Source organism: Pseudomonas sp. S2_A10 (assembly GCF_054668465.1).
Genome location: NZ_CP162773.1, coordinates 2,115,172 through 2,230,514 on the forward strand (window position 1 = coordinate 2,115,172; position 115,343 = coordinate 2,230,514).

98 protein-coding genes, 1 tRNA gene and 1 pseudogene (2 of these 100 only partly in view) are annotated in these 115,343 nt (G+C 60.4%); 49 read left to right on the forward strand and 51 right to left on the reverse strand.

The annotated features are described in order from the left end of the window. The 5 genes from AB4N41_RS09695 to pgaD form a co-directional block, all read left to right on the forward strand. Positions 1–767: the 3' portion of a YdgA family protein gene (locus tag AB4N41_RS09695; protein WP_252877216.1), read on the forward strand. 739 nt of this gene lie to the left of the window's left edge; only the last 767 of its 1,506 coding nucleotides appear in the window; the start codon falls outside the window, past its left edge; its stop codon occupies positions 765–767. Between the two features lie 236 nt (positions 768–1,003). Further along, the gene (gene pgaA, locus AB4N41_RS09700) at positions 1,004–3,484 is read left to right on the forward strand and encodes a poly-beta-1,6 N-acetyl-D-glucosamine export porin PgaA (RefSeq protein WP_252877217.1); all 2,481 of its coding nucleotides are present in this window, start codon (positions 1,004–1,006) and stop codon (positions 3,482–3,484) included. A 12-nt stretch (positions 3,485–3,496) separates the two neighbouring features. Further along, the gene (gene pgaB, locus AB4N41_RS09705) at positions 3,497–5,494 is read left to right on the forward strand and encodes a poly-beta-1,6-N-acetyl-D-glucosamine N-deacetylase PgaB (RefSeq protein ID WP_056786970.1); all 1,998 of its coding nucleotides are present in this window, start codon (positions 3,497–3,499) and stop codon (positions 5,492–5,494) included. A gap of 1 nt (position 5,495) precedes the next feature. After that, positions 5,496–6,851 carry a poly-beta-1,6-N-acetyl-D-glucosamine synthase gene (gene pgaC / locus AB4N41_RS09710; RefSeq protein ID WP_041477425.1) on the forward strand — a complete coding sequence of 452 codons (1,356 nt, stop codon included), beginning with the start codon at positions 5,496–5,498 and terminating at the stop codon, positions 6,849–6,851. After that, positions 6,848–7,369 (forward strand): poly-beta-1,6-N-acetyl-D-glucosamine biosynthesis protein PgaD, encoded by a 522-nt coding sequence (gene pgaD, locus AB4N41_RS09715; protein WP_095181140.1) that lies wholly within the window; start codon positions 6,848–6,850, stop codon positions 7,367–7,369. The genes pgaC and pgaD overlap by 4 nt, the downstream gene beginning before the upstream one ends. A gap of 110 nt (positions 7,370–7,479) precedes the next feature. Here pgaD and AB4N41_RS09720 read toward each other — a convergent pair whose 3' ends face one another. Continuing rightward, positions 7,480–9,003 carry an apoptosis inducing factor family protein gene (locus tag AB4N41_RS09720; RefSeq protein ID WP_252877218.1) on the reverse strand — a complete coding sequence of 508 codons (1,524 nt, stop codon included), beginning with the start codon at positions 9,001–9,003 and terminating at the stop codon, positions 7,480–7,482. Positions 9,004–9,142: 139 nt separating this feature from the next. Here AB4N41_RS09720 and AB4N41_RS09725 point away from each other — a divergent pair, with 139 nt between their 5' ends. Both AB4N41_RS09725 and AB4N41_RS09730 read left to right on the forward strand, forming a co-directional pair. Continuing rightward, positions 9,143–9,703 carry a YbhB/YbcL family Raf kinase inhibitor-like protein gene (locus tag AB4N41_RS09725; RefSeq protein ID WP_016772253.1) on the forward strand — a complete coding sequence of 187 codons (561 nt, stop codon included), beginning with the start codon at positions 9,143–9,145 and terminating at the stop codon, positions 9,701–9,703. A gap of 46 nt (positions 9,704–9,749) precedes the next feature. Continuing rightward, positions 9,750–10,019: a hypothetical protein gene (locus tag AB4N41_RS09730; protein ID WP_071174021.1), complete on the forward strand. Its 270-nt coding sequence runs from the start codon at positions 9,750–9,752 to the stop codon at positions 10,017–10,019. Positions 10,020–10,096: 77 nt separating this feature from the next. Here the strand turns inward: AB4N41_RS09730 and AB4N41_RS09735 are convergent. Then, a tRNA-Arg gene (locus AB4N41_RS09735) sits at positions 10,097–10,173 on the reverse strand. Between the two features lie 433 nt (positions 10,174–10,606). Here AB4N41_RS09735 and gabD point away from each other — a divergent pair. The 3 genes from gabD to AB4N41_RS09750 all read left to right on the forward strand — a co-directional run bounded on the left by gabD (position 10,607) and on the right by AB4N41_RS09750 (position 14,858). Continuing rightward, complete coding sequence (gene gabD, locus AB4N41_RS09740) at positions 10,607–12,049, forward strand: NADP-dependent succinate-semialdehyde dehydrogenase (protein ID WP_252877219.1); 1,443 nt, start codon at positions 10,607–10,609, stop codon at positions 12,047–12,049. A gap of 185 nt (positions 12,050–12,234) precedes the next feature. Beyond that, a complete protein-coding gene (gabT, locus tag AB4N41_RS09745) occupies positions 12,235–13,512 on the forward strand; it encodes a 4-aminobutyrate--2-oxoglutarate transaminase (protein ID WP_016772251.1) in 1,278 nt (425 codons plus the stop codon). 134 nt (positions 13,513–13,646) lie between these two features. Further along, entirely contained in the window at positions 13,647–14,858 is a 1,212-nt protein-coding gene (locus AB4N41_RS09750; protein ID WP_252877220.1) for a response regulator, read from the forward strand. A 135-nt stretch (positions 14,859–14,993) separates the two neighbouring features. On the opposite strand, the gene AB4N41_RS09755 is transcribed toward AB4N41_RS09750, so the two are convergent. Both AB4N41_RS09755 and desA read right to left on the reverse strand, forming a co-directional pair. Next, positions 14,994–15,983: a GGDEF domain-containing protein gene (locus AB4N41_RS09755; protein WP_252878148.1), complete on the reverse strand. Its 990-nt coding sequence runs from the start codon at positions 15,981–15,983 to the stop codon at positions 14,994–14,996. A 195-nt stretch (positions 15,984–16,178) separates the two neighbouring features. Then, positions 16,179–17,363: a delta-9 fatty acid desaturase DesA gene (gene desA, locus AB4N41_RS09760; RefSeq protein ID WP_016772248.1), complete on the reverse strand. Its 1,185-nt coding sequence runs from the start codon at positions 17,361–17,363 to the stop codon at positions 16,179–16,181. Between the two features lie 147 nt (positions 17,364–17,510). Here desA and dibA point away from each other — a divergent pair, with 147 nt between their 5' ends. From dibA to AB4N41_RS09790, 6 genes are all read left to right on the forward strand, one after another. Beyond that, complete coding sequence (gene dibA, locus AB4N41_RS09765) at positions 17,511–19,430, forward strand: phosphodiesterase DibA (RefSeq protein WP_252877221.1); 1,920 nt, start codon at positions 17,511–17,513, stop codon at positions 19,428–19,430. A gap of 299 nt (positions 19,431–19,729) precedes the next feature. Further along, complete coding sequence (gene oscA / locus AB4N41_RS09770; RefSeq protein WP_007917682.1) at positions 19,730–19,912, forward strand: sulfur starvation response protein OscA; 183 nt, start codon at positions 19,730–19,732, stop codon at positions 19,910–19,912. 138 nt (positions 19,913–20,050) lie between these two features. After that, entirely contained in the window at positions 20,051–21,064 is a 1,014-nt protein-coding gene (locus AB4N41_RS09775) for a sulfate ABC transporter substrate-binding protein (RefSeq protein ID WP_150637858.1), read from the forward strand. A 126-nt stretch (positions 21,065–21,190) separates the two neighbouring features. Continuing rightward, entirely contained in the window at positions 21,191–22,009 is an 819-nt protein-coding gene (gene cysT, locus AB4N41_RS09780; protein WP_016772245.1) for a sulfate ABC transporter permease subunit CysT, read from the forward strand. A 12-nt stretch (positions 22,010–22,021) separates the two neighbouring features. Further along, positions 22,022–22,894 (forward strand): sulfate ABC transporter permease subunit CysW, encoded by an 873-nt coding sequence (cysW, locus tag AB4N41_RS09785; RefSeq protein ID WP_041477435.1) that lies wholly within the window; start codon positions 22,022–22,024, stop codon positions 22,892–22,894. Between the two features lie 3 nt (positions 22,895–22,897). Then, positions 22,898–23,887 carry a sulfate/molybdate ABC transporter ATP-binding protein gene (locus tag AB4N41_RS09790; RefSeq protein WP_056786991.1) on the forward strand — a complete coding sequence of 330 codons (990 nt, stop codon included), beginning with the start codon at positions 22,898–22,900 and terminating at the stop codon, positions 23,885–23,887. An 82-nt stretch (positions 23,888–23,969) separates the two neighbouring features. Here the strand turns inward: AB4N41_RS09790 and AB4N41_RS09795 are convergent, their stop codons facing one another. After that, positions 23,970–24,494 (reverse strand): Mpo1 family 2-hydroxy fatty acid dioxygenase, encoded by a 525-nt coding sequence (locus AB4N41_RS09795; RefSeq protein WP_252877222.1) that lies wholly within the window; start codon positions 24,492–24,494, stop codon positions 23,970–23,972. An 84-nt stretch (positions 24,495–24,578) separates the two neighbouring features. On the opposite strand from AB4N41_RS09795, the gene AB4N41_RS09800 reads away from it, so the two are divergent. Further along, a complete protein-coding gene (locus tag AB4N41_RS09800) occupies positions 24,579–25,256 on the forward strand; it encodes a Crp/Fnr family transcriptional regulator (RefSeq protein ID WP_041477437.1) in 678 nt (225 codons plus the stop codon). A gap of 159 nt (positions 25,257–25,415) precedes the next feature. Here the strand turns inward: AB4N41_RS09800 and uraH are convergent, their stop codons facing one another. Both uraH and AB4N41_RS09810 read right to left on the reverse strand, forming a co-directional pair. Next, positions 25,416–25,826: a hydroxyisourate hydrolase gene (gene uraH, locus AB4N41_RS09805; protein ID WP_150637862.1), complete on the reverse strand. Its 411-nt coding sequence runs from the start codon at positions 25,824–25,826 to the stop codon at positions 25,416–25,418. An 11-nt stretch (positions 25,827–25,837) separates the two neighbouring features. Further along, positions 25,838–26,323, reverse strand: a complete 486-nt coding sequence (locus AB4N41_RS09810; protein ID WP_150637864.1) for a GlcG/HbpS family heme-binding protein — start codon at positions 26,321–26,323, stop codon at positions 25,838–25,840. Positions 26,324–26,459: 136 nt separating this feature from the next. Here AB4N41_RS09810 and AB4N41_RS09815 point away from each other — a divergent pair, with 136 nt between their 5' ends. Then, on the forward strand, positions 26,460–27,140 hold the full coding sequence (locus AB4N41_RS09815) for a heavy metal response regulator transcription factor (RefSeq protein WP_041477440.1): 681 nt from the start codon (positions 26,460–26,462) through the stop codon (positions 27,138–27,140). Continuing rightward, positions 27,130–28,515, forward strand: coding sequence for a heavy metal sensor histidine kinase (locus AB4N41_RS09820; protein WP_252877223.1), 1,386 nt, complete (start codon positions 27,130–27,132; stop codon positions 28,513–28,515). The genes AB4N41_RS09815 and AB4N41_RS09820 overlap by 11 nt, the downstream gene beginning before the upstream one ends. A gap of 92 nt (positions 28,516–28,607) precedes the next feature. Here the strand turns inward: AB4N41_RS09820 and AB4N41_RS09825 are convergent, their stop codons facing one another. Continuing rightward, positions 28,608–29,612 carry an AraC family transcriptional regulator gene (locus tag AB4N41_RS09825; RefSeq protein WP_056787006.1) on the reverse strand — a complete coding sequence of 335 codons (1,005 nt, stop codon included), beginning with the start codon at positions 29,610–29,612 and terminating at the stop codon, positions 28,608–28,610. 100 nt (positions 29,613–29,712) lie between these two features. Here AB4N41_RS09825 and AB4N41_RS09830 point away from each other — a divergent pair, with 100 nt between their 5' ends. Then, complete coding sequence (locus tag AB4N41_RS09830) at positions 29,713–30,783, forward strand: fatty acid desaturase (RefSeq protein WP_056787009.1); 1,071 nt, start codon at positions 29,713–29,715, stop codon at positions 30,781–30,783. Positions 30,784–30,962: 179 nt separating this feature from the next. Here the strand turns inward: AB4N41_RS09830 and AB4N41_RS09835 are convergent, their stop codons facing one another. Genes AB4N41_RS09835 through AB4N41_RS09845 form a run of 3 tightly spaced genes read right to left on the reverse strand, consistent with a single transcriptional unit; the run spans position 30,963 to position 34,998 of the window. Further along, complete coding sequence (locus tag AB4N41_RS09835; protein WP_252879216.1) at positions 30,963–32,573, reverse strand: arylsulfatase; 1,611 nt, start codon at positions 32,571–32,573, stop codon at positions 30,963–30,965. Between the two features lie 14 nt (positions 32,574–32,587). Continuing rightward, positions 32,588–33,403, reverse strand: a complete 816-nt coding sequence (locus AB4N41_RS09840; RefSeq protein ID WP_041477445.1) for an ABC transporter ATP-binding protein — start codon at positions 33,401–33,403, stop codon at positions 32,588–32,590. Next, positions 33,400–34,998: an ABC transporter permease gene (locus tag AB4N41_RS09845; RefSeq protein WP_252877225.1), complete on the reverse strand. Its 1,599-nt coding sequence runs from the start codon at positions 34,996–34,998 to the stop codon at positions 33,400–33,402. Before AB4N41_RS09845 ends, AB4N41_RS09840 begins: the two co-directional genes overlap by 4 nt. 395 nt (positions 34,999–35,393) lie before the next feature. On the opposite strand from AB4N41_RS09845, the gene AB4N41_RS09850 reads away from it, so the two are divergent. Next, entirely contained in the window at positions 35,394–36,407 is a 1,014-nt protein-coding gene (locus AB4N41_RS09850; RefSeq protein ID WP_252877226.1) for an ABC transporter substrate-binding protein, read from the forward strand. Positions 36,408–36,507: 100 nt separating this feature from the next. Here the strand turns inward: AB4N41_RS09850 and AB4N41_RS09855 are convergent, their stop codons facing one another. Beyond that, on the reverse strand, positions 36,508–37,428 hold the full coding sequence (locus tag AB4N41_RS09855) for a LysR family transcriptional regulator (protein WP_095181123.1): 921 nt from the start codon (positions 37,426–37,428) through the stop codon (positions 36,508–36,510). Positions 37,429–37,610: 182 nt separating this feature from the next. Between AB4N41_RS09855 and AB4N41_RS09860 the strand changes: the two genes are divergently transcribed. Next, the gene (locus AB4N41_RS09860; protein WP_056787022.1) at positions 37,611–38,519 is read left to right on the forward strand and encodes a TauD/TfdA dioxygenase family protein; all 909 of its coding nucleotides are present in this window, start codon (positions 37,611–37,613) and stop codon (positions 38,517–38,519) included. A gap of 197 nt (positions 38,520–38,716) precedes the next feature. Here the strand turns inward: AB4N41_RS09860 and AB4N41_RS09865 are convergent, their stop codons facing one another. Both AB4N41_RS09865 and AB4N41_RS09870 read right to left on the reverse strand, forming a co-directional pair. Further along, on the reverse strand, positions 38,717–40,333 hold the full coding sequence (locus tag AB4N41_RS09865) for an alkaline phosphatase family protein (protein ID WP_460138386.1): 1,617 nt from the start codon (positions 40,331–40,333) through the stop codon (positions 38,717–38,719). Positions 40,334–40,511: 178 nt separating this feature from the next. Beyond that, positions 40,512–41,456 carry a LysR family transcriptional regulator gene (locus AB4N41_RS09870; RefSeq protein ID WP_252877228.1) on the reverse strand — a complete coding sequence of 315 codons (945 nt, stop codon included), beginning with the start codon at positions 41,454–41,456 and terminating at the stop codon, positions 40,512–40,514. Positions 41,457–41,621: 165 nt separating this feature from the next. On the opposite strand from AB4N41_RS09870, the gene AB4N41_RS09875 reads away from it, so the two are divergent. From AB4N41_RS09875 to AB4N41_RS09905, 7 genes are all read left to right on the forward strand, one after another. Then, complete coding sequence (locus tag AB4N41_RS09875) at positions 41,622–43,982, forward strand: TonB-dependent receptor (RefSeq protein ID WP_252887115.1); 2,361 nt, start codon at positions 41,622–41,624, stop codon at positions 43,980–43,982. A gap of 408 nt (positions 43,983–44,390) precedes the next feature. Further along, the gene (locus AB4N41_RS09880; protein WP_252877230.1) at positions 44,391–45,206 is read left to right on the forward strand and encodes an energy transducer TonB; all 816 of its coding nucleotides are present in this window, start codon (positions 44,391–44,393) and stop codon (positions 45,204–45,206) included. Between the two features lie 45 nt (positions 45,207–45,251). After that, positions 45,252–45,977, forward strand: a complete 726-nt coding sequence (locus AB4N41_RS09885; protein WP_041477454.1) for a MotA/TolQ/ExbB proton channel family protein — start codon at positions 45,252–45,254, stop codon at positions 45,975–45,977. Between the two features lies 1 nt (position 45,978). Beyond that, positions 45,979–46,380, forward strand: coding sequence for an ExbD/TolR family protein (locus tag AB4N41_RS09890; RefSeq protein WP_056787038.1), 402 nt, complete (start codon positions 45,979–45,981; stop codon positions 46,378–46,380). Between the two features lie 363 nt (positions 46,381–46,743). Continuing rightward, complete coding sequence (locus tag AB4N41_RS09895; RefSeq protein ID WP_041477456.1) at positions 46,744–47,325, forward strand: alpha/beta hydrolase; 582 nt, start codon at positions 46,744–46,746, stop codon at positions 47,323–47,325. A 51-nt stretch (positions 47,326–47,376) separates the two neighbouring features. Beyond that, entirely contained in the window at positions 47,377–48,309 is a 933-nt protein-coding gene (locus tag AB4N41_RS09900) for a sigma 54-interacting transcriptional regulator (RefSeq protein WP_095181118.1), read from the forward strand. A gap of 167 nt (positions 48,310–48,476) precedes the next feature. Beyond that, positions 48,477–49,274 (forward strand): MetQ/NlpA family ABC transporter substrate-binding protein, encoded by a 798-nt coding sequence (locus AB4N41_RS09905; protein ID WP_041477458.1) that lies wholly within the window; start codon positions 48,477–48,479, stop codon positions 49,272–49,274. Between the two features lie 830 nt (positions 49,275–50,104). On the opposite strand, the gene AB4N41_RS09910 is transcribed toward AB4N41_RS09905, so the two are convergent. Beyond that, entirely contained in the window at positions 50,105–51,265 is a 1,161-nt protein-coding gene (locus AB4N41_RS09910; protein WP_056787044.1) for an AAA family ATPase, read from the reverse strand. A 146-nt stretch (positions 51,266–51,411) separates the two neighbouring features. Here AB4N41_RS09910 and AB4N41_RS09915 point away from each other — a divergent pair, with 146 nt between their 5' ends. Genes AB4N41_RS09915 through AB4N41_RS09925 form a run of 3 tightly spaced genes read left to right on the forward strand, consistent with a single transcriptional unit; the run spans position 51,412 to position 56,626 of the window. After that, on the forward strand, positions 51,412–52,515 hold the full coding sequence (locus AB4N41_RS09915; protein ID WP_252877231.1) for an efflux RND transporter periplasmic adaptor subunit: 1,104 nt from the start codon (positions 51,412–51,414) through the stop codon (positions 52,513–52,515). Continuing rightward, entirely contained in the window at positions 52,512–53,576 is a 1,065-nt protein-coding gene (locus tag AB4N41_RS09920) for an efflux RND transporter periplasmic adaptor subunit (RefSeq protein ID WP_041477460.1), read from the forward strand. The genes AB4N41_RS09915 and AB4N41_RS09920 overlap by 4 nt, the downstream gene beginning before the upstream one ends. Further along, positions 53,573–56,626, forward strand: a complete 3,054-nt coding sequence (locus AB4N41_RS09925; protein ID WP_056787048.1) for an efflux RND transporter permease subunit — start codon at positions 53,573–53,575, stop codon at positions 56,624–56,626. The genes AB4N41_RS09920 and AB4N41_RS09925 overlap by 4 nt, the downstream gene beginning before the upstream one ends. A gap of 90 nt (positions 56,627–56,716) precedes the next feature. On the opposite strand, the gene AB4N41_RS09930 is transcribed toward AB4N41_RS09925, so the two are convergent. Then, positions 56,717–57,346 (reverse strand): class I SAM-dependent methyltransferase, encoded by a 630-nt coding sequence (locus AB4N41_RS09930; RefSeq protein WP_056787053.1) that lies wholly within the window; start codon positions 57,344–57,346, stop codon positions 56,717–56,719. Positions 57,347–57,451: 105 nt separating this feature from the next. After that, the gene (locus AB4N41_RS09935; RefSeq protein ID WP_041477463.1) at positions 57,452–57,808 is read right to left on the reverse strand and encodes a DUF6124 family protein; all 357 of its coding nucleotides are present in this window, start codon (positions 57,806–57,808) and stop codon (positions 57,452–57,454) included. A 457-nt stretch (positions 57,809–58,265) separates the two neighbouring features. Here AB4N41_RS09935 and AB4N41_RS09940 point away from each other — a divergent pair, with 457 nt between their 5' ends. Then, on the forward strand, positions 58,266–61,169 hold the full coding sequence (locus AB4N41_RS09940) for an RHS repeat-associated core domain-containing protein (RefSeq protein ID WP_252877232.1): 2,904 nt from the start codon (positions 58,266–58,268) through the stop codon (positions 61,167–61,169). A gap of 109 nt (positions 61,170–61,278) precedes the next feature. Continuing rightward, entirely contained in the window at positions 61,279–64,086 is a 2,808-nt protein-coding gene (locus AB4N41_RS09945; RefSeq protein WP_252877233.1) for an RHS repeat domain-containing protein, read from the forward strand. Between the two features lie 77 nt (positions 64,087–64,163). On the opposite strand, the gene AB4N41_RS09950 is transcribed toward AB4N41_RS09945, so the two are convergent. The 11 genes from AB4N41_RS09950 to AB4N41_RS10000 all read right to left on the reverse strand — a co-directional run bounded on the left by AB4N41_RS09950 (position 64,164) and on the right by AB4N41_RS10000 (position 75,625). Beyond that, positions 64,164–64,808, reverse strand: coding sequence for a methionine ABC transporter permease (locus AB4N41_RS09950; RefSeq protein WP_016772208.1), 645 nt, complete (start codon positions 64,806–64,808; stop codon positions 64,164–64,166). Next, positions 64,798–65,919: a methionine ABC transporter ATP-binding protein gene (locus AB4N41_RS09955; protein ID WP_252877234.1), complete on the reverse strand. Its 1,122-nt coding sequence runs from the start codon at positions 65,917–65,919 to the stop codon at positions 64,798–64,800. The genes AB4N41_RS09950 and AB4N41_RS09955 overlap by 11 nt, the downstream gene beginning before the upstream one ends. Before the next feature lie 2 nt (positions 65,920–65,921). Beyond that, entirely contained in the window at positions 65,922–66,731 is an 810-nt protein-coding gene (locus tag AB4N41_RS09960; protein ID WP_252877235.1) for a MetQ/NlpA family ABC transporter substrate-binding protein, read from the reverse strand. 126 nt (positions 66,732–66,857) lie between these two features. Further along, positions 66,858–68,216 carry an LLM class flavin-dependent oxidoreductase gene (locus AB4N41_RS09965; RefSeq protein ID WP_252877236.1) on the reverse strand — a complete coding sequence of 453 codons (1,359 nt, stop codon included), beginning with the start codon at positions 68,214–68,216 and terminating at the stop codon, positions 66,858–66,860. Then, complete coding sequence (locus AB4N41_RS09970) at positions 68,216–69,409, reverse strand: SfnB family sulfur acquisition oxidoreductase (RefSeq protein ID WP_252877237.1); 1,194 nt, start codon at positions 69,407–69,409, stop codon at positions 68,216–68,218. The genes AB4N41_RS09965 and AB4N41_RS09970 overlap by 1 nt, the downstream gene beginning before the upstream one ends. Positions 69,410–69,436: 27 nt before the next feature. Beyond that, positions 69,437–70,678 (reverse strand): SfnB family sulfur acquisition oxidoreductase, encoded by a 1,242-nt coding sequence (locus AB4N41_RS09975; RefSeq protein ID WP_252877238.1) that lies wholly within the window; start codon positions 70,676–70,678, stop codon positions 69,437–69,439. A 264-nt stretch (positions 70,679–70,942) separates the two neighbouring features. Next, entirely contained in the window at positions 70,943–71,707 is a 765-nt protein-coding gene (locus tag AB4N41_RS09980; RefSeq protein WP_252877239.1) for a hypothetical protein, read from the reverse strand. A gap of 462 nt (positions 71,708–72,169) precedes the next feature. Beyond that, positions 72,170–72,919 carry an L-cystine ABC transporter ATP-binding protein TcyN gene (tcyN, locus tag AB4N41_RS09985; protein WP_076565047.1) on the reverse strand — a complete coding sequence of 250 codons (750 nt, stop codon included), beginning with the start codon at positions 72,917–72,919 and terminating at the stop codon, positions 72,170–72,172. 4 nt (positions 72,920–72,923) lie between these two features. Further along, entirely contained in the window at positions 72,924–73,589 is a 666-nt protein-coding gene (gene tcyL / locus AB4N41_RS09990) for a cystine ABC transporter permease (protein ID WP_016772200.1), read from the reverse strand. Further along, positions 73,589–74,389 carry a cystine ABC transporter substrate-binding protein gene (tcyJ, locus tag AB4N41_RS09995; protein WP_016772199.1) on the reverse strand — a complete coding sequence of 267 codons (801 nt, stop codon included), beginning with the start codon at positions 74,387–74,389 and terminating at the stop codon, positions 73,589–73,591. Before tcyJ ends, tcyL begins: the two co-directional genes overlap by 1 nt. A 243-nt stretch (positions 74,390–74,632) precedes the next feature. Further along, positions 74,633–75,625, reverse strand: a complete 993-nt coding sequence (locus tag AB4N41_RS10000; RefSeq protein WP_252877240.1) for a D-cysteine desulfhydrase — start codon at positions 75,623–75,625, stop codon at positions 74,633–74,635. A 190-nt stretch (positions 75,626–75,815) separates the two neighbouring features. Between AB4N41_RS10000 and epsC the strand changes: the two genes are divergently transcribed. Continuing rightward, on the forward strand, positions 75,816–76,742 hold the full coding sequence (epsC, locus tag AB4N41_RS10005) for a serine O-acetyltransferase EpsC (protein WP_024011175.1): 927 nt from the start codon (positions 75,816–75,818) through the stop codon (positions 76,740–76,742). A gap of 474 nt (positions 76,743–77,216) precedes the next feature. Further along, positions 77,217–79,178: a choline transporter BetT gene (gene betT / locus AB4N41_RS10010; RefSeq protein WP_167333564.1), complete on the forward strand. Its 1,962-nt coding sequence runs from the start codon at positions 77,217–77,219 to the stop codon at positions 79,176–79,178. A gap of 24 nt (positions 79,179–79,202) precedes the next feature. Here the strand turns inward: betT and AB4N41_RS10015 are convergent. Next, positions 79,203–79,462: pseudogene (locus tag AB4N41_RS10015) on the reverse strand (hypothetical protein). Between the two features lie 161 nt (positions 79,463–79,623). On the opposite strand from AB4N41_RS10015, the gene AB4N41_RS10020 reads away from it, so the two are divergent. Together AB4N41_RS10020 and mgrA are read left to right on the forward strand one after the other, a co-directional pair. Next, positions 79,624–79,806 (forward strand): hypothetical protein, encoded by a 183-nt coding sequence (locus AB4N41_RS10020; RefSeq protein ID WP_095181105.1) that lies wholly within the window; start codon positions 79,624–79,626, stop codon positions 79,804–79,806. A gap of 193 nt (positions 79,807–79,999) precedes the next feature. Continuing rightward, positions 80,000–81,037 (forward strand): L-glyceraldehyde 3-phosphate reductase, encoded by a 1,038-nt coding sequence (mgrA, locus tag AB4N41_RS10025; protein ID WP_252877241.1) that lies wholly within the window; start codon positions 80,000–80,002, stop codon positions 81,035–81,037. Between the two features lie 199 nt (positions 81,038–81,236). On the opposite strand, the gene tauD is transcribed toward mgrA, so the two are convergent. The 7 genes from tauD to AB4N41_RS10060 all read right to left on the reverse strand — a co-directional run bounded on the left by tauD (position 81,237) and on the right by AB4N41_RS10060 (position 89,709). Then, positions 81,237–82,079, reverse strand: coding sequence for a taurine dioxygenase (gene tauD, locus AB4N41_RS10030; protein WP_252877242.1), 843 nt, complete (start codon positions 82,077–82,079; stop codon positions 81,237–81,239). A 144-nt stretch (positions 82,080–82,223) separates the two neighbouring features. Beyond that, a complete protein-coding gene (gene tauC, locus AB4N41_RS10035; RefSeq protein WP_150637913.1) occupies positions 82,224–83,057 on the reverse strand; it encodes a taurine ABC transporter permease TauC in 834 nt (277 codons plus the stop codon). Next, a complete protein-coding gene (gene tauB / locus AB4N41_RS10040) occupies positions 83,054–83,848 on the reverse strand; it encodes a taurine ABC transporter ATP-binding subunit (RefSeq protein ID WP_071174062.1) in 795 nt (264 codons plus the stop codon). The genes tauC and tauB overlap by 4 nt, the downstream gene beginning before the upstream one ends. Positions 83,849–83,863: 15 nt before the next feature. Further along, entirely contained in the window at positions 83,864–84,841 is a 978-nt protein-coding gene (gene tauA / locus AB4N41_RS10045; RefSeq protein ID WP_024011179.1) for a taurine ABC transporter substrate-binding protein, read from the reverse strand. Between the two features lie 329 nt (positions 84,842–85,170). After that, positions 85,171–86,754: a glutamate--cysteine ligase gene (gene gshA, locus AB4N41_RS10050; protein ID WP_252877243.1), complete on the reverse strand. Its 1,584-nt coding sequence runs from the start codon at positions 86,752–86,754 to the stop codon at positions 85,171–85,173. Positions 86,755–87,001: 247 nt separating this feature from the next. Continuing rightward, the gene (locus tag AB4N41_RS10055; protein WP_052512482.1) at positions 87,002–87,385 is read right to left on the reverse strand and encodes a PaaI family thioesterase; all 384 of its coding nucleotides are present in this window, start codon (positions 87,383–87,385) and stop codon (positions 87,002–87,004) included. After that, positions 87,385–89,709, reverse strand: a complete 2,325-nt coding sequence (locus tag AB4N41_RS10060) for a Tex family protein (protein ID WP_252877244.1) — start codon at positions 89,707–89,709, stop codon at positions 87,385–87,387. The genes AB4N41_RS10055 and AB4N41_RS10060 overlap by 1 nt, the downstream gene beginning before the upstream one ends. A 358-nt stretch (positions 89,710–90,067) precedes the next feature. On the opposite strand from AB4N41_RS10060, the gene ompR reads away from it, so the two are divergent. Together ompR and AB4N41_RS10070 are read left to right on the forward strand one after the other, a co-directional pair. Further along, the gene (ompR, locus tag AB4N41_RS10065) at positions 90,068–90,808 is read left to right on the forward strand and encodes an osmolarity response regulator transcription factor OmpR (protein ID WP_016772186.1); all 741 of its coding nucleotides are present in this window, start codon (positions 90,068–90,070) and stop codon (positions 90,806–90,808) included. A 114-nt stretch (positions 90,809–90,922) separates the two neighbouring features. After that, the gene (locus AB4N41_RS10070) at positions 90,923–92,236 is read left to right on the forward strand and encodes an ATP-binding protein (protein WP_016770645.1); all 1,314 of its coding nucleotides are present in this window, start codon (positions 90,923–90,925) and stop codon (positions 92,234–92,236) included. Positions 92,237–92,365: 129 nt separating this feature from the next. Here the strand turns inward: AB4N41_RS10070 and rimK are convergent, their stop codons facing one another. Genes rimK through rimA form a run of 3 tightly spaced genes read right to left on the reverse strand, consistent with a single transcriptional unit; the run spans position 92,366 to position 94,542 of the window. Beyond that, on the reverse strand, positions 92,366–93,271 hold the full coding sequence (rimK, locus tag AB4N41_RS10075) for a 30S ribosomal protein S6--L-glutamate ligase (protein ID WP_024011184.1): 906 nt from the start codon (positions 93,269–93,271) through the stop codon (positions 92,366–92,368). After that, on the reverse strand, positions 93,268–93,747 hold the full coding sequence (gene rimB / locus AB4N41_RS10080) for a retropepsin-like aspartic endopeptidase RimB (protein ID WP_016772184.1): 480 nt from the start codon (positions 93,745–93,747) through the stop codon (positions 93,268–93,270). Before rimB ends, rimK begins: the two co-directional genes overlap by 4 nt. A gap of 15 nt (positions 93,748–93,762) precedes the next feature. Beyond that, on the reverse strand, positions 93,763–94,542 hold the full coding sequence (rimA, locus tag AB4N41_RS10085; protein WP_252878149.1) for a S6 modification regulatory phosphodiesterase RimA: 780 nt from the start codon (positions 94,540–94,542) through the stop codon (positions 93,763–93,765). A 116-nt stretch (positions 94,543–94,658) separates the two neighbouring features. Here rimA and AB4N41_RS10090 point away from each other — a divergent pair, with 116 nt between their 5' ends. Further along, positions 94,659–95,066, forward strand: a complete 408-nt coding sequence (locus tag AB4N41_RS10090) for an RNA-binding S4 domain-containing protein (protein ID WP_039756436.1) — start codon at positions 94,659–94,661, stop codon at positions 95,064–95,066. Positions 95,067–95,163: 97 nt separating this feature from the next. Here AB4N41_RS10090 and AB4N41_RS10095 read toward each other — a convergent pair whose 3' ends face one another. Then, a complete protein-coding gene (locus AB4N41_RS10095) occupies positions 95,164–95,964 on the reverse strand; it encodes a phosphatase PAP2 family protein (RefSeq protein ID WP_252877245.1) in 801 nt (266 codons plus the stop codon). 107 nt (positions 95,965–96,071) lie between these two features. Here AB4N41_RS10095 and hslO point away from each other — a divergent pair, with 107 nt between their 5' ends. Both hslO and AB4N41_RS10105 read left to right on the forward strand, forming a co-directional pair. Next, positions 96,072–96,974, forward strand: coding sequence for an Hsp33 family molecular chaperone HslO (gene hslO / locus AB4N41_RS10100; RefSeq protein WP_252877246.1), 903 nt, complete (start codon positions 96,072–96,074; stop codon positions 96,972–96,974). A 181-nt stretch (positions 96,975–97,155) separates the two neighbouring features. After that, positions 97,156–98,697 carry a phosphoenolpyruvate carboxykinase gene (locus AB4N41_RS10105; RefSeq protein ID WP_016772179.1) on the forward strand — a complete coding sequence of 514 codons (1,542 nt, stop codon included), beginning with the start codon at positions 97,156–97,158 and terminating at the stop codon, positions 98,695–98,697. Between the two features lie 177 nt (positions 98,698–98,874). Here the strand turns inward: AB4N41_RS10105 and AB4N41_RS10110 are convergent, their stop codons facing one another. The 3 genes from AB4N41_RS10110 to AB4N41_RS10120 all read right to left on the reverse strand — a co-directional run bounded on the left by AB4N41_RS10110 (position 98,875) and on the right by AB4N41_RS10120 (position 101,060). Then, entirely contained in the window at positions 98,875–99,147 is a 273-nt protein-coding gene (locus tag AB4N41_RS10110) for a type II toxin-antitoxin system RelE/ParE family toxin (protein WP_056787114.1), read from the reverse strand. Further along, the gene (locus AB4N41_RS10115; protein ID WP_056787116.1) at positions 99,147–99,593 is read right to left on the reverse strand and encodes an antitoxin PaaA2 family protein; all 447 of its coding nucleotides are present in this window, start codon (positions 99,591–99,593) and stop codon (positions 99,147–99,149) included. The genes AB4N41_RS10110 and AB4N41_RS10115 overlap by 1 nt, the downstream gene beginning before the upstream one ends. A gap of 324 nt (positions 99,594–99,917) precedes the next feature. Then, on the reverse strand, positions 99,918–101,060 hold the full coding sequence (locus AB4N41_RS10120; protein WP_056787119.1) for a lipase family protein: 1,143 nt from the start codon (positions 101,058–101,060) through the stop codon (positions 99,918–99,920). A gap of 273 nt (positions 101,061–101,333) precedes the next feature. Here AB4N41_RS10120 and AB4N41_RS10125 point away from each other — a divergent pair, with 273 nt between their 5' ends. The 3 genes from AB4N41_RS10125 to AB4N41_RS10135 all read left to right on the forward strand — a co-directional run bounded on the left by AB4N41_RS10125 (position 101,334) and on the right by AB4N41_RS10135 (position 105,224). Beyond that, complete coding sequence (locus tag AB4N41_RS10125; protein WP_252877247.1) at positions 101,334–103,262, forward strand: RecQ family ATP-dependent DNA helicase; 1,929 nt, start codon at positions 101,334–101,336, stop codon at positions 103,260–103,262. A 213-nt stretch (positions 103,263–103,475) separates the two neighbouring features. Then, entirely contained in the window at positions 103,476–104,702 is a 1,227-nt protein-coding gene (locus tag AB4N41_RS10130; protein ID WP_252877248.1) for a 3-hydroxyacyl-CoA dehydrogenase, read from the forward strand. 102 nt (positions 104,703–104,804) lie between these two features. Continuing rightward, positions 104,805–105,224: an acyl-CoA thioesterase gene (locus AB4N41_RS10135; RefSeq protein WP_460138387.1), complete on the forward strand. Its 420-nt coding sequence runs from the start codon at positions 104,805–104,807 to the stop codon at positions 105,222–105,224. 56 nt (positions 105,225–105,280) lie between these two features. On the opposite strand, the gene AB4N41_RS10140 is transcribed toward AB4N41_RS10135, so the two are convergent. From AB4N41_RS10140 to AB4N41_RS10155, 4 genes are all read right to left on the reverse strand, one after another. After that, positions 105,281–105,766 (reverse strand): glycine zipper domain-containing protein, encoded by a 486-nt coding sequence (locus tag AB4N41_RS10140; protein ID WP_039756448.1) that lies wholly within the window; start codon positions 105,764–105,766, stop codon positions 105,281–105,283. 332 nt (positions 105,767–106,098) lie between these two features. Further along, on the reverse strand, positions 106,099–108,447 hold the full coding sequence (locus AB4N41_RS10145; RefSeq protein ID WP_016772171.1) for an FdhF/YdeP family oxidoreductase: 2,349 nt from the start codon (positions 108,445–108,447) through the stop codon (positions 106,099–106,101). Next, on the reverse strand, positions 108,444–109,283 hold the full coding sequence (gene fdhD / locus AB4N41_RS10150; RefSeq protein WP_016772170.1) for a formate dehydrogenase accessory sulfurtransferase FdhD: 840 nt from the start codon (positions 109,281–109,283) through the stop codon (positions 108,444–108,446). Before fdhD ends, AB4N41_RS10145 begins: the two co-directional genes overlap by 4 nt. 92 nt (positions 109,284–109,375) lie before the next feature. Beyond that, complete coding sequence (locus AB4N41_RS10155) at positions 109,376–110,263, reverse strand: LysR family transcriptional regulator (RefSeq protein WP_252868618.1); 888 nt, start codon at positions 110,261–110,263, stop codon at positions 109,376–109,378. A 137-nt stretch (positions 110,264–110,400) separates the two neighbouring features. On the opposite strand from AB4N41_RS10155, the gene lysM reads away from it, so the two are divergent. Next, entirely contained in the window at positions 110,401–110,841 is a 441-nt protein-coding gene (lysM, locus tag AB4N41_RS10160; RefSeq protein WP_123585632.1) for a peptidoglycan-binding protein LysM, read from the forward strand. Positions 110,842–110,939: 98 nt separating this feature from the next. Here lysM and yrfG read toward each other — a convergent pair whose 3' ends face one another. Further along, positions 110,940–111,602, reverse strand: a complete 663-nt coding sequence (gene yrfG / locus AB4N41_RS10165; RefSeq protein WP_056787135.1) for a GMP/IMP nucleotidase — start codon at positions 111,600–111,602, stop codon at positions 110,940–110,942. Between the two features lie 88 nt (positions 111,603–111,690). Between yrfG and nudE the strand changes: the two genes are divergently transcribed. Together nudE and cysQ are read left to right on the forward strand one after the other, a co-directional pair. Beyond that, on the forward strand, positions 111,691–112,260 hold the full coding sequence (gene nudE, locus AB4N41_RS10170; RefSeq protein ID WP_016772166.1) for an ADP compounds hydrolase NudE: 570 nt from the start codon (positions 111,691–111,693) through the stop codon (positions 112,258–112,260). Between the two features lie 7 nt (positions 112,261–112,267). Continuing rightward, on the forward strand, positions 112,268–113,095 hold the full coding sequence (cysQ, locus tag AB4N41_RS10175) for a 3'(2'),5'-bisphosphate nucleotidase CysQ (RefSeq protein WP_056787137.1): 828 nt from the start codon (positions 112,268–112,270) through the stop codon (positions 113,093–113,095). A 199-nt stretch (positions 113,096–113,294) separates the two neighbouring features. On the opposite strand, the gene AB4N41_RS10180 is transcribed toward cysQ, so the two are convergent. The 3 genes in view from AB4N41_RS10180 to AB4N41_RS10190 are tightly spaced (each overlapping or abutting the next) and all read right to left on the reverse strand, a layout consistent with a single transcriptional unit that may run on beyond the window. Further along, on the reverse strand, positions 113,295–113,750 hold the full coding sequence (locus AB4N41_RS10180; protein WP_252877249.1) for a thioesterase domain-containing protein: 456 nt from the start codon (positions 113,748–113,750) through the stop codon (positions 113,295–113,297). Continuing rightward, positions 113,747–115,129, reverse strand: a complete 1,383-nt coding sequence (locus AB4N41_RS10185) for a sigma-54-dependent transcriptional regulator (protein ID WP_041477494.1) — start codon at positions 115,127–115,129, stop codon at positions 113,747–113,749. Before AB4N41_RS10185 ends, AB4N41_RS10180 begins: the two co-directional genes overlap by 4 nt. Next, a protein-coding gene (locus tag AB4N41_RS10190; protein ID WP_252877250.1) for a sensor histidine kinase crosses the window boundary here: on the reverse strand, positions 115,126–115,343 show its final stretch. 1,591 nt of this gene lie beyond the right edge of the window; the window shows 218 of its 1,809 coding nt (coding positions 1,592–1,809); the start codon falls outside the window, past its right edge; it ends in the stop codon at positions 115,126–115,128. Before AB4N41_RS10190 ends, AB4N41_RS10185 begins: the two co-directional genes overlap by 4 nt.

Below are 115,343 nucleotides of genomic sequence, written 5' to 3' on the forward strand. Positions count from 1 at the left end.
TCGGTGCCAAGCCGATGGTGCTGGGCGTGAAGAACTTCGAAATGAAGAACCGCACCGAAGAAAGCGGCAGCAACGCCTCGGGGCGTGCCGACTACAAAATCGGCGAAGTGACGCTCAACGACAAGAAAGTCGGTTCGGCGGCCATGGCCATGAGCCTGAAGAACCTCGACATTCCGTCGACCATGTCGCTGATGCAGATCTACCAGACCAAATTGCAGCCATACGAAAAAGCTGCCGCCGAGGCCGCCGCGCAGGGTTTGCCGGCACCGGAGCTGAATCTGACCGAAGCGGAAAATGCCCAGGTCAAAGCCGATCTGCAAAAGTTGCTGGCGGCCGGCCCGCAACTGGCGCTGGAGAACCTTTCGTTCAACACCGCCAACGGTGAAAGCCGCGCCAATCTGGTGATCGACCTGACCAAGCCGCAATCGATGGATCTGCCGCCGGATCAACTCGGCAAGCAACTGATCGCGCTGCTCGACCTGAACATTCAGGTATCCAAGCCGATGCTGGTCGATCTGCTCAGCGTGCAGGCGCAACTCGATGGCCAGACTGACGCCAAAGCCATCGTCGATCAGTCCAAGGAAGCGGCGGACATGTTCGCCGGCATGGCGGTCGGCTCGCAACTGGCTGTCGCCGACGGCACCAACGTGGTGACAAAACTGCATTACGCGGCCAATCAGGTCGAATTCAACGGCCAGAAGATGACCGTCGAGCAGTTCATCGGTTTCCTCATGAGCAAGTTTGCCGGCGTCACCCAAGAGCAATAAACCCAACCGCGCCCCCCCAGACGCCCGGCCCCTGTGTGAACAGGCGCCGGGCGTTTTGCTGTACGGATTTTGTACAGGTGGACCGATTCTGAACAAATATTGCGTTGTGAAAATTCGCTCTCGCTTGCGTGCAGACTGCCTCACCAAGCTTGGCCGAAGGCTGTTTTTGTCGGCCACCGTTACGAATGGGCAAGGAGGGCATTGCGACCCGGCTGGCCATGTAAGGATGCTGACAAATGCCGCGTATTGATGGCCCTGTATTACATCGTGGTTTACGCCCTTTGTTCCGATTCGCCCTGTGCAGCCAGTTGCTCTGGCCGCTGCTGGCGTTGGCCGACACACCCTACGACGAGATGGTGCGCGATGCCCGGGCCGGGCATTACACGCCTGCGTTGACCGTGCTGCGTCAGGTGCCGCCGGGCCAGGCCAGCGATGGCCAGGTCAGCGATCATCTGCAAATCGCCAGTTGGGCCGGGCTCGATGCCGAAGTGGTCAAGGTCTATGAAACCCAAGGCCGTGACCGCGTTCTGCCGGTGCAGGCGCTGACTGCCGTTGCGCGTGCCTATCGCAACCTCAAGCGCTGGGATCAGGCCATCCAGGTGTACAACAAGGCGCTGGCGCTGGAGCCGGACAACGCCGACCTGCAACTGGGTCTCGCGCTGACTCAGGCCGATTCCGGCAAACCCGATCAGGCCGTCACCCGCGCCCAGGCGCTGGTCGCCGCCAAACCCGACGATCCGTCACGCCGTCTCGCCTTGGGCTACGCACTCGGTCGCGCCGGCAAACAGTACGACGCACTCTTCGAATACGATCAGGCCTTCATCCGCGCCGGCAACAAGCCGGAAGTTGCCCGCGAGTACGTGGTCGCCCTGCAAAAGGCCCGCCTGCCAGAACCGGCGCTGCGGCTGGCCAGTCAACGTCCCGGCCTGATTGATCCGGTGACCTTGCGCCGGCTCGAAGGTGATCTCGCCGCCGAACGCGTGCGCCTTGCCGAACTGGCCACCCGCAGCGAAAGGGAACGCTATGTCATTGCCGACCGCGCGCTGGCCGATTACGACAAATTGCTCGCAACCTGGACGCCCGACGCCACTGCTCACGACGACGTGACGCGCTGGCGCATCGACCGCATGGGCGCGCTCAAGGCCCGCGCGCGCACTGCCGACGTCATCAGCGAATATCAAAAGCTGCAAGCCGAGGGCGTGGAGATTCCGACTTACGCCCTGCGTTGGGTGGCGGCGTCTTATCTGGATCAACGCGAGCCTGAGATTGCCACTGATCTGTATCGCCATGTGCTTTCAGCGCCGGACGCCGATGTCGGTGATCGTCTCGAAGACACCACTGCGCTGTATTACTCCTTGCTAGAAAGCGACCGCGCCGACGAGGCACGCAAGGTCGCCGAGGACGCAGCGAAAGCCCAGCGTCCGCGCGTCGAGCTCAAAGGTCTGCCCATCGGCAACCCCAACGACGAATGGATGGACGCCCAGCAACTCGCCGCCCAGGCCGGCACCTACGGTTCCGATCTTCCGCACGGTGAAGAGCGTTTGCAGACGCTGGTCGATCAGGCGCCGGGCAACCTTGGCTTGCGTCTGGCCCAGGCCGATCTTTACCTCGCCCGCCAGTGGCCGCGCCGCGCGGAAAATCAGCTCAAGGAAACCGAGAGCATGGCGCCCCGCGATGCCGGCCTGGAAGTCGCTCAGGCGCGCACCGCGATGGAGTTGCAGGAGTGGCGGCAGAACGATGCGCTGGTCGACGATGTGGTCGCGCGTTATCCGGACAACCGCCAGGTGCAGCGCCTGGCTCGCGAACGGGAAGTGCATGACATGGCCGAACTGCGCGTCGAAGCCTACGGCGGCAAGGCCAACGGTGGCGGCAGCGGCGATGCCGGTGCGGTCAGCGGCAGCCGTGATTTCGGTATCCAGAGCACGCTGTACAGCCCGCCGATCAACGAAGACTGGCGTGTCTTCGCCGGGGCCGGTTATGCCACCGGTGATTTCGCCGAAGGCACCGGCCACCATCGCTTCCAGCGTGTCGGCCTGGAACGGCGCACCCGTGACATGACCCTCGAAGCCGAGGTGTCGAATCACGATTACGGCTTCGGTGACAAACAAGGCGCACGCCTGGCGATAGTCCGCGACATCAACGATCACTGGCAGTACGGCGGCAGCCTCGAATACCTCTCGGCGGAAACGCCGCTGCGCGCGCTCAACAGCGACATCAAGGCCAATGGCGGCAGTGCGTTTCTGCGCTGGCGCGCCAACGAAAGCCGCGAGTGGCGCGTGTCGGTCAGCCCGTCGCACTTCAGTGATGGCAACAACCGCGTCGAAGCCTTGGTGACCGGGCGCGAGGGCATCTACACCGCGCCGAACATCCAGGTCGACGCCGGCCTGGAAGTCGGCACCAGCCACAACTCGAAATCCGACGACGTGCCGTACTTCAACCCGAAGTCGGACTTCAGCGTGATGCCGCTGGTCAACGTCAATCACGTGCTCTACCACCGCTACGAAACTTCCTGGAGCCAGCAATTCCAGGCCGGCGCGGGCACCTACAGCCAGCGCGACCACGGCACCGGCGGCATGGCGTTGCTCGGTTACGGCCAACGGTACGCCTGGAACGACGTGTTCGATGTGGGCGGCATGTTCAGTGTGATCAACCGGCCTTATGACGGTGATCGGGAAACTGATCTGCGTCTGCTTGTCGACCTCACTTTCCGCTTCTAGAAGAGTTTGAAGATGCCTTTTATCTCGCGTTTCATCCTTCTGCTGGGAGCGCTGCTGGTCAGCGCCTGCGCCCAGCAAGCCCCGGCCTTCGCGCCGCCCTCCGAGCGGCCGGTCGCGGCCAGTGAACAACCGTGGCCAAAAAACCACGTGCTCGGCATTGCCTACCACGATGTCGAAGACCGTGATCCCGATCAGGCCGTGGTGGCGGTGCGCACCGAGCGCATGATCGAGCAGCTCGCCTGGCTGCGCGAGAACGGCTACAAACCAGTGACCGTCGACCAGATCATGGCGGCACGCAAGGGCGGCCCGGAGCTGCCGGCGAGAGCGGTGTTGCTCAGTTTCGACGACGGTTACGCCAGCTTCTATACCCGCGTGTTGCCAGTGTTGCGCGCCTACAACTGGCACGCCTTGCTGGCGCCGGTCGGCACCTGGATCGACACGCCGCTCAATCAACCGGTGGATTTCGCCGGCACGCCGCGTAACCGTGAGAACTTCCTGACCTGGCAGCAGATCCGCGAAATTTCCAGGTCCGGGTTGGTAGAGATCGCCGCTCACACCGATGCCAACCACAAAGGCATCCTTGGCAACCCGCAGGGCAACCTGCAGCCGGCCGCCGCGACCCGGCGTTATGACCCGGTGACCAAACGCTACGAATCCGAAGCCGACTTCCAGGCGCGCATTCGCACCGACGTGAAAAACATTTCCGAGAAGATCCGCAAGGCCACCGGTTACAAACCACGCGTCTGGGTCTGGCCGTACGGCACCGCCGACGGTACCTCGCTGACCGTGGTCGGTGAGGAGGGCTATGAAATGGCCCTGACGCTGGACGACGGCCTCGACACCCTCGACAACCTGATGAGCGGGCCGCGCTTTCTGGTCGCCTCCGATCCTGATGGCGAGCATTTCGCCAACAGCATCGTCTCGGTGCAGGCCGAAGCGCCGATGCGCGTGGTGCATGTCGACCTCGACAACGTCTACGACCCGGACCCGGCCCAGCAGGACATCAACCTCGGCAAACTGGTGCAGCGCATGGCTGACCTGGGCGCCAGCACGGTGTTCCTGCAAGCCTTCGCCGATCCCAAGGGCGATGGTCTGGTGCATTCGCTGTACTTCCCCAACCGTCACTTGCCGATGCGCGCCGACCTGTTCGACCGCGTCGCCTGGCAACTGCGCACCCGTGCCCACGTGAAGGTCTTTGCGTGGATGCCGGTGCTGAGTTTCGAACTGGATTCGAAGCTGCCGCGCGTGACCCGCTGGGACCCGAAAACCGCCACTACCTCGGTCGACCCGAAGCAGTACAAACGCCTGTCACCGTTCAATCCCGAAGTGCGCAAGATCATCGGTGAAATCTATGAAGACGTGGCGCGGCTGACCTCGGTCGACGGCATTCTCTACCACGACGATGCGGTGCTCTCGGATTTCGAGGACGCCAGCCCGGATGCCCTGAAGGCCTACGCCGCTCAAGGTCTGCCAGGTTCGATTGCCGCGCTGCGCGACGATCCGGCGGCGATGCAACGCTGGACGCGTTTCAAGAGCCGCTACCTGATCGACTTCACCAACGAACTGACCGCGAAAGTCCGTGCGATTCGCGGCCCGCAAGTGCTGACCGCACGCAACATCTTCGCCGAACCGATGCTCAATCCGGAGAGCGAAGCGTGGTTCGCGCAGAACCTCGATGACTTCCTCGCCACCTACGACTGGACGGCGCCGATGGCCATGCCGTTGATGGAAAAACAGACGCTGGCCGAGTCCGGCCCGTGGCTGGAAGAACTGGTCGCCACGGTGAAGAAACGTCCCGGCGCGCTCAACCGCACCGTGTTCGAATTGCAGGCGCGCGACTGGAACCAGAAGGATCAGGCCGATATCGACGCCGTGCATCTGGCGGACTGGATGGGCCGGCTCAAGCGCCAGGGCGCGACCAGTTTCGGTTACTACCCGGACAACTTCCTCGACAACCTGCCAGACCTGAAAACCGTAAGGCCTGCACTCTCCAACAAATGGAATCCATAACATGCTGGATAGACTGTTAGCCCTGCTTGTTCTGGCGATTGTCCTTGGCGTTCCGCTGGGGCTGATCTTCCTCGTGACCGGCCAGTTCCTGATGTCGTTCGTGTTCTTCTACCCACTGTTCATGTCCGGGTTGTGGATCGCCGGCGGCCTGTATTTCTGGCTGCACTGGGAGCGCCACTGGCCATGGCAGGACGACACGCTGCCGCCGCCGCTGGAAGGCGAACCGCTGATTTCGATCCTGATTCCTTGCTACAACGAAGGCGATAACGCTGCCGATACCATCCACGCGGCGCTGGCCCAGCACTACCCGAACATCGAAGTGATCGCGATCAACGACGGCTCCAAGGACAACACCGCCGAAGTGCTCGATGCGCTGGCCAAGGAAGATCCGCGACTGCGGGTTCTGCATCTGGCGGAAAACCAGGGCAAGGCTGTAGCCCTGCGCATGGGCGCGATCGCTGCGCGCAGCGAGTATCTGGTGTGCATCGACGGCGACGCCTTGCTGGCCCCAAACACTGCGGCTTATCTGGTCGCGCCGATGCTGGATAACGCACGTCTTGGCGCAGTGACCGGCAACCCGCGCATCCGCACGCGTTCGACCTTGATCGGGCGGGTGCAGGTCGGCGAGTTCTCCTCGATCATCGGTCTGATCAAACGTACGCAACGGGTCTTCGGGCGCATCTTTACCGTCTCCGGGGTGATCGTCGCGTTCCGCCGCACCGCGCTGAACCGGGTCGGCTACTGGAGCCCGGACATGATCACCGAAGACATCGATATCAGCTGGAAGCTGCAACTCGATCACTGGAGCATCTTCTACGAACCGCGCGCGCTGTGCTGGATCCTCATGCCGGAAACCCTCGGCGGCCTGTGGAAGCAGCGTCTGCGCTGGGCTCAGGGTGGCGCCGAAGTGCTGTTCAAGAACATTCGCGGCATCTGGCAATACCGCCATCGCTACCTGTGGCCGCTGCTGTTCGAATACTGCCTGTCCACCGGTTGGGCCTTCACTTTCCTGCTGTCGGTGATTTTCTGGGGCATGGGCAAGTTCATGGTCATGCCCGACGCGATCGCCGTGGATCACCTGATGCCACCGGCCTTCACCGGTCTGTTGCTGGCGTTTGTCTGCCTGGTGCAGTTTGCCGTCAGCATCGTCATTGACCGGCGGTATGAGCCGGGTCTGGGCAAGACCATGTTCTGGGTGGTCTGGTATCCGTTGGTGTTCTGGCTCGTCAGTCTGCTGACCACCCTGGTCAGTTTCCCCAAAGTGTTGTTCAGCCAACACAAAAAACGCGCGCGCTGGGTCAGTCCTGATCGGGGCATTCGCCCGCTGGGCGACGACCAGGAGGAAGTCATCAAATGAAAATTATCCGCACTCGCCAGCGGCCCTTTCTGGTGGTGATCGACGTGATCCTCACCGTCCTGGCCTGGGTTGGCCTGCTGTTCCTGCTGGTACGCGGGTTATGGCCGTTGATCGAAACCACCGGCGGGCCGCGCATCGATCATTCGGCGTTCGACGCCTTGGGCACTTTGCAGGTTTATATGTGGGTGGCGCTGGTCAACGCGGTGATCCTGATCGGTTGGGCGCGTTACCAGCAACGCAAAAGCCGCAGCTTCGCCCAGCGCCGTTTGCCGTCGCCGGTAATTGGTGATGAAGGTCTGAGCAAGAGTTTCAAGTTGTGCGACGAGCGTTTCCAGAAACTGCGCACACCGGGGGTGATGACCATTCATAACGATCAGGACGGCGACATCAGCCATGTGGAAACGCATTTCTGGCCGTTACAGCAGCAGGCCTTGCCCGCGCCGCTGGGGCAACAGCGGGTGATCTTTCTGCATGCCGATGAAGATGACAATCGCGAGCCGGTGAACCGGCTGACGTGACCTCCACTGTAGGAGCTGCCGAAGGCTGCGATCTTTTGATTTTGCTTATGTAAAAACAAGATCAAGAGATCGCAGCCTCGTTGCACTCGTCAGCTCCTACAGGACCGGTGTCAGGCCTGGATCAGCGTCCAGGCCTCTTTGATCCGCAGAGGTTGCTTCATCCGCTCGGCCAGCAGCGCCATCGCGCGTTGCTTGTCGCAGGCCACCGCCGCAACAACGATGCCGTCTTTTGCGAACAGGCCGATGAACGGCGGCTGTTCCGGCTCACCGCTGAACTCGACCTCGTCCCATTCCTGCGCGTGACCGAGATAGTCGTAGTTCTTGCCGAAGTGGTACGTCCAGAAATACGGCACATCCAGATAATGCTCCTCGCCACCCAGCATGTTGGCCGCAGCGATGCGCGCGTGTTGCTGGGCCAGGCGCCAATGCTCGATGCGAGTTGGCTGGCCGCTCAGCGGAGACGTGGCGATATCGCCGATCGCCCATAAACCATCGCTCACGCGCATGCCGCCGTCGACACGCAATGATTGGTCTTCTTCCCTGGGCAATGAGTCGAAAGGCTCAGTGGCCGGGTGAACGCCGACGCCGGCGAGAACCAGATCCGCCGCCAGGCGCAGACCGTTGTCGAGCAGCACGCCCTCGACCATGTCCTCGCCAAGGATCTGCGTGGCCTCGTGTTCGCTGATGAACTTCACCCCGTGCTCTTCGTGCAGGGCGCGAATCGCCTTGCCCACGGCCTCGCCGAATTGCTTGGCAAACGGGACTGAGTGGCGTGCCAGCACGGTGACGTCGAGGCCGAACTCGCGCAGGGCCGACGCGCATTCGAGGGCAATGAAACTGTCGCCGATGATCACCGCGCGCTGGCCCGGTTGAGCGGCGTTGATGATCTGTTCAGCCTGAGTTTTCGAACGCAGGACGAAGACGTTGGCCAACTCGGCACCAGGCAACTGCAATGGATTGGGCGCGCCACCGGTGGCGAGTACAGCGGCGTCGTAGCGCAGGATGCCGCCGTTGTTCAGATGCAGCGTTTTGCCTGGGGCGTCGAGTGAAGTCACTTCGCCTTGCACACGTTCAATCCGTTGCGCTTGATAGAACGCCTCATCGCGCAGCGGCGGGACATCTTTGGGCGACATTTCTCCGGCGAGGACAAATTTGCTCAACACCGTGCGGTCGTATCCGGCACCCGGTTCGCCATCGACCAGCACGATGCGTCCGCCAAAACCCTTCTCCCGCAATGCCGCCGCGCAAGCCGTGCCCGCCGCCCCGGCGCCGACCACCACGAACGTTCTTGGGTCGTCAGCGGGCGGGGTGTGCGGATCGGGCAACGGCTGGTCATCGACCCAGACTTCATCGCCGCGCAACTCCAGCGGATATCGCTTGAGACTGTCCAGCGATGGCGGCTCGCACAGGCCGCCGTCCTCGGCACGGTACGCGGCTTTGTGCCAGGGGCAGATCAACCTGCCGTGACACAACGCCCCCTCGGCCAACGGTGCGCCGGCATGTGGACACAGGCCCTGAAACGCTCGCAACTCTCCGTTGGCACGCAGCAGGACGATCTTGCAGTCGCCGATTTCGACTTGCAGGCCACGGTCTTGCGGGACATCGGCGAAACGGGCGACACGGTGCAGGGACATGTTCGGCTTCCTCGCAGGCATTTCTCTTGTGAGTTGGCGGCGCCGCGCGAGGTTCAGCCATTTGCTACTGCCAAGGCACGAACGGTACAGCTATAGTTTGCGGGCCGACGACGGCCTCACTGCACAAGGTGCTCCCGGAATGACCCGATTGACCTCTCTCAACCCATGGCTGGCGGCCATCGCCGTGACCCTTTGCGTGCAGTTCCCGGCACAGGCCCAGGAGCGCTTCACCCTGAGCATCCCCGGCGTGTCGGATAACCGTCTGTTCACCTCGGCAGCGGCAAGTGACGCACCCGGCTGCGGCGGCAAGAACCAGTCGCCGGCGTTGAGCTGGAACGCCGGCCCGGCCGGTACCCAGAGCTACGCCATCGTCATGCACGACCCGGATGGCCAGAAAGGCTTGGGCGTCGATCACTGGATTCACTACGGCATCAAACCCACCACCCACCAGATCGCGGCCGGCGTCGGTGCCAAATCCGCCCTCGAAGGCGTCGGCGGCACCAACAGCAAAGGCAACACCCACTACATGGGTCCGTGCCCGCCAGTGGGCGACAGCGCGCACCACTACATCATCCAGATCTACGCCCTCGACCTCGCCCCGGACGCCCTGCCTGCCGGCCTGACCCGCGCCGAGCTGATGGAAAAAATCAAAGGCCATGTGCTGCGTAACAGCAGCGCGGTGCGGCGTTATCACCGCTGAGGTTCGGCCGCTCTCGGGCGGCTGATTGCCCTGAATCCCCAGCCATTTGGCATTGCCCCGCGAAAACGCGCACTATCAAGCCATTGCCAATGCGCTGGAGGACACCGTGGCAGCAAAAATCGACCGCATCGCCCAGCTACTCAACTGCCCGGAAAAGGGCGAACAAATGCGGCGTGCAGTAACCGAGACACGTAAGGAATTTCTGCTGAATCAGCCGGAAGAAGACCTCGTTGAAGAAGACGAGGTATTTGACGAGGCTGAGGAGGAGGGGGATGACGACGATGAATATGACGAGTTTGACTGGACGACGGAGTGACGGCGTTCCAGCGATCTTGCCATCGCCCACAAAAAAGCCCCGGACCATCACAGTCCGGGGCTTTCTCGTTTGATTCATGGTGCACCAGGCGGGATTCGAACCCACGACCCCTGCCTTCGGAGGGCAGTACTCTATCCAGCTGAGCTACTGGTGCAGCGGGCGACATCATACCTAGGTCGGCTCGGGGCGTCCATGCCGGGTTTGGCGGGTTTTGTCAGTGTGCGTGTCGGCGCAAAATCGCTGCATTCCTTAAAGCGGTAACGTCCTGCAAAACCCTCGCTTGGCGCTTTGCGGGGGTTGATCTAAGGTTTTTCCTGCGGCAAGGGTTTTGGTTGCGTTGATCTGAAAAGCGGCATTTTTGTTCTTTTTTTCGAACGACCTATTGTCCTTTACCCCCTTTGAACCTACGATCCGTTTGAGATTTCAAACGCTCTTTGGCGGGATGTTGCAGCGCAGGTGCGCCCGGTCGTGCACTGTTGATGCGCCACAATCCGCTCACTGATTTCCCTGACGGCAGCCTTGCGAGGCGCCTTTCTACAATCATAATTTGCTCCGCGCAGGCCGCGGTGCTGTTAAGGAAAGCCGACATGCAGCTTAAAGACACCCAGTTGTTCCGCCAGCAAGCCTTCATCGATGGCGCTTGGGTCGATGCCGACAACGGTCAGACGATCAAGGTCAACAACCCGGCAACCCGCGAAATCCTCGGCACCGTGCCGAAGATGGGCGCCGCTGAAACCCGCCGTGCCATTGAGGCCGCCGACAAGGCGCTGCCGGCCTGGCGTGCACTGACCGCCAAAGAGCGTGCCGGCAAACTGCGTCGCTGGTTCGAACTGATGATCGAGAACCAGGACGACCTCGCGCGCCTGATGACCCTCGAGCAGGGCAAGCCGCTGGCCGAAGCCAAGGGCGAAATCGTTTACGCCGCATCGTTCATCGAGTGGTTCGCCGAGGAAGCCAAACGCATCTACGGTGACGTGATTCCGGGTCATCAGCCGGACAAGCGCCTGATCGTCATCAAACAACCGATTGGCGTCACCGCCGCGATCACCCCGTGGAACTTCCCGGCGGCAATGATCACTCGCAAGGCCGGCCCGGCGCTGGCCGCCGGTTGCACCATGGTGCTCAAGCCAGCATCGCAAACTCCGTTTTCCGCTTTCGCCCTGGCCGAACTGGCTCAGCGCGCGGGCATTCCTGCGGGCGTGTTCAGCGTGGTCTCCGGCAGCGCTGGCGACATCGGCAGCGAGCTGACCAGCAACCCGATCGTGCGCAAACTGTCCTTCACCGGCTCGACCGAAATCGGTCGCCAGTTGATGGCCGAATGCGCCAAGGACATCAAGAAAGTCTCGCTGGAACTGGGCGGCAACGCGCCGTTCATCGTGTTCGACGACGCCGATCTGGATAAGGCCGTCGAAGGCGCGATCATCTCCAAATACCGCAACAATGGCCAGACCTGCGTCTGCGCCAACCGTCTGTACATTCAGGACGCGGTCTACGATGCGTTCGCCGAGAAGCTGAAAGTAGCTGTGGCCAAACTGAAGATCGGCAACGGTCTGGAAGACGGCACCACCACCGGCCCGCTGATCGACGAAAAAGCCGTGGCCAAGGTTCAGGAACACATCGCTGACGCCGTGAGCAAAGGTGCCACCGTATTGGCGGGCGGCAAGGCGATGGAAGGCAACTTCTTCGAGCCGACCATTCTCACCAACGTGCCGAAAAACGCGGCCGTGGCCAAGGAAGAAACCTTCGGTCCGCTGGCTCCGCTGTTCCGCTTTAAAGACGAAGCCGAAGTGATCGCCATGTCCAACGACACCGAATTCGGTCTGGCTTCTTACTTCTACGCTCGTGACCTCGGCCGTGTGTTCCGTGTCGCCGAAGCGCTGGAATACGGCATGGTCGGCGTCAACACCGGGCTGATCTCCAACGAAGTCGCGCCGTTCGGCGGCATCAAGGCTTCGGGCCTGGGCCGTGAAGGCTCCAAGTACGGCATCGAAGATTACCTGGAAATCAAATACCTCTGCCTGGGCATCTAAGCCGAGAAAGGGATCGCTGCAAACGCAAAGGGCACGAGAGCGCTGTCCCTTTGCGTCGTTTCAAACAGGAATTTTCTCTGCGGCCAGGAACGCCGTGGCAGTCGATCATCGCATGCTGCTACCGCCGATTTCTCCCGCTTCATCCTTGAACCACGCCGCCCGATGAGCGGCGAATGAGGACTGTAATGAGCAAGACTAACGCTGAACTGATGGCCCGCCGCACCAATGCCGTACCTCGTGGTGTTGGCCAGATTCACCCGATCTTCGCCGAGTCGGCAAAGAACGCCACCGTGACCGACGTCGAAGGTCGTGAGTTCATCGACTTCGCCGGCGGTATCGCTGTACTGAACACCGGTCACGTGCACCCGAAAATCATCGCCGCCGTGACTGAACAGCTGAACAAGCTGACCCACACCTGCTTCCAGGTGCTGGCTTACGAGCCCTACGTTGAGCTGTGCGAAAAAATCAACGCCAAGGTGCCGGGTGACTTCGCCAAGAAAACCCTGCTGGTCACCACTGGTTCCGAAGCGGTGGAAAACGCCGTGAAGATCGCCCGTGCCGCCACTGGCCGCGCTGGCGTGATTGCCTTCACCGGCGCTTACCACGGTCGCACCATGATGACCCTGGGTTTGACCGGTAAAGTTGTGCCGTACTCGGCGGGCATGGGCCTGATGCCAGGCGGCATCTTCCGTGCGTTGTACCCGAACGAACTGCACGGCGTGAGCATCGACGATTCGATCGCCTCGATCGAGCGCATCTTCAAGAACGACGCCGAGCCGAAAGACATCGCTGCAATCATCATCGAGCCAGTGCAGGGCGAAGGTGGTTTCTACGTCGCGCCGAAGGAATTCATGAAGCGTCTGCGCGCTTTGTGCGACCAGCACGGTATCCTGCTGATCGCTGACGAAGTGCAGACCGGCGCTGGCCGTACCGGCACCTTCTTCGCTATGGAACAGATGGGCGTTGCCGCCGATCTGACCACCTTCGCCAAGTCTATCGCTGGCGGCTTCCCGCTGGCCGGCGTGTGCGGCAAGGCCGAGTACATGGACGCCATTGCGCCGGGCGGCCTGGGCGGCACCTACGCCGGTAGCCCGATCGCTTGCGCCGCTGCGCTGGCCGTGATGGAAGTGTTCGAAGAAGAGCAGCTGCTGGACCGCTGCAAGGCGGTCGGCGAGCGTCTGGTCACTGGCCTGAAGGCGATTCAGGCCAAGTATCCGGTGATCGGTGAAGTGCGCGCGCTGGGCGCAATGATCGCGGTCGAGCTGTTCGAAAACGGCGACAGCCACAAGCCGAACCCGACTGCCGTGGCCGCTGTGGTGGCCAAGGCGCGTGACAAGGGCCTGATCCTGCTGTCCTGCGGCACTTACGGTAACGTGCTGCGCGTGCTGGTTCCGCTGACTTCGCCCGATGAGCAACTGGACAAAGGTCTGGCGATTATCGAAGAGTGCTTCTCTGAGCTCTGATCCGTTGGTGTGACTAGCTCGACAAAAACCCGCTTCGGCGGGTTTTTTTCGTCCCTTGAAACACATCGGACCTGTTTGCGCTGTATCGAATCGCCAGCATTGGCTAAGGTTCAGACATTGCAAGGAGAGCGCGCATGACTGCCGTTGATTTACCCGCCGTACCTCGGGTGTTGATTGCCGAGGCCGATCCCTGGTCCCGTGACCTGCTCAAACAAGTGCTACTCAATGTGCGCTGCGATGCGCGTCTGGATTTGTGTGCCGATGGCCAGCAGGCAATGTCGTTGCTCAGCGAGGTGCCCTATGACTTGGCCATCGTCGATTGGGAGCTGCCCGGCATCGATGGATTACAAGTGCTGCGCAGCGTCCGGCAGCGCAAACGCAATCCGCCGCTGCCGTTCATTCTGACGAGCAGCCGCAACGACAGCGCCAGTGTGCGCGAAGCGATTCCGCTGGCGCCGACGGCGTACCTGACCAAGCCGTTGAATATGGAAGACCTGACCGAGCGCTTGCAGGGGTTGCTGCTCAACGCTGGCGAAGCGGTGGTATGCGAAGTGCCGGCACTGGCGCCGGGCATGACGCTCTCGGTGTTCCTTGAGCGGCGTCGCGAGCAGGCCGATGGCGCGCCGTTGATGACCGACGTGCAAGTGGCGGTCAAGCGTAGCCTCAATCCCGAAGGGCTGGACCTCAAGTTGCTGGAGGAAGAGGTCCGCACCGATCCGCAGATTACCGCCGTGCTGATCGCAGCCGCCAACAGTGCCGCGCAACACTACGGCGCGCCGGTGCAAACCCTGGCCCAGGCGCTGCACCGACTCGGCACCGGGCAGAGCATGAACCTGATTCTCGGCCTGGCGCTAAAACGCAGCGCGCGGCTCAGCGATCCATGCCTGGCGGATTACGCCGAGCGCTATTGGGAGCTGTCACTGCACACAGCGGAATACGCCCGCACGTTGGCGCGCATGCTCGATCTCGATCAGGAGCGCTGCTATTGCGCGGGCATGCTGCATCGGCTCGGCGATCTGGCGCTGCTGCGCTGCTTGCAGGAGTGGCAACAAGCCGGCGGCGAGCTGGACGAGTTGCAGGAGGTCGGTGAAGCGCTAGCGAAGTTTGGCGCCTCTTATGGCTCGGCACTGCGCACCCGCTGGCGTCTGCCGCTGGAGTTGCGCGAGTTGATTGCTTCGGCCTACCAGCTCGGTGGTGGCGTTTACAGTCGCGAGGCGCTGGTGATGCATATGGCAGCGCAAATGGCGCGGCTGACCGAGCATGAAGGCGTTGAGGAACTGGCGAAGAGCCGGACGGCGCGGTTGCTCAAGATCGGGCTGCCGGAGTTGACGCGGATGCGCAAATGACAGATCACCACATTCCAATGTGGGAGCGAGCCTGCTCGCGAAGGCGCCAGCGCAGGCAACATTTTTGTTGAAGGTGCAGGCCTCATCGCGGGCAAGCCCGCTCCCACAAGAATTGCCGCAGCCACAAAATACGGGTCAGGCCGCAATGATCCGGTTCTTGCCCTGCCGTTTCGCCTCGTACATCGCCGCATCCGCGCGGGCGAACAGGCTGTCGAGGCTCTTGTCTTCGTCGGTGAGGTTGGTCAGCCCCTGGCTTACGGTGATGCTGAATGCTTGGCCGTCGTGGTTGAAGCGCAGTCGCTGGATCTCCTGCTGCAGTCGCTCTGCCACTTGCACGGCCATCTCCGGCGCACAGCCGGGGAACACCGCCGCGAACTCCTCGCCGCCAATTCGCCCGAACAGATCGCCACGGCGCAATGAGCCGCGCCCGCATTCGGCGATCCGTTGCAGCACGTTGTCGCCTTCGGGGTGGCCGTAGCTGTCGTTGATCACTTTGAAATCGTCGATGTCCAGCAGCAGGAAGGCCAGCGGTGTGCCTTGGCGCCGCGCCTCGGCGAACTCGCGGTGGGCGCATTCGAAGAAGTGGCGGCGGTTGCTGCTTTGCGTCAGCACATCGGTGGTGGCCAAGCGTTGCAGCTCGGTTTCCATGTGTTTTTTGTCGGTGATGTCTTCGGCGATGCCGACGATGATCACCGGCTGCCCGGGCTCGTCCTGGCGATTGATAAAGCATTTGTCGCTGAGCCAGCGCACCTGGCCATCGGCCGCGATGATGCGGTACTCGCGATCTTCCACCGCACCTCGGTGCAGGACTTCGGCGAGGCTCTGCTCGGCGTACTCCAGATCATCGGGGTAAATGCTGTCGCGCCATTGGTTGTAGTCCGCCAGCAACAACGCGGCGGAACGGCCGAAGATCCGTTCATAGGCCGGACTGACGTACAGCACCTGGCGGGTTTCCCAGTTGAAAGCCCAGAGTACGGCGTTGACGCTGACCAGCAGCGAACTGATCAACTGTTCGCGCTCGCTCAGGCGTGCGACTTCGCCCTGCGCATGCATCAACGCCATCAGCGTTTGCGCGGCCTCGGGCCAGTGGGTGAAGGATGTGTCTTTCTGGTTGTTGTTGACCATCGGCACAAATCTCAAAGGGCGCGCCGCAATGTCGACAACGGCCACAGGACAGCCCGCCGGGATGGCGAAGTGTCATTGAGATAGAGGATTTTCGGCGAAGTTCCCGGCCATTACCGAGTCCCGCCGGGCGGCGAGGTGCAGGAACCGAAGAGCGCAACGAGGCTGCGATCTTTGAGATCGCAGCCTCGTTGCCGGTCAGGCAGTCGCAGGACGCAGCGAGTAGGTTTTCAGCTGATCAGCAAAATCCCGCAACGACTGGATGCCACTGGCCTCGGCCTCGTGAATCCATTCCTTGATGGCGGCCAGCATGTCGTGGCCATTGGAACTGGTCTTGACCCAGATCTGCTGCAAAGCCAGGCGCTTCTCGTAGATCACTTTCAACGCATGGCTGTGTTCGAGCATGGTCTGGATGCGCAGGTGATGACGGTCTTCCAGCAGGCTGGTTTCCCGCGACAGCAGGCGTTTGGCCCGGTGGAACTGGTGACGCACCGAATGATCGACCTTGGCCAGCTCTTGCTTGACCAGCGGGCCGATCACCAATTTGCGGTACTGGGCCATGATCTGGAAGCGGTTGTTGAGGATCGCCATGGCGGTGTCCATGTCCAGGCTGCCTTTGCCTTCGACGCGGTGGGCAATCGGTGCGACCCGCTGCACTTTGGCCAGACGCAGGAAGCAGAAGACCTTGATCCACGCCCAGCCGAGGTCGAATTCCCACTTCTTCACCGACAGCTTGGCCGAGTTGGGGTAGGTGTGATGGTTGTTGTGCAGCTCTTCGCCGCCGATCAGGATGCCCCACGGCACCAGATTGGTCGCTGCGTCACGGCATTCGAAATTGCGATAGCCGACGGCATGGCCCAGACCGTTGATCACCCCAGCGGCCCACACTGGGATCCACATCATCTGGATCGCCCAGATGGTGATGCCGATGGTGCCGAACAGCAGCAGGTCGATCACGCCCATGATCGCCACGCCCAGCAGCGGATAGCGGCTGTAGACGTTGCGTTCGATCCAGTCTTCCGGGCAGTTCTTGCCGTAGATGCGCAGGGTTTCCGGGTTCTGCGCTTCGCTGCGGTACAGCTCGGCGCCGGTGCGCAGTACGGTGGACAGACCCTTGATGACCGGGCTGTGCGGGTCATCCTCGGTCTCGCATTTGGCGTGGTGTTTGCGGTGGATGGCAGTCCACTCGCGGGTGTTCTGCGCCGTGGTCAGCCACAGCCAGAAACGGAAAAAGTGCTTCAGACCCGCATTCAGCTCGAGCGAGCGGTGGGCCGAGTAACGGTGCAGATAGACCGTGACGGCGACAATCGTCACATGGGTCATCAGCAGGGTGACCGCGACCAGTGACCAGGCCGACAAGCCAAGAAAACCTTCGTACCACATAGGCTATAGGGCCCTCGATAAAGATAAAAACAGCCGTTGCATTATCACTAAGCACACAGATAAAACCAGTCGCCCTTTCAGATAAGAAGTCGCTGAATGTTTCTTGACCTATAATTCCAACCTTTTTGTAGGGACATGGACGACCGAATGTCTGCGACTTACCGCGATGCCTTGCGTGCAGCGCTGCTCTACCTCGTACTGGCCGCCCTGTGGCTGCAAGTTTCTGATCATTTATTAAGCAGATTCTTCGATGACTCCCGTGAGCTGACCCATTGGCAACTGATCAACGGTTATCTGCTGGCGACGATCAGCGCCGCGCTGATTTTCCTCGCACGGGCGCGGCAGTGCGGGTTTCTCGGCATCGGCGCGCATTTGCGCGAGCGCCACACCGACCGTGAGCGTCTGCGTCAGGCGGCCGCCGTGTTCGACTGCACTCGCGAAGGGGTGCTGGTTACCGACCACCGGGGCCTGATCGTCCACGTCAATCGCGCCTTTATCGAGATCACCGGTTATCGGCGCGACGAGGTCATCGGCCAGCAGCCCAGTCTGTTCAAGTCCGGTCATCATCCGCCGGGCTTCTATCAGGCGATGTTCGCTACCCTCGAGGCTGAAGGTGAGTGGAGCGGCGAGATCTGGAACCGGCGCAAGACTGGCGAGATTTATCCACAGTGGCAAACCATCCGGGTGATTCACGATGATTCCGGCCGGCTCAGCCATTACGTGGCGGTGTTCTCCGACATCAGTGCGATCAAGGATTCCGAGTCCGAGCTCAAACACCTGGCGCATCACGATCCGTTGACCGATCTGCCCAATCGCCTGCTGTTCAGCGACCGCGCCGAACAGGCGTTGGCTTCCGCGCAGACGCACAAGCGTGGCTGCGCGCTGCTGATGCTCGATCTGGATCATTTCAAGATGATCAACGACAGCCTCGGGCATAACGTCGGCGATCGGTTGCTAAAAGCGGTGGCGACGCGTTTGCAGGAACTGTTCGGCCACGGCATTACCTTGGCGCGGCTCGGCGGTGACGAGTTCGCGGTGCTCGCGGAAAGTTGTCCACAGCCGGCCCAGGCTGCCGCGCTGGCGCAACGGACTCTGGACGCCTTGAAGGAGCCGGTGCTGGTAGATGGCAATCAACTGTTCATCAACGCGAGCATCGGCATCAGCCTGTTTCCCAGCGATGCCCTCAGCGCCGAGCAGTTGTTACGCAACGCCGACAGCGCGCTGTTCAAGGCCAAAAGTAGCGGGCGCAATGGCTACGCGCTGTATACCGAAGAGCTGACCGCCCATGCCCAGCAACGGGTCGAAATCGCCTTCGAGCTGCGCCGCGCACTGGAGCAGGAGGAACTGCGCGTCTACTACCAACCGGTGCATGACCTGCAAAGCGGCCGTCTGGTTGGCGTCGAGGCACTGGTGCGTTGGCAGCATCCGCAACGCGGTCTGGTGTCACCGGCGGAATTCATTCCGATTGCCGAGCGCACCGGGCTGATCGCCGAGATCGATGCCTGGGTGATGCAGCAGGCTTGCCGACAGATGTGCCAATGGCAGCAGAGCGGTGTGGTGCTGGCGTTCGTCGCGGTGAATGTCTCCTCGCGGCTGTTTGCCCGATGTGAGCTTTACCAGCAGGTAGCGCAGGTGCTGCACGACACGGGGCTGGATCCGGTCTATCTGGAACTGGAAGTTACCGAAAGCGCGGTGATGGATGACCCTGAAGTGGCGCTGGAACAGATGCATCGCTTGCGCGAGCTGGGTGTGCGTCTGGCCATCGATGATTTCGGCACGGGTTATTCCTCGCTGTTGCGGCTCAAGCGCCTGCCGGTGCAGAAACTCAAGATCGATCAGGGCTTCGTCGCCGGGTTGCCGTGGGATGAAGATGACGTGGCGATTGTCCGGGTGATCATCGCGCTGGCCCGCAGCATGGGCATGCAGGTCCATGCCGAAGGGATCGAACAGGTTGAGCAGGCGGCATTTCTGTTGGCGCAGGAATGCGATCTGGGGCAGGGCTACTGGTTTGGGCGGCCGGTGTCTGCGGATCGGCTTGATTGGGCGAAAACGCCAATGATTGGCTGAATAAGCCTATATGGCTAACACCGATCCTGTGGCGAGAGGATTTATCCCCGTTGGGTCGCGAAGCGACCCCAAAAAAACGGGACTGCTACGCAGTCCAACGGGGATAAATCCCCTCGCCACAAGTTCTCTTGACGATTTCAAATCAGCGCAAACCCCTTGCCCTCTCTCATATTGATTTCTGGTTATATAAACATTCTTAAATAGTCTTTTTAAGAATATCCATGCCTCTCTTATATTGCTCCCACGCCGAACGCAGTGCCGCCCACTGCCAGGCAAATCCCCTTCAAAGGAGCAGCACCATGAGCGCATCCCTTCGCAGCGTTGACGGTCAGGACGAAAGCACCATCTTGCGTGAAATCCAGAGCGCCCTGCGCGATCTGCGGTTCGGCGCGGTGGAGATCACTGTGCACAACGCGCAAGTCGTACAGATCGAACGCAAAGAGAAATTTCGTTTGCAGCAACCCGGTAAACAACCGGGGTGAGATCAAAAGATCGCAGCCTTCGGCAGTTCCTACAGGGGCTGCGTGCAGGAGCTGGCGAAGGCGGCGATCTTTCAACGCGATCCGATTCCAGCAATACATAAGAAAAAGCCATCACCAAGAATTCCAGGAGCTTTCACCATGTCGTCGATTCGCCGTTACGCTCTGGCCGCGCTGGTCAGTGCCGTGTTTGCCGGTTCCGCCGTTGCCAAGGATTACGAGCTGCTCAACGTGTCGTATGACCCGACACGGGAGCTGTATCAGGAATACAACGCCGAATTCATCAAGTTCTGGCAGAAGGACCATGCCGGCGACACGGTGAAAATCCAGCAGTCCCACGGTGGCTCGGGCAAGCAGGGCCGTGCGGTGATCGATGGCCTGCGTGCTGACGTGGTGACCCTGGCCCTGGCCGGTGACATCGATGAAATCGCCAAGCTCGGCAAGAGCCTGCCGGCCGACTGGCAGCAGCGTCTGCCGCAAGCGAGCACGCCGTACACCTCGACCATCGTGTTCCTGGTGCGCAAGGGCAACCCGAAAGGCATCAAGGACTGGGGCGATCTGGTCAAGAACGATGTCTCGGTGATCACACCAAACCCGAAAACCTCGGGCGGTGCGCGCTGGAACTTCCTCGCCGCGTGGGCCTATGGCCTGAAAGCCAACGGTGGTGACGAAGCCAAGGCCAAGGAATACGTACAGACCCTGTTCAAGCACGTGCCGATCCTTGACACCGGCGCCCGTGGTTCGACCATTACCTTCGTCAACAACGGTCAGGGCGATGTGTTGCTGGCTTGGGAAAACGAAGCGTTCCTGGCGCTGAAAGAAGACGGCGGCGCAGACAAGTTCGACATCGTCGTGCCGTCGCTGTCGATCCTCGCCGAACCGCCAGTGGCGGTGGTCGACAAGAATGCCGAGAAGAAGGGCAACGCGCAGATCGCCGAGGCCTACCTCAAGCATCTGTACAGCCCGGCCGGTCAGGAAATCGCCGCGAAAAACTTCTATCGTCCACGTGACAAGGACGTAGCGGCCAAGTACGCCCAGCAGTTCCCGAAACTGGAACTGGTGACCATCGACAAGGACTTCGGCGGCTGGAAATCCGCGCAGCCGAAATTCTTCAACGACGGCGGCGTGTTCGACCAGATTTATCAGGCGCAGTAATCTCGCCTTCAACCGGCCTGATGTCTGGGCACATGACATGTGGGACTGAGCTTTTGTGGTGAGGGGATAAGTCCCCTCACCACAGGGCTCACTCCCACATTGATGCGTTTTCAACCAGGGACTTTTATGTCGCGTCGTATCTCCCCCGTCATACCCGGCTTCGGGCTGACGCTGGGTTACACCTTGGTGTACCTCAGCCTGATTGTGCTTATCCCGCTGGCGGCGATGTTCGTCCACGCCGCCCAGCTGACCTGGGATCAGTTCTGGACGATCATCTCCGCACCGCGGGTGCTGGCGGCGTTGAAGCTGAGCTTCGGTACCGCGCTGTGTGCGGCGATCATCAACGGCATCATCGGCACGTTGCTGGCCTGGGTGCTGGTGCGCTACACCTTCCCCGGGCGCAAGGTGATCGATGCGATGATCGATCTGCCGTTCGCCCTGCCGACCGCTGTGGCCGGTATCGCGCTGACCGCGCTGTACGCGCCGGCCGGGCTGGTCGGGCAGTTCGCTGCCGATCTCGGTTTCAAAATCGCCTACACCCCACTGGGCATCACCCTGGCGCTGACCTTCGTCACGCTGCCGTTCGTGGTGCGCACGGTGCAACCGGTGCTGGCCGATATTCCCCGTGAAGTCGAGGAAGCGGCGGCGTGCCTGGGTGCGAAGCCATGGCAGGTATTTCGCCACATTCTGGTTCCGGCACTGCTGCCCGCCTGGCTGACCGGTTTTGCCCTGGCGTTCGCGCGTGGCGTCGGCGAGTACGGATCGGTGATTTTCATTGCCGGCAACATGCCGATGAAAACCGAAATCCTGCCGCTGCTGATCATGGTCAAACTCGACCAATACGATTACACCGGCGCTACCGCCATTGGCGTATTGATGCTGGTGGTTTCCTTCATCCTGTTGCTGCTGATCAACTTGCTGCAGCGGCGCATCGAAACCCCATAAGGAGGCGCGAACATGTCCCAATCGTCCATTGCGGCCGCCTCTTCGGCCAACGCTGCACGCCGTGGCAGTGCCACTTCGCGCAGAGTCCTGATCGGTCTTGGCTGGCTGATTTTTTTTCTGTTTCTGCTGCTGCCGTTGTTCATCGTCGTATCGCAAGGTCTGAAAAACGGTCTCGGCGCGTTCTTCACCGCGATCTTTGAACCGGACGCACTGTCGGCACTGAAACTTACCGTGTTCGCCGTGCTGATTTCGGTGCCGCTGAACCTGGTGTTCGGTGTCAGTGCGGCGTGGTGCGTGAGCAAATACTCGTTTCGTGGCAAGAGCATGCTGGTGACGCTGATCGACCTGCCGTTCTCGGTGTCGCCGGTGATCGCCGGTCTGGTCTACGTGCTGATGTTCGGTGCGCAGGGCCTGTTCGGGCCGTGGCTGCAGGATCACGACATCCAGATCGTCTTCGCCCTGCCGGGCATTGTGCTGGCGACGATTTTCGTCACCGTGCCGTTCGTGGCCCGTGAACTGATTCCGCTGATGCAGGAACAAGGCACCCAGGAGGAGGAAGCCGCGCGCCTGCTCGGTGCCAATGGCTGGCAGATGTTCTGGCACGTCACCGTGCCGAACATCAAGTGGGGCCTGATTTATGGCGTGGTGCTGTGTACCGCGCGGGCCATGGGCGAGTTCGGTGCGGTGTCGGTGGTTTCCGGGCACATTCGCGGGGTGACCAACACCTTGCCGCTGCACGTCGAGATCCTCTACAACGAATACAACCACGTGGCCGCGTTCGCCGTGGCGAGCCTGTTGCTGATCCTGGCGCTCTTCATCCTGCTGCTCAAGCAGTGGAGCGAAAACCGTATCAACCGTCTGCGCGCCAGCGCCGCGGAGGAATAATTCATGTCGATCGAAGTGCGTAACGTCAGCAAGAATTTCAACGCGTTCAAGGCGCTGGACAACATCAGCCTGGATATCCACAGCGGTGAGCTGGTCGCGCTGCTTGGTCCGTCGGGCTGCGGCAAAACCACCTTGCTGCGCATTATTGCCGGTCTGGAAACCCCGGATCAGGGCAACATCGTTTTTCACGGCGAGGACGTTTCCGGCCACGATGTGCGTGATCGTAACGTCGGTTTCGTCTTCCAGCATTACGCCTTGTTCCGCCACATGACGGTGTTCGACAACGTCGCGTTCGGCCTGCGGATGAAACCGAAAAACCAGCGCCCGAGCGAAAGCCAGATCGCCACCAAGGTTCACGAACTGCTGAACATGGTGCAACTGGACTGGTTGTCGGATCGCTACCCGGAGCAGTTGTCCGGTGGCCAGCGTCAGCGCATCGCGTTGGCCCGTGCCCTGGCGGTGGAACCTAAAGTGCTGCTGCTCGACGAACCGTTCGGCGCCCTCGACGCCAAGGTGCGCAAGGAACTGCGGCGCTGGCTGGCGCGGTTGCACGAAGACATCAACCTGACTTCGGTGTTCGTGACCCACGACCAGGAAGAAGCGATGGAAGTCGCCGACCGCATCGTGGTGATGAACAAGGGTGTGATCGAGCAGATCGGCTCACCGGGCGACGTCTACGAAAACCCGGCCAGCGATTTCGTCTATCACTTCCTCGGCGATTCGAACCGCTTGCTGTTGAGCGACGACAACCACGTGCTGTTCCGCCCGCATGAAGTGTCGTTGTCCAAGCATGAGCTGGAAGATCACCATGCCGCTGAAGTGCGCGATATCCGCCCTTTGGGTGCGACGACGCGGGTGACGCTGAAGGTGGAAGGGCAGACGGATTTGATCGAGGCCGAAGTGGTGAAAGACCACGACAGCCTGATCGGGTTGGCCAAGGGTGAAACCCTGTTCTTCAAGCCGAAGGTCTGGCAGAAAGTCGCCAATATTTAAAGACTAAAGCTTCGCGAGCAGGCTCGCTCCCACAGGGAAAACTCATTCCAAATGTGGGAGCGAGCCTGCTCGCGAATACGATCTAGACCGCAGCGCGATTCGGATTGACCCGCACCATCCCCGCCCGCAACTCGATCTCTTGTTTCAATTCCTGCCGTATCCCCAGCAGAAACGCCAACTCAGCCACAACGAACAACGGCCCGACAATCAGCCCCGACACATCATCGACAAACGCCGGTTTGCGCCCTTCATAGTGATGCCCGACAAACTGGATCACCCAGCCGATCACAAACATCGCCAGGCCGCTGCTCAGCCAGACCATGGTGCTCTGCTGCGCCAGCGCATGCCCGGCCCACACCGACAGCCCCATCAGTACTGTCATCAACACGCCAAGCTTCAACTCCAGACGCAGGTAAAACCACGCCGAGGCCAGCGCCACCACAACGGCTGGAGATATCCACAGCCCGCCCAGCTCCCACTGCGGCCGAGACAGCAGGACAGCCACCGCCACCACGATCAGCGGAATGCCGATAAAGTGGCTGGCAATGTTGCGCGGGTCGCGGTGGTAGGCGGCGTATTGACTGAGGTGGTCGACGAGGCTTTTCATTGTTGTTCCTCCAGTGGGGTTGAATGCATCATCCCTCGGTATCCGCGTTCGCTCTGTCGGGCAGGCGACACTCCAGGAGTGGTTATGCAAATTCGTGCACGGTTGCTCAGCGGCCAGTGGTTCAGTCATTTGCCTGCATCTTTTCAGGATAGCCTGCTGGCGCTGGCTCGGGAGCGGCGGCTGACGGCGGGACAACGACTGTTCCAGCGTGGCGATGCGCCGTGCGGTCTGTATGCAGTGCTCGATGGCGCCGTGCGCATTGGCGCGGTGAGCGAGCAGGGCAAGGAGGCCTTGCTGAGTCTGGTGGAGGCGCCGCACTGGTTCGGCGAAATCTGCCTGTTCGATGGCCAGCCTCGCACTCACGATGCCTATGCAGTCGGGTCGTGCACCTTGCTGAATGTTCCGCAAGCGGCGTTGCTCAAATTGCTCGACGAACAGCCGCAGTACTGGCGGCATCTGGCGCTGTTGATGAGCCACAAATTGCGCCTGGCCTTCATCAATCTCGAACAGCTGAGCCTGCTGCCAGCCCCGGCGCGTCTCGCCCATCGGCTGCTGATGATTGCCGAAGGCTACGGCGAACTCGACGCACCACGCCGGACGCTGCAACTGCCGCAGGAGCAGCTGGCGGCGATGCTGTCGCTGTCGCGGCAGACCACCAATCAGATCCTCAAGGATCTGCAGGGGCAGGGGATTATCGGGCTCGCATACGGCGAAATCGAAATTCTCGATGCGGTGAGATTGCGTGCCTTGGCCACGATCTGAAAACTGAAACCGATCCAATGTCGGAACTGGCACCTGTGGCGAGGGGATTTATCCCCGCTGGGGCGCGAAGCGGCCCTGAAAAAGGCACTGCTGCGCACTCCAGCGGGGATAAATCCCCTCACCACAAAGGCTCACTCCTACGAAGGATCTGCGTTTGGATTACGAACCGCGATAGGTCGAGAAACCGTACGGGCTCAGCAGCAGCGGGATGTGGTAGTGCTGATCGGTCTGCTTGACCTGGAAGATCACCGGAATTTCCGGGAAGAACGTCTCGTGCTTGATCTTCTGGTAGTACTCGCCGGTCTTGAACACCACGCGGTATTCACCGGCTTCGAATGGCTGTTTGGCCGGGAACAGCTCGGCGATCCGCCCTTGCTCGTTGGTGGTGCCTTTGGCCAGTGGCTGCCAGTTTTCGCCGACGTGTTTTTCCAGGGTGACGTTGATGCCCGGTGACGGCAGGCCGTTTTCCAGGTTGAGCACGTGCACGCTCAGCGGATTGCCGGCGGCCAGCGCCAGGCTGGAAACAGCGCTCAGGCTGAGCGCGGCGAGGGTCATGCGCAGGGTGGTCATGGTGGATCTCCTTAGTGGGAACGGGTGATGGTCAGGCCGGCTTTGTCGGCGGCGGCGCGGGCGCAGTTTTCGTCTTGCTCACCGCCGCCGGAACCGGCCACGCCCATGGCGCCGACCAGTTCGCTGCCGGCGAACAGCGGAATGCCGCCGCCGAGCAAGAGCAATTCATCGAGGGTGTTGAGGTTGGCGGTTTCCGGGTTGCTGCGGGCGCGCTCGGCGAACAGCCGTGTCGGCGTCTTGGTCGACAGCGCGGTGTAGGCCTTGCGTTGGCTGGCGGCGGTGTTGTGCGGGCCAACGCCGTCACCACGCAGAGTCACCAGCAGGTTGCCGCCACGGTCGAGCACCGACACCGTGCCGGTGCAACTGCTCATCGCCTTGTCCGCCAGCCAGCGTGCGGTTTTCAGGTCGAGATCGGCGTGGCGCAGCAGTTCTGGCGTGGCACTTGCAGCGCCGCTGAGGCCGAGGATCAGGCTGGCGACAAGGTATTTGACGGTCATGTGCAGGCTCCGAATGGGAAGGTCTGCACCTTAACCGGCGCACTTCGTCAGAACCCCGTCAGGCGGATTACAAGTTTGTAATGGGCAACGGCGCCGAACACGCCTAGCCTGTGTACCTGATCAATCGAGGTGTGCCATGCGTTTGCTGGTCGTAGAAGATGAAGCCAAAACCGCCAATTTCCTCGCCAAGGGCCTGGGCGAGTCGGGTTTCGCCGTGGACGTGGCGCTCAATGGCCTCGACGGCCGCTATTTTATCGAGCAACAGGAATACGACCTGATCATCCTCGATGTGATGCTGCCTGGCCTCAACGGCTGGCAATTGCTCCAGCTGATTCGCCAGCGCGGCGCCACACCGGTGCTGTTTCTCACCGCCAAGGACGCTATCGAAGACCGCGTGCGTGGGCTGGAACTGGGCGCGGATGACTACCTGCTCAAACCCTTCGCGTTCGCCGAGCTGCTCGCGCGCGTACGCACGCTGCTGCGACGCGGGCCGATGCGCGAAGCCGAGTCGTACAGCATCGCCGACCTGGAAATCGACGTATTGCGCCGACGGGTCAGTCGCGGCGGCCAGCGCATTGCCCTGACCAACAAAGAATTCGCCCTCTTGCAACTGCTCGCCAGCCGCCAGGGCGAAGTGCTTTCGCGCACGCTGATCGCCTCGCAAGTGTGGAACCTGAATTTCGACAGCGACACCAACATGGTCGAAGTCGCCGTCCGGCGTCTGCGCGCCAAGGTTGATGATCCGTACATGCCGAAACTTATCCACACCGTGCGCGGCGTCGGTTATCAACTGGAAGCGCCGGACGATGTGGAGTAAGTCGATCGCCTGGCGATTGGCGCTGGCCTTCGCCATGGTCTGCGCGCTGGTGCTGAGCGCAATCGGCGTGTTCCTCTACCGCTCGCTGGCCTCGGAATTGGCCTTTCGTGACGACATGGCCTTGCTCGGTCGCCTCGAGCAAGTGCGCGCCTTGCTCGCCGACAGCGACAGCCTCGACGCCTTGCAGGCACGGCCACGGTTGTATCAGAACATGCTCGGTAATCTCGACAGTCTGCTGCTGGTGCGCCGGGCCGACGGCTCCAGCGTGATCGCGATCAACCCGCGTCAGCGTGAACTGCCCGCGCTCAATGCATTACCGCGAGAGCAAATGCCGCAGCGCCGTGACGTGCTCACCTGGCAGGCCAGCGACGGCGCCGAATTGGCCTTGCTGTCCGGCCAGGCCCAAGGCCCCAACGGTGAAACCCTCACGGTGATCGCCGGCAAAGTGCTCAGCGAGCGCGAGCAGATGCTCGGCAGTTATCGCCTGCGTCTGTACCTGTCCGTCGGCCTCGGCGCGGTGCTCGCATTTGCCTTGGGTCTGTTATTGCTGCGGCGTGGCTTGCAGCCCTTGCATCAGTTGAGCGAAGCGGTGCGCAGTATCGATCTGCGCAGCCTCGATCGACGCCTGCCTACCGAGGGCACGCCGAGCGAACTGCGCGAGCCGGTGCACGCGCTCAACACCATGCTGGCGCGGCTGGACGACAGCGTGCAGCGCCTGTCGCAATTCTCCGCCGACCTCGCGCACGAAATCCGCACGCCGCTGCACACCTTGCTCGCCAGCAACGGCCAGGCCCTGAACCATCCCCGCAGCACGGCCGAATATCAGGAAGTGCTGGCCTCGAACATGGAAGAGTTCGAACGGCTCAAGCGCATGGCCGAGAACCTGATGTTCCTCGCCCGCGCCGAACAGGCCGAACGTGCGCTAAATCTGCACACACTGGACTTGCACGACGTCGGCGACGAGCTCTGCGATTACTTCGAAGCCCTCGCCGATGACCGCGACCTCCAACTGCAAAACCGCATGCACGGCGAATTGCTCGCCGACCAGCAACTGCTGCAACGCGCCCTCGGCAACCTGCTGGCCAACGCCGTACGCCACGCCGACCCCGGCAGCCTGATCAGCCTGCAACGCCGCGATGAACCGGGTATGTGCTGGCTGCAAGTGCACAACCACGGCCCGGTCATCGCGCCTGAGCATCTGGGCAAACTGTTCGACCGTTTCTACCGCGTCGATCCTTCACGTGCGGAACCGGGAGATTCGGGTGGGCTGGGTTTGGCGATCGTGCAGTCGATCATGCAGTTGCATGGCGGGCAGGTGCGGGTGAGGAGTGACGCCGACGGCACTGTTTTTGAGCTGGGGTTTGTGGTGGTCTGACGGCCTCTTCGCGAGCAGGCTCGCTAACGCATTCCAACGGTGGGAGCGAGCCTGCTCGCGAAGGCGCTGGATCACACAATGGTGATTTCGGATCAGCGCAACTGATCCCGAAACTGCCCCGGCGTCATCCCGGTCCAGCGCTTGAACGCGCGGCTGAAGCTGCTGGTGTCAGCGAATCCCAGCAGATAGCTGACTTCACTCAAGGAACACTGCGGGTCACGCAGGTGCAGCAGCGCGAGATTTTCGCGGCTTTCGTTGAGCAGGGTGTCGAAGCGACAGCCCTCATCCGCCAGATGCCGCTGCAGGCTGCGCAGGCTCAGGTGCAAGGCCTGGGCGATGCGTTCGGCGCTCGGTTCGCCTTCGGGCAGTTGTTCTTCAATGGCATCGCGCACCTTGCGCTCCCAGGTCAGCGGTTTGAGCTGGGCGAGGGTGCGTTTGAGTACGGCTTCGTTGTGCTCGGCCAGTTCCGGGTTGGCGTCGTCGAGGTGGCTGTCGAAGTCGCCGAGGGCGAATTCCAGGCGGTCCTCGGCGGCGGAAAAATACACCGGCGCGCGGAAGACTTTGTGCCATTGCTGGGCATCGCTCGGTTCGGGGCGGCGCAAGTACACCGCCAGCGGTGCGTAGTCACGGCCGAGGCGATTGCGGCAGGTGCGCACGTAGATCGCCGTAAATGCGTCGATGGCTTCGAAGGCCGGCGCCGGGTTGCCGGGCGGAATTTTCAGGCGAAATTGATAACGGTCATTGCTACGGCTCAGCTCCAGCTCCAGCGCATCGCTGACCACCGGATGATAACGCACGATGCGTTCGAACACTTCGCGCAAGCTGCCGCTCGCCACCAGTGCATAACCAAGCGCGTGGAACGTGGTCGGGCTGACGAAACGCGACACGCGCAAGCCCAGCGCCGGGTCGCCGCTGGCTTCAACGGCGAGCGCCCACAGGCGCGTGGTACCGGATAGCGGATAGCGCGCATTGGGGTCGTCCATCAGCGTTGGGTCGAGCCCGGCCTGTTGGCACAAGGCAAGGCTGTCCAGCCCGAGCGCGTCGAGTTGTTTGCGCAAGGCGCGGGTCCAGCTGGCGAGGGAGGTCGGTTCCTTCATGCGGATTGGCGCGTCCGGTCAACAGGTTGGCGTTCTTGGCTAGCGCGGATCGAACCCCGGCAAGGCACGATGCATTCATCTTAGACCCGAGGATGGAAGCATGGACGGTACTTCTGCAAGCCCTGAACGACTGAATGCGGCGCAGCGCTCGGCACATATTCGCCAAGTGGTGTTGGCCAAGGGTGCGCAATTGCGTGAGCGCTACCCGATGCTTCAGCATCAGGATGCCCTCGGTGCGGGGATTCTGGCGTTGGCGCTGGCCGGGATGATCGGCTCGGCGGCGCTGTACATCACTGGCCATATGGCCTGGTGGGTGTGCCTGCTGCTCAACGGGTTTTTCGCCTCGCTGACCCATGAGCTGGAACACGACCTGATCCACAGCATGTACTTCCGCAAGCAGCGCGTGCCGCACAACCTGATGATGGGCCTGGTCTGGCTGGCGCGACCGAGCACGATCAACCCGTGGATCCGTCGTCATCTGCACCTCAACCATCACAAGGTTTCCGGCACTGAAGCCGACATGGAAGAGCGCGCAATCACCAATGGCGAGCCGTGGGGGTTTGCCCGTCTGCTGATGGTTGGCGATAACGTCATGTCGGCGTTTATCCGCCTGCTCCGCGCCAGGACCTGGGCACACAAGTGGAGCATCGCCAAACGCGTGCTCAAGGTCTACGCACCGCTGGCGCTGCTGCATTGGGGCGCGTGGTATGTGTTTCTCGGCTTTCACGCGGCCAATGGCATTGCGCATTTGCTCGGCTCGCCCATCGAATGGTCGGCCACCACGCTGTCGGTGATGCAGGTGATCGATATCGCCGCCGTGGTGATCATCGGCCCCAACGTGCTGCGCACTTTCTGCCTGCACTTCATCAGCTCGAACATGCATTACTACGGCGACGTCGAACCGGGCAATGTGCTGCAGCAATGCCAGGTGCTGAACCCGTGGTGGCTGTGGCCGTTGCAAGCGTTCTGCTTCAACTTCGGCAGCAGTCACGGGATTCATCATTTCGTGGTCAAGGAGCCGTTTTACATTCGTCAGATGACCGTGCCGGTGGCGCACAAGGTGATGCGCGAGATGGGCGTGCGGTTCAATGATTTCGGCACGTTTGGCCGGGCGAACCGGTTTGTGCGCGGAGATGAGGAAGTGGTGTCCGGGGAGGCGGTGGAGGCCTGACAGATGCCCCTCACCCTAACCCTCTCCCAGGGGAGAGGGGACTGATCTAGCTGTTTATGCTGGATACATCGACCTGAAATTTCGAGCCGACCTCAGGTTGGAAAAGCATGAAGATCTGCTCCCTTTCCCCCTCCCCCTCAGGGAGAGGGCTGGGGGTGAGGGGGGCTTTTGATCTTGGTTCAATCCGGCTGAAACGGCGAAGCACTGAGGATCACCCCGGTCTCTTCTACATACCGCTGCCAATGCCCGATCAGGTCAGTGAGTTTCTGCGGCTGACTCAACGCCAGATCATGAATCTCCCCTGGATCATTCGCCAGATCATAAAGCTGCCAGGTCGCTGGCCCGACCGGCCCGGGGATCCATACCGCTTTCCACGAGCCCTGGCGAATCGCCCGGCGTCCGAACAATTCCCAACCGGTGACCGTATGCTCGTCATGCACCTGCGCGGTCTCGCCGGACAGGAAGCCCAGCCACGACTTGCCGCGCAGTGGCGCCACCGCTTTGCCTTTCCACTGTTTACCCGGATGCCGCACGCCAGCCAGATCGAGAATGGTCGGGGTGATATCCATCACCGTGCCGAAACCATGGCTGATCTGCCCTTTCAGCGGCAATTGTGGATAGTGCAGCAGCGCCGGCACGCGGATCCCGCCCTCGGTGGTGAAAGCCTTGAACAAGCGTGACGGCGCGGTTGCCACTTGCGCCCAGTTCGGCCCGTACCAGACGTAGGAATTGGCCCGGCCGATGTTGTCGAGGCTGTTGTCGTAATGCTGGTTGAGGTAGGTCATCAGCTCCGGGCCGAATTTGGGGAACGCTTCCAGCAGCGCGCCTTCGGCACCGTTGTCGGACATGAACAGGATGAAGGTGTTGTCGAGCTGGCCTTGCTGGCGCAGGTAATCGACGACCCGGCCGATGTTCCAGTCCATGCGCTCGACCATCGCCGCGTAGACCTCCATGGCTCGTGCGGAAATCTGCTTTTGCTCATCGCTCATCGCGTCCCACTGCGCGCTGAGCTGAATCAGCGGGTGCGGTTCGACGTCTGCCTCGATCAGACCCAGTGCCTTGAGTTTTTCCAGGCGTTCGAGGCGCAGCACTTGTGGGCCGGCGTCATAGCGGCCACGGTATTTCTCGACGATCTCGGCCGGTGCCTGCAGCGGCCAGTGCGGCGCGGAGAAGGGCAGGTAAGCGAAGAACGGCCGGGTCTGATCGCGTTCCTTGAGGTACTGCAGCAGCTTGTCGCCGAAGGCATCGGAGGAATAGAAATCCTTCGGCAACTCGTCAACAAACTGATCGTCCTCGATGTACAGCGCCGGGGTGGATTTCAGCAGGCCCGGCGTTTGCTCATCGTAGGTCGGCTCGAAACCATAGTGGTTGGCAGCGCCCGGCAACAGTGAAAACGAGCGCTCGAAACCGCGCGCATGGGGCGCCAGTTCAGCCTTCAGACCCAAGTGCCATTTGCCGCTCATCAAGGTTTGATAGCCGGCCTCGCGCAGCAGCTCGGGCAGGGCGACGACGCGGTCATTCAGGTAGCCTTCGTAGCCAGGTTTGCCGATCAGTTCCGGGGTCAACGCTTCGGCCATGGTGCCGATGCCGGCGATGTGGTGATCGGTGCCGGTCAGCAGCATCGAGCGCGTCGGCGAGCAGGTCGGTGCGGTGTGGAAATCGGTCAGGCGCAGACCGTTCTCGGCCAGCGCATCGAGGTTCGGCGTAGCGATTTCGCCGCCGAACGCACCGATGTCGGAAAAGCCTAGGTCGTCGGCCAGAATCACTAGAAAGTTGGGACGTTGCGGCATCGCGAAACTCCTGTTCAGCAGGCAATGAACGTCAGCGGCAGATCGCGGATCTGCACCGGTGCGCTCGGTTGGTAATGGTCATCACTGGTCAGCTCGTGCAGCAGTTCTTCGCGCAGCTGATGAAAATCGTAACTGCTGCGCTGGCGCGGGTGCGGCAGGGCGATGTCGACCACTTGCTTGATCCGCCCCGGACGCGGCTCCATCACCACCACGCGATCGGCCAGAAAAATCGCTTCCTCGACATCGTGGGTCACCAGAATCGTGGTGATCTTTGCTCGTTCGCGGATTGCCAGCAGTTCGTCCTGCATTTGCTGGCGGGTCAGTGCGTCGAGGGCGCCGAAGGGTTCGTCGAGCAACAGGATTCGCGGGCTGGCGACGAGACCGCGAGCAATCGCCACGCGCTGCGCCATGCCGCCGGAGAGTTGATGCGGATAGGCCGCGGTGAAATCGCTGAGGCCGACCAGCTCGATAAAGTCTTTGATGCGTTGTTGTTTCTGCGCTCCGCTCAGCGGTTCATTGACCAGACCGAGGCCGATGTTGTCGGCGACCGTCAGCCACGGAAACAGACGATGTTCCTGAAAGACGATACCGCGCTCGCCGCCGATGCCGCTGACGGCCTTGCCATCGACACTGATCTGTCCGCGAAACTCGGTGTCGAGGCCGACCAGCAAACGCAGCAAAGTGGATTTGCCGCAGCCGCTGGAGCCGACGATGGCGACGAATTCGCCCTCGGCAATGTCCAGGTTGAATTCGCGAATCGCCTCCAGTTCGAAACCGTTGACGGCGAAGGATTTGCCTACGTGGTTGAAGCTGACAATCGGTGCGTTCATGCGTGTCTCCAGCGGGTCGCGCGAATTTCCAGGCGTTGGCCGATCAGGTTGAGCAGGGCGCCGGTGAGGCCGACCAGCAGCATGCCGGCCATGATCAGATCCATGCGCAACAGCTGCTGCGCGCCGATCATCTGGCTGCCGATGCCGCCATTGGACGGCATGAAATATTCAGCGCCGATGGTGCCGAGCCAGGCGTAGATCAGGCTCAATCGCAGCCCTGCGAAAATCCCCGGCGCAGCGCCGGGCAGCACCAGTCGACGCAGGCGCTGGCCGAGCCTCAGGCGCAGCACTTGCGCGGCTTCGTTGAGTTGCGGCGAGAGATTGGCGACGCTGCGCTGGGTGGCGACGAACAGCGGGAAGAAGGCGGCGAGAGCGACGAACACCCACTTGGCCAGTTCGCCGAGACCGAACCACGCGGTGAGCAGTGGCACCCAGGCGAAAATCGCAATCTGCCGCAGTGCGGCGAGTGTCGGGCCGAGCAGGCGTTCGCTGAAACGCGACAGGCCGAGCAGCAAGCCCAGGGCGAAACCGAGGCCGCCACCGATCAGCAAGCCGCCCAGGGTGCGGCTCAGGCTCAGCGCCATGCCGTTGACCAGCGTGCCGTCGAGTAGTCCGTCCCACGTCGTGCTCAGCACAGCCGCAGGGCTGATCAGAATATTCGCGTCGACCCACTGCTGATCATTGGCGTGTTGCCAGAGCGCCAACAAGCCCAGCGGCAACAGCCACGGTTGCAGGCGTTGCCAGCCCTGATAGCGCGGGCCGCGAGTGATTTGCGCGGTGGCCGGGTGCGGCCAGTGCACCAGTCTGCGGTCGAGCAGGCCGATGCCGCGATCCATGGCCACACCGATCAGACCGATGACCACGATGCACACGAACACGATGTCGAGCATGAACAGCTGCCGCGCCCAGACCATCAGATAGCCGATGCCTTCACTGGAGGCCAGCAGCTCGACCGCCAGCAACGAGGTCCAGCCGGCGGCGAGTGCCAGGCGCACGCCAGCCATGAACGCCGGCAGCGCAGCGGGAAGCACCAGACGACGAATCAGCAGACGCGGCGGCAGGCGCAACACGGCGGCGGCTTCGCGCAGTTTCGGTTGCGCATCGCGCACGCCAACCAGTGTGTGCAAGGTCACCGGCACCACAATGGCCTTGATCAGCACCACCAGTTTCAGCACTTCGCCGATGCCGAAGAACACCATGAACAGCGGAATCCACGCCAGCGTCGGCACCTGCGCCAATCCAGCGAATGTCGGAAAAACCAGGCGCTCCAGACGTCGACTGAAGCCCAGTGCGGCGCCAAGCACCGCGCCGGTCGAAACGCCTGCCAACAAGCCCCAGAACAACCGTTGCAGGCTGATCCACAAATGACTCCACAACTCGCCTTGGGCCAGTTCCACAGCGCTGCTCCACACCAGCGATGGCGCCGGCAGGATCTGCTCGCTCATCCACTGATTGCGCGCGGCCAGCCACCACAGGACGAACAGGCTGACGGGCAACAGCCAGGGCAACAGGCGTTGATTCAGGCTCGGCCAGGTGCGACGGCTTTTCAGCGGCGGCGCGGCCAGCGGCAGGCTGAGCAGAGATTGACGGGCCATGGGTGACCTCCGTTGTCGGGTTGCATGGCGAACCGCTTTTCATGTGGGAGCGAGCCTGCTCGCGAATGGCTGTTTCAGGCAGCACTGATGTCGGCTGGTATGGCCTATTCGCGAGCAGGCTCGCTCCCACACTGGGTTTCGTCATATATGAAACTGATCTAACAAAGTTGCGTTAGATGCTATCGGGAGATAAGCGAATCCATTTAAGGCTTGCCTGCTTACGCGCATCCAATGCATTCGAAGAATATTTTCGATGCTGTTAATGCATATCGCGCTGCACGCCGCACAACCACTTGCTTAGCTCATAAAGATATAAAAATGTGAATTTTTAGTATTTAAGCGAATGTAGCCAGTCAGCCTACTTTCGGCTCCTCAGCGATCAAGGAGCCGCACCCATGAACCTTCCCTTCAAACGAATCATCAGCCTGCTGGCCGCCCCCGCGCTTGCAGGCTTTCTTGCGCTTGGCGCCCAAGCCGAAGAACTCAAGGAAATCCGCATCGCGGTGCCCGACCTCAGCGCCGGCACTCAACACAGCGGCGGCGGCATCGTCGATGTGCTGCGCGATCAGCAGATCTTCGAAAAGGCCTTCGCCGAGCAGGGCATCAAGATCCAGTGGAGTTTCTTCAAGGGCGCCGGGCCGGTGATCAATGAGGCGTTTGCCAATGGGCAGGTCGATCTGGCCTATCTCGGTGATCTGGCCGCCATCATCGGCAAGTCCAACGGTCTGGACACGCGCCTGCTCAGCGCGACGGCGCGTGGGGTCAAGCAATACCTCGGCGTGGTGCCCGGCTCGGGGATCAAGACCTTGCAGGATCTCAAGGGCAAACGCGTGGCGATCTTTCGCGGGACGGCGACGCAGCTGTCGTTCGATGCGGCGCTGGCCAGTCAGGGCCTGAGCGAGAAGGATCTGAAGGTCATCAATCTGGATTTCAACGCGGCGGTTTCGGCACTCGCGGCCAAGCAGATCGATGCCTCGTGGGGCAGCTCCGCGCTGAGTGCCTTGCAAGCCAAAGGCCTGGCGGAATTGCCGCTCAACACCAAGGACCTTGGCGGCGCTGGCAGCGTGCAGGCGGTGCTGCTGGGTAATGGCAAGTTTGTCGACGCCCATCCTGAGGTCATTGCGAAACTGCTCAAGGCGCAGCAGCAAGCGGTCGAGTGGCTGACGCAGGACAGCAACAAGGACGCCTATGTGCAGCTGGTATCAGGGCTGGCCAGTTATCCGCCGGTGATTCTGGCTCAGGATCTGAAGGACCAGAATCTCAGTGAGATTTTCCCGTCGACACTGGATCCGGTGTTCTTGAGCGGCCTGCAGGACAAGGTCGACCTGGCGGCGCAGCAGAAGCTGATCCGCAAGCCGTTCAAGGTCAGTGATTGGGTGGCGCCTGAACTCTCAGCCGCCAAGCTTTAGATCTCCAGCGTCTTCGCTGCCCTCTTCGCGAGCAGGCTCGCTCCCACATTGGATGTGTACACAGGTCCTGTGTGGGAGCGAGCCTGCTCGCGAAAGGGTTTCAGACAGCGACGCTGACGTCCTGCCGATCCAACGCGATCAACGTCTCGATCATTGCCCTCGCTGCTGGTGATAGTCGAAACCCGGTGCGGCTGACGATGCCGCAGCGCGCGTTCATCGTTTCGAGGTTCTGCGGCAGGTTGCGCCAGTGCAGCAGCACCAGCGAGCCCTTGGCGACATCCTCGGCAAACGCCTCCTCGGTACCGACACCTATCGCATTGGATTGCAGCACCACTTTGACCAGTGCCGGAAAGTGCTCGGTCTCGATGGTCGGCGAGAAATCGATGCGCCCGCTCAGGTTCGCCAGCAGCTTGCGAATGCCCGGCGGGATCAGTGTGGCGGCCAGCGGGTAGTCGAACATGTCGTTGGTCGACAGGCTTTCCTTGGCCAGCAACGGATGCCCCGGCCGGCAGAAAAACACGCCGCGCTTGGGCGTCAGCGGTTGCGTCTGGAAATTCGGGTCGGATTCGAAATGGCGGATGTCGGCGATGAAGAATTCGATCTCTTCGCGGCTCAGCGCACGGCTGAGTTTTTCCCAGTTATCCACTTGAAAACAGGTGCGCACTTTCGGGTGCGCATTGATGAACTGCGCCACCGCATCCGGCACCAGTTTCACTGCCGGCGCCGGGCCGCAGCCGAAGTGCACTTCGCCAGCGTCGAGCTTGGTCATCTGCGTCACTTCGGCGCTGAGCAAAGCTGCGCCCTGCACCAGGCTCAGGGCGTGTTGCAGCACCACCTGGCCTTCGGGCGTCGGGCGCAGATCCTTGTTGCCGCGATCGACCAGCACGCAACCGAATTCCTGCTCCAGCCCCTGAATGCTGCGGCTGAACGCCGGTTGAGTGATGCCCATGGCGTCTGCCGCACGGACAAAACTGCGGTGTTCGTTAAGGGCGATGAAGTAGCGCAACTGGCGAAGATCCATATGCTTTTCCGGCATCCTAAAAATAGCTCGAAGGCATTTGCGACGAGGGTTGCTTGAGGTTTTAAATGCAAGCTCTTATTCCGTCAACGAAGCATGTGATTATCTATTAGATGTAAATGGAATATAGATAGAGCGTTGTTTCGCTGCCGTCAAAACCGCAAGCCGTCGATGAGGGTCTTCCCATGAGCAATGCCGCACTCGCTGTAAAACCCGTTTCTCACGCGCTGGAAATTCACCCGGTGGCCGGTCGTATCGGTGCCGAAATCCGCGGCGTTCACCTGTCCGGTGAGCTGGACGCCGCCACTGTCGAAGCCATCCAGCAAGCCTTGGTCGAATACAAAGTGCTGTTCTTCCGCGAGCAGACGCAACTCGACGATCAGCGTCAGGAAGCCTTTGCCCATCTGCTTGGCGAACCGGTGGCGCACCCGACCGTGCCGGTGCGTGAAGGCACTCGCTACCTTCTGGAGCTGGACGGCGCCGAGGGCCAGCGCGCCAATTCCTGGCACACCGACGTGACCTTCGTTGATGCCTATCCGAAAGCATCGATCCTGCGCTCGGTGGTTGCGCCGGCATTCGGCGGCGATACGCTGTGGGCCAACACCGCGACCGCTTACAGCGGTTTGCCGAGCGAGCTGCGTGAGCTGGCCGACAAACTGACCGCTGTGCACAGCAACGAGTACGACTACGCCGGGGCGAAGCCGGACGTCTCGGCAGAGAAGCTGGAGCGCTATCGCAAAGTCTTCACCTCGACCGTCTACGAAACCGAGCACCCGGTGGTGCGCGTGCACCCGATCAGCGGCGAGAAGAGCTTGCTGCTGGGGCATTTCGTCAAACGCATCAAAGGTTATTCACAGGCCGATTCGGCACACCTGTTCGGCTTGCTGCAGAGCCATGTGATCCGCCAGGAAAACACCGTGCGCTGGCGCTGGCAGGCTGGAGATGTGGCGATCTGGGACAACCGCTCGACGCAGCATTACGCGATTGATGATTACGGCACCCAGGATCGCGTGGTGCGCCGGGTGACGCTCAAGGGCGAGGTGCCGGTGGGGGTGAATGGGCAGCGCAGCCAGACCATCAAAGGTCGTGATTGAAGATCAAGAGCCCCTCACCCCAGCCCTCTCCCAGAGGGAGAGGGAGCCGACCGAGTTATCTCGCGTTATGCATCGACCTGAAAGACCTTATCGATTATGGATTCGGTGAAGCTGGATCAGGTCGGTGCACCTCTGAAATATCCCCCATTCAGTCCCCTCTCCCTCCGGGAGAGGGTTAGGGTGAGGGGCTCTTCCCGCTACCAAACACCAATCTGAACAACCTTCTCGGTTTCCGGTTCGCCATAACGAAACCGCTGCCCGCGCAAATCGATCTCCGGATGGCTGATCGTCGTCCGCCGCTTCAACCCCCTCATCCACTCAAACAGATATCCGGCATGCTCCTCGCGCACCGCCGCGTATGCCGGGTCCTCACCCAGATCATTCAGCTCCTGCGGATCATTCAACAGATCAAACAGCTGCGGTCTAAACCCGTCGTACGCCAGGTATTTCCAGCGCTCGCTGCGCACCATGGTCATGCGGCAACGGTCGATCGGCTGGCCGAGACGTTCCCGCGCCGGGGCCTGGAAGGCGTAGTCGTATTCGCTGATTGCATAGCGGCGCCAATCGGGATTTTCCCCGTGCAGCAACGGGATCAATGAACGCCCTTCAAGCCGATGCTCTGCTGCCGGCAATCCCAGTGCTTGAAGAAATGTCGGCAGCGCATCGATGGTTTCTGCCAAGCGCTCATCGACAGTGCCGCGAGTGACATCCGCCGCCCCCCGAGGATCGCGCACGATCAACGGCACACCCACCGCCTGCTCCAGCAAAAACTCCTTCTCGCCGAGCCAATGATCGCCGAGGAAATCGCCGTGATCGCTGGTGAACACGATCAACGTGTCATCCCAGCGCCCGTTGCTCTGTAGAAAATCGAACAGTCTCCCCAACTGATCATCCACTTGCTTGATCAGGCCCATGTAGGTGGGGATTACATTCAATCGTACTGAATCGCGGGAGAAGTTGCGGCTTTCCTCATGTTGGCGAAAGGCAGTGTATACGGGGTGTTTGCTGGCTTCGGAGAGCGTCGCGCGGATCGGTTGCAGAATCGATTTCGTACTGTACAAGGCGTGGTATGGCGGCGGTACGATATATGGCCAATGTGGTTTGATGTACGAGAGGTGTAAACACCAGGATTTCTCGCCTTGCTCAGCGATGAAGTCGATGGCCCGAGTTGTAGTGTAGACAGTCTCTGAGTGTTGCTCGGGAATTCGTGCTGGCAAATTCGCATGACGCATTTTCCAGCCGCTGAGGATTTCACCGTTCTCGCCTTCGGCGGCATTCGCCCAGTCGTGCCAGGGATTCTTGCCATCGAAGCCCTGCGCGCGCAGGTATTGGGTATAGGGCGCGGATTCGCGCTTGTCGTCGAATGACGGATCGTCGGGGTAGATGCCGTCGTGGCGCAGGTACGGTTCGAAGCCGACCTCATTGAGCAACTCGGCTTGCGCGCTTTGCGGGTTGATCGCCAGCCGCTGCAAGGCGTCGACATTGGCCGTCGCATGGGTCTTGCCGACCAGCGCGGTGCGGATGCCGTGAGGTCGCAGGTAATCGCCGATCGTCAATTCATCCAGCGGCAACGGCACCGAGTTCCAGGCCACTTGATGACTGCTGACATAGCGCCCGGTGTAGGCCGACATCCGCGACGGGCCGCAGATCGTACCTTGGGTGTAGGCACGGCTGAAACGAACGCCTTCGGCAGCGAGGCGATCGATGTTCGGTGTGTGCAGATACGGGTGTCCGTAGCAGGACAGGTAATCGCGGCGCAGTTGATCGCACATGATGTACAGCACGTTGCGCACGGGGTTGGATGGGGTGGGCATGGAGTTCACCGGTCAGTGGGACAGGTGAGGGTTTTCGCTGTCGGTGAGGGTGTTCGGCAAGTGCATTTGGGGAATGGTTTTTATGCAGCGATTGCATCAGCCTCTTCGCGAGCAGGCTCGCTCCCACATTTGAAATGCGTATTCCTGTGGGAGCGAGCCTGCTCGCGAAGGGGCCAGCTCAGACAGCAAAATTCTCCAGCGAACAAACTTCCTGATCCTCCGCATCAACCACTTTGATCTGCTCAATCATCGCTTCGGCTAACGGTGACAACCGATATCCGGCGCGGCTGACAATGCCGTAGCGGGTGTACAGCTCCTCCAGATCATCCGCCAGGCCTTCGATCTTCAAACAGACCAGCTCACCCTTGGCCAGATGCAGCGCATCGGAATACGCGCCGACAATTCCGATCGCCTCCGAACGCAGCACCACGCTCAACAGCGTCGAACCGTTTTCGCATTCCACATTCGGGGTGAAATCAGGGCGGCCGCTGAGGTCGACGATGACCTTGCGCAGGTTCGGCGGGCGAATGCTTACGGCCAGTGGATAACTCAGCAACTGCTCGGCGGTGATGCGTTCGAACGCCGTCAGCGGATGCCCGGCGCGGCAGCAGAAATGCCATTTGCGCGCCCGCAGGCGGTGGGTCTGGTAATCCGGGTCGGCCTCGAATTGTCGGGTATCGGCGACGAAAAATTCGAACTCTTCGCTGAGCAGGCGTTTGCTCAGGCTCTGCCAGTCATCGACCAGAAACTGTACGCGCGCCTTCGGGTAGCGGCCGATGAATGCGCCGATCGCGCGCGGGATCAATCCGGCGGCTGGCGCCGGCCCGCAACCAAAGCGCAATTCCCCGGCCTCGAGGCCATTGAACTGGCTGATCTCATTGGCCATCTGCTGCGCACCGCTGACCAGTCGCCGCGCATGATCGAGCAGCACATGGCCCTGTTTGGTCGGCGGCAATTCCTTGCGCCCACGGTCGACCAACTGGCAGCCGACGCTGTGTTCCAGTGCTTGGATGCTGCGGCTGAATGCCGACTGCGACAGGTTCACCGCCTGCGCGCCAGCGACAAAGCTGCGTTGCTCAACCAGAGCGATGAAGTGACGCAATTGGCGCAAGTCGATATGCATTTTTCACATAAAAAATATCCGGGAAATGCATTGGATATGCATTAGGTCGACTCCTTATAAAGGCAATCTCTTATGCAGTAAATATTTGTAAATCCATAAATAAATAACTGAAAAGAATATGCAGCACTGAAGATGTCTGTGTGTTTTTTGACCAGGAGCCGCGCCATGAGTCCGTTGAATCTCGCGTTACCCCCATCTCCCCGACGGCTCAAACGCCTGCCTTTGGCGCTGTTGCTGGCAGGCAGCGCCAGCTGGACTCACGGCTATGCCGCCGAAGCCGAAACCCCTCCGCCCGTCCCCGCAGACACAGCGGCGGCCAACGGTTCGCAGCTGGAAACCGTGACCGTCACCACGCGCCGCCGCGAAGAAAGTTCGCAAGACGTGCCGACGCCAATGAGCGTGGTCAGCGGGCAGAATCTGGAGACGCAGCGGGTTTACCGGATTCAGGATTTGCAGCAACTGGTGCCCAGCGTCAACGTCGCTTACATGCATGCGCGGCAGTCCAGCGTGTCGATCCGTGGCCTCGGTAACAACCCGGCCAGTGATGGCCTGGAAGGCAGCGTTGGCCTGTACATCGATAACGTTTATCTGGGCCGTCCGGGGATGGCGGTGTTCGACTTGATGGATATCGAGCAGCTTGAGGTCTTGCGCGGGCCGCAGGGCACGCTGTTCGGCAAGAACACCACCGCCGGGGTCATCAATATCAGCACCCGTGCGCCCAGTTTCACGCCTGAGCGCAGCATCGAAACATCGGTCGGCGAGGACGGTTATTTCCAGACCAAGGGGACGATTTCCGGGCCGCTCAATGATGAGTTGGCCGGACGTTTTTCCGCCTATCGCACGCGCAGTGACGGCGACATCAAGAACGAATATGACGGCCACGACCTCAACGGCGGCTCCCGCGAGGGCTTCCGCGCGCAGCTGTTGTTCAAGCCCAATGAAAATTTCAATCTGCGCTGGATCGGCGATTACAACGAAGAAGATTCCAGTGCCGGCACCCGCGTGCTGTACAACACCGGGCCGACCATCAACGGCGTCAATCTGTATGAATCGCGGGCCAGCGCGGCCGGGGCGACGCTGGTCAACGGCCGGCATCGCAAGGTCAATCTCGACAATGACCAGCACGTCACCGTGCATCAGGGCGGCACGTCGGTGGAAGCCAATTGGACGTTGCCGAGCGACTTCACCCTGACCTCGGTCAGTTCGTATCGCTTCTGGAATTTCACCCCGCGCAACGACGATGGCCTCAACGTGCCGGCCAGTTACAACGCCGGCGTGTCGGTGGAAGACAAACAGTATTCGCAGGAATTTCGCCTGGCCTCGCCCAAGGGCGAGTTCTTCGATTATGTGGTCGGCGCCTACTATTTCGGCTCGGACCTGGACAACAAATCCTTCGCCTATTACGGCCCGCAAGCGGATATCTGGAACGGCACGCCGGCAGGCGCCCTGGCCAACGTCAGCAGCGTCGGCAACGGCCATATCAAGACCGACAGTTTCGCCCTGTTTGCCCAAGGCACCTGGCACCTGAGCGAGCGGCTGGATTTCACCGCCGGGGTGCGTGGCACCTATGAGGAGAAAAACGCCTCGGTCAGCCGCAACGCGCCGCTCGGTGGCGTGGCGGTGGCGGGTGCGGCAGCCAATGCGCGTCGCGGCCGTGCCGGCGTCTACGATTCCGGAGACTTGAATCAGTACAGCTCCAGCCCCTCGGGACTGCTCAACCTGAGCTATCGCATCACCGACGACATACTCGGTTACGCCACGCTGTCCCACGGCGAGAAATCCGGCGGGGTCAACCTTGCGGTCGGCTCCGCACCTACCGCTGGCGCCGACTCGTTATTGATCGGCACCGAGCGCGCCAACAACGCCGAACTCGGCTTCAAAAGCACCCTGTGGGATCGCCGCCTGCAACTCAACGCCAACGTGTTCTGGACCCAGGTCAACGCTTACCAGACCAACGCCTACGACGCCGCCAACCGCGTGCAATACCTGACCAACGCAGGCTCGGTGCGCTCGCGTGGCATCGAGTTCGAAAGCAGCTTGGTGCCGCTGCGTGGCCTGACCCTGAATTTCAACGGCTCGTACAACGACGTCAGCTACCTCTCGTACAAGGATGCGCCGTGCCCGCCGGAAGTCAGCCAGGCCCCGGGTGCACCGGCCTCGTGCGACCTCAGCGGCCATCAAGTGGTCGGCGCGTCGAAATGGATCGGCAACGCCAACGGCGAATACAAATGGAATCTGGCTAACGGCTTCGAACCCTACGTCACCGGCAGCTATGCGTTTCGCTCCAAAGCGGTGGGCACGGTCGAGGATTCCGATTACGGGCAGATACCCAGTTACGCGGTGGTCAACCTTTCCACCGGCCTGCGCGGCGATTTCAATCAGGGCCAGTGGGATGTCTCGCTGTGGCTGAAGAACGCCTTCGACAAAACCTACTACACGACCCTGTGGACCGGCGGTAACGGCGGCTATGAAGGCCTGCTCGGCACGCCACGGACCTTGGGGGTTACAGGACGCTACGACTTCTGATCGGGCTATCAAGGCGCTGACCTGGACATGGCCGTTCACCAATCCTCAGCGGCGCCGGCAAGCAGACGCAGCTGATCGACAGCGACGGCGGCAATGGCGCATGACGTCGGCAATCAGAGAACCAAAAACAGCCTTTTAAGGCGTTAACGGATGCCGTAGCCGAATACTTTTCATGCGGTAAAAGCATGGCGTTTATGGCAGATCGCTGCAGCCCTTGTAGTGCGCGGCTTCGGTAAAAACGGACGATTTTTATATTCCTTGAAGGCCTATGGATAACGTTAAAGATTACTTTCGGTGATAAGCGTCCACAGCCAATGATTGCCCCATCGACTACGCCGTGGGGGCTTCAAGAATGGCGGGTCGATCGCTTTGGCTCGTAGAACGAAAGAGACCGCAGGGAGTTGAACAATGGGCAATGTCCAGACCGCCGTCAGCGCAGGGGAATTGCTGTGGCGGCACACGCCGGGTGGCGAACTGGTCGATCTTGGCCGGCCGCACCGGATGCCGTTGGGACAGTTGCGTTTGCAACGTGCGCCCAAGGGCATTTTGAGTCGGCGCGAAACCCTTCTGCTCGGTGTGCTCGCGTTGATTGTGCACGGTGCGGTGATTTATTGGGTCAGCCAGAAACCGACGCCGGTGCTGCCGGTGGTACCGCCGGAAATTCCGCCGATGACTATCGAGTTTTCTCGCCCGGCTCCGCCCGCGCCGCCGGTTGTTGCGCCGCCACCACCGGCGCCCGTGGTCGAGCCGCCACCGCCAGTGGAGGACGAGTTGGCGGTGAAACCGCCGCCGCCCAAGCCGATCGCCAAACCCAAACCGGTGGTGAAACCGCCGCCCAAACCGGCGCCAAAGGCAGTAGAGCAGCCGCCAGCGCCAGCGCCAGCGAAACCGATAGCGCCCGTCGCCGCACCAGCGCCGGCTGCGCCACCGGCACCGGCGCCCGTTACCCCGGCTTCAGCCAACGCTGCGTATCTGAAAAATCCGGCGCCGGAATACCCGTCGCTGGCCCAGCGGCGCGGTTGGGAAGGCACGGTGTTGTTACGGGTGCATGTGTTGGCCAGCGGTAAACCGGGCGAGATCCAGATTGCCAAAAGCAGTGGCCGGCAGCAGCTCGACGACGCAGCGCTCAACGCTGTAAAGCGCTGGAGTTTCGTTCCGGCCAAACAGGGTGATGTCGCCCAGGACGGCTGGGTCAGCGTGCCCATCGATTTCAAGATTCATTAAACCGAAACCAAATTCGCGCGAAATGTTTACACGAGGGAACACATCATGACGTTACTGGCATCTCCACTGGAATCCATCGAAAGCGCGGTGATCTGGCTGCTGGTGGTTTTTTCCGTCGCCACTTGGGGCCTGGCGTTGCTCAAGGCTGTGCAGTTCGGTCGTCTGAAAGCGCAGGATCGGCGCTTTCACAAACGTTTCTGGGCGGCGTCGAGTCTGGATGCCGCGGCAGAGTTGAGCGAAACCCAGCCCGGCGCCGCAGCGCGAGTGGCGCAGGCTGGCTATGCAGCGATCCAGGTGGGCGAGGCGCCGCAGGCGAATGATCTGAGCCAGGCGATCAACCATCAGGATCGCCTCGAGCGTGCCTTGCGCCAGCAGATCGTCCGCGAACGGCGTTCGCTGGAAACCGGTCTGGCGGTTGTCGCGAGTATCGGCAGCACCTCGCCGTTCATTGGTCTGTTTGGCACGGTGTGGGGAATCATGGAGGCCTTGAAAGGCATCAGCGCCGCCGGTTCGGCGAGCCTGGAAACGGTGGCCGGCCCGATCGGTGCGGCACTCGTCGCGACCGGCGTGGGGATCGCCGTTGCGGTGCCGGCGGTGCTGGTTTACAACTATTTTTTGCGAAGGCTGAAACTGACCGCCGCGGATCTGGATGACTTCGCCCACGACTTCTACAGCCTGGCGCAGAAGAGCGCGTTCCGCGTGCTGATCCACCCGACCGCACACAAAGTGGCAACGTCGGGCAACGCGGCAAAAGTGAAGGAGGCCTCCTGATATGGCCTTCTCCACGCAAGACACGGATGAGGTGCTCAGTGAAATCAACGTGACGCCGCTGGTAGACGTGATGCTGGTGCTGCTGGTGGTGTTTATCGTCACCGCGCCGCTGCTGACCAACGCGATCCCGATCAACCTGCCGAAGACCGAAGCGGTGGCGCCGGTCGAGCAGAAGGATCCGCTGGTGGTGAGCATCGACGGCGTCGGCAAACTGTTTATCAACAAGGACGAGATTCAGCCCGACTTGCTCGAATTCAACCTCAAGTCGGCCAAAGCCAAGGACCCGGAGGTGCGCGTGCAATTGCAGGCCGATGACGGGGTGAATTACGGCGAAGTGGCGCGAGCCATGGCTTCGATCGAACGGGCGGGGATTACCAAGTTGTCGGTGATTACTGCGCGGTGACAGATTTCGTTTTTCCGGGGCCGTCTCCTTGGCAGGGTGCGGCCCTTTTTTTGCGTTCAGTTTTTGAAAAGCCCCTCACCCTAGCCCTCTCCCGGAGGGGAGAGGGGACTGACCGGGTTGTCTGGCGGCTATACACCGATATGAGAAATCCAGTCGAACTCAAGATTTGAAGAGCCTGAAGATCAGCTCCCTTTCCCCCTCGCTCCTTGGGGGAGAGGGCTGGGGTGAGGGGGAAGAAGCTTATGCCCTACACAGATCACATATTCGATACAGGTATTAATAAATAGCTTCTTATTCCTTAACGAATATAACTCCTCTCCCTATACTCGACCCGGAACAGACACGACGCAGGAGAGCTTCCCCATGCGCAACGAATCAATCCGCTACCTGATTGTGCCGGGCTGGCAAGGATCGCCAGAAGATCATTGGCAAAGCCATTGGCAGAACAGCCTGCCGAACAGCGCACGGGTGGAACAGGCCGATTGGCTGACGCCGCGTCGTGAGGACTGGGTCGCCGCGCTGGCCGAAGCGATTGCCGCCGACAGCACGCCGGTCATTCTCATCGCTCACAGCCTCGGTTGCATCACCGTTGCCCACTGGGCGGCGACAGCGCCGTTGCAATACCTGCGTCAGGTGCGCGGGGCGTTGCTGGTTGCGCCGGCCGATGTCGAGCGTCCTGCATGTGCGCCGGCACTGCGCAACTTCGCACCGATTCCGACCGATCTGTTGCCATTCCCCAGTCAGGTCGTCAGCTCCGACAACGACGCCGCCGTCAGTGCCCCGCGCGCGCTCGAACTGGCACGTAACTGGGGGGCGGAGGCGGGGATTCTTGCCGGTGCCGGGCACATCAACGTCAAGTCCGGGCATCAGCGTTGGGAGCAGGGTTTCGCCTATCTCTATCGCCTGCAAAACCGCCTGGAAGACCACGCCCGCCGTCGCGCCTGATCTAATTTTTCAACGCCCCCGTCGGCTGGCGGTTTTGGGCGGGAGCCTACCATGAGTTTTGAAACCTTCGGTCAGCCCTTGCTGACCTTTCCCGATGCGGAAAAGAGCCCCCTGAGCATTCGCGCCAAGGCGCTGGTGTTCGTCGACCCACGCTCGCGGCAATTGCGCGAGGAGTTGGAGCAGTTGGCTCCCCGTTCGATTTCAGTGTTGATTCGCGGTGAGACTGGCACCGGTAAAGAGCTGCTCGCCCGGCATATCCATCGCGCCAGTGACCGCAGCGGTCTGTTCGTTTCGGTGAACTGCGGCGCGATCAGCCCGACCTACGCCGACGCCGAACTGTTCGGCTACGCCGCCGGCAGCTACAGCGGTTCGGCCAGCAGCCGCGCCGGCTGGTTCGGTTCGGCCAACGGCGGCACCTTGTACCTGGATGAGATCGGCGATTTGCCGCTGCCGATTCAGGTCAAGCTGCTCGCGGCGCTGGAAAATCACGAAGTCACCCGCGTCGGTGCGCATCAGCCGAGCCCCGTGGATGTGCGTCTGGTGGCGGCGACCAGCATCGATCTGGCCCAGGCCGTGGACGCCGGGAAATTTCACGAGCGGCTCTATCACTATCTCAGCGAGGGTCATCTGGAGCTGCCGGCGTTGCGCGCGCGGACCGGCGACATCCTCTCGCTGGCCGAGTATTTCCTTGGCATCTACAGCCAGCGTCTGGACCTGCCCGTGCCGCTGATCAGCGAAGCCGCGCAACATGTGCTCGAACAACACGGCTGGCCGGGCAACACCCGCGAACTGGAAAACGTCATCCACTTCGCTCTGCTGGTCAGCACCGGCGACGAGATCCTGCCGGAACATCTGAACCTGCCTGACGCGTCTGCGCCGCAGGTTCAGATCGAACGTCTGGTGAGGCAGACCCACATCGGCGGTAGCAGTGCAGAGCGTAAGGCCTTGAAAGATTGGCTGATTCGCTTGAGCGAGGCGGTATAAGCATTTTCTTCAGCATGAACAAAATGGAATATGAAGCTGAATAAACGTTATTGTCCGGGAATAAAAAATCCGGGTATTGTCCGCCTCACGCCAGCGATATCACTTCACTGGCACACGTATTAAATGCCGTCGTCGATGACGACCGTGATTTTCGATAAGGACACTGCATGAAAAAGGTTCTGTTGTTTACCGCATTGGCGGCTGCGCTGACGGCTTCTTTCGCCAACGCCGGCGAGAAACTGGTGGTTGCCGCAACGCCGGTGCCCCACGCTGAAATCCTTGAGCTGATCAAACCGACCCTGGCCAAAGAAGGCGTCGATCTGGAAATCAAGGTCTTCACCGACTACGTGCAGCCGAACGTACAGGTTGGCGAGAAGCGTCTGGACGCCAACTACTTCCAGACCAAGCCGTATCTGGACAGCTTCAACCAGGGCAAATACAAGGATGACAAATCCAAGTACCTGGTGACCGTGCAGGGCGTACACGTTGAACCGTTCGGTGGCTACTCGAGCAAGTACAAAACCTTGGCTGAACTGCCGGATGGCGCCACCATCGCCATCCCGAACGAAGGCAGCAACAGCGGCCGTGCGCTGATCCTGCTGCAGAAAGCCGGTCTGATCGAACTGAAAGATCCGAAAAACGCTCTGGCAACGCCGAAAGACATCGCCAAGAACCCGCACAACTTCAAGTTCAAGGAACTGGAATCGGCGCTGCTGCCGCGCGTGCTGAAAGAAGTTGATCTGGACATGATCAATACCAACTACGCGCTGGAAGCCAAGCTCAACCCGCAGAAAGATGCGCTGGTGATTGAAGGCGCTGACTCGCCATACGTGAACTTCCTGGTGGCCCGTGAGGACAACAAGAACAGTGACGCGATCCAGAAACTGGCCAAGGCCCTGACCAGCCCGGAAGTCAAAGCCTTCATCGAGAAGAAGTACAGCGGCGCGGTATTGCCGGCGTTCTGATCTGACGCTTGAGTGAATCCGCTTCAGACGTGAAAACGCCGATGGCCAGTGATGGTCATCGGCGTTTTTGTGTGTCTTGAAAAGCCCCTCACCCTAGCCCTCTCCCAGAGGGAGAGGGGACCGATTGGGGGATGCTGTAGAGGCCCGCCGACCTGTTCGTGCGTCGCTGAATCCATAATCGACTCGGTTCGTCAGGTCGATGTACGACGAAAGACACCACGGTCGGCCCCCTCTCCCTTCGGGAGAGGGTTGGGGTGAGGGGCTTTCGACTTACGCTGTAGTCTTCAACGCCCGGCGCAACGCCCTGAGCAATTTCACAATGTCCTGCGGATCCAGCCGCTGCGGCACTTTTACGTCCATGTTGTTCTTCCTTGTGGTGGATGGGCCGGAGAGTCTGGCCAAAAGCTGTGGGTCCTTGGAGGTCTTTCCTGAAAAAAAGATCCGTCCTACAGCGCAAGGAAAAATAGCCGTCTTATTCCTTCCCGGCAAACCCGCAGAATAATGTTTAAGCGAGATGAATGTGGGCAGCCCAGATGGGCTAAGCAAAATTCGGTCACCCAATATGTGCGCAAAGAGCTGAGTGATGACACCCGGCCTGAGAGTGTGATTGGTGAAGGGGGCAAGTGGTTGGGGTGATTGCCCGTTGGATCAGCGGTGAGGCTCGCCCCTCACCCCAGCCCTCTCCCAAGGGAGAGGGAGCCGATGTCTGGGCTTTTCAAAATCAGGTTCGACTTCAGGCTTTCAGGTCGGCGTAACTCTCGCAAACAACTCGGTGAAGTCCCCTCTCCCTCTGGGAGAGGGTTAGGGTGAGGGGCTTTTCGCTGGCACCCTCAATCCGGCCACTGCCACGCCGGCTCATCCAGCACCCGCTGCCCGACAATCCCGGTCTGGCCCAGCGTCTTCTCCAGCACGATGCAATTGCATTCCGGGTCTTCCTGCAACGCCGAGATCAATCGTCGCGCATGTGACACCACCCACACCTGACACTGCTCCGAAGCGCGAATGATCAGCCGCGCCAGCGCCGGCAGCAGGTCCGGGTGCAGGCTGGTTTCCGGTTCGTTGAGCACCATCAGCGATGGCGGTCGTGGGGTCAGCAGGGCGGCGATCAGCAGCAGATAACGCAAAGTGCCGTCCGACAGTTCTGCCGCTGACAGCGGTCGCAACAAGCCTTCCTGATAAAACTCGATAGCGAAACGCCCACCGGCCAACAGTGCGATATTCAGCCGCGCGCCGGGAAACGCATCGCTGATCGCCGCGCTCAGTGCTTGCGGATCGCCAATCTCGATAATTGTCTGCAAGGCCGCCGCCAGATCACGGCCATCGTGGTGCAGGACGGGCGTGCGCGTGCCCAGTTGCGGCTGACGCACCGGCGCGTCGGCATCGCTGCGAAAGTGATCATAAAAGCGCCAGCGCCGGATGAATTCGCGCATCTGAAACACTTCCGGCGAGCTGCGCAGATTGCCGACCTGATCGAACAGGCTGTCGAAGTTCGGCGTGTGTTGCGCCAGCACATCCCAGGCGCGACCTTCACGGGCGCGGATCATCGGGCCGTTGCGGTCGACCAGCAGGCTCGCCGGGCGAAACACCGGGCCGGCCCAGATGCACTCACGCTTGATTTCCGGGTCGAGGGAAAAGCATGAAGTGCTCGGCTCCGGCAGGCCCAGGCCGATGGCGTAACTGAAATCCTCGCCGGCGAATCCCAAGCGCAACCTTTTCACGCCTTGGCGCACCGTCGGCTCGATCGCCACTTCACCGTTGCGCATGCGTCGGCTGATGGTTTCCGGCCCGGCCCAGAACGTCGATTCCAGCCCGCCCTCACGCGCCAGTGCATTGACCACACCGCCCTGGGCGGTTTCCGCCAGCAGGCGCAAGGCGCGGTAGAGGTTGGACTTGCCGCTGCCGTTTGGCCCGGTAATCAGGTTCAGGCGCCCGAGCGGAATCACCAGTTTGTTGATCGAGCGGTAATTGGCCACGGCCAGGGTGTTGAGCATGAAATCCTTCTCCGGGTCACTGCGATACGCGGGGAGCATACCTTTAATGAGATAAATCTGGTGTTGGCGTCCGCAACCGTGGAACCCTGTTCTAAGCTCTGAAGTCGTATCGTCTCGACAGCAGCATTTAAGGCCAAGGAGTGTGCATGGCGGGTCCCGGATTGAAAGTGCTGATGGCCGTGAGCGCCATGGCGTTGCTCACCGCTTGCGGCGACAAGAAGCCTGCTGAGGAATACTTGCCACGGGTCTTTGTGCAAGAGGTCGAACCGGCCAACTACGCCGCAGCGGTGACCCTCACCGGTGATGTGCAGGCGCGGGTGCAGACCCAGCTGTCATTCCGCGTCGGCGGCAAGATCATCCAGCGCATGGTCGATGTCGGCGACCGCGTCACGGCCAAACAGGTGCTGGCCAAACTCGATCCGAAGGATCTGCAGACCAACGTCGATTCCGCTCAGGCCCAGGTCGTCGCCGAACAGGCCCGCGTTAAGCAAACGGCGGCCGCTTTCGTGCGTCAGCAAAAACTCCTGCCCAAGGGCTACACCAGCCAGAGCGAATACGATTCGGCACAAGCCGCGCTGCGCAGCAGTCAGAGCGCATTGAGCGCGGCGCAGGCGCAACTGGCGAACGCCAAGGACCAGCTCAGCTACACCGCGCTGATCGCCGATGCACCCGGGGTGATCACCGAGCGCCAGGCCGAAGTCGGCCAGGTGGTGCAGGCCACCGCGCCGATTTTCAGCCTCGCCCGCGATGGCGACCGCGACGCGGTATTCAATGTCTACGAATCGCTGCTGGCCGAGCGTCCGTCCGATCGCTCGATCGTGGTCAGCCTGCTCGACAATCCCGAGATCAAGACCACCGGCACCGTGCGTGAAATCACGCCGTCGGTGTCGGCGCAATCGGGCACCGTGCAGGTCAAGGTCAGCCTCGACAAGCTGCCGCCGGGCATGCAACTCGGTTCTGTGGTCAGCGCCACCGCAAAAGGCACCGGCAAATCGGCGGTGGAACTGCCCTGGTCGGCGCTGACAAAAAACGTCAGCGACCCGGCGGTATGGCTGGTCGATGACAAGGGTGAAGCGCAGTTGCACACGGTCACGGTCGGTCGCTACCTGACCGGCAAAGTGATCATCAGCGAAGGCCTCAAGGGCGGCGAGAAAGTCATTGTCGCCGGCGGCCAGTTGCTGCACCCCGGCATGAAAGTCGAGATTGCCGAAAACACCTACAAGGATCTGCAACCGGGAGCGCAGCCATGAAGCGCCTCGGACTGTTGTGCATGGCGCTGCTGCTGGGCGCCTGCTCGGAAAAGGAAACCCCGCCGGAACCGGTACGTCCGGTGCTCTCGGTCACGGTCAAAGCGCTCAACGAAGAAAGCCTCGGACGCTTTGCCGGCAGCATTCAGGCGCGTTACGAGAGCAACACCGGTTTCCGCGTCGGTGGACGCATCGCCAGCCGCAACGTCGATGTCGGCGCCGAGGTGCAGAAGGGCACCCTGCTCGCCACCCTTGATCCGTCCGATCAGCAAAACCAGTTGCGCTCGGCTCAAGGCGATCTGGCGAGGATCCAGGCGCAGTTGATCAACGCCCAGGCCAACGCACGTCGTCAGCAAGCGCTGTTTGATCGCGGCGTCGGTGCGCAGGCGCAACTGGACGTCGCCAACACCGATCTGAAAACCACTCAGGCCTCGCTCGATCAGGCACGGGCGGCGGTCAGCCAGAGCAAGGATCAACTGAGCTACACCGAGCTGCGCTCCGATCACAAAGCCGTGGTCACCGCGTGGAACGCCGAAGCCGGGCAAGTGGTGACCGCTGGGCAACAAGTGGTGACGCTGGCACAACCGGACATCAAGGAAGCGGTGATCGACCTGCCTGATACGCTGGTCGATCAGTTGCCCAGCGACGTGGTGTTCTCGGTGGCCGCGCAACTCGACCCGAGCATCAACACCACGGCGATCATCCGCGAGATCGAACCCCAGGCGCAAAGCGCCACGCGCACCCGCCGCGCGCGCCTGACTCTATCGGATACGCCGGACGGTTTCCGCCTCGGCACCGCGATCAGCGTGACCCTCAGCTCGGCGATCAAGCCGCGCATCGAACTGCCGGTGACGGCGTTGCAGGAAGCCGACGGTAAAACCCGGATCTGGGTCATCGACACGCAGAACAAAACCGTCAACCCGCGCGACGTCAGCGTGGTCAGCCGTGGCGACAACAGCGTGGTGCTGGCCGGTGGCGTGCAAAACGGCGAGCGCGTGGTCAGCGCCGGCGTCAACAGTCTCAAACCCGGACAATCGGTAAAACTTGACGAGGACAGTCAATGAAAGGCTCTTTCAACCTCTCCGAATGGGCCTTGAAGCACCAGTCATTCGTCTGGTACCTGATGTTCGTCGGGCTGCTGATGGGGGTGTTCTCCTACTTCAATCTCGGCCGCGAAGAAGACCCGTCATTCACCATCAAGACCATGGTGATCCAGACCAAATGGCCGGGCGCGACCCAGGAAGAAACCCTCAAGCAGGTCACCGACCGCATCGAAAAAAAACTCGAAGAGCTCGATTCCCTCGATTACGTGAAAAGCTACACCCGCCCCGGCGAATCGACGGTGTACGTGTACCTGCGCGACACCACCAGCGCTGAGGACATTCCGCAAATCTGGTACCAGGTGCGCAAGAAGATCGACGATATTCGCGGCCAGTTTCCCCAGGGCATTCAGGGGCCGGGGTTCAACGATGAGTTCGGTGACGTGTACGGCTCGGTCTACGCCTTCACCGCCGACGGCCTGACCATGCGCCAGTTGCGCGATTACGTGGAACAGGCGCGCGCAGAAATCCGCAACGTGCCGGGGCTGGGCAAGATCGAAATGGTCGGCCAACAGGACGAAACGATTTACCTGAATTTCTCCACGCGCAAACTTGCCGCGTTAGGTATCGACCAGCGCCAGGTGGTGCAGAGCCTGCAATCGCAGAACGCGGTGACTCCGGCCGGGGTGATCGAGGCGGGGCCAGAGCGGATCTCCGTGCGCACCTCGGGCCAGTTCGAGTCGGAGAAAGATCTGGCCGAGGTCAATCTCAAGCTCAACGATCGCTTCTATCGTCTGGCCGACATCGCCGAGATCAGCCGTGGCTACGTCGACCCGGCGACACCGGAATTCCGCTTCGACGGCAAACCGGCGATCGGCCTGGCGATTGCCATGCAGAAGGGCGGCAACGTTCAGGAGTTCGGTAAAGCGCTGCATGAACGCATCGACCAGCTCACCGCAGATTTGCCGGTCGGCGTCGGCGTGCACACCGTTTCCGATCAGGCGGTGGTGGTGGAAGAGGCCGTCGGCGGTTTCACCAGCGCGCTGTTCGAAGCGGTCATCATCGTGCTGGTGGTGAGCTTCATCAGCCTCGGCGTGCGCGCCGGTCTGGTGGTGGCCTGCTCGATTCCGCTGGTGCTGGCCATGGTCTTCGTGTTCATGGAATACAGCGGCATCACCATGCAGCGGATTTCCCTCGGCGCGCTGATCATTGCCCTCGGTCTGCTGGTGGACGACGCGATGATCACCGTGGAAATGATGGTTACGCGCCTGGAAATGGGCGAGAGCAAGGAGCAGGCGGCGACGTTCGCCTACACCTCGACGGCATTCCCGATGCTCACCGGTACGCTGGTGACCGTCGCCGGTTTTGTGCCCATCGGCCTCAACGCCAGTTCGGCGGGTGAATATACGTTCACGCTGTTCGCGGTGATTGCCGTGGCGATGATCGTCTCGTGGGTGGTGGCGGTGTTCTTCGCACCAGTGATCGGCGTACACATCCTCAGCGACAAGGTGAAGGCCCACGATGCCGAGCCGGGTCGCGTCGGCCGGGCGTTCAACGGTGGTCTGTTGTGGGCCATGCGCAATCGCTGGTGGGCGATCGGCGTCACCGTGCTGCTGTTCGTGCTGGCGGTGTTCTGCATGCGTTTCGTGCAGAACCAGTTCTTCCCCGCTTCCGACCGCCCGGAAATTCTGGTCGACCTGAACCTGCCGCAAAACGCCTCGATCGACGAAACCCGCAAGGCGGTGGACAAGCTCGAAGCAACGCTCAAGGGCGACCCGGACATCGTGCGCTGGAGCACTTACATCGGTCAGGGGGCGATCCGTTTCTACCTGCCGCTGGACCAACAGTTGCAGAACCCGTACTACGCGCAACTGGTGATCGTCAGCAAGGATTTCGAAGCCCGCGAGGCACTCAGCCAGCGCTTGCGTGAGCGCCTGCACAAAGACTTCGTCGGCATCGGCAGCTACGTGCAGGCTCTGGAAATGGGCCCGCCGGTGGGGCGTCCGATTCAGTATCGAGTCAGCGGCAAAGACGTCGATCAGGTGCGCAAACACGCCATCGATCTGGCCACCGAACTGGACAAGAACCCGCACATCGGCGAGATCATTTACGACTGGAACGAGCCCGGCAAAGTCCTGCGCATCGACATCGCCCAAGACAAGGCGCGGCAACTGGGACTGTCGTCAGAAGATGTGGCCAACCTGATGAACAGCATTGTCAGCGGCTCACCGTTGACCCAGGTCGATGACGATATCTACCTGATCAACGTGGTCGGTCGCGCCGTGGATTCCGAGCGCGGTACCCCGGAAACCCTGCAGAACCTGCAGATCGTCACGCCGAGCGGCACCTCGATTCCGCTGCTGGCGTTCGCCACCGTGCGCTATGAACTGGAACAACCGCTGGTCTGGCGTCGCGACCGCTTGCCGACCATTACCATCAAGGCCTCGGTGCGCGACGAGATTCAGCCGACCGATCTGGTGAAACTGCTCAAGCCGTCGATCGATGCTTTTGCCTCGAAACTGCCGGTCGGCTACAAGGTCGCCACCGGCGGCACGGTCGAGGAAAGCGGCAAGGCCCAAGGGCCGATTGCCAAGGTGTTGCCGCTGATGCTGTTCCTCATGGCGACGTTCCTGATGATTCAGTTGCACAGCGTGCAGAAGATGTTCCTGGTCGCCAGTGTGGCGCCGCTGGGGTTGATAGGCGTGGTCCTGGCGCTGGTGCCGACCGGCACGCCGATGGGCTTCGTGGCGATCCTGGGGATTCTCGCGCTGATCGGCATCATCATCCGCAACTCGGTGATTCTGGTGACGCAGATCGATGAGTTCGAGCAGAAAGGCTATGCGCCGTGGGACGCGGTGGTCGAAGCCACCGAACACCGGCGCCGACCGATCCTGCTGACCGCAGCGGCAGCGAGCATGGGCATGATCCCGATCGCCCGCGAAGTTTTCTGGGGACCGATGGCCTACGCAATGATCGGCGGGATTGTCGTGGCGACGCTGCTGACGCTGCTGTTCCTGCCGGCGCTGTATGTGGCCTGGTACAAGATTCGCGAGCCTGAAAAAGAATCTTCCTGAAGCAAAAGCAAAAGATCGCAGCCTTCGGCAGCGCCTACAGGGAAACGCATTCCAACGTAGGAGCTGCCGAAGGCTGCGATCTTTTGATCTTCAATCAACTCGACGCCACACGCTCGCCAGCCACGGCTGCTGTTCGCGCGGCAAGCCCGCAGGCCGGTAATAATGCTCCAGCTCGACAAACCCCGCCGCCGTCAGCAACCCGCGCCAGGCCTCGAGATCGTGATACGAGCCGTAGCGCGGCCCGTTCCAGCCCTCTTGGTTGTCGCCACGCGGATTGGAACTGAACAGCACTCCACCCGGTTTCAAGGTGCCGTGCAGTTGCCGTAGCACTTGCGGCAACACCTGCAGCGGCACATGAAACAGCACGGCGTTGGCGAAAATGCCGTCGAAGCGCTCGGCCGGCAGATCAAGCTTGAGAAAGTCCTGCTGCCAGACTTCGCAGCCGCTGTCTTCGCGGGCCATGCGCGCGAATTCCTGTGAGCCATCAAGGCCGATCGCGACGTGGCCCATGCGCGTGAAGGTTTGCAAATCCCGCCCCGGCCCGCAGCCGAAATCGAGAATCGTGAAGGGTGCTTCACCGTGAATGTGGCGCAGCAAGGCCTCGATATTCTGGCTGACATCGTGGTCGCGAGTGCCTTCACGGAAATCCTCGGCCACCGAGTTGTAGTGACCAAGGGTGGTGGCGGTGATCTGTTCGAGGTCGCTGGGCGTTTGCTTCATGTTCGATGCTGTATTGGCGGTGTGAGGGCGGACTATAAGCCTTTTCACCGGCAAAAAAACGCCGCCTGCGCTGGGGCCAGTGCAGGCGGCAATGGGTGCCAGGCTTCAGTGCTGCTTCGCTCCCAGACAATCGATCGAGCGGTCCATCATCGCCTTGGCCATTTCCAGCAGATGCCAGACCGAAAACACCATGGCCCGATCCGCGCCCCCGAGCTGGTCACCGCATTGATGGACGGTCACCGAAGCGCAGCGCAGCAGATCGGCAACATACAGTTGGGCGTCCTCCAGCGTCACATCTTCGCTGATGCTGTAAACGCGTTTCTGTCCCGCCAACGTGACCTGATTGCCGGCCAGATGCGAGTCGACGGCGCGGCACAGTGCAGAGCGATCCTTGAGCAAATCCTCGGTGAACCGCTTGCTTGAGGTAAGGCTGAGTGGCGGATCGGCAAGATTTTTTTCCATGGGTAAACTCCTGACTTCAAGTGGGAGCCAACCATTTCGCGACTAAACGAGCAGGACGGCGGCTGCACGCGGATCAGTCGCCGGCCGGACAACTGAATCCAGTCACCGCAAAACAGTGACGACCGGAGATTAGCTACAGGATATTTCGGGTACAAGCGGGCAAAATATTCTAGGAATCGTCCTGCAAACCCCCGTGGTTCGGGCTGGCGAAACGACAAAAGTGGTGTAGGAAGCATCTGATTTTTGCGAAGGGCGTTGCCTAAGATATCGCGATCACAAGGGCCTGATTGATGGCCACCTGCCGCCATCGACCTTAGCGCTTATTCAGTCCTCGCGCCAGCCTGTCTGAATGACCGCATGGGTGCGCAAACCTGAATGCAACTGGTAGTTCTTACAGTATCGGGATGGAGAAAACTGGTTCAGTCTCGGCGTATAGACATCAGGGACTCGCGTAGCCGTGAATACCCGCCATGACACCACCACTCCGACCTTGTCGGTCATTGACCCGCGCGCACTGGTGGTTCGCAGCGTTGCCTATTGCCGACACCCGGATAAAGCCGACATCGAATCGCGCATCACCCGGCAGATCTTTGATGAGGCGGGGCGTCAGGTAGCGTCGTGGGATCCGCGTTTGTACGGCGTTGCGCCCAAGCCGAATCTGGCCACACTCTACGCATTGAGCGGTCAAGACTTACTCGCAGACAGCGTCGACGCCGGTTGGCAGGTGCGGCTGTTGAATGAAGCGGGCTCGATGTGTTCTGGTTGGGATGCCCGGGGCAGTCAGAGTCACCGCCGATACGATGATCTGCAGCGACCGCTAGCCCTCACCGAGCAGGCGCACGACGGGCAGCCTCACGTGGTCGAGCGCTGGACCTATGCAAAAGCCACCGATGATCACGCACAGCACAACCAGTGCGGTCGACCAATCCGCCACGACGACCCGGCCGGCAATCGGCATTTCGATGGCTACGGCCTCGCTGGCGCAGTGATGGTTGAGTCGCGACGCTTTTTGATCGAGCTCGAGACGCCTGACTGGCCACTCGAACCCGACCGGCGGGATGACTATCTCGAGGAAACAACCTACGTCACCCGGCAGACTTTCACTCCAACCGGCGAGTTGCAGCATCACACCGACGCGGTAGGCAACCTCCGGACCCAGCATTACAACATCGCCGGGCAAGCTTGCGCGACCAGGCTGTTGCAGGCCGGCGAGGGCAGGCAGCCGAAGTGCCTGGTCAGCGCGATTCGCTACAACGCGCAGGGTCAGATCGAAAGCGAAACGGCCGGCAACGGCGTGATCGCCCGCGCCGAATACAGCCGCGATGACGGCCGGTTGCTCAGACTGCTCGCCAGTGTCGGCACGCACCCTCCGTTGCAGGATCTGAATTACGTCTACGATCCGGTGGGCAACATCATCAGCCTGGAAGACAAGACTCAAGTCGTGTCCTGGTTCAACAGTCAGCGCATCGATCCGGTCAGTCGGTATCGCTACGACAGCCTTTATCAACTGGTCGAGGCCAGCGGCTGGGAAGTCAGCCAGCCCAGTCATGGCCCGGCCTTGCCGGAGCTGCTCCCAACGCCGCTGGATCCTAATCAACGGCGCAACTACACGCAGAAATTCGACTACGACGCAGCGGGCAACCTGATCACTCGCCACCACAGCGGTGCGCCGGGTTTTGCGATGTACACCTCCCATCGCAGCAACCGAAGCTTGATGCAGCGCGACGATGGTTCCTTGCCCGGGGAAGCGGAGATAGCGCAGGGATTTGATGCGGCGGGTAATCAGCTTGAGCTGCAGCGCGGACAGGCCATGACGTGGAACGTGCGCAATGAGCTGAGTCGCGTAGTGCTGGTTCAACGCGAGGCAGAGGTCGACGATTACGAATGCTTTAGTTATGACATTTCCGGACATCGTTCGCGCAAAGTGTTTATCCGACAGACTGCGGTTCGAATTCTGGATAGCGAGGTTCGCTATCTTCCCGGTCTCCAATTGCACCGACGTGCCGGAGGTGAAGAGTATCAAGTGATCGAAACCGGAGTCGGTCGAGCTTCGATAAAACTATTGCACTGGCCTTGCGCCAGAAACCCGGATCAACTGCGTTTCGGCTATGACGATCTCATTGGCTCCTCTACTGTGGAGCTGGATGATGAAGGCTGTGTTCTGACACTGGAGCAGTATTATCCCTTTGGAGGAACAGCCTGCTGGGCTGGCAGAAATGCGCAGGCGGCGACATACAAAACCGTCCGATATTCTGGCAAGGAGCGAGACGCTACGGGACTTTATTACTACGGCTACCGATATTACGCGCCTTGGCTACAGCGATGGATAAGTGCGGATCCGCAAGGGGACGGGTTGAATCTGTACGCAATGGTCGCAAACAATCCGACAAGCGCTGTCGATTCCGACGGTCTGAAGGGCAGCGATGCGCAGGATCGTTGGCGCAGAGCTTATGCGGGAATAGTGGCGTCAAGAGACGGTGTCTGGGTACGCACAGTGGCCCGGGGAATTGTGGCAGTCGATATTGTCGGCGGTAATGAATTGTTCAATCGGATGGGAATGAATTTGACTCGTCTGATCGTAGGCAATAGAAGCCTTGCCTACTTGTCGATTGATTCGACATTGCGAAGCAAAGTAGCGGGCGCCGAGACTGGTTTTCGTCTGAACACGGCGTCGGGAGAAGATATCAAGGCGCAAGCAGCTATCCCGAACGCGGGTGCCGTTGCCTATATCAACGGCGGTTTCTTCAATATGCGGAATCAGGCTAGCAGTAACGTTTCGCCGTTTGCGCCGATTGGCCCAAGCAAGATCGGCGGTAAAAGTCAGATTTACGCCCCGGTGCCTTCAGACTATCGAAAGCATTTCGTGACAGTTCGAATGAGAGATGGATCGAGGATTGAATCCGGGCCTGTGCTTTCGCAAGGTGGGGAAGCGGTCTTCCCGGAAAGCCATTTGGATCTCACCAAATTTCTCTTTGACCCGAAGAACAATCAGCCGGGCAAACTGGGTCATGCAGGTTCACCTAACATCCGCTCCGGCATCAGTTTGCCCGGCGGAACAGATAACGGGCAGCGTACGCGTTTGGCATGGGGCGGCAGTACCGGGCGCAGCGACACAGCGACTGGCTATACGATGCCCGAATGGTCCAGGGTAATGGCCAGGCTCGAGGGGATAAACGGTGCTGGTGGATGGTCGGTGAATCTTGATGGTGGTCATTCGGCGGGAATCGGCGTGGTTGGAACACACGACGAATTGCTTTACAGAAGGCCTGAAGAAGGATCGTCCGTCCGATCCATCGCCAACTTCATCGCTTATTACGAAAAGCCCCACAAACAGGGATTTTTCAAAAAATGGTTTTCCTGAATCCTGGCGGTTGAGTCATTAAAAGAGGTTGACCTGTTAGTTTTTACAGTAGCGGCTCGACCAGAATAAGCACAGTCTTGGTATCAAAGATGCCAAGGACTCACTCCAAATGGGCACTCGTCATGACACCACCACTCCGACCTTGTCGGTAATTGACCCGCGCGCACTGGTGGTTCGCAGCGTTGCCTATTGCCGACACCCGGATAAAGCCGACATCGAATCGCGCATCACCCGGCAGATCTTTGATGAGGCGGGGCGTCAGGTAGCGTCGTGGGATCCGCGTTTGTACGGCGTTGCGCCCAAGCCGAATCTGGCCACACTCTACGCATTGAGCGGTCAAGACTTACTCGCAGACAGCGTCGACGCCGGTTGGCAGGTGCGGCTGTTGAATGAAGCGGGCTCGATGTGTTCTGGCTGGGATGCCCGGGGCAGTCAGAGTCACCGCCAATACGATGATCTGCTGCGACCGCTAGCCCTCACCGAGCAGGCGCACGACGGGCAGCCTCGCGTGGTCGAGCGCTGGATCTATGCAAAAGCCACCGATGATCGTGCGCTGCACAACCAGTGCGGTCGACCGATCCGCCACGACGACCCGGCCGGCAATCGGCATTTCGATGGCTACGGCCTCGCTGGCGCAGTGGTGGTGGAGTCGCGACGTTTTTTGATCGAGCTCGAGACGCCTGACTGGCCGCTCGAACCCGACCGGCGGGATGACTATCTCGAGGAAACAACCTACGTCACCCGGCAGACTTTCACTCCAACCGGCGAGTTGCAGCATCACACCGACGCGGTTGGAAACCTCCGGACCCAGCATTACAACATCGCCGGGCAAGCTTGCGCGACCTGGCTGTTGCAGGCCGGCGAGGGCAGGCAGCCGAAGTGCCTGGTCAGCGCGATTCGCTACAACGCGCAGGGTCAGATCGAAAGCGAAACGGCCGGCAACGGCGTCATCGCCCGCGCCGAATACAGCCGCGATGACGGCCGGTTGCTGAGACTGCTCGCCAGTGTCGGCACGCATCCTCCGTTGCAGGATCTGAATTACGTCTACGATCCGGTGGGCAACATCATCAGCCTGGAAGACAAGACTCAAGCCGTGTCCTGGCTCAACAATCAGCGCATCGATCCGGTCAGTCGGTATCGCTACGACAGCCTTTATCAACTGGTCGAGGCCAGCGGCTGGGAAGTCAGCCAGCCCAGTCATGGCCCGGCCTTGCCGGAGCTGCTGCCAACGCCGCTCGATCCCAATCAACGGCGCAACTACACGCAGAAATTCGACTACGACGCAGCGGGCAACCTGATCACTCGCCACCACAGCGGTGCGCCGGGTTTTTCGATGTACACCTCCCATCGCAGCAACCGAAGCCTGGCGCAGCGCGACGATGGTTCCTTGCCCGGGGAAGCGGAGATAGCGCTGGGATTTGATGCGGCGGGTAATCAGTTGGAGTTGCAACGCGGTCAGGCCATGTACTGGAACGTACGCAATGAGTTAAGCCGGGTTGTGTTGGTGCAGCGTGCGGATGAAAGCGATGACTACGAGTGTTATGGCTACGACGAGCCGGGCCATCGGTTGCGTAAAACGACTGTCAGCCAAGCGTCCGGTCAGACGCTGACGGTAGAAGTTCGTTATCTGCCGGGGCTCGAGATTCATCGCGAAGTCGATGGTGTCGAGCGACATGTCGTCAATGTCGACACCGGGCGCAATCGGGTACGACTGCTGCACTGGCCAAGCGGGGTGGAAGGCGACCAACTGCGTTACAGCCTCAGTGATCATCTTGGTTCCAGCACGCTGGAATTGGATGATGGTGCGGGGATTTTGACTCAGGAGCACTATTACCCGTTTGGTGGCACGGCGTGCTGGGCGGGTAAGAATTCATTGGCGGTGAAAAACAAAACGATTCGCTACTCAGGCAAAGAGCGGGATGCGACCGGTCTTTACTATTATGGATATCGTTATTACGCGCCGTGGTTACAACGCTGGACAAGTCCCGATCCTGGCCGAGATATCGATGGAATCAATCTTTACGCAATGCTAGGAAATAGTCCGCTGATTTTCGTTGATGAACAGGGGACGATCAGAGGTTTGAGTAGCGTTTTGAGCGGCGAAAGTGACGCGGAGCATGCGCGCAGGGCCCATTTCAAATTGCATTTGCTCCCCAGCATCATGGCTAGAAAGGACACGGATAAGAGTTCTGCCATTGGCAAAATTAAAAAGCTGGCGCGCATCCAGAGCGATGTGGCTGCGGATGAATTGCTGGAAGCCGCTGTTGATGTCATATCCAGGGCGAAACTGACTTTCAATATCAATCCGGAAAGCATCCCTGATCTAGAAGGTGATGGCCTCATGAATATGTGGCATCAAGGGGTTAAACCAGGTTTTGCAACGGAGATCCGGGATGGTTTCGAAATGGGCATGTTTGACTATGCTCATTCCCCTTCCAGAATAATAAAAGAGTATGGCTCGCTAGATCATCCGAAATTCAATGGGGATTTCAGGCCTGTTTATGGGGCTTTGAAACTCTCTGCCGGTCTGGCCAGCGCGGGTGGCGCTTCAGCCTATGGGGCTGCTGCCTTCCATCTGAAAGATGAGTCACGTAAATATATGACGTTGACCGGAGTCGACAGCTTTGATCTGAAGCCTTCAATCAATAATCTGGCTTCATTTGGAAATCTGTATCCAGTGTTTCACCAAATGCAATCCAAAACGTGGCAAGTATTGACAAGGATTATGTCGGGTGTCGAAACGGGTCTGGCTTCGCCTGATGAGTATGTGGAGTGGCAATCTCATAACAGCGTGAAGTGGAAAGACATGACGAGTCTGATTTTTCAGACAAGAGAAAACATGGAAAACACGCTTGATCAGGGAAATACCCGGGCTTTTCTGAAAAAAAATTCGATTACTCCAGGTTATGTCGGGTGAACACTCACAGTAGCGCCACCAGTTCGCATCCGATGGTGGGCGCTGGCGTTCCAGCCATCGGAAGCAAAGAGTCTGCTTCACCGCTTGTTCAACCCCCGAGCCAACCGATCCCCACCCAACTGAATCACCGCCACCAACGCCACCAGCAAGACAATCACCGTCAACATGATCTGGCTGTCGAAGCGCTGATAGCCGTAGCGGTAAGCTATATCCCCCAGCCCACCAGCACCAATTGCCCCAGCCATGGCTGACGAATTGATCATCGTCACCAGCGTGATGGTGAACCCCCCGACGATCCCCGGCAGCGCCTCGGGCAGCAGCACATGCCAGACGATATGCCAGCGCCGGCAACCCATGGCCTGCGCGGCTTCGATCAGACCATGATCGACCTCGCGCAGACTCACTTCGGCGATCCGCGCGAAGAAGGGCGTTGCGGCGATTGTCAGCGGTACCACAGCGGCCCACACGCCATAGGTGGTGCCGACGATCAGGCGGGTAAACGGAATCAGCGCAACCATCAGAATCAGGAACGGGATCGAGCGGAACAGATTGACGAAGGCGCCCAGCGCACGGTTCAACAGCGGCGCCTCATAGATCCCGCCCTTGTCACTGGTGACCAGAATCACCGCCATGGGAATCCCCGCCAGCAGCGCGATCAACGACGACACGCCAACCATCAGGAAGGTGTCGATAAAACCCTGCAGCAAGCGATCAAACCACATAGCCCAATACCTCCACTCGTTGCGCCCATTGCCCGGCGCGTTCGCGCAATTGCTCAGCGCTGAATGCCGAGCCGCTGACGGCCAGCAACAGCTGCCCCAGCGCGTGTCCCTGAATCCTTTCCACGCCGCCCTGAAGCAGCTTCACTTGGCCACCCAAAGCCGCAAATAATGCAGCCAGATCCGGCTCATCAGCGGCACTGCCGGTGAACTGCAAACGCAACACCACCGCTGCATCAGAAGCCGTGGATTGCGCCTGCAAACGGCTTTGCAATTCTTCCGGCAAGGCGTGTTGCAGCGGCGCGAGCAAGGTCTGGCTGACCTCGTGCTGCGGATTGCCGAACACTTGCCACACCGGGCCTTGCTCGACCACATGGCCATGCTCGAGCACGACGACGCGGTCGCATATCTCGCGAATCACCGCCATCTCATGAGTGATCAGCACAATGGTCAGGCCGAGGCGTTTGTTGATCTCGCGCAACAGTCCGAGGATAGACTGAGTGGTCTCCGGATCGAGCGCCGATGTAGCTTCATCGCAGAGCAGAATGTCCGGGTCATGCACCAGCGCACGGGCGATGCCGACACGCTGTTTCTGCCCACCGGAGAGTTGTGCCGGGTAGGCCTTGTGCTTGCTTTGCAGGCCGACGAGTTCGAGCAGTTCGCGCACCTTGTTGTCGCGCTGTTCCTTCGGCACGCCGGCGACTTTCAGTGGCAACTCGACGTTCTGCCAGACGGTCTTGGCCGACATCAGATTGAAGTGCTGGAAGATCATGCCGATACGCCGGCGCAGAGCGACGAGACGGTCTTCATCGAACTCGCCGATATCGACCTGATCGATCAGCACGCGTCCTGAAGTCGGCTGTTCCAGGCGATTGATCGTGCGGATCAGCGACGACTTGCCGGCGCCGCTGCGGCCGATGATGCCGAACACTTCACCACGCTGAATCGCCAGGTCGATGCCCTGCAAGGCCGCGACAGGTCCTTGCCGGCCGTTGTAGGTTTTGCCCACGCCAATAAAGCGTACGTGGGCGCGATTCAACTCGGGGTGCAGCTCGGTTTTTTCAGCATTGTGTGGCTCTGGAAGCTCCAGTCGCCGTTGGATCGCTGCGGTCATGTTCAGCTTTCCCAGCCGGCCTGATAGAGCTTGCCGTGGGCCTTGTCCAGTGCCGCGCGAACGGCCGGCGAATGCTGATAGATGTCGACGAACTTGATCAGGCGCGGGTCGGTTTTGCTCTTCGGCTGGATGACGAACTGGATCACGTATTCCTTGTGATCGAGACCGTCGAACAGCAGCGCCGAGCCGGCATCGAAGGTCTTCGCCAGACGGATGTAGGCTGGATAACCCTGGACCAGATCAGCGTCGTCATACGCGCGCACCAGTTGCACGGCTTCGACCTGCAGGATCCTGATGTTCTTCGGATTGGCGACGATGTCGTCCTCGGTGGCTTTGTAGCCGACGCCCGGTTTCAGGGTGATCAACCCGGCCTTGGCGAGCAATTGCAAACCGCGTCCGCTGTTGATCGGGTCGTTGGCGATGGCGACGCTGGCGCCTTCGGGCAGTTCATCGAAACTTTTGTATTTCTTCGAATACAGACCGACGTTGTTAATGATCCCAGGAGCGAATGGCACCAGATCGAAACCGGACGCGGCTTTGGCGTTTTCCAGGAACGGGATGTGCTGGAAGTAATTCACATCGATGTCGCCAGCGGCGAGGCTGACGTTGGGCGCGATCCAGTCGGTGAATTCCACCAGTTCGACTTGCAGGCCCTGTTTGGCGGCCTCTCCGACGGCGGCTTCCAGCGGGATGGCAAAAGCGGCGGTGGTGCCGATTTTCAGCGGCGCATCCGCAGCGAATACCGCCGAGCTGAACAGGCCGAAGGCCAGAGCCAGTGCTTTGACTGGGTGGGAGAGGGTTTTCTTGGTCATGATGAGTTTTCCAGTCAGTGCATAAGATTTGTGGTGCCTGTTGTGGCCTCATCGCTGGCAAGCCAGCTCCCACAGGTTTTGTGTGCGCCGCAGACCCTTGTGGGAGCTGGCTTGCCAGCGATGCTTTTAGCGTCGGTACGAAGAGCCGGCATGTTGCTCAGGCAACTGCGCCTCACCGTGAAACAACTTCTCGCGTAAGGTCCCGCCCTCATACGCAGTCTTGTACGAGCCGCGCCGCTGCAACTCGGGAATCACCAGTTCGATGAAATCGACATAGCTTTCCGGGGTGACGATGCGGGTCAGGTTGAAGCCGTCCAGACCGGTCTCGGCGATCCACGATTCGAGTTCATCCGCTACCTGCTCGGGCGAGCCGACCACGGTGATGTAACGACCACCGAGGGCGTGCTGGTCGAGCAATTTGCGCCGGGTCCAGTCGTTGTTCTGCAGGTTTTTTGTCGCCGACTGAATCGCGTTGCTCTTCACGTACTGGATCGGTTCGTCGATTTCGTACTGGGCAAAGTCGATGCCGGTGGAGGCGGAAAAATGCGCCACGCCGGCCTCGGCGCTGGCGTAGCTCAGGTACTCGGCATGCTTGGCCCACGCCGCTTCTTCGGTGGCGCCGACGATCACATTGAGGCCCATGAATACCTTGATGTCTTGAGGATTGCGCCCGGCTTCGACCGCGCTGGCACGGACCTTGTCGACCTGCACTTTGGTCGATGGTTTGTTCTGGCCGCTGATGAACACGCATTCGGCGTGACGCCCGGCGAAGAGCAAGCCGCGATCGGAGCTGCCGGCTTGGAACAATACCGGCGTGCGCTGCGGTGACGGCTCGCAGAGGTGATAACCCTCGACCTGATAGAACTCGCCCTTGTGCTCGACCTTGTGCACTTTTTCCGGATTGGCGTAGATGCGCTGCTCGCGGTCGTTGAGCACCGCGCCGTTTTCCCAGCTGCCTTCCCAGAGCTTGTACAAGACCTGCAGATATTCTTCGGCCTGGTCGTAGCGGCGGTCATGTTCGACCTGTTCGCGCAGGCCCATGGCTTTGGCGGCGCTGTCCAGGTAACCGGTGACGATGTTCCAGCCGACCCGGCCGCGACTCAGATGATCGAGCGTCGACATGCGTCGGGCGAACAGATACGGCGGCTCGTAAGTGAGATTGGCAGTCAGGCCAAAGCCGAGGTTTCTGGTGACGGCGGCCATCGCTGAAACCAGCAGCAGCGGATCGTTGACCGGCAACTGGATCGACTCTTTCAGCGTGACGTCCACCGAGTTCTGGTAGACGTCGTAGACGCCGACGATGTCAGCGATGAACAAGCCATCGAACAATCCACGCTCAAGCAACTGCGCCAGTTCGGTCCAGTATTCGATCGTGTTGTAGCGGGTCGAAGTGTCGCGCGGATGCGTCCACAGGCCGTGATTGATATGGCCGATGCAGTTCATGTTGAACGCATTGAGCAGAATTTTCTTTTTCGCAGCGCTCATCAGATCGTCCCTCGCAGCGGAGGGTTTTCGTCGTTGAGGTAATAATTGCCAACTGCGTGATATTTCCAGCGCACTGGGTCATGCAGGGTATGCACTCGGGCGTTGCGCCAGTGGCGGTCGAGGCCGTGTTCACTCAGCGTCGCCTGGCTGCCGGCCAGTTCGAACAGGGTGCTGCCGGCGGCGAGGGAAATTTCCGTACTGATCGCCCGCGCTTCGGCAACTGCAATCGATGCGGCGGCGACGGTTTCGGCGTTGGTTTCGGCTTGCGCGGCATCGAGGATTTCGCCGGCACGTTCGAGCAAGGCTTCGGTGGCGTGCAACCGAATGCTCAAGTGGCCGAAGCTCTTCAATGTGAGTGGATCTTCGGTGGCCTTGTCGTTGCCGGAATCGATCCACGGACGGGTCTTGCTGCGCACGAAATGCAAGGCATCTTCGAAAGCGGCGCGGGCAATGCCGGTGTCGATGGCGGCGTGGAGAATCTGCGCCAGCGGGCCGACCGTGGTCGGGCGCTCGAAAGCGCTCTGAAACGGCAGCACATCTTCAGCCGCTACATACACATCTTCGAACACCACCGAGCCACTGCCAGTGGTGCGCTGGCCGAAGCCGCTCCAGTCGTCGATCACCGTCAGGCCCTTGCTCTCGCGCGGGACGAAGGCCAGTTGCTGTACGCCGTTTTCATCGACCACCGACGTCGGAATGCGCTGCGCGTAAATCGCCCCGGTCGAGTAGAACTTGCGACCGTTGATGCGATAACCAGCGCCGTCGCGTTTGAGACGGGTGACACGGTCGTGAGCGGTTTTGGTGCCCAGTTCCGCCAGCGCATTGCCGAAGCGTTGACCGGCGAGGACCTCGGCGTACAGACGTTGTTTCTGTTCATCGCTGCCATTCACGCGCAGCACTTCCAGTGCGTAGAAATGGTTCTGCGGAATTTGCCCGAGTGAACCGTCGGCCTGCGCAATCAGGGCGATGACTTTGGCCAGGGTGACGTTGGATACGCCCGCGCCGCCATATTCTTTTGGCACGCTGATGCCCCACAGGCCGGAGCGGGAAAACACTTCGAGCTCGGCCAATGGCAGGCGGCGTTCGCGGTCGCGGATCGCGCTGTCGCGTTTGAAATCTTCGGCCAGGTCGCTGGCGACGATCAGGGCTTGCTCATCGCTGGTGATGAGCGCGACGTGATGGGAAAGCGTCATAGGGGGTTCTCCAGATGACTGGTCGTCTCAGATCCAGGAATGGCGAGCCGGCAAAGTGCCGTTCAGGCGATAGGCGCCGACTGCGTGATATTTCCAGCGCACCGGGTCGTGCAGGGTGTGCACGCGGGCGTTGCGCCAGTGGCGGTCGAGATTGAATTCGGCGAGGGTCGCGCGGCTGCCGGCCAGTTCGAAGAGCTTTTCGCTGGCCAGCAGCGAGATCTCGGTGGTCAGTACTTTTGCTTCAGCCACGGCGATCGAAGCGCGTGCGGCGGATTCGGCAGTCAGCGGCGCGGCGTGGACTTCATCGAGCACTTGCCCGGCCTTGCGCAGCAGCGCTTCGGCGGCGTGCAGTTCGATTTTCAGTTTGCCGATATCGGCGATCACGTAGAGGTCATCGCTGGCGCGCTCGACCTTGGCGTCGATCCATGGCCGCGCGCGGGTTTTGACGAAGTCGATGGCGTCGTCGATAGCACCGCGTGCGATGCCGGCGTCGATGGCCGCTTGAATCAGCTGCGACACTGCCCCTTGGGTGTTCGGCTTGTCGTTGATCTTCCAGTTGTCGATGACCAGGCTCGACTCGACGCGCACGTTGTTCAGCAGGATCGTGCCGCTGGCGGTGGTGCGCTGGCCGAAACCCGACCAGTCATCGACGATGCGCAAACCTGGCGTGCCGCGACGGACGAAGGCCAGCACTTGCTTGCCGTCATCGTTGAGCGCTTTCACCGCGACCCAGTGGGCGAACAGGGCGCCGGTGGAATAGAACTTCTGGCCGTTGATCACGTAGTCGTCGCCATCTGCACTGATTCGCGCCTTCAGTTCCAAGGTGTTTTTCGTGCCGCGTTCCGGGCCGGCATTGCCGATGCGCCAACCTTCCAGAACACTCTGGAACAGCTGCTTTTTCTGCGCTTGGGTAGCGGTGCCGAGCACCAGATGGATGATGCCGAACTGGTTTTGCGGAATCTGTCCGAGCGCCGGGTCGGCGGCAGAAATGATCGCGAATACTTCAGCCAATGTGACGAAGGAAACCTGCGGGCCACCGTATTCGCGCGGGATGGCAATGCTGCCCAGACCGCTGCGGGTGAACTGTTCGATTTCCGACCATGGCAGCTTGCGCTGACGGTCGCGTTTGGCCGCCTGCACGCGGGCGGCCTGCGCCAGCTCGTGGGCGGCCTTGATGGCTTGAGCGTCGTTGCGCAGTACTTGCGCGGGCAACAACAGTGGGGCGATGTCCAGATCGGACTGCAGATTCGCATCTGCCAGACTGGACATCAGTGCCGCTCCCTGGCTGCACGCAATGCCCTGGCGATCTGCACTGGGGTGATTGTGTTCCGGACCATACCTACCTCACATCTCATGAAAAACGCCGCGAAGTGCGGCGATTGAAAGAATGTCCGGTGGTCCGGTGCATATACCCTAAGCGTGTATAAAAATTAAATGAACTAACTTTTAGGAATATGCATAGAAGGGTGGATGTTCGGCTTGGTTAACGAGGTTCAGGTGAGAGATAACTGACCTCCCACCCCTGAGCAGGTCTCACTTGGTACGTGATTCGGCGGCCTTGAATTCGGGCTTCAGGTGGACTTTCACGTACGGATTCACGCAACCGATTTTCAGTGTGCGCGGCGGCGCCCATCGCGAATTGTTGCCCACCCGGTCGAGGATGCAGTACGTCACGTCCAGTCGCAGGTCTTCGCCCGCTTCGACAATCACCGCCGGTGGCACCCAGACCTGAATCGGCAGCCCGACGTCGGCCGCAGTGAGCGCCGCCAGATCCATGCGCACATCGCCCCAGCGCAATGTGATGGCGTCGTCTTCGGCCATGTTCAGATAAGGCTCGATAGTCAGCGGCACGCCGCGTTTGATCTGGCTGGGGTTGACGCCCTGGCGGCGAATCGCTTCGGGGATGATCACCGGTGCCAGTTGCTGGTTTTCATCTTCGCAGTGCGCAGCGGGCTGGCCACCCGGGCAATCGAGTTTGACCTGTATCCGCGTCGTTGCCGAAAGCGCGGCGCCCTGGCCGACCTGCATCACGCGGTAGTGAATGCGCGCGGTGCCGTTGGTGATGAAACTCTCCGGCACCCGCAGGCTGACCGACTCGCCCACATCGGCCGCGCTGAGGACTTTTGACGCGACATAGCATTTGTCCCAGAACAGTTCGATCAGATCGCCAACGTCCATGTCGCAGTAGGGCGGCACGTCGATGAGCAGGTGAGCTGCCGTTGCCAGGTTGATGCCGGTTTTTTGTGCGCATGCCAGCGTTGGCGCTGCAAGTTCGGGTGTGTGCGAAGTGCGGGTCATCGGTTTCTCTCCTTGAAGTCTTGCAGCGAAATCCGTTTCTGGAAAACAAAAAAGGCGCGAATCAACTGGCAATAAAAGCGACAAGTATTTGCTCGGTATTAGTGCGGGTTGTTTGAACTAATGGGCGCCGGTTGCCGACTAGATAAAAGTCTGCGGAGAGGGGTGTCAATAGAGGGGATTAGTTAATGCGTAAATTACAAGTTAATCAGAAAGCTCCTACGTCATCGAGGCACTAAGCCTAGGCGTAAGCGCGAAATCAGCTACAGATAAACAGCGGTTTCGCGGCGTTTTGTGCGGGTTCGTTCACCGGCAAACGTGTGGAAATATGACGAGTCGAGAACGTGCGTCATCGTTGCGCAATGTATATCTGCGCGCACAAGTAATAAATATTTAGAAGAATGAAATGCCGGGGGAGGGATAACTTCCGTCCGTGGAAGTTGAGGGCTGTGGCAGAGAAAGTTCTCAGGCGTGATTCAGAAACTTGCTGAGAAACTGTTTGGTGCGTTCTTCTTTCGGGTTGGCAAACAGTGCCTTGGCTTCACCTTGTTCAACAATTACGCCCTTGTCGAAAAACACCACGCGATTGGCCACGTCACGGGCAAAACCCATTTCATGGGTGACAATCACCATGGTGCGATTTTCTTCGGCAAGACCGCGGATGGTCGCCAGCACTTCGCCGACCAGTTCCGGGTCGAGGGCGGAGGTCGGTTCGTCGAACAGAATGACTTCCGGCTCCATCGCCAGCGCCCGGGCGATTGCCACGCGCTGTTGCTGGCCACCGGAAAGCCGGCGCGGATACGCGTCCTCCTTGCCGGCAAGCCCCACTTTGGTCAGCAGCTTTTTACCCAGAGCAACTGCCTGGTCGCGCGGCATCTTCTTGACCACGATCGGGCCTTCGATGACGTTTTCCAAAGCGGTGCGATGGGGGAACAGGTTGAAGTTCTGGAACACGAAGCCGACGTGCTGGCGCAGGTTGCGCACCAGACTTTGCTGCTGGTTCAGCGGACGGCTGGTATCGATTTCGATATCGCCGACCTTGATCCGGCCGCTGGTGGGTTCTTCGAGGAAATTCAGGCAGCGCAGGAACGTCGTTTTCCCCGAACCACTGGGACCGATGATCGCGACGACTTCGCCTTCCTTTACCTCAAGGTCGATGCCGTTGAGCACGACCTGTCCCTTGAATTGCTTGGTCAGTTTTTCCACGACAATCATCGCGTCAGGACTCCTGGTCGTGCCGATTGACCCGCTCTTCCAACTTGTTCTGCAAGTGCGAAAGCACCGTGGCCAGAATCCAGTAGATCAGCGCGGCGGCAAGATACATGGTGAAGACTTCAAAAGTCCGGGCGGTAATCAGCTGCGCCTGACGGAACAGCTCCGGCACCTGAATGGTCGCGGCCAGCGCCGTGTCCTTGACCAGCGAAATGAAGCTGTTGCCCAGCGGCGGTAATGCCGTGCGCATCGCTTGCGGCAGGATGGCCCGGCGCAGGGTCTGCGCGCGGGTCATGCCGATACTCGCAGCAGCCTCCCACTGACCGCGTTCGATCGAACCGATCGCGGCCCGAAGGATTTCACAGGCGTAGGCGGCCATGTTCAGCGAGAAACCGATCAGCGCTGCTGGCAGCGGATCAAGCTCCATGCCCAGTTGCGGCAAGCCGTAATAGATCACGAACAACTGCACCAGCAACGGCGTGCCGCGAAAGAACGACACGTAGATGCGGGCCAGCCAGCTGACCGATTTGAAGCGCGACAGGCGCATCAGCGCGAGGCCGAAGCCCAGCAGCAGACCGAAGAACATCCCGCCGAGGCTGAGGACTACCGTGTAGTACGCGCCCTTCAACAGAAAGGGCGCGGAATCCAGCGCGAGTTGGAAAGCCTCTTCCATTATTTAGTGACGTCTGCGTTGAAGTATTTCTTCGACAGTTTCTCAAGAGTGCCGTCAGCACGCAGTTCGTCGAGCGCCTTGTTCACCGCAGCCAGCAGTTCAGGCTCGCCTTTGCGCAGGGCGATACCGGATTCCTGACGCGAGAAGGCCTCACCGGCAGCTACGGTTTTCGGGGCTTTCTTGGCGTATTCGAGGGCAGCCAGACGGTCGATCAGGATGGCATCGGTACGACCGTTGTTGAGGTCGGCGAATTTGGTCGGATCATCATCGTAGGTGCGCACGTCAGCACCCGGCACGTTGGCGCGGACCCACTGCTCGTAGTTGGTACCCAGGCCGACACCGACTTTCTTGCCGGACAGGTCAGCGGCAGTCTTGATGTTCAGCGCCGACTCTTTGCTTTTCAGCACGAGGGCCTGAATGCCAGAGACGGTATACGGTTCGGAGAAGTCGTACTTCTTCTTGCGCTCGTCGGAAATGGTCACTTGGTTGACCACCAGATCCAGACGCTTGGATTCCAGTGCGGCGAGGATGCCGTCCCATTTGGTCGGCTGAATCTTGGCCTTGACGCCGAGCTTTTGCGCCAGCGCTTCGGACAGCTCCACTTCAAAACCCGACAGCTTGCCGTTCTCGTCGACATAGCTGAACGGGGGGTAAGTGCCTTCCAGGCCGACGTTGAGAACGCCCTTGTCCTTGATCTGTTGCAACTGCTCACCGGCCACTGCCTGACCGATCAGGCCGGCGCTCAGTGCCAGACCCAGCGAACCGACCAGCAGAGTGCGACGTAGTGCGGAAAAATTCATGACAAGCCCCTGTGTTTTCTTATGGAAGACGCTTAAGGAATGTAGGCAAATTGGTGATTTGAACGACAGCGCTATCCTGCCTTAAAGCAGCTTAAGCGTCTCGCCCGAAATTCGCCTGCGGCGAGACTATAAGATGTGATCGTTAGACTTGAAAATACTTAATATCAATTTTGATATTCACTTTTTGCATAAGATCATTCCCACGCTCTGCGTGGGGAACAATCACCATCTCTTGATCTGCTCTTACAGAAAATCCTTGTAGGCAAACAACGCTGGCGCGCCCCCGGTGTGCAGGAAGATGATCGGGCCGTCATCGAATCGCTGCCGGCCAATCCCGTCTAACAGGCCGGCCATGGCCTTGCCGGTGTACACCGGGTCAAGCAACAGACCTTCCTGAGCCGCCAACAGTTTCACCGCCGCCAAAGTCCCGGCATTCGGTTCGCCATAACGTGGGCCGAAATATTCGTCCCACAGCTCGACCTTGAAGCTGGCCGGCAACTCGACGCCCAGCAGCTCAGCGGTGCATTCGGCCAAACCCTGAACCTTCGGGCGCTGATCTTCTTCACTGCGCGAAACGGTCACGCCAATCACCGGCAGTTGCGGCAGCGCCTCACTCAGCGCCAGTCCGAGGCCGCTGTGAGTACCGGCGCTGCCCGAAGCCAGCAGCACTGCGGCGAAATCGAGGCCGCTGTCTTTGATCTGCTCAGCCAGCTCCAGCCCGGCGCGCACATAACCCAGAGCACCAAGGGCGTTGGAGCCGCCGATCGGCACCAGATACGGCTTCTTGCCGTTGCTGCGCAGGCGCACGGCGAGGGCGGCCAGTTGTTCGTCGGCATTGTCGAGGTTGTCGACCAGCTCGACTTTGGTGTCGAACAGATCCAGCAGCAAGCGGTTGCCGTTGCCGGTGTAATTTCCATCATCAGTGCCCAGCGGATTTTCCAGCAGCGCCACACAACCGAGGCCGAGTTTCGCGGCCAGCGCGGCGGTCTGGCGCACGTGGTTCGATTGCAACGCACCGGCCGTGATCAGCGTGTCAGCACCTTGCGCGAGCGCGTCGGCGGCCAGGTATTCGAGTTTGCGCAGCTTGTTGCCGCCCATCGCCAGCGGCGTCAGGTCATCGCGCTTGATGTACACCTCGCGACCAAGCCAGGTGGACAGGCGTTCGAGTTTTTCCAGCGGAGTAGGGTGGCTCAGCAGTTCGAGACGGGGGAAGCGTTGCAGCTGTTGTTTGATCATGGGTCCGTACTGGCGCAGAAGAATGAAAGGACTATAGGCACGCGATTTTGCCCGGGCAACCGCCAATCGCTTATAGCCAAATGGACTGAGGCCAGCACTATCGGTTCTTAATTCGTCGGCAAAGCCATGCCGTAAAGTAGGCGCCGATGACGCGGCCAGACAGTCCGGCCGCCCGTGAGGAGTCTTTACCGTGAGCGAGCGTTCCAGCCATTGGCAATTGCAGACCATCGTCAGCCAGCTGCGCAGCGCGCGGGATCAGTGGCGCGCACAGAATGGTCGCGCTTCAGGGGAGCAGGGTGGGCGCGAGTTGCCGTCGCGTGCGGCGATGGCGGAGATCCTCGAGGCGCTGTGTGGCGCGCTGTTCCCGATGCGTCTGGGGCCGGTCGATCTGCGTGAAGAAAGTGAAGACTTCTACGTCGGCCACACGCTTGATGTAGCGCTCAATGCATTGCTGGCGCAGACGCGCCTGGAGCTGCGTTACGTTGCCCGCCACAGCGCGCAGGACGACAGTGAAGTCGAGACCCGCGCCATTCAGATCGTGCAGGATTTTGCCCTCGCATTGCCGGGTTTGCGCACGCTGCTCGACACCGACGTGCTGGCGGCCTACCACGGCGACCCGGCGGCACGCAGCGTTGACGAAGTGCTGCTGTGCTATCCGGGCATTCTTGCGGTGATTCACCATCGCCTGGCGCACCATTTATACCGTGCCGGGCTGCCGTTGCTGGCGCGGATCAGCGCGGAGATCGCGCACTCGGCGACCGGCATCGATATCCACCCGGGCGCGCAGATCGGCCGCAGTTTCTTTATCGATCACGGCACAGGCGTAGTGATTGGCGAAACCGCGATCATTGGCGAGCGGGTGCGCATTTATCAGGCGGTGACTTTGGGTGCCAAGCGCTTTCCGGCGGATGAGGACGGCCAGTTGCAGAAGGGCCACCCGCGCCACCCGATCGTTGAGGATGACGTTGTGATTTATGCCGGGGCGACGATTCTCGGACGGATCACCATCGGCAAGGGCTCGACCATTGGCGGCAACGTCTGGCTGACGCGCAGTGTGCCGGCGGGGGCGAATCTGACGCAGGCAAATCTGCAGCATGATGACGGGACGCAGAAGTAGGCCGTGGAATCCTTTTCCCCTCACCCCAGCCCTCTCCCGGAGGGGAGAGGGGGCCGACCGAGGTGTTTTGCGTCATACATCGACCTGAAATACCGGGTCGATTATGGATTCGGCACGGTTTCCTCAGGTTGGCGCACATTCTGAACATCCCCCAATCAGTCCCCTCTCCCTCTGGGAGAGGGTTAGGGTGAGGGGCTTTTGATTCTTGCTTGGCGCAGTGAACGAATCTCACAAAACCCGCGTCATAAACCTCCTCGGGCGCTGTAGGAAACCTACCGCCCAGCCCTGCGATTAGTCCTTACCGCCCCATTCATGTTTAACTTGAACGTTCATTCAAGTTAAACCGGTGGTTCGCTGCCCGCTCACAACAGGAGGCTTGCCTTTGCTGAGTCCGATCATTTCAGCCACGTTTCAACCCTTCGAGGTGCACCTTTCATGAGTGCATCGTCTACCCCCGCCAGCGGTCTGGTGCGCATGAATCCGCCGGTGTTCTACTTCGCCGCGACGGTCATTCTGCTGTTTGGTCTTGTCGTCATCGCCATCCCCGAGCAGGCCGGCGCCTGGTTGCTGGAAGCGCAAAACTGGGCGGCCAACACGGTCGGCTGGTACTACATGCTCGCGATGACCCTGTATCTGGTCTTCGTGGTGGTCACCGCCTTATCCGGCTACGGCAAGATAAAACTCGGTGCCGACCACGACGAACCCGAATTCAGTTACCTGTCCTGGGCCGGCATGCTGTTCGCCGCCGGGATCAGCATCACGCTGTTCTTCTTCTGCGTCTCCGAACCGCTGACCCACATGCTCCAGCCACCGCAAGGCGACGCGGGCACGGCGGACGCGGCACGCCAGGCGATGCAGATCCTGTTCCTGCATTGGGGCCTGCATGGCTGGGGCGTGTTTGCCTTCGTCGGCATGGCGCTGGCCTATTTCGCCTATCGGCACAATCTGCCGCTGGCCCTGCGTTCGGCGCTGTATCCGCTGATCGGCAAACGCATCAACGGCCCGATCGGCTATGCGGTGGACGGCTTCGGCATCATCGCCACGGTGTTCGGTCTTGGTGCCGACATGGGCTTCGGCGTGCTGCATCTGAACTCCGGGCTGGACTACCTGTTCGGCATCGCCCACACGCAGTGGATTCAGGTCGGCCTGATCACGCTGATGATGGGTGCGGCGATCATTGTGGCCGTCTCCGGCGTCGACAAAGGCGTGCGGGTGATGTCGGACATCAACATGCTGCTGGCCTGCGGGCTGCTGCTGTTCGTATTGTTTGCCGGGCCGACACAGCACCTGCTCAACACCCTGATCCAGAACGTCGGCGATTACCTCGGCGCGCTGCCGATGAAGAGTTTCGACCTCTACGCCTACGACAAACCGAGCGACTGGCTGGGCGGCTGGACCGTGTTCTACTGGGCCTGGTGGATCGCATGGTCGCCGTTCGTGGGCCTGTTCATCGCGCGGATTTCCCGGGGCCGCACCATCCGTGAATTCGTCTTCGGCGTGCTGTTGATTCCGCTCGGTTTCACCTTGGCGTGGATGTCGATCTTCGGCAACAGCGCCCTGGATCAAGTGCTCAATCACGGCATGAGTGCGCTGGGCATGTCGGCCATCGACAATCCGTCGATGAGCATTTATCTGCTGCTGGAAACCTATCCGTGGAGCAAGACTGTCATCGCCGTGACGGTGTTCATCAGCTTCGTGTTCTTCGTGACGTCTGCGGATTCCGGCACCGTGGTGCTCTCCACCCTGTCGGCGAAAGGCGGCAACCCGGATGAAGACGGGCCGAAATGGCTGCGGGTGTTCTGGGGTGCGATGACCGCGCTGATCACCAGCGCACTGCTGTTTTCCGGCAGCATCGATGCGTTGAAGTCGGCGGTGGTGCTGACCTCATTGCCGTTCTCGTTGATTCTGCTGCTGATGATGTGGGGCCTGCACAAGGCGTTCTATCTGGAGTCGCAGAAGCAGATCGCGCAGTTGCATTCGCTGGCGCCGGTCTCCGGTTCGCGGCGTGGCACCGGTGGCTGGCGTCAGCGCCTGAGTCAGGCCGTGCACTTCCCGTCCCGCGACGAGGTGTACCGCTTCATGGAAAGCACGGTGCGTCCGGCGATCGAGGAAGTGACCGCCGTGTTCGTCGAAAAAGGCCTGCACGTGGTTACCCAGCCGGATCCGGCGCATGACAACGTCAGCCTGGAAATCGGCCATGGCGAGCAGCATCCGTTCATCTATCAGGTGCAGATGCGCGGCTACTTCACGCCATCGTTCGCGCGCGGCGGCATGGGTTCCAAGCAACTCAACAATCGCCGCTACTACCGCGCCGAAGTGCACTTGAGCGAGGGCAGTCAGGACTACGATCTGGTCGGCTACACCAAAGAGCAGATCATCAACGACATCCTCGACCAGTACGAACGGCACATGCAGTTCCTGCATCTGGTGCGTTGACCGACGGCTGCGCGCCGGGTCTGCTCAGGACTCGGCGCTCAGCAGCATGAACAACACCATTGCTGCTGCCGGCACGCCGAATACCGCGCTGCCAAGCGCTATTTCCGTACCCAGCGGCCGCCCGCATGAACTACGCCGACTGCGCCATTGATCAGGGTCATCGCAAGCCATAGCGCTGCGAAGCGGTAGGCCATGGTCTGGCGGCTGAAGCCAATGGGGTCGCCGATGTAAAGCATCAGTGCGAGCAGGACCAGGCCGGAGAAAGTGATGATGGTGATGTGCATGGCAGTTTTCGCCTGGTGAATGGGTGTTGCCTGATTGGCCGCCTTCGCGAGCAGGCTCGCTCCCACAATGGATCTCGGCTGGACATGAATTTCATGTTCACAGGAGAACTCTGTGGGAGCGAGCCTGCTCGCGAAGGGGCCAACTCGGTGTCACTTTGAGCATGGCCAATCCAGCGAGGCTGAAGCGCAGGAAAAAATGTGAAACGTTTCAGCAATTGGTCGAACCGGAGGTCGGCGTCGCGCCGCTTGGGCGTATGCTGGGCGGCTTGTTCAGAACTGAATATGAAGGCCGCACGCTGCGGCAGAACCTGGGGCTGGTTCGACCTGCAAATCGCTTTGCATGATTGGTAGAGCTTTTGTGGTGAGGGTATTTATCCCCGTTCGGCTGCGAAGCAGTCGTAAAACCAGCGCACTCGGTACACCTGATTCGCCGAGGTTTCAGGTTTTGGGGCGGCTTCGCCACCCATCGGGGATAAATCCCCTCGCCACAAAGATGTCCGGTTGCAGATGACTAAAAGACAGACAAGAGAGGATTCGATGACTTACACCGCTGCCGAAAATCGCTACGACTCCATTCCCTACCGCCGCGTCGGCCGCAGCGGTCTGGTGCTGCCGGCCTTGTCGCTGGGCCTATGGCACAACTTTGGCGACAGCACGCCGATCGACACCCAGCGCGCCTTGCTGCGCACAGCGTTCGATCTGGGCATCAACCATTTCGATCTGGCCAACAACTACGGCCTGCCATACGGCAGCGCCGAGATCAATTTCGGTCGCCTGCTGCGCGAAGACTTCAAGCAGTATCGCGACGAGCTGATCATCTCCAGCAAGGCCGGTTGGGACATGTGGCCTGGCCCGTATGGTCAGGGCGGCGGTTCGCGCAAATACGTGCTGGCGAGCCTCGACCAGAGCCTGCAACGCCTCGGTCTGGACTATGTGGACATCTTCTATTCGCACCGCTTCGACCCGGACACCCCGCTGGAAGAAACCGCCAGCGCCCTCGCCACCGCCGTGCAGCAGGGCAAGGCGCTGTACATCGGTATCTCGTCCTATTCCGGGGTGAAAACCCGCGAGATGGCCGGGCTGCTGAAAGAGTGGAAAGTGCCGCTGCTGATTCATCAACCGGCGTACAACCTGCTCAATCGCTGGGTGGAAAAGGATCTGCTCGATACCACCGATGAACTCGGCACGGGCGTCATCGCGTTCACGCCGCTGGCGCAGGGCTTGCTCACCGACAAATACCTCAACGGCGTGCCGGCCGATGCGCGAGTCAATCGCCCGGGCGGCGGCTCGCTGCAGGCTTCGCACTTGTCCGAGGCCAACATCGCTCACGTGCGAGCGTTGAACGAGATCGCCCAGCGTCGCGGCCAGAGCCTGGCGCAACTGGCACTGGCGTGGACCCTGCGTGATCCACGAGTGACCTCGGCGCTGATTGGTGCGAGCCGGCCGGAGCAGATCATCGAGAACGTCGGCGCGCTGAAGAATCTGCATTTCAGTGCTGAAGAGCTGGCGGAGATTGACCGGTTTGCCCAGGAGGGCGGGATCAATCTTTGGGAGAAGCCTTCGACGGCGGAGTGAGCCACCCTCACCCCAGCCCTCTCCCAGAGGGAGAGGGAGCCGACCGAGGTGTCTTGCGTCTTACATCGACCTGAAATACCGAGTCGATTATGGATTCAGCAAAGTACGTTCAGGTCGGCGTACTTCTACAGCATCCCCAATCAGTCCCCTCTCCCTCCGGGAGAGGGTTAGGGTGAGGGGCTTTTGCCTTTAAAAGGGCTCAGCGAAAAAACGGCACATCCCCCAACACCGTCGCCCGCTGCATCACCCGCCGCGCCGGGCGGTAATCGTCCACCGCGTAATGCTGCGTCACGCGGTTGTCCCAGAAAGCGATGTCGTCCTTCTGCCAGCGCCAGCGAATGGTGAATTCCGGCCGTGTCGCGTGGGCGAACAGAAACTTCAGAATAGTCTCGCTCTCCGCCTCGGAGAGCTCGTTGATCTTTGAGGTAAACCCTTCATTGACGAATAGCGAGCGCCGCCCGCTCACTGGGTGGGTGCGAATCACCGGGTGCGACAGCGGCGGATTCTTGCGCCGCGCTTCTTCCCACTGCGCCAGCGCCTCAGGCGTGTTGCCGTAGCGCTCCAGCGGAAACGATCGGGTGAAATCGTGGGTGGCCGTCAGACCTTCGAGCAGGTTTTTCATCGGCGCCGACAACGCTTCATATGCCGCGATGCCGCTGGCCCACAACGTGTCGCCACCGAACTCCGGCAGCAACTTGGCGCTGAGCACTGCGCCCATCGCCGGCGTCGGCAGGAAGGTCACGTCGGTGTGCCAGATCGCGTTATCGCGCACGTCGGTGACGGCGGTGTCGAGGATCAGCACTTCCGGTTGGTCCGGCACGTTCGGGTAGATCGGATGAATGTGCAGGTCGCCGAAATAATGCGCGAAGCGTGCCTGCTGTGCCGGCTCGATCGGCTGGTTGCGGAAGAACAACACCTGATATTTGAGCAACGCCTGTTCGATGGCGTCGCGGTGTTCCAGGCTCAGCGGCTGGCTAATGTCGACGCCACTGATCTGCGCGCCGAGGGCCGAGCTTAACGGGGTGATGTTGAGGGTGCTCATGGTCGTTCTCTTCGAATTCGGAGTGTCATGCTTTTGTGGGAGCGAGCCTGCTCGCGAATGCAGAGTGTCAGGCGACAGTGCAGTGAATGATCTGACGCTTTCGCGAGCAGGCTCGCTCCCACAGGGGAATTTTCACAAGGCGATTTAGTGCGCCTGGCCGTGCCATGGCACCAGTCTGCGCTGCAATGCGCGCAGGCCCATTTCCATGGCGAAGGCGATCAGGGCGATGACCAGAATCCCCAGCACCACGACATCGGTGACCAGGAATTGCGCAGCCGACTGCACCATGAAGCCCAGGCCACTGGTGGCCGCGATCAGTTCAGCGGCGACCAGGGTCGACCAGCCAACCCCCAGGCCAATGCGCACGCCGGTGAGAATGTCCGGCAGTGCGCTGGGCAGAATCACATGGCGAATCAACTGCACGCGCGTCGCGCCCAACGACTGCGCCGCGCGCAGTTTTGCTGGATCAACCGTGCGCACACCCGTCGCGGTGGCAATGGCAATCGGCGCAAAAATCGCCAAGTAGATCAGCAGCACTTTCGACAACTCGCCGATGCCGCACCAGATCACGATCAGCGGCAGATACGCCAGCGGCGGGATCGGGCGGTAGAACTCGATCAGCGGATCGAGCACACCACGGGCGATGCGGTTGGCGCCGATGGCAATGCCCACCGGCACGGCGGTGAGAATCGCAAAAGCGAGACCCAGGCCGATGCGGCTCAGGCTCGCGCCCAGGTGCTGCCATAACGTCGAATCCATATATCCCGAGGTCGCCAGCAGCCAGCCTTTTTGCAGCACGGCAGAGGGCGGTGGCAAGAACAGCGGTTCGATCAACTCGGTCGCGGTCACCGCCCACCAGACCGCCAACAGGCCGAACAGGGTCAGCAGGCTGATCCAGCGAGTGCTGAGGCTGCGGCGCAGCGGGATGCTCACCGAAGGTGTTTTCACCGCCGCAGCGGAAACGTCGTAACTGCTCATGCGCGCTCCTGCCGGGGTACGGCGCTGCGTTGCGAGAAGACTTTGCTCAGTACATGCTCGCGGGTTTCGATAAAACGCGGATCGGATTTGATCGCGCGGGCCGACTCGCCAGCGGCGTAACGCTGACCGAAATCCAGCTGCAGGCGCTCGACGATCTGCCCCGGATTCGGTGCCAGCAAAATCAGGTCCGTGGCGAGGAACACCGCTTCTTCAATGTCGTGGGTAATCAGGAAAACCGGTTTGGCAGTGCGCTGCCAGACTTGCAGCAACAGCTCCTGCATCTGCTCGCGAGTGAACGCATCAAGCGCACCGAACGGCTCATCCATCAGCAGCACGCGCGGATCGGCGGCGAGGGCGCGGGCGAGGCCGACGCGTTGTTTCTGGCCACCGGACAATTGCCAGATGCGTCGGTCTTCGAAGCCGGCAAGATCGACCAGCGCGAGCATTTCACGGGCGCGCTGTTCGCGTTTGTCCTTGCCGACACCGGCCAGTTCGAGGCCGAAGGCGACGTTGGCCAATACGTCCTGCCAAGGCAGCAAGGCGTCGTCCTGAAACACCACGCCACGTTCGGCGCTCGGGCCTTTGACCGGCACGCCGTCAAGGGTGATGCGCCCGGCACTCGGCTCGACGAAGCCGGCAATCAGGTTCAACAGCGAAGTCTTGCCACTGCCGGAAGGGCCGAGGGCGACCAGCAATTGCTGCGGCCCCAGGGTCAGAGAAATATCCGCCAGCACCGGCTCCGGGCTGCCCGGGTACTGTGCGCTGATGCGCTCCAGCTGTAGCAAGGCCATCGCTGTATCTCCCGATCAGTTGGTGATGTATTTGGCGCTGACGTAAGGCGCGTAGTCCGGCAGCACGGCTTCGACTTTGCCTTGCTCCTTGAGGAACGCGGCGGTGTCGGTGATGGCTTTGGTGGTCGGCGCGCCGAGGTCACTGACCTGATCTGCCGCCAGCGGGTAGACGTTGCCCTGCAACAGCAATGGAATGTCGCTGGCCTTGGCGCCGGAGAGTTTGACCAGTTTGTCGACGTTGCTCTGGTTGGCCAGCCAGGCCTGCGGATCCTTGCGGTAAGCGGCGTAGGCGTCGAGGGTGACCTTGGCGAACGCGGTGACGATTTCCGGGTGCTTTTCGGCGAAGTCTTTGCGCACGATCCACGCGTCGAAGGTCGGCGCGCCGAACTTGGCCAGTTCGCCGGAAGTGATCAGCACTTTGCCGTTCTCCTTGGCGACGCCCAGTGCCGGATCCCAAACGTAAGTGGCGTCGATATCGCCGCGTTTCCACGCCGCGATGATGGCTGGCGGCGCGAGGTTGAGCACGGTGACTTTCGACGGGTCGATGTTCCAGTGCTTGAGCGCCGCGAGCAGGCTGTAGTGCCCGGTGGACACGAATGGCACGGCGATTTTCTTGCCGATCAGATCCTGCGGAGTCTTGATGCCGGAACCGTCACGCGCGACCAATGCTTCAGCGGCGCCGATTTGGGTGGCGATGAGGAAGGTTTCCACCGGCACTTTGCGCGTGATCGCAGCGGTCAACGGGCTCGAACCGAGATAGCCGATCTGCACATCGCCGGACGCGATGGCGGCAATGATGTCGGCACCGTTATCGAATTTGCGCCAGCTGATATCGGCCTTGGTGGCTTTCTCGTAGGCGCCGTCGGCCTGAGCGACCTTGGCCGGGTCGACGGTAGTCTGGTAGGCGACGGTGAGATCGGCCGCCTGGGCCAGGAAGCTTGCAGCGGCCAGCGAGGCGGCGGCGAGCAGGCGAAGCGGGAAATTCAGTTTCAATTGAGAGCTCCAGATCAGGCGACCGAATGTCGGCGTGAATGGAGACTAAATGATCTAAGAATCGATAAATAAATAACTTTTTCGAATGAGCATATGAGCGGAAAAATCTAAGGATAGGAGAGGGTGTGGGGATTTCGGATGATTCGTTCGACGTCAGAACTTTGCCCCCTCACCCCAGCCCTCTCCCCCAAGGGGGCGAGGGGGAAAGGGAGCTGATCTTCATGCTTTTCAAGGCCTGAGTTCGGCCCGGTATTTCAGGTCGGTGTAGCTCGCAAGAACAACGCGGTCAGTCCCCTCTCCCTTTGGGAGAGGGTTAGGGTGAGGGGCTTTTAATTGCTGATGGCGAGGATGCTCGCCTGATACGCGCCAACAAACACATCGAAATCGCCAACCTCGTTCTGTTCAAGCTCGGTCTGCTGCGCCAGCGATGCGCGCGCCAGTTCTTCAAACTTCGCTTGCTCGTCAGCCGCCAACGGCTCGCTGCGGAAGAACTCGGCGTGGGTCTGGCTCTGGCGCAGGGAGAACTGCGCAAAGCTTTCCTTGTGCTCGGCCATGGCCGCCAGCACCTGCGCCGATGGGGTCAGGGACGGGTCGTTGACCTTGGCCAGTTGCGCATCCAGGGCCTTGCTGTGGGCATCGCCGCCGACGCTCTGGTCGAGCATCGCCGCCAGCGGAGCAATCTGTTCCAGCAGTTCGGCCGCCCATTGCTTCATCTCGACCCGTTGACCGTCACGCTGCAATTGCAGGCCCGGACGGCGACCTTCCTTGACCACGCTGAGGAAGTTCGAGGTGGCGTTGCCGCACGAAGTGTTGGTCAGCAGCGGGCTGTCGTTCAGCGCGCAGTACAGCAGGAAGGCGTCGATGAAGCGCGATTCGGTGAGGTCGATGCCCATCGGCAGGAACGGGTTGATGTCCAGGCAGCGCACTTCGACGTACTGGATGCCGCGCGCCATCAGCGCCTGGATCGGCCGCTCACCGGTGTAGGTCACGCGTTTCGGGCGGATGTTGGAGTAGTACTCGTTTTCGATCTGCAGGATGTTGGTGTTGAGCTGCACCCATTCGCCATCCTTGTGCGTACCGACTTCTACATACGGCGCATACGGCGTGGCCACGGCTTCGCGTAGGCTGTCGGTGTAGCTCGCCAGGTCGTTGTAGCACGGTGTCAGGCCGGCCTGGGCATTGCTCTGATAACCGAGATCGCTCATGCGCAGGCTGGTGGCGTACGGCAGATACAGCGTGTCCGGGTCGAGCTGCTCGAGCTGATGCGAACGCCCGCGCAGGAAGCCGGCGTCCAGCGCCGGCGAGGCACCGAACAGGTACATCAGCAGCCAGCTGTAGCGACGGAAGTTGCGAATCAACGCGATGTAGGAAACCGATTGGAAATCGCGATCGGTGCCGACGAAACCTTCGGCCTCGCGCAGCAATGGCCAGAGCTGTTCCGGCAGGGAAAAGTTGTAGTGAATCCCGGCAATGCATTGCATGGTCTTGCCGTAACGCAGGGCCAGGCCCTTGCGATAAACGTACTTGAGCTGACCGATGTTGGAGGTGCCGTAATAGGCGATCGGAATATCTTCCTCGGCCGGCAACGGGCACGGCATCGATGGACTCCACAGGTACTCGTTGCCGAGTTTGCTGTAGGCAAAACGATGAATCTTGTCCAGGCTCGCCAGCGTGTCGGCAGGATCCGGCAGGGCAGGCGTAATGAATTCCAGCAGCGACTCGGAGTAGTCGGTGGTGATCTGTTCGTTGGTCAGCGCGGAACCCAGGGCTTCGGGGTGCGGCGTTTGCGCCAGGCGACCTTCACTGGTCACGCGCAGGCATTCACGTTCGATACCGTGCAGGCACTGCTTGAGCAGAGAGAGGTTAGCGCGCTCGCCGAGCAGAGCCAGGCGGCGGTTGAGAAGTTCGCTCAATTTGGATTCCTTCACGCGTCAGTCGCCCCAATATGGGGGTGGGCAAGACGGTCTACAAGGGTGAAGTTGAAACTGGCGTTATCGCCTGGTTTTCTAGCCTGTCAGCCGCACACATGAACCCGTAGAAGCTGCCGAAGGCTGCGATCTTTTGATCTTGCTGTTGAAAAACAAAATCAAAAGATCGCAGCCTTCGGCAGCTCCCACAGGATTCGTTGCGCCGAAATTAACTCAAAATGATGAGCAACATCTACAGGACAGCGAAGGTGCCTTGCGCTTTTGCGACCAGTTTGTCGCCCTGCATCACCTCGGCTTCGACCACCAGCGTGCGCCGGCCCGGGTGGATCACCCGCGCCGTGCACAGCACCTCGCCGTCGGAAACGGCGCGGATGTAGTTGATCTTGCATTCGATGGTCGCACTCTGCTGATCGAAGCCATGGCTGCTGGAACAAGCCAGGCCCATGGCGATGTCGACCAGACTGAACAGCGCGCCGCCGTGCAGTTTGCCGCCGCGGTTGCGCAGTTCGGGCTCAAGCGCCAGGGCGACTTGCGCCACCCCGGTTTCGAGACTGTGCAGGCGACAGCCCAACAGCTTGAAAAACGCGCTCTCGACGAGCCCGGCCGGCATTTCCATCAGCGTTTCTTCAACTGCTTGGCGTTGGCGAACAGCGAGGCCATCGCATTGTTCACCGGCGCGGCTGTGGCGGTTTCCTTGCGCGGCGCGTTGCCCGAAGACTGGCGCGGTGCCGAGCCCGGACGCGAGCCACGGGCGCCATCGATTTTCTCGCCGGGAGTGTCGCTCATGCGCATCGACAGACCGACGCGTTTGCGCGGGATATCGACTTCCATGACCTTCACTTTCACCACGTCACCGGCCTTGACCGCTTCGCGCGGGTCCTTGATGAACTTCTCCGACAGCGCCGAGATGTGCACCAGACCATCCTGATGCACGCCGATGTCGACGAATGCACCAAATGCCGTCACGTTGGTCACCACGCCTTCAAGGATCATCCCCAGTTGCAGGTCCTTGAGGTCTTCGACGCCTTCCTGGAATTCGGCAGTCTTGAACTCCGGACGTGGATCGCGACCGGGTTTTTCCAGTTCTTGCAGGATGTCGGTGACGGTCGGCAGACCGAACGTTTCGTCGGTGAATTTCTTCGGGTCCAGACGCTTGAGGAACGCGGCATCGCCGATCAGCGAGCGAATGTCGCGGTCGGTTTCAGCGGCAATGCGCTGCACCAGTGGATAGGCTTCCGGGTGCACCGCCGACGAATCCAGCGGGTTGTCGCCGTTCATCACGCGCAAAAAACCGGCGGCCTGTTCGAAGGTTTTCTCGCCCAGTCGCGCGACTTTCTTCAGCGCTGCACGGGTCTTGAACGCGCCGTGTTCGTCACGGTGAGCAACGATGTTCTGCGCCAGCGTCGCATTGAGGCCGGAAATCCGTGCCAGCAAGGCCACGGAGGCGGTATTCACATCCACGCCCACGGCGTTTACGCAGTCCTCGACCACGGCGTCCAGACCGCGCGCCAGTTTCAGCTGCGAGACGTCGTGCTGGTACTGGCCGACGCCAATGGATTTCGGATCGATTTTCACCAGCTCGGCCAACGGATCCTGCAGGCGACGGGCGATTGACACGGCGCCACGGATCGACACATCGAGGTCCGGGAATTCCTTGGCCGCCAGTTCCGAGGCCGAGTACACCGAGGCGCCGGCCTCGGAAACCATGACCTTGGTCATTTTCATCGCTGGATATTTTTTGATCAGCTCGATCGCCAGCTTGTCGGTCTCGCGGCTGGCAGTACCGTTGCCGATGGCGATCAGGTCCACCGAATGCTTGGCACACAGGGCGGCCAAGATGGCGATGGTCTGATCCCATTTGTTGTGTGGCACGTGCGGGTAAACCGTGGCGTGGTCGAGCAGCTTGCCGGTCGAATCGACCACGGCCACCTTGCAGCCGGTACGCAGGCCCGGGTCGAGGCCCAGCGTCGCGCGCGGGCCGGCCGGAGCGGCCAACAGCAGGTCGTGCAGATTGTGCGCGAAAACGTTGATCGCCTCGGTTTCGGCGCCATCGCGCAACTCGCCGAGCAGGTCGGTTTCCAGGTGGGTGTAGAGCTTGACCTTCCAAGTCCAGCGCACCACTTCACCGAGCCATTTGTCCGCCGTGCGGTTCTGGTTCTGGATGCCGAACTGCTGAGCGATCATGCCTTCGCACGGATGCATCGTGCCGGGCAGCTCATCGCCGACTTTCAGCGCGGAGCTGAGAATGCCTTCGTTGCGGCCACGGAAAATGGCGAGGGCGCGGTGCGACGGCATGCTCTTCAGCGGCTCGTCGTGTTCGAAATAATCACGGAACTTGGCGCCTTCCTCTTCCTTGCCAGCGATGACGCGGGCACTGAGGATCGCTTCCTGTTTGAGGAAATTACGCAACTTTTCCAACAGGCTGGCGTCTTCGGCGAAGCGCTCCATGAGGATGTACTTGGCGCCTTCCAGCGCAGCCTTGACGTCGGCCACACCTTTTTCGGCGTCGACGAAGCGCGCGGCTTCGGTTTCCGGCGACAGGTTCGGGTCGTTGAACAAGCCGTCGGCCAGTTCGCCGAGGCCGGCTTCGAGGGCGATCTGGCCCTTGGTGCGGCGCTTCTGCTTGTACGGCAGGTACAAGTCTTCGAGACGGGTCTTGGTGTCGGCGAGCTTGATGTCGCGCTCAAGGGCAGGGGTGAGTTTGCCTTGCTCCTCGATGCTGGCGAGGATGCTGATGCGCCGTTCGTCGAGTTCTCGCAGGTAGCGCAGGCGCTCTTCCAGATGACGCAACTGGGTGTCATCGAGGCTGCCGGTGACTTCTTTCCGGTAACGGGCGATAAAGGGAACGGTAGAACCTTCATCGAGTAGCGCGACGGCCGCTTCGACCTGTTGTGGGCGTACGCCGAGTTCCTCGGCGATGCGGCTGTTGATGCTGTCCATAAAACCACCTGACATAGTATGAAAGCAGGCTCGCAGGCACGCAGATAATGGCCTGGAGGCTGATTGAGCGGCTGGAAAATTGCCGCTGCCTGGATCAAGAAGCTGCCCATTGACCCGTGAAATCGAACAGTTACTGCACAGGGCCGGAAAAAATACCGGCCACTTACGGTAACGATTCAGACGTTGCCTGGCGCAAAACGCCGCGCATTATAACCAGCGTTCTGTCATTCGGGGGCGTTGCAGGCTGTAGGCATAAACCCCGGTTTTCTGGCAGTGAAGGAAAAATCTGCTAACAATGCACACGGTGCGTATAACGGCAGCTACGCCATAATGCGCGCCGAGCTAAAAGGAGCATCCAATGAGCAGCACTGCACAAACGGCTGAAGGCGAAAAAATTCTTATCGTTGATGACGATCCGGGGCTGAGCAGCCTGCTGGAGCGTTTCTTCGTCAGCAAGGGCTACCGTGCCCGTACCGTTCCGAACACTGAGCAGATGGACCGTCTGCTGGCGCGTGAAGTGTTCAATCTGGTCGTTCTCGACCTGATGCTGCCGGGCGAAGACGGCCTGACCGCGTGCCGCCGCCTGCGCAGCGCGAACAACCAGATTCCGATCATCATGCTCACCGCCAAGGGCGATGAGCTGAGCCGTATCAAGGGCCTTGAACTGGGCGCCGACGATTACCTGGCCAAGCCGTTCAACCCGGACGAGCTGATGGCTCGGGTCAAAGCGGTATTGCGCCGTCAGGCCGCACCGGTGCCGGGCGCGCCGGGCAGTGAAGACGAAAACGTCACCTTCGGTGATTACGTGTTGTCGCTGGCGACCCGCGAGCTCAAGCGTGGCGATGAAGTGCACATGCTCACCACCGGTGAGTTCGCGGTACTCAAGGCGCTGGTGATGAACGCCCGTCAGCCGCTGACCCGCGACAAGCTGATGAACCTCGCCCGTGGCCGTGAATGGGATGCGCTGGAGCGTTCCATCGACGTGCAGATCTCGCGTCTGCGCCGCATGATCGAACCCGATCCGTCGAAACCGCGCTACATCCAGACTGTCTGGGGCGTGGGTTACGTGTTCGTACCGGATGGCACCGCCACCAAGTGATCGGTGATTTGTAGGAGCGGGTCTGCAAGGCTCTGGTCGCACGGCCATTGCCACAGACTCGCAATCCGCAATATGCGAGCATTGCTCGCTCCTGCAAGTGTGTAGCGGTTAAAGATGAAAACCCCCGTCTGGTTCCCCCAAAGTTTTTTCTCCCGCACCCTCTGGCTGGTGCTGATCGTCGTGCTGTTTTCCAAGGCGCTGACCCTGGTTTATCTGTTGATGAACGAGGACGTGCTGGTGGATCGCCAATACAGCCATGGCGTCGCTCTGACGCTGCGCGCCTATTGGGCCGCCGACGAAGAGAACCGCGCAAAAATTGCCGATGCCGCGACCCTGATTCGTGTGGTCGGCGCCGGTGTGCCGGAAGGCGAACAGCACTGGCCGTACAGCGAAATCTACCAACGTCAGATGCAGGCGGAACTGGGTGCCGACACCGAGGTGCGTTTGCGCATGCACTCGCCGCCGGCATTGTGGGTGAGGGCACCGAGCCTGGGCGATGGCTGGCTGAAAGTGCCGTTGTATCCGCACCCGCTGCGCGGCCAGAAGATCTGGAACGTGCTCGGCTGGTTCCTCGCCATCGGCCTGCTTTCTACGGCGTCGGCATGGATTTTCGTCAGCCAGCTCAACCAGCCGTTGAAGCGCCTGGTGTATGCCGCGCGGCAACTCGGCCAGGGCCGCAGCGTACGTCTGCCGATCAGTGATACGCCGAGCGAAATGACCGAGGTTTATCGCGCCTTCAACCAGATGGCCGAGGACGTCGAACAGGCCGGACGTGAGCGGGAGCTGATGCTGGCGGGGGTTTCCCACGACTTGCGGACACCGCTGACGCGCTTGCGCCTGTCGCTGGAACTGATGGGCGATCACACCGACCTCACCGACGACATGGTCCGCGACATCGAGGACATGGACGCGATTCTCGACCAGTTCCTCGCGTTCATTCGCGACGGTCGTGACGAGTCGGTGGAAGAGGTCGACCTCAGCGATCTGGTGCGCGAAGTCGCCGCGCCATACAACCAGAACGAAGAGAAAGTGCGCCTGCGTCTGGAACCGATCCAGCCGTTTCCGCTGCGTCGTGTGTCGATGAAACGCCTGCTCAACAACCTGATCGGCAATGCCTTGAACCATGCCGGCACGGGTGTTGAAGTCGCGGCTTATGTGTCGGGAGATACCAGCGCGCCGTATGTGGTCCTTAGCGTTATGGACCGTGGCGCGGGTATTGACCCGTCCGAGCTTGAGGCGATCTTCAACCCGTTTACCCGAGGTGATCGGGCTCGCGGTGGCAAAGGCACCGGGCTGGGGCTGGCGATCGTGAAAAGGATTGCGGCGATGCATGGCGGCAATGTCGAATTGCGCAACCGGTCCGGGGGTGGACTGGAGGCGCGGGTGAGATTGCCGTTGGGGTTGATGTTGCCGCGTGATGCTGTTTAAGCGCTGAGATCTTCAAGAGGGCGGATGGCCCCTTCGCGAGCAGGCTCGCTCCCACATTTTGGAATGCGATCAACTGTGGGAGCGAGCCTGCTCGCGAAGGCGGCTTTCCAGCCGCCGAATATCTCTGGGTTAACCTTTGCCCTTGGTGCGAGTCATATTCGGCCCGCCATTCTTTTCCAGATGCTCGATGATGATTCCGGCGACATTCTTGCCAGTGGTGGTCTCGATGCCTTCCAGTCCCGGCGACGAATTCACTTCCATCACCAGCGGACCGTGATTGGAACGCAGGATATCCACACCCGCCACCGCCAGGCCCATGACCTTGGCAGCGCGTAACGCGGTCATGCGTTCTTCCGGGGTGATCTTGATCAGGCTGGCGCTGCCACCGCGATGCAGGTTGGAGCGAAACTCGCCCGGTTTGGCCTGGCGCTTCATTGCGGCGATCACCTTGTCGCCGACCACGAAGCAGCGGATATCCGCGCCGCCGGCTTCCTTGATGTATTCCTGAACCATGATGTTCTGCTTCAGGCCCATGAACGCTTCGATCACCGACTCTGCCGCCGTCGCGGTTTCGCACAGCACCACGCCGATGCCCTGAGTGCCTTCGAGCACCTTGATCACCAGCGGTGCGCCGTTGACCATGGCGATCAGGTCGGGAATATCGTCCGGCGAGTGGGCAAAACCGGTGACCGGCAAACCGATGCCGCGCCGCGACAGCAGCTGCAGCGAACGCAATTTGTCCCGCGAGCGGGCAATTGCCACCGACTCGTTGAGCGGGAACACGCCCATCATTTCGAACTGACGCAACACCGCGCAGCCGTAGAACGTCACCGATGCGCCGATCCGCGGGATCACCGCGTCAAAACCTTCCAGCGGTTTGCCGCGGTAATGGATCTGCGGCTTGTGGCTGGCAATGTTCATGTAGGCGCGCAAGGTGTCGATCACTACCATTTCATGCCCGCGCTCGATTCCGGCTTCGACCAGACGGCGGGTGGAATACAGACGCGGATTACGCGACAGCACAGCGATCTTCATGCAACACCTGTGGAGGAGGTAGATACCGGGAACACCGGCTTGTCTTGTACATATTTGATGCCCGGATTGACCACCAACTGGCCATCGATCAGGGCTTTGGAACCGAGCAGCAGGCGATAGCGCATGGACTTGCGGCAGGCCAGAGTGAACTCCACCGGCCAGACCCGATCACCCAGGGCCAGCGTGGTGCTGATCACATAGCGCACCTGCGCATGGCCGTTGGAGCTCTTGATGGTTTTGCGCGTGACCAGCGGCGCTTCGCAGCGCCGGTGACGCAACTGCACCACCGTGCCGAGATGCGCCGTGAAGCGCACCCATTTCTCGCCGTCGCGTTCGAACGGCTCGATGTCGGTGGCGTGCAGGCTGGAGGTGCTGGCGCCGGTGTCGATTTTTGCGCGCAGGCCCGCAACTCCCAAACCCGGGAGCGCCACCCACTCGCGCAGACCGACAACGGTCAAATGATCAAATGTCTTCAAAGAAAAAACCAAGGGTTAACGCTTCCAGGCCCCGTCCGGCACCTGGGCCAACGCTTTGAATGCAGGTCTGGCGAACCAGTAGCCCTGCATCAGGAAAATTCCACAGTCCGCGAGGAAATCCCGTTCCCCGGTGCTTTCTATGCCTTCGGCAATGACTGTAACGTCCAACTCCGCACACATTGTGACAATCCCCCGAACGATCACCTGACGGACACGGTCCTGGTCAACATCGCGGATCAGCGCCATGTCGAGTTTGATCAGATCCGGTTGGAAATCAGCCAACAGATTGAGCCCCGAATAGCCGGCACCAAAATCGTCGATGGCGGTCTTGAAGCCGAATTCGCGGTATTCACGCAGAATATTGGTCAAATGGCGATAATTATCTACGTGCTCGATTTCCAGAGTTTCGAAAATCAGTCGGTCGATCGGAAAGTTGTGTTTGCGTGCGGCCTCCAGTGTGCTGCGAATGCATAGCTCTGGACGGTAGACGGCGTTGGGCAAAAAGTTGATCGACAAGTGTGTCTGCATATTTAGGCTCGCCGCGCCTTCGATCGCGCGGGTCCGGCAGAGCTGGTCGAAACGGTAGCGGTTGTCTTCTGTAACCTGATTTAACACCGACAGTGCACCTTCCCCTGACACGCCTCGCACCAGCGCTTCGTGGGCAAATACCGATTGATCGCGCAGGTCGACAATCGGCTGGTAGGCGAAGGCAAAATCGAAATCCAGCGGTTCGCTTTGCTGGCAGCCCTGGCAACCGCCCCTGGGTGAGGTCAACGAAGTTGGAAATTTAGTCACGCGGTCACTCCAGGCCGGTCGAGCGGCGAAGATCACAGTCAATCTGGAGGGCCGAGTTCTTGCGCCCGACAGAAACGGTAGTACAGTTCCGACTACTGGCTGAGCGAGGAATTCATATGGGACAGAAGCAGGAGGAGGACGACAAGGTCCGTCTCGATAAGTGGTTATGGGCGGCGCGTTTCTACAAGACGCGTGCTCTGGCCAAAGCAGCAATCGAAAGCGGCAAGGTTCATTGTCGTGGCGAGCGCTGCAAACCGGGCAAGGAGCCGCGCATTGGTGATGAGTTCGAGATTCGCACTGGCTTCGAAGTGCGCACGGTGAGGGTCGAGGCATTGTCGATCGTGCGGCGTGGCGCGCCCGAGGCGCAGACCTTGTATGCCGAGACCGAAGCGAGTATTGCCAAGCGTGAAGCAGCTGCGGCGATGCGCAAGGCGGGCTCGTTGGGCGTGAGCACCGATGGCAAGCCGAGCAAGAAACAGCGGCGGGATCTGTTCAAGTTTCGCGGTAGCAGCAACGAAGATTGAAACGTTGTGCCGGCCTCTTCGCGAGCAGGCTCGCTCCCACATTCGATCGAGTCGTCTGTGGCAGCGAGCCTGCTCGCGAATCGAGTACGACGCGGTATCAGGCGCTACGCACCACACTCATCCGCGACAGCATCGGCAGCTTGCCCAGCAACGCGAAAATCGGCGCGGTCAGCTTCAACCAGAGGTTCGACGCGTGATAGGCAAACGGCGTGTAGTAACCCCAGCCCAACGCCCATACCGCCAGCAGCACACCACCGATGTAGTCGTCCTGACCCCAATGCGCGCCTGCCACCAGACGCGGCAACATGAACAACACGGCCAGACCCCAGACCGTTAGAAATTGTCCGACGGTGCGGCTGAACACGCCCATGAACAACGCCCAGATCAACAACACTGAGGCATGATCACCGGGAAAACTCTGGCCCGAACGGTCCTTCAGCTCCCAGGTTTTTTCCAGATGCGGAAAGTAATCGCTGATGTGCACGGCGCCCTCAAGCACCATTGACGGGCTGCTGTGTTGCCAGCCCATGTGATCGGCGAATTTGGAAAACAGCGCGCGGATCACCACCATCAGCAGCAGGATCGAGAAAAAACCGAAGAACGCGCGACGCACGTCGATCGCCCTGAAAACCCAGTCGCCCTTGATCAGCAGCGTCAGCAGAATCAGTCCGACGACGATGTCGAACGGGCGCAGACTTGCAATTGCCCAGATGTGGAGCCATATCGGGTTGCTGGCCAGCGGCGCATTCAACGAGCGGAACAGCCACTCGTCGAAAATCACACACAGCATCTGACCGGTAGGCCATAACCAGAAAGCCAGTAGTGCCAGCGGCACTACGTTACACAGAACCAGCCGGCCGAGGTTCCACCTTGATTGGAACAAACCCGGATTGTTCATAAAATGCCTCCCATGGCGAAAAAGCGCCGGCACCAAAAAAAGTGCCAGCAAGCGCAAATTTTCACGTTTTGTAACCATTTTGTCATCACATTCAGATACCCAGACCTATGACCGACCTAGCGGATACCGATTTCACTCAACGCTTTATCTTCGATGACAGCGACACTCGCGGCGAACTGGTAGCGCTGGAGCGCAGCTACGCCGAAGTCCTCGCCAAACACCCGTACCCGGAGCCGGTTGCGCAGTTGCTCGGCGAACTGATGGCGGCCGCGTCGTTACTGGTCGGCACGCTCAAGTTCGATGGCTTGCTGATTTTGCAGGCGCGCTCGGAAGGGCCGATTCCGCTGCTGATGATCGAGTGCTCCAGCGAGCGTGAGATCCGTGGTCTGGCGCGTTACAACGCTGAGCAGATCGCGGCTGGCGCGACCCTTGCCGACTTGATGCCGAACGGCGTTCTGGCCCTGACCGTCGACCCGACTGTCGGCCAGCGCTATCAGGGCATTGTTGATCTTGACGGCGAGACACTGTCGGACTGTTTCACCAACTATTTCGTCATGTCACAACAGGTCGGCACGCGCTTCAAGCTGTTCGCCGACGGTCGTCGTGCCCGTGGCATGTTGCTGCAACAACTCCCCGCCGATCGCTTGAAAGACGAAGAGGACCGCGCCGCCAGCTGGCAGCATCTCACCGCGTTGGCCAGCACTCTGAGCGCCGATGAATTGCTCAGTCTCGACAACGAAACCGTGCTGCATCGCCTGTACCACGAAGAGCAGGTACGTCTGTTTGATGTGCAGCATCTGCGCTTCAGTTGTAGCTGCTCGCGGGAACGCTCCGGCAATGCGCTGGTCAGTCTTGGGCTGGAAGATGCGCTGGCGCTGGCCGCCGAGCAGGGCGGCAAAGTCGAGATCGATTGCCAGTTCTGCAATCAGCAGTACCTGTTTGACGCAGCCGATATTGCTCAATTGTTCGCTGGCGCGGGCGTCGATACGCCGTCAGATACCCGTCACTAAAACGGTTCAGCGCAGGTAAATTCACTGCGTAATGACGGAATATCGCCGTTACGACGGGAGGACCCTACTCTTTTTGGGCTTTTCTGGCATAATCCGGCCCACTTTTTTCGCGGTAGTAGTGCACGACTTTCTACTACAAAACGTTTGGAGCACACTCGGCCACTGGCCGACGGGGAACCTCATGACGCAAGCCAATAACGCCGTGTACACCGATCTGAGTGTTGATGATCTGGTAAAAGAAGCCCTGAATCGCGGTGAAGGCGAGCTTGCCGATACCGGCGCTCTGGTTGTTCGCACCGGTCACCGCACCGGCCGCTCGCCAGTCGACCGTTTCATCGTTGAAGAGCCTTCCACCCAGGCCGCTATTGCCTGGGGCCCGATCAACCGCAAGTTCCCGGCCGACAAGTTCGATGCCCTGTGGGCTCGCGTCGAGGCCTTCAACAACGCGCAAGAGCACTTCGTTTCCCACGTGCATGTAGGCGCGGCGGAAGATCACTACCTGGCCGTGAAAATGACCACACAGACTGCCTGGCAGAACCTGTTCGGTCGTTGCCTGTTCATCAACCCGGCCCAGTACAACCCGGCTGGCCGTGAAGAATGGCAAGTGCTCAACGTTGCCAACTTCGAGTGCGTGCCTGAGCGTGACGGCACCAACTCCGACGGTTGCGTGATCATCAACTTCGCGCAGAAGAAAGTGCTGATCGCTGGCATGCGTTACGCCGGCGAGATGAAGAAAGCCATGTTCTCGGTGCAGAACTTCCTGCTGCCGGCCGCTGACGTGCTGCCAATGCACTGCGCTGCCAACATCGGCGAAGACGGTGACGTGACCCTGTTCTTCGGTCTGTCGGGCACCGGTAAAACCACCCTGTCGGCCGACGAAAGCCGTTACCTGATCGGTGACGACGAACACGGCTGGGGCGAAGGCGTGGTGTTCAACATCGAAGGCGGTTGCTATGCCAAGTGCATCGACCTCTCCGAGAAGAACGAGCCGGTCATCTGGAAAGCCATCAAGCACGGCGCGGTGCTGGAAAACGTCGTCATCGACGACGCCAAGCACGCCGATTATGCCGATGTCAGCCTGACCCAGAACAGCCGCGCCGCCTACCCGCTGGAGCACGTTGCCAAGCGTTCCGAGAAGAACCTGGGTGGCGAGCCAAACGCGGTGATCTTCCTGACCTGCGACCTGACCGGCGTACTGCCGCCAGTGTCGATCCTCAACGAAGAGCAAGCGGCCTACCACTTCCTTTCCGGCTACACCGCACTGGTGGGCTCGACTGAAATGGGTTCGGGCAGCGGCATCAAGTCGACCTTCTCCACCTGCTTCGGCGCACCGTTCTTCCCGCGTCCGGCTGGCGAATACGCCGAACTGCTGATCAAGCGCATCCGCGGCTTCGGCTCCAAGGTCTACCTGGTCAACACCGGCTGGACCGGCGGCGGCTACGGCGTCGGCCAACGCTTCAACATCCCGACCACCCGCGCGGTGATCGCAGCGATCCAGAGCGGCGCTCTGATCGGTGCTGCCACCGAGCACCTGGACACCATCAACCTCGACGTGCCTCTGGCCGTACCAGGCGTCGACACCAACCTGCTCAACCCACGCAACACCTGGGCTGACAAGGCGGCGTACGACGAGGCAGCGAAAGCACTGGCCGGTCTGTTCATCGAGAACTTCAAGAAGTTCGAAGTGAGCGACGCGATCAAGGCGGCTGGGCCGAAGTTGTAAGTAGTAGTTTGCAGTGAATAAAAAACCGCCCTTTGGGGCGGTTTTTTCATGGGCGAAGATTTGGGTAAGCTCATCTCAACGGCGGTTCGTCACTTGCCATGTAGCAGTATTCATTCATTTTTGGCCTGATACGGCCAGAGTAATGCCACTCAACAGTACTGCAACATGATCCTCTAATTAAGGCCATTGCTGCCGTGCATGCATGACACGCAGCACTTCCACCCGGTCTTTTTTGATTGCGTAGACGATGACGTAGTTGGCGGCCGCAACGATTTCACGTGTTCCGAGGACCCTGCCCTTTCGGTACAAGGTTGGGCGCTGTCTTGCTATTTCCCCTTTTGATTCGAACATTTCATCGAGATCCGCAGCAGCGTCTGGGTTGTCCTGACCGATTCGGTCCATTATCCGGTCTCGGTCAGCAAGCGCTTCCGGGCGCCAGACCAACCTCATCAGCGCCCTCGTTGACGCAGGGCATCACGCTTGGCGGCGAATATTCGGCGAGCATCTTCATCGCTGATACTTGGCCTTGGATCATCGATGCTGATCTGCACCTGTCGCTTGAACCATTCCTCATAAGCGGCCGCTTCATGGGCTTGTTTCAACGCTTCAGAGCGATCAGGCCTGGCGTAGGTTTTCAGTTGCAGCGGGTCATAGCCGGAGGCATCCACGTTGAATTGGCTGATGCCCAAGCCCTGCAGATAGGTCACAAGCGTCTCCAGCCTCTTGAACAGGCGCACCTGACCACTGCGTTGTGCTGTCAGCGCGCATTTGCGGCTGCCTTGCCGAATCTCGACCGACCAGCCTCCTGGTTTCGCGACGATAATTGTGCCGCTCACAGAACCGTTTTCGACCAAGCGAACGAGGGCGCTGTGATCGATGATTTCAGTGCTGGCCATAAATGCGAGCCCTTCGCTGAGTAATGGCTCCCATCGTACGCAATCAATAGTAGTTTGCAAATTTTGACTCCTGGTGCTGGACACGGCGTGTGCAGCGATGATGTTTCGTTTGTTACTTGGCCGGGGGCATCTGACTTGCAGCAGGTCCCAGCCGTCCTGTGTCAGCAGGTACAGGGCGTGGGTGATGTGGGTGTCGCTGCCAAAGCAGCGACACCCACGACTATAGGTTCGCACCACCCGCTCGCGATAGCCGACAAGACATCGCGTGAAGTAGGAATGGGGCGAACAATTCGCCAGACGTTGCTACCGATTCTTAAACGCTTTTCAACGCAAATGTTGGTAGCCAGAAATATCCAGCAGGCTTGTGGTCAGTCCTGTTGCCGGCCGGTAGATCGTGCCTTTGACTGCCGAGAACGGCACGCCTTTGCTGCCCAGCGAGACATAGCGCTCGCCTTTGTCCTGTTCGGTGAAATAGGTGTAGGACTGGCTGTGCATCTTCTTGTAGCGGGCTTCGTCGCTGACGATGGTGCCGGTGAAGCGCAGCAGGTCGGCATCGCTCAGATTGAGCGTTTTGCTCAGTGGCACGCCCCAACGCTTGAGGCAGATTTCCGCCAGATGGCGAACGATGCGGCCGGGCTCGATCAGCGCATTGAGGTCGCTGCTGTTGGTGGGATCGCCGCCGAGGGCCGTGGCGTTGCCGGCGAGGGTGGCGTGGCGACCGGCCATTGGATAGATCGAGGTTTTGGTGCCGGTAGCGGTTTGCGGGATCACGCAGCTGAAGCCTTTTGAGCGCTCGTCGCGGGCATAGAAGGCGATGTATTCCTTGACGTTGGATTGAAGTTTGACGCGGTTTTCCTGGAAGTTGCCGATGCCCGGGACTGGATCAATCGCAAATATATTCACCGGAATATGTTTGAGTGCAGCGTCCTGGAACATCGCATTGGCGAGCATGTGGCAACTGATACCGCCACGGCTCCAGCCGACCAGATTGACTCGCGCAGGAATAACGCCGTCCTTGCGGAAAGTCTTGATGATTTGTTCCTGTAGTTTCTGTTGCGTGATACTGCGATCGCCATAGTTATACTGGCGCCAGAACCAGGAGCCTTCCACTTTCACATCTTCAATAGGAATGCCTGCGGCTTTCAGACGGTTATATTCTAACTCGGTCAGTTGTTTACGCTGCCAGTCGCATTTGCCTTTGATAATGTTCACAGCGTGTTGCACGTTTTCATCCCAGCCTTTGCCGAACAGGGTGCCGGAAAGGCCGTATTCAGAGGTCTTGGTGAACAGGTCGTCGGCTTGCAGATTGCCGCTGCCAGGGCCATCGACGACGATCCACTCGGCAAATTCGCGTCCGCTGTGGTGTGCAGCGAGCGTAGAAACGATTTCGCCGTCCCAGAAGCTTTTATGTTTGTCATCAAATTTGTTGGAGCCGGTGCCGCAGAAAAATATTGTTAAAGTTGTCATTTCGTTGCTCTTGCATATGTATAAGAGCAGCCAAGTTAGTTTTAGGTGGTGTAAAAAATAAAGGGCGCTGTTGTATCTGTGTTTGTAATGTGAGGTTTGTTATATATATGTAGCTGAGCTTTTCGAAAGTATGTCGAGGCGCTTCGATTGTTAAACGCTTGGTTTTCGCTTCCCATGTATCATTCAGTATTGATTCAACCCCGACCTTTTCTCGACTCGCTGCAATCGCCCGCTAGGCTTTGGGCATGGCAGCAGTCAAAGGAGTGACAGCAAATGCACCACACCCTGGAACAGGTTTTTGGTTATCCACAGTTTCGCCCCGGTCAGGAGGCCGCTGTCAGCGCGGTGCTGGCGGGGCGATCCGCGGCGGCGATCTTTCCCACCGGCTCCGGCAAATCGCTTTGCTACCAACTGCCGGCACTTTTACTGCCACACCTGACATTGGTGGTCTCGCCGTTGCTGGCGTTGATGCAGGATCAACTGGCGTTTCTCAAGTCCCGCGGCATCTCGGCAGGCAGTATCGATTCGGCGCAGAGCCGCGAGGATGCCAACGACGTCATGGCCCGTGCACGTTCGGGCGAGCTGAAAATTCTGATGATCTCCGTCGAGCGCTTGAAGAACGAGCGCTTCCGCAATTTCCTGCAGCAGGTGCCGATCTCGTTGCTGGTGGTCGACGAGGCGCACTGCATTTCCGAATGGGGCCACAACTTCCGGCCGGACTATCTGAAACTCCCCGACTACCAGCGTCAGTTCAACATTCCGCAGGCTTTGCTGCTCACCGCCACGGCGACACCAAAAGTCATCGCCGACATGCAGGCCAAATTCGCCATCGCTCCGGACGATGTAGTGACCACTGGTTTCTATCGGCCCAACCTCAATTTGCTGGTCGAGCCTGTACGCGGTCAGGACAAACGCCGGCGTCTGGTCGAATGGATGACCGAGCGTCCCGGGCAACCGAGCATTGTCTACGTGACGTTGCAGAAGACCGCCGAGCACATCGCCGAGCATCTTCAACGCAACGGAATCCAGGCCGAGGCATACCACGCAGGTTTGCCCCACGATCAGCGTGAAGACATTCAACGCCGCTTCATGGCCGGGCAGTCCAATTGCATTGTCGCCACCATTGCCTTCGGCATGGGCATCGACAAGAGCGACATCCGCAACGTGGTGCATTTCGATCTGCCCAAATCCATCGAAAACTACAGCCAGGAAATCGGCCGCGCCGGGCGTGACGGGCAGCCCTCCGACTGCCTGGTACTGGCCAACCGCGACAGCCTCAATGTGCTGGAAAACTTCGTCTACGGTGATACGCCCGAACGCGACGGGATTCATTATGTGCTCGAAGAGCTCAAAGCCTCAGTGCCGGACGGACAATGGGAGTTTTTGCTTGGGCCATTGGCGGATCAGAGCAACATTCGCTCGTTGCCGTTGAAGACTTTGCTGGTGCAGCTGGAACTGCGAGGCCTGATCGCGCCGCGCTACGCTTATTACGCTGAATACCGCTTCAAATATCTGCTTGAGCCTGAAGCATTGCTCCAGCGCTTCGAAGGCGAGCGCAGGGATTTCGTTGCGGCGATCATCAGGACGTCCACGCGAGCACGCACCTGGGCCACAGTAGATTTCGAGGCGATGTATTCGCAGTATTCCGCCGAGCGCAATCGCGTGGTGACAGCGCTGGATTACTTTCAGGAAAAGGGCTGGGTCGAGCTGGAGAGCAAGCAGATGACCGAGGTCTACAGCCTGCTGCACAGTGATTTCGCCAGCGATGCCCTGAGCGCTGAGCTGCACGAGTATTTCACCCGCCACGAACAGACTGAAGTGGCGCGGATTCACGCCATGCTTGAGGTGTTCGCCACCGAACGCTGCCTGGGTTATCGCCTGGCCGAGTATTTCGGTGACCACAATGCCCCCGAGCGTTGTGGCCATTGTTCGGTATGTCACGGCCAGATCGCGCGGTTGCCGGAGCCGCCGCCATTGCCGCCGCTTGTGGATAAAAACTTCGCGAAGTTGTGTGGTGAATTTATCCACAGGCATGAGCAGCAAACGGGGCGTATTCCATCGGCCGAACGTCTGACGCGGTTCCTGTGCGGAATCAGCGTGCCGTTGTTCACCAAACTCAAGGCGCGGGCGATACCGGGTTTTGCTGCGTTGGAAGAATACCCCTACGCGCAGGTCCGCGAGTGGGCGCAAGAGCACCTTTGACCCCTGTAGGAGCTGCCGAAGGCTGCGATCTTTTGATGTTGATTTTTTCAAGATCAAAAGATCGCAGCCTTCGGCAGCTCCTACTTCAAGTGTCATCAAGGCAGAGCCTCCATCCATCCGCTGAATGTCGATCATCACGCTAATAAACTTCAAAAACCGCCGTTGCCTGACTAAGGTTGGAATCTGTCTTCGGGCCACCCACAAGAGAACAACATGAGCCAGACATCCTTCGAAATCCAGCAAGCTGCGGTGATCGGTGCGGGCACCATGGGCCGTGGCATCGTCATGTGCCTGGCCAATGCCGGCGTGAGCGTGCAGTGGGTGGACAACAATCCACAGATGCTTGAGCAGGCGCTGACGACGGTCGCCGAAACTTATGCACACAACGTGCGTCAGGGCCGCATCGATCAGGCCGAAGCGGATGCGCGAATGGCTCGCGTATCAGCAGCGGCGGATTACGCATCGATTCGCAATGTCGATCTGGTGATCGAAGCGGTGTACGAAAACCTTGAACTGAAGCAGAAGATCTTTCGCGAGCTGGATGGCTTGCTCAAGCCCGAGGCTTTGCTGGCGAGCAACACCTCGGCGCTGGACATCGACGCCATCGCGGCTGCGACCCGGCGCCCGGAACAGGTGCTGGGTCTGCATTTCTTCAGCCCCGCGCACATCATGAAATTGCTGGAAATCGTGCGCGGTGCGCAGACCTCGCCAGCGGCGCTGGAGGCCGCGCTGGCACTCGGCAAGCGCATGGGCAAGGTCAGTGTGGTGTCGGGCAACTGCCACGGTTTTATCGGCAACCGCATGCTGCATCCGTATGTACTGGAAGCGCGCAAGATGCTTCTCGAAGGCGCTTATCCACAGCAGGTGGATACCGCGCTGCAAGGCTTCGGCTTCGCCATGGGGCCGTTTCGCATGTACGACGTGGTTGGCATCGATCTGGAATGGCGTGCTCGAGAGCTAGCTGGCAAGGGGCAGGATGCGCCCGAAGTTCAGGTGGATAACCGCCTGTGCGAGATGGGCCGGTTCGGGCAGAAGTCCGGTAACGGTTATTATCATTATGAGCCGGGCAGTCGCCAGGCCGAGCATGATCCTGAGGTCGATGCATTGGTACTGCGGGTCAGCGAAGAGCTGGGTTTCCAGCGTCGCGACATCGGTCCCGAAGAAATCCTTGAGCGCTGTTTGCTGGCTCTGGTCAACGAAGGCGCGAAGATTTTGCAGGAAGGCATTGCCGGCTCGGCCCATGACATCGATCTGGTGTACTTGAACGGCTATGGTTTTCCAGCGGATAAGGGTGGGCCGATGGCGTGGGCGGATCGGCAGGGGCTAGCGGATATTCATCAGCGCTTGCTGGCGCTGGAGACACGCCAGGGCGATCAGTGGAAGCCGGCGCGGTTGATTGGCGAACTGGCGGCGCAGGGGAAGGGGTTTGCTGATCGTTGACACCAGTCGGCTGTGCTGACGCCTTCGCGAGCAGGCTCGCTCCCACAGGTAAAGTGTTCGTCATCACGATCAAATTCAATTAAGAGAATGCGAGAACCCTGCATGAATCAACGCTGCGACTACCCCCACTTCCAGCCCATCACCACACGCTGGCATGACAACGACGCCTACGGTCACGTCAACAACGTTACCTACTACAGCTACTTCGACACGGCGGTGAATACCTACCTGATTCAGGTCGGTGGCCTGGATATTCATGACGGCGAAGTGGTGGGGTTCGTGGTCAGTTCCGCCTGCGATTACTTTGCCTCGATCGCTTTCCCCGATCTGATCGAGATCGGACTGCGGGTCGGCAAGCTGGGCAACAGTTCGGTGCAATATGAATTGGCTGTGTTCAAGGTCGGCGAAAGCGAGGCGTGTGCGGCGGGACGGTTCGTGCATGTGTTTGTCGATCGGGCGAGCAATCAGCCGGTGCCGATTCCTGCCGGTTTGCGCGGGGCGCTGGAACGGTTGGTAGTCTAGACGCGCAAAAAAAATCGCAGCCCCCAAGGGCTGCGATTTTCATTCAAGCCTTCGCCTCAATGGTGGCGATAGTACTTGTGATGCTTGCGGTGGCCGTAGGCATGGCCGCGACCTGGATGACCACGGTCGCGGTAGTAGCGACGGTCATCATGGCGACGGTCGTAACGACGATCATCGTCGTCACTCTTGTTGCCCATGTAGTTACCCAGCGCGCCACCTGCGCCGCCACCTGCGGCGGAGCCGATCAGGCTGCCGGTGGTGCCGCCGAGACTACGGCCAACCACGTTACCGCCGGCTGCACCCAGTGCACCGCCGATGGCCGCTTCGCCACGGCTGCGCTTGTCTGCACCGACCGCACTACCACCCGCGCCGCCCAGGGCTGCGCCGATGGTGGAACCTGTATTGCCGCCTAACGATTGACCGACGACCGAGCCAAGAACCCCGCCCAATGCGCCGCCCACACCTGCTTCGGTGGTGCCTCCGGCAGAAGCGAAGCCACTGACCAGGCCAAGGGACAACAAGAGAATCGAGGAGAACTTCATAGAGGATGAGCCTCAAAGGGATGACGGCGCCGATCCTGAGGCTCTGCATTGGGCGTGACAATCAAAATCCGACGAATAACACGACTTGTATACAATAATGCAAGTTACTGTTTTTTCACCGGAACTTAACCGATTTTCGCCGGTCTTTAGCTACTTCGGACAGGCCGTTTTCATGCAGAAACGGCCTTTTTTGTGGGCGGTCGAAAATCTTCGCCACGGCAGATCTGTTGACAGGTCGATCGCATTCGCGAGCAGGCTCGCTCCCACCTTTGAAATGCATTCCAAGTGTGGGAGCGAGCCTGCTCGCGAAGGGGCCGGATCTGGCTCCGCGGTTAAGCGGATTTAGCCATGATCAACCCAGTCTCACTCGCCGCTTCCAGCCGGATCGCAATGAACTTCGACGTCGGCGTGTGGCTGCCATCCCCCGTACTTTCCAGCGGCACCAGCGGATTGACCTCCGGATAGTACGCCGCCGCCTGCCCCGCAGGAATATCGAACGCCAACAATGTAAAACCTTTCACCCGACGCTCGCGACCGTCGTCCCAGATCGACACGATGTCGGCCTTCTGCCCTGGACGGAAGCCCAGACGAATGATGTCGGCCTCATTGGCGAACAGCACGTCACGCTGGCCCTTCACGCCGCGATAACGGTCGTCGAGACCATAGATCGTCGTGTTGTACTGATCGTGTGAGCGCATCGATTGCAGGATCAGATCCGGCACCTGCCCAGTGGCACGGGTGCGTTCGTGAACCAGATCTTTCGGCAACTGGTTGGCGCGGAAATTGGCACGGCCCGATGGCGTGTTCCACTTGCGGGCGCCAGCCGAGTTGCCCAGATAGAAGCCGCCCGGGTTTTTGATCTTGTCGTTGAAGTCTTTGAAACTCGGGATGGTGTCGGCGATCAGTTCGCGAATGCGCCCGTAATCGGCTACCAGCCAGTTCCAGTCCACCGGTTGGCTGCCCAACGTCGCGGCAGCGATGCCGGCGATGATCGACGGCTCCGAGCGCATCTGGTTCGACAGCGGCTGCAACTGGCCGTTGGACGCGTGGACCATGCTGAACGAGTCTTCCACGGTCACCGCTTGCGGGCCTTCGGTCTGGATGTCGATGTCGGTACGGCCCAGGCACGGCAGGATCAACGCGTCTTTGCCGTGAGCGAGGTGGCTGCGGTTGAGCTTGGTGCTGATCTGCACGGTCAGGTCGCAGTTGCGCAGCGCTTCGAAAGTGCGCGAGCTGTCCGGCGTGGCCTGGGCAAAGTTGCCGCCCAAGCCGATAAACACCTTGGCGCGACCTTCGGCCATCGCATGAATCGCCTCGACCACGTTGTGGCCATTGTGGCGCGGCACCTTGAACTGGAAGCGACGCTCCAGCGAGTCGAGGAACGCCACCGGTGGACGCTCGTTGATGCCCATGGTGCGGTCGCCCTGCACGTTGCTGTGACCACGCACCGGGCACAGACCGGCGCCAGGTTTGCCGATATTGCCGCGCAGCAGCATCAGATTGGCGATTTCCTGAATGGTCGGCACCGAATGACGGTGCTGGGTGATGCCCATGGCCCAGCACATGATCACGTTCTTGCCTTTGGCGTACATGCGCGCTGCTTGCTCGATCTCGACCAGGGTCAGGCCCGATTGCTCGACGATCTGCTCCCACGAGGTATCGTCGACCGTGGCGAGGTACTCCAGCACGTTGGCGCTGTGAGCATTGAGGAAATCATGGTCGAACACCGCCGGCTCGCCCGCCTTCTGCGCATCGCGTTCCCATTGCAGGAGGAACTTGGCCATGCCGCGCAGCACCGCCATGTCGCCGCCGAGTGCCGGGCGGAAGTACGCAGTGTTGGTCGGCTTGTCGCCGTTGGTGAGCATTTCGATGGGGTGCTGGGGATGCTGAAAACGCTCCAGACCGCGCTCTTTCAGCGGATTGATGCACACCACCTGGGCGCCGCGTTTCACCGCTTCACGCAACGGTTCGAGCATGCGCGGATGGTTGGTGCCGGGGTTCTGGCCCCAGACGAAAATCGCGTCGGCGTGTTCGAAGTCGTCGAAGGTCACCGTGCCTTTGCCGACCCCGACACTCTGCGCCAACGCTACGCCGCTGGCCTCGTGGCACATGTTCGAACAGTCAGGGAAATTGTTGGTGCCGTAAGCCCGCACGAACAGTTGATACAGATACGCCGCTTCGTTGCTGGCACGCCCCGAGGTGTAGAACTCTGCCTGATCCGGGCTCGGCAGATTGCGCAGGTGCTTGCCGATCAGAGCGAAGGCATCTTCCCAACTGATCGGCTTGTAGCGATCGGACTCGGCGTCGTAGACCATCGGCTCGGTCAGGCGACCCTGATATTCCAGCCAATAATCGCTTTGTTCCAACAGGGAAGTGACGCTGTGCTTGGCGAAGAATTTCGCGTCGACGCGACGCTTGGTCGCTTCCCAGTTCACCGCTTTGGCGCCGTTCTCGCAGAACTTGACCATGCCGCTCTCCGGCGAATCACCCCAAGCGCAACCCGGGCAGTCGAAGCCGCCGTTCTGGTTGGTCTTGAGCATCATGCGCAGGTTTTTCAGGGCGTTGTCGCTGGTCAGCCACGCCTGGGCCACACTGATCAGGGCGCCCCAGCCGCCGGCGGCACCTTTGTAAGGCTTGTAGCGCGGGACAGGTTTCTGGTCGGCTTGATGATGTTGGCTCACGCTTGATTCTCCATCGCGGGGCTGTACACCCGCGGCGCACTTTTCTGCGGCAGGTGGATGAGATTGAGGTTGTGGCGCCGGGCCCATTGCACGGCCAGGCCGGTAGGCGCCGACAGGCTGACCAGGGTCTGGATGCCGGCACGCAAGACTTTCTGGATCAATTCGAGGCTGCAACGGCTGGTGACGATCGCCAGCCCGCCCTCTGTGGATATCTTCTGGCGGATCAGTCCGCCGATCAGCTTGTCCAGCGCGTTATGCCGACCGATGTCTTCACGACCGAGCAGCAGTTCACCACTGGCGTTCATGAACACCGCCGCGTGCACCGCGCCGCAGTGCTGACCGAGCGGCTGGAACGCGCCGATGCGCTGGCGCAAACCGTCGAGCCATTCGATCGGTGGCAAGGCTGCGCCCGGCAATACCTTGAGATCAGGCAGTGCCTGTTCGACCGCTTCGACGCCGCACAGTCCGCAGCCGCTGGTGCCGGCCAACTGCCGACGCTGCTGTTTGAGGTTCCAGAACGCGCGGTTGGCAATGGTCACTTGCGCGTATTGCGCCGAGCCTGCGCCTGTCAGTTGCAGATCGTAGATATCGCTGGCGTCTTCGATGATGCCGCTGCCGAGGCTGAAGCCGACAATGAAGTCTTCCAGATCGGTCGGGGTCACCAGCATCACCGCCTGGCTGATGCCGTTGTAGGCGATCGCCAACGCGACTTCCTCGGCCAGCGCGGTGCTGGCCGATGCCTCAAAGGGTAGATCGCTGTAGCTGTAGGTCTGGCTGGCGGCTGGCGCGGGCGTTTCAATTGCTGGCGCCGCGCAGGCTGGGCGCTTGGCGTTCATGGCATCACCGACGGTTTGATCTAGGTCAAGACTAGGCGCGGCAAGTTGTCGCGTCTAATCGCTATTACCGATCTACCGATAGATGCCGTCGATCAAGCGTCTTTTGACGATTTCTGATAAAGCGCGAAACAGGCTTCTGCCAGCGCTGAACGCGGCGCCCCACGGCGCATGATCAGGCCCAGCGGGGCGAGGGTGTGGGCATTTTCGATCGGTTGCAGGCGCAGGTGATCGGCGAGGGTTTCCGCGCCGCCGTCGAGGGGCATGATTGCGCAGCAAAAACCGCCGTGGACTGCTTGCAGCAGTTGATGCACGGCGTCGGTTTGCAACAGCGGTTGCGGCGTCAGGCCACGGCTGTGGAAGTTGTGGTCGATGGACTGGCGAAAATGCATGCCGCTGGTGAGCATGCACAGCGGCAGTTCGATCAGCGATTCCCAGCTCAGGGGTTCATCGCCGAAACTGAACGAGCGCTCGTCATAGAGCAGGCCCATGCGCGTCTCGTTGAAGGCCAGCGAATCGAAGCGCTCGCTGTCCAGACGCTCCAGATACGACACGCCAATGTCGATGCGGTTGTTCGCCAGGTGTTCGAGCACCTGCTCGGAGCTCAGCGAAGACAGCTCGAAACGCAGGTCCGGGTGCGCCGCGTGCAGTCGTTGCATCAGCGGTAACGGATCGAAACTCGACAGCGGCACCACGCCCAGGCGCAGCGTACCGATCAGGTTGCCGCGACAGGCCGCCGCTTCCGCCTGCAAGCCGTCATAGGCTGCCAGCACCGTACGCGCCCACGCCAGCACGCGTTCGCCCGGTGCGGTGAAGCCTTCGAAGCGCTGGCCGCGATTGACCAATGGCAGGTCGAGTTCTTCCTCGAGGCTGCGCAAGCGCATCGACAGGGTCGGCTGGGTGATGTGGCAGCGCGCGGCGGCCTGGCCGAAATGGCGGGTTTCGTCGAGGGCGATGAGGAATTTCAGTTGCTTGATGTCCATCTTCGCTCCGGGCGGTTGGCGGGGTGTGGCGATTCTACCGCCAGCGGCGCGGCAGCGTCATTGGTCGGACTGGAACCGGGTTTGGCCGGGGTGGTCTAGGCTTGGACGACTGGAACCCAAATCAAGGAGTGTGCGCTATGAGTCTGTTGAGCTTTGTGAAAGAGGCCGGTGAGAAGCTGATTGATCTGTTGACCCCAGGCAATGCCAATGCGAGTGAGCAGTTGAAGGAACATATCAGCAAGGTCGGGTTGGGCAATCCCAACGTGCAGGCGACCGTGGATGGCGACAAGGTGACGGTGACCGGTGAAGTGGCGAGCCAGGAAGAGAAGGAAAAGATTCTGCTCGCGGTGGGCAACATTGCGGGCGTAGGCAGTGTCGATGATCAGATCACGGTGACCGGACCGGTCGTCGTGGCTGCCGAGTTTGTCGAGGTCAAGGCAGGTGACACGCTCAGTGCGATCTCCCTGCGCGTCTATGGCAATGCCAACCAGTACCAGAAAATCTTCGATGCCAACAAACCGATGCTCAAGGATGTGAACAAGATCTATCCGGGACAAAAACTGCGCATTCCAAAATAACGCAATCATGTAGGAGCTGCCGAAGGCTGCGATCTTTTGACTTGGACTTTAAAAAAAGCAGATCAAAAGATCGCAGCCTGCGGCAGCTCCTACAGGGGTCAAAGCCCTGCAATCAAATCGCGGTAATCCTCGACTGCGGCAAACTCCGCTGTGTCCTTCGGCCCTTTGCGGCTGTCCGGTTCTTTCACCGCCAGCAAGTGCGCCACGCCAAAATCCCGCGCACTGCGCAGGATCGGCAAGGTGTCGTCGATAAACAGGCTGCGCGCCGGATCAAAACCGATGTCCGCCTGCAAGGCATCCCAGAACTGCGGGTTCTCCTTGGGATAACCGTAGTCATGCGAGCTGATCAGCCGCTCGAAGTACGGCGCCAGTTCGATCCGTTCCAGTTTCAACGACAGCGAATCGCGGTGCGCGTTGGTGATCATGATCACCCGTTTGCCGGCGCGTTTGATTGCGCCGAGAAAGGTATCGGCATCGGCGCGCAGGGCGATCAAGTGGGCAGTTTCCTGTTTCAGTTCGCGCACCGATAATTTCAGTTCCGCGCTCCAGAAATCCAGGCAGTACCACTGCAACTGGCCAGCGTGGCGTTCGAACAACGGCTGCAATTCCAGCTCGGCCATGGCCCGGCTGATGCCGTGCAGTTCGGCGTAGCGTTGGGGCAGGTGTTCGAGCCAGAAATGGTTGTCGAAGTGCAGATCCAGCAGCGTGCCGTCCATGTCGAGCAGAACGGTATCGATGTCGGACCACGGTAAAGAAGGCATGGCAACGTCTCGAACGGTGAAAAGATATCCGACGCAAACAATCGGGAAAGCCGCGTTATAGTAGCGCGTTCACGCCAAGGAGCTTTGCATGCGCCAGAAACCCACCGTACTCGCCCGCGAGATCGTCGCCACCAGTCGCCTGTTTCGCGTCGAAGAACTCAAGCTGCGATTTTCCAATGGCGTGGAGCGCACTTACGAGCGTCTGGTCGGCAAGGGTGCGGGCTACGGCGCGGTGATGATCGTCGCGATGCTTGATGCCGAACACGCAGTGTTGATCGAGGAATACTGCGGCGGCACCGACGAATACGAACTGTCTCTGCCCAAAGGCCTGATCGAGCCGGGCGAAGACGTGCTGGCGGCCGCTGAGCGGGAACTCAAGGAAGAGGCCGGTTATGGCGCACGTCAACTGGAACATCTGACCGAGCTGTCGCTGTCGCCCGGTTACATGAGCCAGAAAATCCAGGTGGTGCTGGCCACCGACCTGTATGAAGAGCGGCTGGAAGGTGATGAGCCGGAGCCGATGCGGGTCGACAAGGTCAACCTGCGCGAACTGTCGGCACTGGCGCAGAATCCGCAATTTTCCGAGGGCCGCGCCTTGGCTGCGCTGTATCTGACCCGCGACCTGCTGAGCCAGCGCGGGGTGTTCAGCTATGAGTGAGACGTCGATGAATTTTCCCCATCCGCTGATGGCACCTGTGGTTGCGCTGGCTTTACAGGCTGGCGAGGCGATTCTGCCGTTCTGGCGCGCCGGCGTTGAAGTCACGGCCAAGTCCGATGATTCGCCGGTCACGGCCGCCGACCTGGCCGCCCATCACCTTATCGTTGCCGGGCTGACGGCGCTGGAACCGAGCATTCCGGTGCTGTCCGAAGAGGACGCCGACATCCCGCAAAGTGTTCGCGCCGGTTGGCAGCGCTGGTGGCTGGTGGATCCGCTGGACGGTACCAAGGAGTTCATCAGCGGTAGCGAGGAATTCACCGTCAACATCGCGCTGATCGAAAATGGCCGGGTGGTGTTTGGTGTGGTGACGATGCCGACCAACGGTCGTTTTTATGTCGGCGGCGCCGGATTTGGAGCCTGGCGTGGCGACGAGGGCGGTACGCCGACGGCGATTCAGGTGCGCGATGTGCCTGCGCCGGGCGAGGCGTTTACCGTGGTGGCCAGCCGTCGACATTCAAGTCCCGAGCAAGAGCGTTTGCTGGCCGGGTTGAGCGCCAGTCTTGGTGAGTTGCAACTGGCCAATATCGGCAGTTCCTTGAAGTTCTGTCTGTTGGCCGAAGGTGCTGCTGATTGCTATCCGCGACTGGCGCCGACTTCGCAGTGGGACACGGCGGCAGCGCAGGGCGTGCTGGAAGGGGCGGGGGGCGAGGTGCTGGATTTGAAGGGTGAAGCGTTCAGTTATCCGCCGCGAGAATCGCTGTTGAACGAGTTCTTTCTGGCGCTGCCGGCGAAGGCTGCGTGGCGCGGACGGTTGTTGGAGTTGGCCCGAGGCTAACTGCCTGATCCGCAATTCCCCTCACCCCGGCCCTCTCCCCCAGGAGAGGGAGCCGACCGAGTTGTCTGGCGCTATGCATCGACCTGGAGAATCGAGTCGTGGATTCGGCGAAGCAGTTTCAGGTCGACGTAAATCTGTAGCATCCCCGTATCGGTTCCCTCTCCCTCGGGAGAGGGCTAGGGTGAGGGGCTGTTGATCTTCAACGGTGCAAAACGTACTGCCCGGTAAATCTCACCGCCTCGTCCTCACTTCCCGCATTCAGTATCCGCGTATCCAGCGTCAGCCGCGCCCGTCCATATCGCCGATACATCGCCACAAAGCGTTTCCACACCGCGGCCTCCGGCGCCGGGCAAATGGCCACGGCGTCTCCCGTCACCGGCAGCGGATAACTGATCTGTCCTTCCTGAATGACGATATGTCCGTCGGCAATCCCTTCTTCCTTCAAACGTAAATGCAACCAGCCCCAACCGGCCAGCACCGCTGCGCAGTACAGGCTGCCGCCAAACATGGTGCTCTTGTGATTGACGTTGGGCGCGAGGGGCAGGTGCAGGCTCAGTTGCTGCTCGCGCCACTCAAGCACCTCGAGGCCCATTTCGGCGGTCAGCGGAATGTCGTGATGCAGCACCGTTTGCAGGTATTCGCTTTCGCTGCTCATTCGTTGTCTTCCCCGTGGCTGCTGTCGCCGAAATTCAGACCGTGTTTGCGCAGCTTGTCATGCAGGGTCTTGCGCGGAATACCCAGAGCTTCGGCGAGGCTGCGCACCGAGCTGTGCGAGCGCGCCAGTTCGGCGGCTATCAACGATTTTTCGAAGTTTTCCACTTGCTCGCTAAGGCCGCCGCTGACCACTTCTACGGGCGCGCCGCCGCTGCCGTCAGCGCTGTTGTCCAGTGCCAGTTCAAGGCCGAGGGCGAAGCGTTCGGCGGCATTTTGCAGTTCACGTACATTGCCCGGCCAGGTGTGGCGCAGCAGCAGGGCGCGGTGTGCCGGCTGCAGCTCATGGGGCGGCAAGCCATGGCGGGCGCTGGCTTCATCGGCGTAATGCTGGAACAGCACCAATGCGTCTTCGCCCCTTTCGCGCAGCGGCGGGATGCGCAGCGGCGCGACGTTGAGGCGGTAATACAAGTCGGCGCGGAAGCGACCCTGATCCGCCGCCTGGCGCAGGTCTTCCTTGGTCGCGGCGATGACGCGGATGTCCAGCGGTATCAACTGATTGCCACCCAGGCGTTCAACAACGCGCTCCTGCAGCATGCGCAGCAGTTTCACTTGCACGTCCATGCTCATGCTTTCGATTTCGTCGAGAAACAGCGTGCCGCCGTTGGCGAATTCGAATTTGCCGATGCGGCGTTTCTGCGCGCCGGTGAAGGCGCCGGGCTCGTGACCGAACAGTTCGCTTTCCACCACCGATTCCGCCAGGGCGCCGGCGTTGATCGCTACGAACGGACCGTTGCGGCGGCTCGACAAGTCGTGCAGCGCGCGGGCCACGACTTCTTTGCCGGCACCGGTTTCGCCGAGGATCAGCACGTCAGCCTTGGTCGCCGCCAGCGCACCGATCTGCTCACGCAGGCGCAGCATCGGCGTCGAATGGCCGACCAGCCGCGCGCTCAATTCGTTGCGGTCGCTCAAGGCCAGACGCAGGCTGCGGTTGTCCAGCACCAGCCGCCGTAGCGCGAGGGCGCGACGGACGCTGTCGAGCAGTGCATCGCTGGCAAAGGGTTTTTCCAGAAAGTCGTAAGCGCCGGCGCGCATCGCCTGCACCGCCAGCGGTACGTCGCCATGGCCAGTGATCAGCAGCACCGGCAACTCGGGATCCTGTGCGTGCAATTCACTGAGCAGCTCGAGGCCGTCCATGCCCGGCATGCGAATGTCGCTGACCACCACACCTGGCCAGTCACGCTCAAGCTGTGCGGCGAGGCCCTTGGCTTCGGACAGCGGCAGAATTTTCAGGCCGGCCAGGTCCAGGGTCTGGCCGAGAGCCTGGCGCAAGTGCGGATCGTCGTCGATCAACACTACCTGGATGCGATTGTCGATGGTCATGCACTTCGATCCTCGGACGGTTGCAGGCTGACTCCGGGCGCGCCGGCGCGCAGGCGCAGGGTAATCAGGGCACCGCCTTGTTTGTGGTTGGCGAACGACAGCTCGCCACCAAAGGCGCGCATCAGCGTTTCACAAATGGCCAGTCCCAGACCCAGACCCTGTGTGCGGGTCTTGGTGGTGTAAAAGGGCTCGCTGGCGCGGCCAAGAGCTTCCA

Coding starts and splice junctions, on each gene's coding strand:
- AB4N41_RS10180 (WP_252877249.1), bottom strand. CDS start 113,750: ATGAGCAGCGAAAGCGAATACCTGCAAACGGTGCTGCATCACGACATT.
- AB4N41_RS09855 (WP_095181123.1), bottom strand. CDS start 37,428: ATGGATCTTCGCCAGTTGCGCTACTTCATCGCCCTTAACGAACACCGC.
- AB4N41_RS09870 (WP_252877228.1), bottom strand. CDS start 41,456: ATGCATATCGACTTGCGCCAATTGCGTCACTTCATCGCTCTGGTTGAG.
- AB4N41_RS09845 (WP_252877225.1), bottom strand. CDS start 34,998: ATGGCCCGTCAATCTCTGCTCAGCCTGCCGCTGGCCGCGCCGCCGCTG.
- tauB (WP_071174062.1), bottom strand. CDS start 83,848: ATGGCCTTGCTACAGCTGGAGCGCATCAGCGCACAGTACCCGGGCAGC.
- AB4N41_RS09930 (WP_056787053.1), bottom strand. CDS start 57,346: ATGAAGCAAACGCCCAGCGACCTCGAACAGATCACCGCCACCACCCTT.
- AB4N41_RS09755 (WP_252878148.1), bottom strand. CDS start 15,983: ATGGTCAACAACAACCAGAAAGACACATCCTTCACCCACTGGCCCGAG.
- AB4N41_RS10120 (WP_056787119.1), bottom strand. CDS start 101,060: ATGACAACTTTAACAATATTTTTCTGCGGCACCGGCTCCAACAAATTT.
- AB4N41_RS10140 (WP_039756448.1), bottom strand. CDS start 105,766: ATGAAGTTCTCCTCGATTCTCTTGTTGTCCCTTGGCCTGGTCAGTGGC.
- AB4N41_RS09935 (WP_041477463.1), bottom strand. CDS start 57,808: ATGGAAAAAAATCTTGCCGATCCGCCACTCAGCCTTACCTCAAGCAAG.
- tcyL (WP_016772200.1), bottom strand. CDS start 73,589: ATGGAAGAGGCTTTCCAACTCGCGCTGGATTCCGCGCCCTTTCTGTTG.
- AB4N41_RS09960 (WP_252877235.1), bottom strand. CDS start 66,731: ATGACCAAGAAAACCCTCTCCCACCCAGTCAAAGCACTGGCTCTGGCC.
- yrfG (WP_056787135.1), bottom strand. CDS start 111,602: ATGCCTTCTTTACCGTGGTCCGACATCGATACCGTTCTGCTCGACATG.
- AB4N41_RS10115 (WP_056787116.1), bottom strand. CDS start 99,593: ATGGCCAGCACTGAAATCATCGATCACAGCGCCCTCGTTCGCTTGGTC.
- AB4N41_RS09875 (WP_252887115.1), top strand. CDS start 41,622: ATGAGTCCGTTGAATCTCGCGTTACCCCCATCTCCCCGACGGCTCAAA.
- AB4N41_RS09910 (WP_056787044.1), bottom strand. CDS start 51,265: ATGCTCAACACCCTGGCCGTGGCCAATTACCGCTCGATCAACAAACTG.
- AB4N41_RS10070 (WP_016770645.1), top strand. CDS start 90,923: ATGAAAACCCCCGTCTGGTTCCCCCAAAGTTTTTTCTCCCGCACCCTC.
- AB4N41_RS10090 (WP_039756436.1), top strand. CDS start 94,659: ATGGGACAGAAGCAGGAGGAGGACGACAAGGTCCGTCTCGATAAGTGG.
- pgaB (WP_056786970.1), top strand. CDS start 3,497: ATGCCTTTTATCTCGCGTTTCATCCTTCTGCTGGGAGCGCTGCTGGTC.
- fdhD (WP_016772170.1), bottom strand. CDS start 109,283: ATGAACGCCAAGCGCCCAGCCTGCGCGGCGCCAGCAATTGAAACGCCC.
- AB4N41_RS09840 (WP_041477445.1), bottom strand. CDS start 33,403: ATGAACGCACCGATTGTCAGCTTCAACCACGTAGGCAAATCCTTCGCC.
- AB4N41_RS09720 (WP_252877218.1), bottom strand. CDS start 9,003: ATGTCCCTGCACCGTGTCGCCCGTTTCGCCGATGTCCCGCAAGACCGT.
- AB4N41_RS09820 (WP_252877223.1), top strand. CDS start 27,130: ATGTGGAGTAAGTCGATCGCCTGGCGATTGGCGCTGGCCTTCGCCATG.
- AB4N41_RS09795 (WP_252877222.1), bottom strand. CDS start 24,494: ATGAAAAGCCTCGTCGACCACCTCAGTCAATACGCCGCCTACCACCGC.
- AB4N41_RS09880 (WP_252877230.1), top strand. CDS start 44,391: ATGGGCAATGTCCAGACCGCCGTCAGCGCAGGGGAATTGCTGTGGCGG.
- AB4N41_RS09920 (WP_041477460.1), top strand. CDS start 52,512: ATGAAGCGCCTCGGACTGTTGTGCATGGCGCTGCTGCTGGGCGCCTGC.
- hslO (WP_252877246.1), top strand. CDS start 96,072: ATGACCGACCTAGCGGATACCGATTTCACTCAACGCTTTATCTTCGAT.
- cysT (WP_016772245.1), top strand. CDS start 21,191: ATGTCGCGTCGTATCTCCCCCGTCATACCCGGCTTCGGGCTGACGCTG.
- AB4N41_RS09950 (WP_016772208.1), bottom strand. CDS start 64,808: ATGTGGTTTGATCGCTTGCTGCAGGGTTTTATCGACACCTTCCTGATG.
- pgaC (WP_041477425.1), top strand. CDS start 5,496: ATGCTGGATAGACTGTTAGCCCTGCTTGTTCTGGCGATTGTCCTTGGC.
- rimK (WP_024011184.1), bottom strand. CDS start 93,271: ATGAAGATCGCTGTGCTGTCGCGTAATCCGCGTCTGTATTCCACCCGC.
- tcyN (WP_076565047.1), bottom strand. CDS start 72,919: ATGATTGTCGTGGAAAAACTGACCAAGCAATTCAAGGGACAGGTCGTG.
- AB4N41_RS09915 (WP_252877231.1), top strand. CDS start 51,412: ATGGCGGGTCCCGGATTGAAAGTGCTGATGGCCGTGAGCGCCATGGCG.
- AB4N41_RS09965 (WP_252877236.1), bottom strand. CDS start 68,216: ATGAGCGCTGCGAAAAAGAAAATTCTGCTCAATGCGTTCAACATGAAC.
- gabT (WP_016772251.1), top strand. CDS start 12,235: ATGAGCAAGACTAACGCTGAACTGATGGCCCGCCGCACCAATGCCGTA.
- AB4N41_RS10105 (WP_016772179.1), top strand. CDS start 97,156: ATGACGCAAGCCAATAACGCCGTGTACACCGATCTGAGTGTTGATGAT.
- AB4N41_RS10130 (WP_252877248.1), top strand. CDS start 103,476: ATGAGCCAGACATCCTTCGAAATCCAGCAAGCTGCGGTGATCGGTGCG.
- AB4N41_RS10095 (WP_252877245.1), bottom strand. CDS start 95,964: ATGAACAATCCGGGTTTGTTCCAATCAAGGTGGAACCTCGGCCGGCTG.
- mgrA (WP_252877241.1), top strand. CDS start 80,000: ATGACTTACACCGCTGCCGAAAATCGCTACGACTCCATTCCCTACCGC.
- AB4N41_RS09810 (WP_150637864.1), bottom strand. CDS start 26,323: ATGACCGTCAAATACCTTGTCGCCAGCCTGATCCTCGGCCTCAGCGGC.
- AB4N41_RS09850 (WP_252877226.1), top strand. CDS start 35,394: ATGAACCTTCCCTTCAAACGAATCATCAGCCTGCTGGCCGCCCCCGCG.
- AB4N41_RS09895 (WP_041477456.1), top strand. CDS start 46,744: ATGCGCAACGAATCAATCCGCTACCTGATTGTGCCGGGCTGGCAAGGA.
- AB4N41_RS09725 (WP_016772253.1), top strand. CDS start 9,143: ATGACCCGATTGACCTCTCTCAACCCATGGCTGGCGGCCATCGCCGTG.
- AB4N41_RS10135 (WP_460138387.1), top strand. CDS start 104,805: ATGAATCAACGCTGCGACTACCCCCACTTCCAGCCCATCACCACACGC.
- oscA (WP_007917682.1), top strand. CDS start 19,730: ATGAGCGCATCCCTTCGCAGCGTTGACGGTCAGGACGAAAGCACCATC.
- AB4N41_RS10060 (WP_252877244.1), bottom strand. CDS start 89,709: ATGGACAGCATCAACAGCCGCATCGCCGAGGAACTCGGCGTACGCCCA.
- AB4N41_RS10185 (WP_041477494.1), bottom strand. CDS start 115,129: ATGACCATCGACAATCGCATCCAGGTAGTGTTGATCGACGACGATCCG.
- AB4N41_RS09980 (WP_252877239.1), bottom strand. CDS start 71,707: ATGACCCGCACTTCGCACACACCCGAACTTGCAGCGCCAACGCTGGCA.
- dibA (WP_252877221.1), top strand. CDS start 17,511: ATGTCTGCGACTTACCGCGATGCCTTGCGTGCAGCGCTGCTCTACCTC.
- AB4N41_RS10020 (WP_095181105.1), top strand. CDS start 79,624: ATGGCCAATCCAGCGAGGCTGAAGCGCAGGAAAAAATGTGAAACGTTT.
- betT (WP_167333564.1), top strand. CDS start 77,217: ATGAATCCGCCGGTGTTCTACTTCGCCGCGACGGTCATTCTGCTGTTT.
- AB4N41_RS09970 (WP_252877237.1), bottom strand. CDS start 69,409: ATGACGCTTTCCCATCACGTCGCGCTCATCACCAGCGATGAGCAAGCC.
- uraH (WP_150637862.1), bottom strand. CDS start 25,826: ATGACCACCCTGCGCATGACCCTCGCCGCGCTCAGCCTGAGCGCTGTT.
- AB4N41_RS10055 (WP_052512482.1), bottom strand. CDS start 87,385: ATGGAAATGCCGGCCGGGCTCGTCGAGAGCGCGTTTTTCAAGCTGTTG.
- AB4N41_RS09860 (WP_056787022.1), top strand. CDS start 37,611: ATGAGCAATGCCGCACTCGCTGTAAAACCCGTTTCTCACGCGCTGGAA.
- AB4N41_RS09830 (WP_056787009.1), top strand. CDS start 29,713: ATGGACGGTACTTCTGCAAGCCCTGAACGACTGAATGCGGCGCAGCGC.
- AB4N41_RS09890 (WP_056787038.1), top strand. CDS start 45,979: ATGGCCTTCTCCACGCAAGACACGGATGAGGTGCTCAGTGAAATCAAC.
- tauD (WP_252877242.1), bottom strand. CDS start 82,079: ATGAGCACCCTCAACATCACCCCGTTAAGCTCGGCCCTCGGCGCGCAG.
- lysM (WP_123585632.1), top strand. CDS start 110,401: ATGAGTCTGTTGAGCTTTGTGAAAGAGGCCGGTGAGAAGCTGATTGAT.
- AB4N41_RS09775 (WP_150637858.1), top strand. CDS start 20,051: ATGTCGTCGATTCGCCGTTACGCTCTGGCCGCGCTGGTCAGTGCCGTG.
- AB4N41_RS09825 (WP_056787006.1), bottom strand. CDS start 29,612: ATGAAGGAACCGACCTCCCTCGCCAGCTGGACCCGCGCCTTGCGCAAA.
- AB4N41_RS09905 (WP_041477458.1), top strand. CDS start 48,477: ATGAAAAAGGTTCTGTTGTTTACCGCATTGGCGGCTGCGCTGACGGCT.
- cysW (WP_041477435.1), top strand. CDS start 22,022: ATGTCCCAATCGTCCATTGCGGCCGCCTCTTCGGCCAACGCTGCACGC.
- AB4N41_RS09750 (WP_252877220.1), top strand. CDS start 13,647: ATGACTGCCGTTGATTTACCCGCCGTACCTCGGGTGTTGATTGCCGAG.
- AB4N41_RS09885 (WP_041477454.1), top strand. CDS start 45,252: ATGACGTTACTGGCATCTCCACTGGAATCCATCGAAAGCGCGGTGATC.
- AB4N41_RS09975 (WP_252877238.1), bottom strand. CDS start 70,678: ATGTCCAGTCTGGCAGATGCGAATCTGCAGTCCGATCTGGACATCGCC.
- AB4N41_RS10000 (WP_252877240.1), bottom strand. CDS start 75,625: ATGATCAAACAACAGCTGCAACGCTTCCCCCGTCTCGAACTGCTGAGC.
- AB4N41_RS09800 (WP_041477437.1), top strand. CDS start 24,579: ATGCAAATTCGTGCACGGTTGCTCAGCGGCCAGTGGTTCAGTCATTTG.
- tauC (WP_150637913.1), bottom strand. CDS start 83,057: ATGAGCAGTTACGACGTTTCCGCTGCGGCGGTGAAAACACCTTCGGTG.
- desA (WP_016772248.1), bottom strand. CDS start 17,363: ATGTGGTACGAAGGTTTTCTTGGCTTGTCGGCCTGGTCACTGGTCGCG.
- AB4N41_RS09900 (WP_095181118.1), top strand. CDS start 47,377: ATGAGTTTTGAAACCTTCGGTCAGCCCTTGCTGACCTTTCCCGATGCG.
- AB4N41_RS09815 (WP_041477440.1), top strand. CDS start 26,460: ATGCGTTTGCTGGTCGTAGAAGATGAAGCCAAAACCGCCAATTTCCTC.
- AB4N41_RS09925 (WP_056787048.1), top strand. CDS start 53,573: ATGAAAGGCTCTTTCAACCTCTCCGAATGGGCCTTGAAGCACCAGTCA.
- AB4N41_RS10125 (WP_252877247.1), top strand. CDS start 101,334: ATGCACCACACCCTGGAACAGGTTTTTGGTTATCCACAGTTTCGCCCC.
- gabD (WP_252877219.1), top strand. CDS start 10,607: ATGCAGCTTAAAGACACCCAGTTGTTCCGCCAGCAAGCCTTCATCGAT.
- AB4N41_RS10110 (WP_056787114.1), bottom strand. CDS start 99,147: ATGAGGTTGGTCTGGCGCCCGGAAGCGCTTGCTGACCGAGACCGGATA.
- AB4N41_RS09865 (WP_460138386.1), bottom strand. CDS start 40,333: ATGCCCACCCCATCCAACCCCGTGCGCAACGTGCTGTACATCATGTGC.
- nudE (WP_016772166.1), top strand. CDS start 111,691: ATGCGCCAGAAACCCACCGTACTCGCCCGCGAGATCGTCGCCACCAGT.
- tcyJ (WP_016772199.1), bottom strand. CDS start 74,389: ATGAATTTTTCCGCACTACGTCGCACTCTGCTGGTCGGTTCGCTGGGT.
- cysQ (WP_056787137.1), top strand. CDS start 112,268: ATGAATTTTCCCCATCCGCTGATGGCACCTGTGGTTGCGCTGGCTTTA.
- AB4N41_RS09955 (WP_252877234.1), bottom strand. CDS start 65,919: ATGACCGCAGCGATCCAACGGCGACTGGAGCTTCCAGAGCCACACAAT.
- ompR (WP_016772186.1), top strand. CDS start 90,068: ATGAGCAGCACTGCACAAACGGCTGAAGGCGAAAAAATTCTTATCGTT.
- AB4N41_RS10155 (WP_252868618.1), bottom strand. CDS start 110,263: ATGGACATCAAGCAACTGAAATTCCTCATCGCCCTCGACGAAACCCGC.
- pgaA (WP_252877217.1), top strand. CDS start 1,004: ATGCCGCGTATTGATGGCCCTGTATTACATCGTGGTTTACGCCCTTTG.
- AB4N41_RS09790 (WP_056786991.1), top strand. CDS start 22,898: ATGTCGATCGAAGTGCGTAACGTCAGCAAGAATTTCAACGCGTTCAAG.
- AB4N41_RS09835 (WP_252879216.1), bottom strand. CDS start 32,573: ATGCCGCAACGTCCCAACTTTCTAGTGATTCTGGCCGACGACCTAGGC.
- AB4N41_RS09945 (WP_252877233.1), top strand. CDS start 61,279: ATGGGCACTCGTCATGACACCACCACTCCGACCTTGTCGGTAATTGAC.
- pgaD (WP_095181140.1), top strand. CDS start 6,848: ATGAAAATTATCCGCACTCGCCAGCGGCCCTTTCTGGTGGTGATCGAC.